The organism is Paenibacillus sp. 2KB_22 (genome assembly GCF_052115745.1).
Taxonomy (GTDB): domain Bacteria; phylum Bacillota; class Bacilli; order Paenibacillales; family Paenibacillaceae; genus Paenibacillus.
In genome coordinates this window covers 692,057-807,399 of sequence record NZ_JBFRHG010000002.1, presented here as the reverse complement: position 1 = coordinate 807,399, position 115,343 = coordinate 692,057, and the positions used below count along the sequence as shown (strand labels likewise).

113 protein-coding genes and 1 other annotated feature (1 of these 114 cut by a window edge) are annotated in these 115,343 nt (G+C 45.2%); of the genes, 109 read left to right on the top strand and 4 right to left on the bottom strand.

The window, feature by feature from the left end:
* The 43 genes from AB4111_RS14535 to AB4111_RS14325 all read left to right on the top strand — a co-directional run.
* Positions 1–188, top strand: partial view of a hypothetical protein gene (locus AB4111_RS14535; RefSeq protein WP_442032153.1) — the 3' end only. It extends 451 nt beyond the left edge of the window; only the last 188 of its 639 coding nucleotides appear in the window; its start codon lies beyond the left edge, outside the window; it ends in the stop codon at positions 186–188.
* A gap of 253 nt (positions 189–441) precedes the next feature.
* Complete coding sequence (locus AB4111_RS14530; RefSeq protein ID WP_442032152.1) at positions 442–1,263, top strand: hypothetical protein; 822 nt, start codon at positions 442–444, stop codon at positions 1,261–1,263.
* Positions 1,264–1,391: 128 nt separating this feature from the next.
* Positions 1,392–1,871, top strand: a complete 480-nt coding sequence (locus AB4111_RS14525; RefSeq protein ID WP_442032151.1) for a hypothetical protein — start codon at positions 1,392–1,394, stop codon at positions 1,869–1,871.
* 20 nt (positions 1,872–1,891) lie between these two features.
* Positions 1,892–2,224 carry a hypothetical protein gene (locus AB4111_RS14520; RefSeq protein ID WP_240768054.1) on the top strand — a complete coding sequence of 111 codons (333 nt, stop codon included), beginning with the start codon at positions 1,892–1,894 and terminating at the stop codon, positions 2,222–2,224.
* Positions 2,225–2,291: 67 nt separating this feature from the next.
* Positions 2,292–6,149: a hypothetical protein gene (locus AB4111_RS14515; RefSeq protein WP_442032150.1), complete on the top strand. Its 3,858-nt coding sequence runs from the start codon at positions 2,292–2,294 to the stop codon at positions 6,147–6,149.
* A gap of 14 nt (positions 6,150–6,163) precedes the next feature.
* Complete coding sequence (locus AB4111_RS14510) at positions 6,164–6,814, top strand: S-layer homology domain-containing protein (protein ID WP_282320884.1); 651 nt, start codon at positions 6,164–6,166, stop codon at positions 6,812–6,814.
* 115 nt (positions 6,815–6,929) lie between these two features.
* Positions 6,930–8,267 (top strand): hypothetical protein, encoded by a 1,338-nt coding sequence (locus AB4111_RS14505; RefSeq protein WP_442032149.1) that lies wholly within the window; start codon positions 6,930–6,932, stop codon positions 8,265–8,267.
* A 15-nt stretch (positions 8,268–8,282) separates the two neighbouring features.
* Entirely contained in the window at positions 8,283–11,423 is a 3,141-nt protein-coding gene (locus AB4111_RS14500) for a M23 family metallopeptidase (protein WP_442032148.1), read from the top strand.
* Positions 11,423–11,839, top strand: coding sequence for a hypothetical protein (locus AB4111_RS14495; protein ID WP_442032147.1), 417 nt, complete (start codon positions 11,423–11,425; stop codon positions 11,837–11,839). Before AB4111_RS14500 ends, AB4111_RS14495 begins: the two co-directional genes overlap by 1 nt.
* A gap of 18 nt (positions 11,840–11,857) precedes the next feature.
* Positions 11,858–12,268, top strand: coding sequence for a hypothetical protein (locus AB4111_RS14490; protein ID WP_076331348.1), 411 nt, complete (start codon positions 11,858–11,860; stop codon positions 12,266–12,268).
* 11 nt (positions 12,269–12,279) lie between these two features.
* A complete protein-coding gene (locus tag AB4111_RS14485) occupies positions 12,280–14,163 on the top strand; it encodes a hypothetical protein (protein WP_442032146.1) in 1,884 nt (627 codons plus the stop codon).
* 16 nt (positions 14,164–14,179) lie between these two features.
* A complete protein-coding gene (locus AB4111_RS14480) occupies positions 14,180–15,325 on the top strand; it encodes a hypothetical protein (protein WP_442032145.1) in 1,146 nt (381 codons plus the stop codon).
* Between the two features lie 78 nt (positions 15,326–15,403).
* Entirely contained in the window at positions 15,404–20,989 is a 5,586-nt protein-coding gene (locus AB4111_RS14475) for a hypothetical protein (protein ID WP_442032144.1), read from the top strand.
* Positions 20,990–21,261: 272 nt separating this feature from the next.
* On the top strand, positions 21,262–25,668 hold the full coding sequence (locus tag AB4111_RS14470) for a hypothetical protein (protein WP_442032143.1): 4,407 nt from the start codon (positions 21,262–21,264) through the stop codon (positions 25,666–25,668).
* A 16-nt stretch (positions 25,669–25,684) separates the two neighbouring features.
* Positions 25,685–26,830 carry a hypothetical protein gene (locus AB4111_RS14465; RefSeq protein ID WP_442032142.1) on the top strand — a complete coding sequence of 382 codons (1,146 nt, stop codon included), beginning with the start codon at positions 25,685–25,687 and terminating at the stop codon, positions 26,828–26,830.
* Between the two features lie 62 nt (positions 26,831–26,892).
* A complete protein-coding gene (locus AB4111_RS14460; RefSeq protein WP_442032141.1) occupies positions 26,893–28,665 on the top strand; it encodes a hypothetical protein in 1,773 nt (590 codons plus the stop codon).
* A gap of 22 nt (positions 28,666–28,687) precedes the next feature.
* A complete protein-coding gene (locus AB4111_RS14455; RefSeq protein ID WP_442032140.1) occupies positions 28,688–29,017 on the top strand; it encodes a hypothetical protein in 330 nt (109 codons plus the stop codon).
* Positions 29,018–29,029: 12 nt separating this feature from the next.
* Complete coding sequence (locus AB4111_RS14450; protein WP_442032139.1) at positions 29,030–30,073, top strand: hypothetical protein; 1,044 nt, start codon at positions 29,030–29,032, stop codon at positions 30,071–30,073.
* Positions 30,073–31,014 (top strand): hypothetical protein, encoded by a 942-nt coding sequence (locus tag AB4111_RS14445; protein WP_442032138.1) that lies wholly within the window; start codon positions 30,073–30,075, stop codon positions 31,012–31,014. The genes AB4111_RS14450 and AB4111_RS14445 overlap by 1 nt, the downstream gene beginning before the upstream one ends.
* A 15-nt stretch (positions 31,015–31,029) precedes the next feature.
* Entirely contained in the window at positions 31,030–31,821 is a 792-nt protein-coding gene (locus AB4111_RS14440; RefSeq protein ID WP_442032137.1) for a hypothetical protein, read from the top strand.
* Positions 31,822–31,833: 12 nt separating this feature from the next.
* Positions 31,834–32,670 (top strand): hypothetical protein, encoded by an 837-nt coding sequence (locus AB4111_RS14435; RefSeq protein WP_442032136.1) that lies wholly within the window; start codon positions 31,834–31,836, stop codon positions 32,668–32,670.
* On the top strand, positions 32,667–33,068 hold the full coding sequence (locus AB4111_RS14430) for a hypothetical protein (RefSeq protein ID WP_442032135.1): 402 nt from the start codon (positions 32,667–32,669) through the stop codon (positions 33,066–33,068). The genes AB4111_RS14435 and AB4111_RS14430 overlap by 4 nt, the downstream gene beginning before the upstream one ends.
* A gap of 12 nt (positions 33,069–33,080) precedes the next feature.
* The gene (locus AB4111_RS14425; protein WP_442032134.1) at positions 33,081–33,875 is read left to right on the top strand and encodes a hypothetical protein; all 795 of its coding nucleotides are present in this window, start codon (positions 33,081–33,083) and stop codon (positions 33,873–33,875) included.
* 157 nt (positions 33,876–34,032) lie between these two features.
* The gene (locus AB4111_RS14420) at positions 34,033–34,356 is read left to right on the top strand and encodes a hypothetical protein (RefSeq protein WP_442032133.1); all 324 of its coding nucleotides are present in this window, start codon (positions 34,033–34,035) and stop codon (positions 34,354–34,356) included.
* Positions 34,325–34,522, top strand: coding sequence for a hypothetical protein (locus AB4111_RS14415; RefSeq protein WP_442032132.1), 198 nt, complete (start codon positions 34,325–34,327; stop codon positions 34,520–34,522). Before AB4111_RS14420 ends, AB4111_RS14415 begins: the two co-directional genes overlap by 32 nt.
* A 234-nt stretch (positions 34,523–34,756) precedes the next feature.
* Complete coding sequence (locus tag AB4111_RS14410) at positions 34,757–35,173, top strand: Na-translocating system protein MpsC family protein (protein WP_442032131.1); 417 nt, start codon at positions 34,757–34,759, stop codon at positions 35,171–35,173.
* A gap of 596 nt (positions 35,174–35,769) precedes the next feature.
* On the top strand, positions 35,770–36,336 hold the full coding sequence (locus tag AB4111_RS14405) for a sigma-70 family RNA polymerase sigma factor (RefSeq protein ID WP_442032130.1): 567 nt from the start codon (positions 35,770–35,772) through the stop codon (positions 36,334–36,336).
* A gap of 135 nt (positions 36,337–36,471) precedes the next feature.
* Complete coding sequence (locus AB4111_RS14400; RefSeq protein ID WP_442032129.1) at positions 36,472–36,858, top strand: hypothetical protein; 387 nt, start codon at positions 36,472–36,474, stop codon at positions 36,856–36,858.
* 78 nt (positions 36,859–36,936) lie between these two features.
* Positions 36,937–37,311, top strand: a complete 375-nt coding sequence (locus AB4111_RS14395) for a hypothetical protein (protein WP_442032128.1) — start codon at positions 36,937–36,939, stop codon at positions 37,309–37,311.
* Positions 37,308–37,523, top strand: a complete 216-nt coding sequence (locus AB4111_RS14390) for a hypothetical protein (RefSeq protein WP_442032127.1) — start codon at positions 37,308–37,310, stop codon at positions 37,521–37,523. The genes AB4111_RS14395 and AB4111_RS14390 overlap by 4 nt, the downstream gene beginning before the upstream one ends.
* Positions 37,524–37,585: 62 nt before the next feature.
* A complete protein-coding gene (locus tag AB4111_RS14385) occupies positions 37,586–38,272 on the top strand; it encodes a lytic transglycosylase domain-containing protein (RefSeq protein ID WP_442032126.1) in 687 nt (228 codons plus the stop codon).
* Positions 38,273–38,338: 66 nt separating this feature from the next.
* The gene (locus tag AB4111_RS14380; protein ID WP_442032125.1) at positions 38,339–39,136 is read left to right on the top strand and encodes a sigma-70 family RNA polymerase sigma factor; all 798 of its coding nucleotides are present in this window, start codon (positions 38,339–38,341) and stop codon (positions 39,134–39,136) included.
* Positions 39,137–39,304: 168 nt separating this feature from the next.
* Positions 39,305–40,492: a D-alanyl-D-alanine carboxypeptidase family protein gene (locus AB4111_RS14375; protein ID WP_253438685.1), complete on the top strand. Its 1,188-nt coding sequence runs from the start codon at positions 39,305–39,307 to the stop codon at positions 40,490–40,492.
* 31 nt (positions 40,493–40,523) lie between these two features.
* Positions 40,524–41,150 carry a nucleoside recognition domain-containing protein gene (locus tag AB4111_RS14370; RefSeq protein ID WP_253438682.1) on the top strand — a complete coding sequence of 209 codons (627 nt, stop codon included), beginning with the start codon at positions 40,524–40,526 and terminating at the stop codon, positions 41,148–41,150.
* Positions 41,151–41,156: 6 nt separating this feature from the next.
* On the top strand, positions 41,157–41,690 hold the full coding sequence (locus AB4111_RS14365; protein ID WP_062835224.1) for a spore maturation protein: 534 nt from the start codon (positions 41,157–41,159) through the stop codon (positions 41,688–41,690).
* Positions 41,691–41,753: 63 nt separating this feature from the next.
* Positions 41,754–42,572, top strand: a complete 819-nt coding sequence (locus tag AB4111_RS14360; protein WP_442032124.1) for a S1 family peptidase — start codon at positions 41,754–41,756, stop codon at positions 42,570–42,572.
* Between the two features lie 196 nt (positions 42,573–42,768).
* Positions 42,769–43,518 carry a pseudouridine synthase gene (locus tag AB4111_RS14355; protein ID WP_253438676.1) on the top strand — a complete coding sequence of 250 codons (750 nt, stop codon included), beginning with the start codon at positions 42,769–42,771 and terminating at the stop codon, positions 43,516–43,518.
* Between the two features lie 135 nt (positions 43,519–43,653).
* A complete protein-coding gene (locus tag AB4111_RS14350; RefSeq protein ID WP_017687661.1) occupies positions 43,654–44,181 on the top strand; it encodes a redoxin family protein in 528 nt (175 codons plus the stop codon).
* A gap of 14 nt (positions 44,182–44,195) precedes the next feature.
* Complete coding sequence (gene resB, locus AB4111_RS14345) at positions 44,196–45,869, top strand: cytochrome c biogenesis protein ResB (protein WP_442032123.1); 1,674 nt, start codon at positions 44,196–44,198, stop codon at positions 45,867–45,869.
* Positions 45,866–47,128, top strand: a complete 1,263-nt coding sequence (ccsA, locus tag AB4111_RS14340; RefSeq protein ID WP_091018068.1) for a cytochrome c biogenesis protein CcsA — start codon at positions 45,866–45,868, stop codon at positions 47,126–47,128. The genes resB and ccsA overlap by 4 nt, the downstream gene beginning before the upstream one ends.
* Before the next feature lie 139 nt (positions 47,129–47,267).
* On the top strand, positions 47,268–47,984 hold the full coding sequence (locus AB4111_RS14335) for a response regulator transcription factor (protein WP_017687664.1): 717 nt from the start codon (positions 47,268–47,270) through the stop codon (positions 47,982–47,984).
* Positions 47,953–49,437: an ATP-binding protein gene (locus tag AB4111_RS14330; protein WP_442032122.1), complete on the top strand. Its 1,485-nt coding sequence runs from the start codon at positions 47,953–47,955 to the stop codon at positions 49,435–49,437. Before AB4111_RS14335 ends, AB4111_RS14330 begins: the two co-directional genes overlap by 32 nt.
* A gap of 196 nt (positions 49,438–49,633) precedes the next feature.
* Entirely contained in the window at positions 49,634–53,617 is a 3,984-nt protein-coding gene (locus AB4111_RS14325; RefSeq protein ID WP_442032121.1) for a BclA C-terminal domain-containing protein, read from the top strand.
* Positions 53,618–53,930: 313 nt separating this feature from the next.
* Here the strand turns inward: AB4111_RS14325 and serA are convergent, their stop codons facing one another.
* Complete coding sequence (gene serA / locus AB4111_RS14320; RefSeq protein WP_253438670.1) at positions 53,931–55,526, bottom strand: phosphoglycerate dehydrogenase; 1,596 nt, start codon at positions 55,524–55,526, stop codon at positions 53,931–53,933.
* 199 nt (positions 55,527–55,725) lie between these two features.
* Positions 55,726–55,956 (bottom strand) — a binding site (T-box leader).
* Between the two features lie 335 nt (positions 55,957–56,291).
* Between serA and AB4111_RS14315 the strand changes: the two genes are divergently transcribed.
* From AB4111_RS14315 to AB4111_RS14305, 3 genes are read left to right on the top strand one after another with little or no spacing between them, the layout of a single operon-like run.
* Positions 56,292–56,885, top strand: coding sequence for a CPBP family intramembrane glutamic endopeptidase (locus AB4111_RS14315; protein ID WP_253438667.1), 594 nt, complete (start codon positions 56,292–56,294; stop codon positions 56,883–56,885).
* Complete coding sequence (locus AB4111_RS14310; RefSeq protein WP_442032120.1) at positions 56,882–57,334, top strand: hypothetical protein; 453 nt, start codon at positions 56,882–56,884, stop codon at positions 57,332–57,334. The genes AB4111_RS14315 and AB4111_RS14310 overlap by 4 nt, the downstream gene beginning before the upstream one ends.
* Before the next feature lie 29 nt (positions 57,335–57,363).
* Positions 57,364–58,161 (top strand): metallophosphoesterase, encoded by a 798-nt coding sequence (locus AB4111_RS14305; RefSeq protein WP_442032769.1) that lies wholly within the window; start codon positions 57,364–57,366, stop codon positions 58,159–58,161.
* 46 nt (positions 58,162–58,207) lie between these two features.
* Here the strand turns inward: AB4111_RS14305 and AB4111_RS14300 are convergent, their stop codons facing one another.
* Positions 58,208–59,101 (bottom strand): polysaccharide deacetylase family protein, encoded by an 894-nt coding sequence (locus AB4111_RS14300; protein ID WP_442032119.1) that lies wholly within the window; start codon positions 59,099–59,101, stop codon positions 58,208–58,210.
* A 94-nt stretch (positions 59,102–59,195) separates the two neighbouring features.
* Between AB4111_RS14300 and AB4111_RS14295 the strand changes: the two genes are divergently transcribed.
* The 23 genes from AB4111_RS14295 to AB4111_RS14185 all read left to right on the top strand — a co-directional run bounded on the left by AB4111_RS14295 (position 59,196) and on the right by AB4111_RS14185 (position 78,814).
* Positions 59,196–59,549 carry a hypothetical protein gene (locus AB4111_RS14295; protein WP_442032118.1) on the top strand — a complete coding sequence of 118 codons (354 nt, stop codon included), beginning with the start codon at positions 59,196–59,198 and terminating at the stop codon, positions 59,547–59,549.
* Positions 59,550–59,736: 187 nt separating this feature from the next.
* Positions 59,737–60,351, top strand: a complete 615-nt coding sequence (locus AB4111_RS14290) for a genetic competence negative regulator (protein ID WP_076209900.1) — start codon at positions 59,737–59,739, stop codon at positions 60,349–60,351.
* A 43-nt stretch (positions 60,352–60,394) separates the two neighbouring features.
* Complete coding sequence (gene prsW, locus AB4111_RS14285; protein ID WP_442032117.1) at positions 60,395–61,090, top strand: glutamic-type intramembrane protease PrsW; 696 nt, start codon at positions 60,395–60,397, stop codon at positions 61,088–61,090.
* Between the two features lie 116 nt (positions 61,091–61,206).
* Positions 61,207–61,377, top strand: coding sequence for a hypothetical protein (locus AB4111_RS14280; protein ID WP_253438655.1), 171 nt, complete (start codon positions 61,207–61,209; stop codon positions 61,375–61,377).
* 121 nt (positions 61,378–61,498) lie between these two features.
* Positions 61,499–62,845, top strand: coding sequence for a germination protein YpeB (gene ypeB / locus AB4111_RS14275; RefSeq protein WP_253438652.1), 1,347 nt, complete (start codon positions 61,499–61,501; stop codon positions 62,843–62,845).
* 148 nt (positions 62,846–62,993) lie between these two features.
* Positions 62,994–63,647: a flagellar brake protein gene (locus AB4111_RS14270; RefSeq protein WP_442032116.1), complete on the top strand. Its 654-nt coding sequence runs from the start codon at positions 62,994–62,996 to the stop codon at positions 63,645–63,647.
* Positions 63,648–63,710: 63 nt separating this feature from the next.
* Positions 63,711–63,935, top strand: coding sequence for a hypothetical protein (locus AB4111_RS14265; RefSeq protein ID WP_442032115.1), 225 nt, complete (start codon positions 63,711–63,713; stop codon positions 63,933–63,935).
* Between the two features lie 103 nt (positions 63,936–64,038).
* Positions 64,039–64,743, top strand: coding sequence for a (d)CMP kinase (cmk, locus tag AB4111_RS14260; protein WP_339235246.1), 705 nt, complete (start codon positions 64,039–64,041; stop codon positions 64,741–64,743).
* Positions 64,740–65,327: a lysophospholipid acyltransferase family protein gene (locus AB4111_RS14255; protein ID WP_339235244.1), complete on the top strand. Its 588-nt coding sequence runs from the start codon at positions 64,740–64,742 to the stop codon at positions 65,325–65,327. The genes cmk and AB4111_RS14255 overlap by 4 nt, the downstream gene beginning before the upstream one ends.
* A gap of 142 nt (positions 65,328–65,469) precedes the next feature.
* On the top strand, positions 65,470–66,684 hold the full coding sequence (rpsA, locus tag AB4111_RS14250; RefSeq protein ID WP_062835205.1) for a 30S ribosomal protein S1: 1,215 nt from the start codon (positions 65,470–65,472) through the stop codon (positions 66,682–66,684).
* Between the two features lie 185 nt (positions 66,685–66,869).
* Complete coding sequence (der, locus tag AB4111_RS14245; protein WP_253438644.1) at positions 66,870–68,192, top strand: ribosome biogenesis GTPase Der; 1,323 nt, start codon at positions 66,870–66,872, stop codon at positions 68,190–68,192.
* A gap of 11 nt (positions 68,193–68,203) precedes the next feature.
* A complete protein-coding gene (gene plsY, locus AB4111_RS14240; protein ID WP_442032114.1) occupies positions 68,204–68,827 on the top strand; it encodes a glycerol-3-phosphate 1-O-acyltransferase PlsY in 624 nt (207 codons plus the stop codon).
* Positions 68,820–69,860 (top strand): NAD(P)H-dependent glycerol-3-phosphate dehydrogenase, encoded by a 1,041-nt coding sequence (locus AB4111_RS14235; protein ID WP_442032113.1) that lies wholly within the window; start codon positions 68,820–68,822, stop codon positions 69,858–69,860. Before plsY ends, AB4111_RS14235 begins: the two co-directional genes overlap by 8 nt.
* Positions 69,861–69,962: 102 nt before the next feature.
* A complete protein-coding gene (locus AB4111_RS14230; protein WP_017687687.1) occupies positions 69,963–70,238 on the top strand; it encodes a stage VI sporulation protein F in 276 nt (91 codons plus the stop codon).
* 173 nt (positions 70,239–70,411) lie between these two features.
* The gene (locus AB4111_RS14225; protein WP_017687688.1) at positions 70,412–70,591 is read left to right on the top strand and encodes a DUF2768 family protein; all 180 of its coding nucleotides are present in this window, start codon (positions 70,412–70,414) and stop codon (positions 70,589–70,591) included.
* A gap of 83 nt (positions 70,592–70,674) precedes the next feature.
* Positions 70,675–71,292 (top strand): hypothetical protein, encoded by a 618-nt coding sequence (locus AB4111_RS14220; RefSeq protein WP_442032112.1) that lies wholly within the window; start codon positions 70,675–70,677, stop codon positions 71,290–71,292.
* Positions 71,293–71,303: 11 nt separating this feature from the next.
* Positions 71,304–71,654, top strand: a complete 351-nt coding sequence (locus AB4111_RS14215; protein ID WP_442032111.1) for a 2Fe-2S iron-sulfur cluster-binding protein — start codon at positions 71,304–71,306, stop codon at positions 71,652–71,654.
* Positions 71,655–71,681: 27 nt separating this feature from the next.
* A complete protein-coding gene (locus AB4111_RS14210) occupies positions 71,682–72,461 on the top strand; it encodes a hypothetical protein (RefSeq protein ID WP_442032110.1) in 780 nt (259 codons plus the stop codon).
* 455 nt (positions 72,462–72,916) lie between these two features.
* Positions 72,917–74,395, top strand: coding sequence for a stage IV sporulation protein A (gene spoIVA, locus AB4111_RS14205; RefSeq protein ID WP_091018048.1), 1,479 nt, complete (start codon positions 72,917–72,919; stop codon positions 74,393–74,395).
* A gap of 216 nt (positions 74,396–74,611) precedes the next feature.
* Positions 74,612–75,709, top strand: a complete 1,098-nt coding sequence (locus AB4111_RS14200; RefSeq protein ID WP_442032109.1) for a sugar ABC transporter substrate-binding protein — start codon at positions 74,612–74,614, stop codon at positions 75,707–75,709.
* Positions 75,710–75,823: 114 nt separating this feature from the next.
* Positions 75,824–77,341: a sugar ABC transporter ATP-binding protein gene (locus AB4111_RS14195; protein WP_253438629.1), complete on the top strand. Its 1,518-nt coding sequence runs from the start codon at positions 75,824–75,826 to the stop codon at positions 77,339–77,341.
* Positions 77,338–78,324, top strand: a complete 987-nt coding sequence (locus tag AB4111_RS14190) for an ABC transporter permease (RefSeq protein ID WP_062835197.1) — start codon at positions 77,338–77,340, stop codon at positions 78,322–78,324. The genes AB4111_RS14195 and AB4111_RS14190 overlap by 4 nt, the downstream gene beginning before the upstream one ends.
* A gap of 217 nt (positions 78,325–78,541) precedes the next feature.
* Positions 78,542–78,814, top strand: a complete 273-nt coding sequence (locus AB4111_RS14185; RefSeq protein ID WP_024630670.1) for an HU family DNA-binding protein — start codon at positions 78,542–78,544, stop codon at positions 78,812–78,814.
* 66 nt (positions 78,815–78,880) lie between these two features.
* Here the strand turns inward: AB4111_RS14185 and AB4111_RS14180 are convergent, their stop codons facing one another.
* Entirely contained in the window at positions 78,881–79,042 is a 162-nt protein-coding gene (locus AB4111_RS14180) for a hypothetical protein (RefSeq protein WP_442032108.1), read from the bottom strand.
* A gap of 147 nt (positions 79,043–79,189) precedes the next feature.
* Here AB4111_RS14180 and mtrB point away from each other — a divergent pair, with 147 nt between their 5' ends.
* The 32 genes from mtrB (at position 79,190) to AB4111_RS14020 (ending at position 107,592) form a co-directional block, all read left to right on the top strand.
* Positions 79,190–79,411 (top strand): trp RNA-binding attenuation protein MtrB, encoded by a 222-nt coding sequence (mtrB, locus tag AB4111_RS14175; RefSeq protein ID WP_017687697.1) that lies wholly within the window; start codon positions 79,190–79,192, stop codon positions 79,409–79,411.
* A gap of 121 nt (positions 79,412–79,532) precedes the next feature.
* Positions 79,533–80,084 carry a hypothetical protein gene (locus AB4111_RS14170; RefSeq protein WP_442032107.1) on the top strand — a complete coding sequence of 184 codons (552 nt, stop codon included), beginning with the start codon at positions 79,533–79,535 and terminating at the stop codon, positions 80,082–80,084.
* A gap of 101 nt (positions 80,085–80,185) precedes the next feature.
* Positions 80,186–81,049 carry a heptaprenyl diphosphate synthase component 1 gene (locus AB4111_RS14165; RefSeq protein ID WP_442032106.1) on the top strand — a complete coding sequence of 288 codons (864 nt, stop codon included), beginning with the start codon at positions 80,186–80,188 and terminating at the stop codon, positions 81,047–81,049.
* A 15-nt stretch (positions 81,050–81,064) separates the two neighbouring features.
* Positions 81,065–81,793, top strand: a complete 729-nt coding sequence (locus AB4111_RS14160) for a demethylmenaquinone methyltransferase (RefSeq protein WP_253438618.1) — start codon at positions 81,065–81,067, stop codon at positions 81,791–81,793.
* Entirely contained in the window at positions 81,786–82,652 is an 867-nt protein-coding gene (locus tag AB4111_RS14155; RefSeq protein WP_253438615.1) for a UbiA-like polyprenyltransferase, read from the top strand. Before AB4111_RS14160 ends, AB4111_RS14155 begins: the two co-directional genes overlap by 8 nt.
* Positions 82,653–83,273: a UbiX family flavin prenyltransferase gene (locus tag AB4111_RS14150; RefSeq protein WP_442032105.1), complete on the top strand. Its 621-nt coding sequence runs from the start codon at positions 82,653–82,655 to the stop codon at positions 83,271–83,273.
* A 341-nt stretch (positions 83,274–83,614) separates the two neighbouring features.
* Positions 83,615–84,589, top strand: a complete 975-nt coding sequence (locus AB4111_RS14145; RefSeq protein ID WP_017687703.1) for a polyprenyl synthetase family protein — start codon at positions 83,615–83,617, stop codon at positions 84,587–84,589.
* Positions 84,590–84,743: 154 nt separating this feature from the next.
* A complete protein-coding gene (gene ndk / locus AB4111_RS14140; protein ID WP_017687704.1) occupies positions 84,744–85,187 on the top strand; it encodes a nucleoside-diphosphate kinase in 444 nt (147 codons plus the stop codon).
* A 25-nt stretch (positions 85,188–85,212) separates the two neighbouring features.
* Positions 85,213–86,007: a CheR family methyltransferase gene (locus AB4111_RS14135; RefSeq protein WP_062835189.1), complete on the top strand. Its 795-nt coding sequence runs from the start codon at positions 85,213–85,215 to the stop codon at positions 86,005–86,007.
* A 178-nt stretch (positions 86,008–86,185) separates the two neighbouring features.
* Positions 86,186–87,355 carry a chorismate synthase gene (gene aroC / locus AB4111_RS14130; protein ID WP_442032104.1) on the top strand — a complete coding sequence of 390 codons (1,170 nt, stop codon included), beginning with the start codon at positions 86,186–86,188 and terminating at the stop codon, positions 87,353–87,355.
* A gap of 1 nt (position 87,356) precedes the next feature.
* Positions 87,357–88,451, top strand: a complete 1,095-nt coding sequence (aroB, locus tag AB4111_RS14125) for a 3-dehydroquinate synthase (protein ID WP_442032103.1) — start codon at positions 87,357–87,359, stop codon at positions 88,449–88,451.
* 5 nt (positions 88,452–88,456) lie between these two features.
* Entirely contained in the window at positions 88,457–88,834 is a 378-nt protein-coding gene (gene aroH / locus AB4111_RS14120) for a chorismate mutase (protein WP_442032102.1), read from the top strand.
* Between the two features lie 691 nt (positions 88,835–89,525).
* A complete protein-coding gene (trpE, locus tag AB4111_RS14115; RefSeq protein ID WP_442032101.1) occupies positions 89,526–91,094 on the top strand; it encodes an anthranilate synthase component I in 1,569 nt (522 codons plus the stop codon).
* A gap of 68 nt (positions 91,095–91,162) precedes the next feature.
* A complete protein-coding gene (gene trpD / locus AB4111_RS14110; protein ID WP_442032768.1) occupies positions 91,163–92,203 on the top strand; it encodes an anthranilate phosphoribosyltransferase in 1,041 nt (346 codons plus the stop codon).
* Positions 92,193–92,981 carry an indole-3-glycerol phosphate synthase TrpC gene (gene trpC, locus AB4111_RS14105; protein ID WP_442032100.1) on the top strand — a complete coding sequence of 263 codons (789 nt, stop codon included), beginning with the start codon at positions 92,193–92,195 and terminating at the stop codon, positions 92,979–92,981. Before trpD ends, trpC begins: the two co-directional genes overlap by 11 nt.
* A 35-nt stretch (positions 92,982–93,016) precedes the next feature.
* Positions 93,017–93,718: a phosphoribosylanthranilate isomerase gene (locus tag AB4111_RS14100; RefSeq protein WP_442032099.1), complete on the top strand. Its 702-nt coding sequence runs from the start codon at positions 93,017–93,019 to the stop codon at positions 93,716–93,718.
* Complete coding sequence (gene trpB / locus AB4111_RS14095) at positions 93,715–94,914, top strand: tryptophan synthase subunit beta (protein ID WP_215076005.1); 1,200 nt, start codon at positions 93,715–93,717, stop codon at positions 94,912–94,914. The genes AB4111_RS14100 and trpB overlap by 4 nt, the downstream gene beginning before the upstream one ends.
* Positions 94,911–95,717 (top strand): tryptophan synthase subunit alpha, encoded by an 807-nt coding sequence (trpA, locus tag AB4111_RS14090; protein ID WP_442032098.1) that lies wholly within the window; start codon positions 94,911–94,913, stop codon positions 95,715–95,717. The genes trpB and trpA overlap by 4 nt, the downstream gene beginning before the upstream one ends.
* 86 nt (positions 95,718–95,803) lie before the next feature.
* Complete coding sequence (gene hisC / locus AB4111_RS14085; RefSeq protein ID WP_253438585.1) at positions 95,804–96,904, top strand: histidinol-phosphate transaminase; 1,101 nt, start codon at positions 95,804–95,806, stop codon at positions 96,902–96,904.
* Between the two features lie 26 nt (positions 96,905–96,930).
* Positions 96,931–98,025 carry a prephenate dehydrogenase gene (locus AB4111_RS14080; RefSeq protein ID WP_442032097.1) on the top strand — a complete coding sequence of 365 codons (1,095 nt, stop codon included), beginning with the start codon at positions 96,931–96,933 and terminating at the stop codon, positions 98,023–98,025.
* 710 nt (positions 98,026–98,735) lie between these two features.
* The gene (locus tag AB4111_RS14075) at positions 98,736–99,329 is read left to right on the top strand and encodes an RNA polymerase sigma factor (protein WP_062835180.1); all 594 of its coding nucleotides are present in this window, start codon (positions 98,736–98,738) and stop codon (positions 99,327–99,329) included.
* Positions 99,326–99,961 carry an anti-sigma factor family protein gene (locus AB4111_RS14070; RefSeq protein ID WP_442032096.1) on the top strand — a complete coding sequence of 212 codons (636 nt, stop codon included), beginning with the start codon at positions 99,326–99,328 and terminating at the stop codon, positions 99,959–99,961. Before AB4111_RS14075 ends, AB4111_RS14070 begins: the two co-directional genes overlap by 4 nt.
* A gap of 43 nt (positions 99,962–100,004) precedes the next feature.
* Positions 100,005–100,604, top strand: coding sequence for a histidine phosphatase family protein (locus AB4111_RS14065; RefSeq protein ID WP_253438576.1), 600 nt, complete (start codon positions 100,005–100,007; stop codon positions 100,602–100,604).
* 233 nt (positions 100,605–100,837) lie between these two features.
* The gene (locus tag AB4111_RS14060) at positions 100,838–101,956 is read left to right on the top strand and encodes a hypothetical protein (protein WP_442032095.1); all 1,119 of its coding nucleotides are present in this window, start codon (positions 100,838–100,840) and stop codon (positions 101,954–101,956) included.
* Positions 101,957–102,000: 44 nt separating this feature from the next.
* Entirely contained in the window at positions 102,001–102,507 is a 507-nt protein-coding gene (locus tag AB4111_RS14055) for a gamma carbonic anhydrase family protein (RefSeq protein ID WP_442032094.1), read from the top strand.
* 23 nt (positions 102,508–102,530) lie between these two features.
* Positions 102,531–102,710 (top strand): IDEAL domain-containing protein, encoded by a 180-nt coding sequence (locus AB4111_RS14050; protein WP_017687723.1) that lies wholly within the window; start codon positions 102,531–102,533, stop codon positions 102,708–102,710.
* Positions 102,711–102,862: 152 nt separating this feature from the next.
* Positions 102,863–103,285, top strand: coding sequence for a DUF2487 family protein (locus AB4111_RS14045; protein ID WP_442032093.1), 423 nt, complete (start codon positions 102,863–102,865; stop codon positions 103,283–103,285).
* A gap of 193 nt (positions 103,286–103,478) precedes the next feature.
* A complete protein-coding gene (locus tag AB4111_RS14040) occupies positions 103,479–104,021 on the top strand; it encodes a ubiquinol-cytochrome c reductase iron-sulfur subunit (RefSeq protein WP_017687725.1) in 543 nt (180 codons plus the stop codon).
* A 15-nt stretch (positions 104,022–104,036) separates the two neighbouring features.
* Positions 104,037–104,708: a menaquinol-cytochrome c reductase cytochrome b subunit gene (gene qcrB / locus AB4111_RS14035; protein WP_442032092.1), complete on the top strand. Its 672-nt coding sequence runs from the start codon at positions 104,037–104,039 to the stop codon at positions 104,706–104,708.
* 21 nt (positions 104,709–104,729) lie between these two features.
* Positions 104,730–105,614, top strand: a complete 885-nt coding sequence (locus AB4111_RS14030; RefSeq protein ID WP_253438564.1) for a menaquinol-cytochrome c reductase cytochrome b/c subunit — start codon at positions 104,730–104,732, stop codon at positions 105,612–105,614.
* Between the two features lie 111 nt (positions 105,615–105,725).
* Entirely contained in the window at positions 105,726–106,352 is a 627-nt protein-coding gene (locus AB4111_RS14025) for a DUF1405 domain-containing protein (RefSeq protein WP_253438561.1), read from the top strand.
* Positions 106,353–106,722: 370 nt separating this feature from the next.
* Positions 106,723–107,592, top strand: coding sequence for a sporulation protein YpjB (locus tag AB4111_RS14020; protein ID WP_442032091.1), 870 nt, complete (start codon positions 106,723–106,725; stop codon positions 107,590–107,592).
* 116 nt (positions 107,593–107,708) lie between these two features.
* On the opposite strand, the gene AB4111_RS14015 is transcribed toward AB4111_RS14020, so the two are convergent.
* Positions 107,709–108,578 carry a YitT family protein gene (locus tag AB4111_RS14015; protein ID WP_253438555.1) on the bottom strand — a complete coding sequence of 290 codons (870 nt, stop codon included), beginning with the start codon at positions 108,576–108,578 and terminating at the stop codon, positions 107,709–107,711.
* A 173-nt stretch (positions 108,579–108,751) separates the two neighbouring features.
* On the opposite strand from AB4111_RS14015, the gene AB4111_RS14010 reads away from it, so the two are divergent.
* The 8 genes from AB4111_RS14010 to AB4111_RS13975 all read left to right on the top strand — a co-directional run bounded on the left by AB4111_RS14010 (position 108,752) and on the right by AB4111_RS13975 (position 115,275).
* A complete protein-coding gene (locus AB4111_RS14010) occupies positions 108,752–109,081 on the top strand; it encodes a nucleotide pyrophosphohydrolase (protein WP_017687732.1) in 330 nt (109 codons plus the stop codon).
* A gap of 50 nt (positions 109,082–109,131) precedes the next feature.
* Positions 109,132–109,656, top strand: a complete 525-nt coding sequence (locus AB4111_RS14005) for a tetratricopeptide repeat protein (RefSeq protein WP_253438552.1) — start codon at positions 109,132–109,134, stop codon at positions 109,654–109,656.
* An 80-nt stretch (positions 109,657–109,736) separates the two neighbouring features.
* Positions 109,737–110,540 carry a 4-hydroxy-tetrahydrodipicolinate reductase gene (gene dapB / locus AB4111_RS14000; RefSeq protein WP_017687734.1) on the top strand — a complete coding sequence of 268 codons (804 nt, stop codon included), beginning with the start codon at positions 109,737–109,739 and terminating at the stop codon, positions 110,538–110,540.
* A gap of 11 nt (positions 110,541–110,551) precedes the next feature.
* On the top strand, positions 110,552–110,992 hold the full coding sequence (gene mgsA, locus AB4111_RS13995) for a methylglyoxal synthase (RefSeq protein WP_017687735.1): 441 nt from the start codon (positions 110,552–110,554) through the stop codon (positions 110,990–110,992).
* Entirely contained in the window at positions 110,989–111,687 is a 699-nt protein-coding gene (gene bshB1, locus AB4111_RS13990; RefSeq protein WP_339235157.1) for a bacillithiol biosynthesis deacetylase BshB1, read from the top strand. The genes mgsA and bshB1 overlap by 4 nt, the downstream gene beginning before the upstream one ends.
* Positions 111,688–111,787: 100 nt before the next feature.
* A complete protein-coding gene (gene bshA / locus AB4111_RS13985) occupies positions 111,788–112,948 on the top strand; it encodes an N-acetyl-alpha-D-glucosaminyl L-malate synthase BshA (protein WP_253438545.1) in 1,161 nt (386 codons plus the stop codon).
* Positions 112,949–113,012: 64 nt separating this feature from the next.
* A complete protein-coding gene (locus AB4111_RS13980) occupies positions 113,013–114,311 on the top strand; it encodes a CCA tRNA nucleotidyltransferase (protein ID WP_442032090.1) in 1,299 nt (432 codons plus the stop codon).
* On the top strand, positions 114,298–115,275 hold the full coding sequence (locus tag AB4111_RS13975) for a biotin--[acetyl-CoA-carboxylase] ligase (RefSeq protein WP_442032089.1): 978 nt from the start codon (positions 114,298–114,300) through the stop codon (positions 115,273–115,275). Before AB4111_RS13980 ends, AB4111_RS13975 begins: the two co-directional genes overlap by 14 nt.
* Positions 115,276–115,343 lie beyond the last annotated feature (68 nt).

The window sequence follows — 115,343 nt, the reverse complement described above, 5'->3', positions numbered from 1 at the left end:
AGCACAAGCACAAGATGGAAGCTGTTGCTGACGTTGTCTTTATTACTCCCGAGAGAATCTATGAGCATGGCAAATATTGCTCGCATGTTCATCTGGTTACTGCCGATGAATTTGAGATCAAAGAACGTGCAGAACAGGTAGCGCAAATTATAGATGCTTTGCCAAACAGAACGGCCCCTCTGATGTAGGGGTCTTTTCTTTGATCATATATGGGACTATTCCTTTTGCAAGTGGTACAGGGCAATTCGGGCTTCAATATATTTCGTTGACATTATCGTTAGGGATTGAAGATAGCGTTCTACACTATAAAAAGCAGAGACGGCCAATAGCCAGACAGGTTAACGAAGGATCTCCCGATCAATAAGTCATTTAACTTGATCCCGGCTTAAGCAAGTCTCCGTAGCTAAAATTACATAATTATCCTAAGGAGTGGACTATTCAATGGCTAAAAAAATGATTATCAAAGGTGTAGGTACGTTTATGGCTAAACGCCTTCCAAAAGATCCAATGGGCGAAATTGAGGTAGTTACCCTGGGTACCCTGCAAGATCTGAAAATTGACCTTAACGTGGAGCTTGAGGACATCTTTGGTGGTGACGGTCTGTTCGCCATTGATGTACTGGTGAAGTCGAAATCGATCGAAGTATCGGCAACAGATGCCAAATTCGATCTGGATGCGATCCAGCTGATGATGGGTTCAACGGTACAAGAGCAAGTGAAGTCTTATGTATGGGTGCTGAATGAGCAGTCTACAGTGGCTGCGGGCGTATCCAATTCTGGATTTGCTGAAGCCAAACCGAAGCATGCAAGTGAAATCTATGGAAGCAACGGTGGCATCACGGTTCGTCTCAAGGATTCCAACACGTTGTTGAAACAACTCACTTTAAAGGGAACGGCCGTGGAACCGAATGAGTTCTTCTACGACGAAGTGAATGGTGTAGTCATCCTGAATGCGGTCCATATCGGTAAAGAGATTGTGTTGAACTACAAGCGAGATCAGATTGTAGACATGGTTGATCTGTTGGTTGATGAAGTCCCATTCCCGATCTCTGTCATTCATCATGGTACGTTCCAGCAAAAAGATGGTTCGTATGCAGGTGTTGAAACTGAACTGTACATGTGCCGTGCAAAAGGAACATTCAGCATCAATGCCCAGCGTGCTGCCGCTTCTGCATCTGCCATCTCCTTGCAGATTCTTGATCCGGAACGTGCTGATGGAAAAATTGGCAGTATCAAACGCTTCAGTGCACCAAGCAAGATCTAATATCTAAATAAGGTTGATTGCTCCTGGCAAGGTATCAAATGGCATCTGTGTCCTCCCCTTCACAACGCCTTGCCTTGCCAGGTTTTTTATTATATGGGGGAGAATGTCCTGGGGAGGTCTTTAAATTCATGGAAACAGAACAAGAAAAAGCTGAGCGTGAACTTGCGGAAAAGCTAAATGAGGAAGCGGCGAAACGAATCAAAGATGATCCGGAAAACAAACGGATGACTCCGGAGGAAGTGGAAGCTGCTGAGCGTGCATTCTTTGAAGATGATGAGATTATTACGCTGCGGGATCGACGGAAATATCGTATTCCGCCATGTAACCTGAAGGATGCCCGCCGTCTGATGAAGTTGCTGAAAACGGTGAATATTGATGCTATTATTCTTAATTTCATTCCGACTGAGAATGATGAACTGGACGAAAAGCGGCAGCAGGATTTATTTGATGTATTGGCAATGGCATTCAAAAACTATCCACATATCGTGACCAAAGATGAGCATGGTGAGTATATCATCAATCGAGAATATCTGGATGAGTACCTTGATCTGAACACAGCTCGTAAAGTCATTGATATGCTCATTGGACTCAACGGTCTAAAAAAGTAGAACGCACCGAGGGGGAGTCTTTGGAGGGAACCGAAATCCGTGATACGGAAACACAGGAACCCGTTCACTGGGGAGAGATTTTCTTCACCCTCCATAAACACTGTGGGCTGAACAAGTGGGAGATTTGGGAGTACACACTCCCTCAGGTTGCGGAGCTGTGCAAGTCAGCCGAGAAATATATTCAATTTGAGATTGAACTTATGACAGCACCTCTTCGTATGTTCGGTGGCGGTGGGGGCGAGGAAGTCGAAGAAGATGGGACCGTCAGACGTAAAAGAACCTTCAATGACGAGGATTACACGGAGATATCAGAAGATGATATAGGTATGCTTGCACAAGCGCTCGGAGGATAAGAGAGAGACATCCCGTTTTGCCTAAATGAAGGTAGAACGGGATTTATGCATAAAGGCGGTGATTCTATTGACTGAAACAGAAGGACAAGGAGACAAACACTCCTTAACACAAGAAATGTTAATGGATAGAGATCAATTAAATGGACAAAAGGCAGCACTGAAAGGGAGCTACCTATCAGGTGTTAGCACGCTGGTTAGACGTGTGGAGACGATCAGAAGTGATATGCAGTCGCAAATGATTGAAACGCTGACTACCGATTTGGAGCTTTTTTATCGTGGAGCGTTCAGGGAATTGAAGAATGTGTCTGCAGCTGGATCACAGGAGTTGTTAGACTCCGTGATGAATACGATGAAATATATTTCAGCAGGTGAAACCAAGGGGTATTCGACAACAATACTCAAGAAATCCCTTGACTCGTCGCAGCAGATAGATCAGCAGATGATCCGGGCCGACCAGAATTTCGAGCTTAGATCTTCTGGGTCAACGAATGACAGTGGGCAATACACACAAACCGGAACTGTCAAAAACCTGCAAAGAATTGCACTGCAACATGGTATGGATCAGGAAGATGTAGGTCTTGCCTATCGGATTGGTTCTCGTAATTATGATCAAGCATCTGAAGCAGTCGCGTTTGCTGAAGAAGTAGCCAAGCTGAACTCAGTGGGCAATACGGATGTAGAACAGACGGCAACAGGGCTGGAAGCTGTTACTTCTGCATGGGGAAGCAGTATCTTTGATCTGTCCCAAGTCACAGACATGATGATGAGGGCTTCAACACTGTTGGATATTGGCGTTCAGGACTTGATAGATATGATGCGTCAGACCCTTCCATTGGTTGGTAACCCTGACGGAACGCTTGCACAGGAGGATGCATTAGCCAACTGGATTAGCAAGGCTGCATTGGCGGTTCAGGACAAAGGAGATATGATTCCGCAGCAGGCTTTTGCATCGAATCGAGTTAGATTCGATCTTCTTGCTGAACAATTGAAGGCTACGGATGCAAACACGTCGATTCATCAGCGCACCGGAAGTAGAGACAACCTTCAATTCCGACAAAGAGAGATCGAGATCGCATTTCAGATTGCAACGCATGAGGCGATGCAAGGATTGAAAAAGGAATTTGCCGAGCTGGGCGATTATCTGATCGCAGTCATGCGGTTAATTGGTGATCGTACGGGTGGCATTGTTGATCATATGGAACTGCTTAACCGAATTATGGATGAAGTCGGTGTTCAGGTTGCGTGGGATAAGTTCGGTGAAGTGATGAATGAAGGCGATCAGAAACGATACGGTGCTACGAATGCGGATCCAGGGAAAGTCGAAAAAACGGGGAGCGATGTTCCCGAACGACTTGGAATCACGGATGTGCAACGTGCTGGTGTAGCACAAGAAATGGGCAGACAGCAGAGTCGTCTACAGACTCTGGATCATCGCAGAACAGAAATTCAAAGTAGGGCCGCAGTTAAGCAAGATGAGGTACTTCAGGCTCGGACAACCCGAGATCATCAACATGATATGTACAATCAGGCTATACAAGATGGGGATACAGCGGCTTCTTCCATTCATGCAGAAGAACGTGACGAAGCTGAGAAGCGAGTCAAAACGTATAGTCGAGAACTTCTTCTGTTGCGAGAAGAAATGCATTCACTCGATATTCAGATTGCAAAGACGAAGCGAAGTCTTGAGTTTCTAAGCCGAGAGCTGGATGACACGAGTAGAGCCATGATGCAATTTGAACACCAAGCTAGAGTACTAATGATGGCGATGGATGACATGGACCTGGATGCAGTTGAACTACGAAACAAATTGTATTTCCTTAATGCTGAGTTTACATACGGTTCAACCGATGTTCAGCGGTACGAATCCGAGATTCAGAAGCTGCGTAAGCAGTCAACGCTATTGAATGATGTTCTCTCCACACTGAGAACCGAAGTCAATGAGTTAAATGCGTCTTTTAGACAGGGAATGATCGATGCTACAGCATACATATCCAAACTGAAGGAACTTGAACAAGTTCAACTCGCGAGTATGATGAGTGGTCCAGGAGGATTGCTAGTTACTCAAGGTGCAGGAAGCGTTGGATCCCCTGTTAAGGATGACAAGGAAGATTCAGCAAATAAACCTTTTTTAGAGAGACATCAAGATTTTATCAATGACGTAATTAAGGATATGGCTAAATCAAAGATTGAGGAAGTTATGGATTTTGGTTCAGACAAGAAGAAGAAGGACAAGCCTAAGCGACGAGGGATTAAACAGAGATTCGAAGATATGAAAGAAGTCGGCAGTAAAAAAGCATTTTTTAACGGTCATGCACCTATTCGTGACAAGGACGGGAATGTACTAAGAGGTCCGGATAAACCTGATGGAACCCCTGGAGATATCCTTACCCAACGTGATATTACAAGCGAGCGTAAGAAAAAAGGAGACATTCCAGGGAAATTAGCAAAGCTCGGCAAGTTCGGTAAGTCTATACTGAAACCCCTAAAAGCCGTTCCTTATATTGGTGCTGCCATGACTGCTGTGGATGTAGTCTCCGGTCTTGTTGATCCGCTGAGTAATATGGGTAAGTCAGAAGCGGAAAAGCAAAGTATTCGTGCAACAAATAAAGAGGAACTGGCCAAGGATTTTAAAGATATGGAGCAGTCTTCAGTTGTAGGTAAAGTGTGGAAAGGCCTTAACCTTGGAATGGATGCAGTTGTTAAGGGAGGAATCAGCAGCCTATTTGGTAACAATGCTACCAATAATAAGTTCGGGGATTACTGGAAGGGATTTAAGGCGGTATGGAGCGAAGACGGCGGAGATGCAGTTGAGAAGAAACTGGGCAAGGAATACAACTACAAGCAGGAGAAAAAAGAAGCCCAGATTCAAATGGATAAAGAGTCAGGAAAGCCACCTGGCGATAACGCTCAACAACAACCGCAGATACAATACATTCAACCCCAAATGCAGTACATTCCTGCTGCGGGCGGAATAGGGGCCATGGCTAATGGGTATAAGCCTCAACCGCAAAGCAATGGCATTGATGAAATGATCGCCAAAATTAATCGGCAGCTTAACAAATCGACAAGTGACAACGAAACCAATTACCAAGTCACACGATCCCGTTTGTTGATTAGTGGTGTTCGCGAAGATTCTGGTCAGATGCGTGCGCTAATGGAGAAATATTTGCAAGAGAATATCAAGTTCTTTGATAAGGCCATTGCAAGTTTACAGAAGACGTACGACAAGATGGCTGAAGGTAAGGAAAAAGATGAACTGGGCATGGAGATTAATGAGAAGAAACAGCAAAAGGCACAATCAGAGCTTGAACTGAATGGTGTCAAAAACAGCCAAATTGATGAGCTTAGACGCAAAATGAATGATCAGCTTGAGTTGACGGAGTTGGATTATGATAAACGAATGTATGATCTCCTTGCAGCTAATGGGGGTAAGGAAGATGCGCCAGAATTAATTGCATTGAACAAATCCCGCGCATCCGAAATGAACTCACAGATAAGTTCGATCAAGCAAGAGTGGAAGAATCTACTGAGTAGCGGTGTGTTTAAACCAGGGTCCAATGAATATATGGAGATTTTTAAACAGATCCAGTCCTTGGGCGTAGAACAGTCCAAAAATCTGGCTGAAATTAGCAAGAAAATGGATAAACCGATATCCTCATTCAATATTCCAGCAGGTCTTAAGGTCATGGATTACTTTGATTACATGACCACGAATAATACACATAAAAGTGTGATGGTTGGTTCGGGTGATGTTACGGTTCATGTGAACATCGATAATATGACAGGTAGCACAAAAGATGTGGAGAGACTGACATCTACGTTGGACAAGACACTGCGGCAGAACAGTCCTGGTATTGCAAACCGAATGTCCGGCAATGTTGGTGCGGGAATGGGAACGAATCATATCCCTAGATATAGTAGATAAGGAGGAACTCTGATATGACTCAGCAAAATCCGTTTGGCTTAGTTAATGACCGGTATAAAAGAAAGCTGTATGTAGATACAGGCATGAAGTTCGAGCCAGTAAACGGAAGAATTATTGATCCGTACTCTTCACCTTCGCCCAATCCGCAAGTAAGGGAAATTAAAATGATTAATGCTCCCTCACATTTTCATCAGATGGGTGTGTCTTCGTACAAGGCGATCATTAACATCCTGTTTAAAGATAAGCAATCCTATCACGACTACGTCATGTACGTAGGCTGGACACACAAATTTTATGATGAGAAGGGCAATATCTATGTTGGTGTTGTAGAGTCCATCAAAGTTGACCCAATTTTCTACCATCAGGATACGATGGATAAGGATCAGAAGGGGTACAAGGTCGAATTGACCATGACCCTGATCAAAAAAGATGGTTATGACCGTAAGAGTGCAATACAGTTTCAGGATTTACAGACGACAGAAGGCAAGGACCACTGGGCAAGAGATTCCATTGAACGCTTGGCTGATTTGGGACTGACGGTTGTAACACAATTGGATGGCACACCCATTTTATATTTCAGACCGGAAAACTTCATAACCAGAGCAGAGTTTGTTACTTTTCTGATGCGTACCAAGCGTCTGCTGGAACGAACAATTCGAGAGTAGGGTGACCTACTCTCTTTTCTGTCTATTCTAAAGATAGGAGGTGTTTATCATACGAAAATGGGTTGATGTAAACGAAGGGGACTGGTTCTATAACGATGTTATGGAAGCCACGAATATGGTTTTGGATGATGGTGAAGTCTTTGTTGCCGGGATCAACTACAACAAGTTTGAGGAAGGCAAACCTTTTGTATATGAAGAAATCAAGGGGCAAGCGGGGCAAACCTCATTCAGTCTGCCTGTGCTGATTAAACCAACAGATGACAACCCACTTTATGTGTTTATTGACGGTGTTCAAACCATCTACCAAACGGCTGAAACCAATAGTAAGGGATTAACCGATGTGGAGTTGTATACCGGTGTAAAAGCAGGACAGGTGGTGTCCTTCTGTAGTTATGGTGAACCGTTGCTGGACAGTGCTTGGAAAAGGCCACCGGTGTCCTGGACTGGAGATCTGCCCAGAGCTGTACTTAGTGCAGCGACGACCTATTTCTACGATCCATTCAGTCGTAATCATCAGGAATATTTATATGCAGCAGGCCAACCGCTTCGCAGACTCAGTATTCCTTCCGAGGTATGGGCAGACACCATGGGAGACGCAGAGGCGGTAACCAAAATTGCAACAAAGGCGATTGGTTACCGAACGGATGTATATTGTGTCAGCCCTGGGGGCTCGGTGTTTCTTCCTTTTAATCTGAACGGTGTTACCTGCAAGTTCAATTATTGGACGAAGAATAACAAGTTCATGAGTGAAAATATCAAAGCAACAACCCTCAAACCAGCATACAACAATTGTTTTTTTCCTAATGCCATTATACAGCGGGGAGAAGCCTTTCATCTGATTAACAAGTTGCGCAAGGTGTTCTATGCCAGATTTACGGACATGAAAGCACCAACGACGGAGATTAATCAGCCTATTACGGCATTTCAGGGTCAACGGGTGTTTAGACTTAACGGCAATTATCCGGCAGGTAAAAAGAAACTTAAAATTACAGTGAAATTTAAAGACGAAAAAAAAGATAAAGTCCAAGAAACACCGACTTATTCGGAAATTGACAACCACACGGTTGTATTTAATCAACCTTTTTCAGAAGGCGACGAAGTGACGTTCTATTATCTCAAAGATGTGAGCGAGAGGTTCGCAGACGTTGGCAAAGATTCGGCGATTTATTATCGGGACAGAAAGGAGCGGGTAGAACAATCCAAAGATGCCTTCTGGAAAATAGCCGTCTCGGAAATGGAAGACGAAACATTTGCCAACAATGATCCACTAATTAATGGCATTCCTATCAAGAAAAAGATGGATGGTGCAGCGGAAGTCACGGATATGGGAAGACCTGTAGGTGGTACGGACGAGGAAGAGATATGGTTCCTTGGAAATTCCGCTATGACACGGGCTGAAGCCGCAGCTTTCCTGGACCGATTCATGAAATGGACCATCGAGCGATTCAAGTAAGGGGGAGATTACAATATGATTCCAATTTCGGATGAGGTTATGAATGTGCTGTCCCAACGTCTGAAACTGGGGGAAGGAGCGCTTCCCAATATCCGCGTCGAAATAGATCGGCTGGCTTTTATCCCGGGACGGACGGAAGAGTTCAGGCATTTCGTAACCGAGCAGGTACCCATCATTAGTACAGAATCCGTTTGGGTGGATGAGTCGAGCAATGGTACATATAATGGTTCGACTCAAGCGAATGCTCAGGAAATTTTTTTTCCTGTCAAGGGTAAAACGATCGATAGCATTACAGTTACAGATAAATTTGGTGCAGCCCGAGATGGGGGGGCTCGAAGTCATCGAGGCATTGATTTGTGGGATGAGATCGGAACACCGATTTTGGCTGCTTGGGCTGGTAAGGTCGTACATACAGCTCGCAATAAAACAAAGGGCGCGGGTAATGCCGTAACGATCAGGCATGCCAATGGTTTACTTACAAAGTATTTTCATCTGAAAGATATTCTCTGTTCTGTGGATGATCAAGTGGCCCAGGGAGCAGTGATTGGTACTCTGGGTAACACAGGGGGAGTGTACACCAATGGTCACAAGGTCTCAGCTGCTGAACGTGCCGCTGGCAGAGGAAGACATCTACATTTTGAAATTTGGGAAGGGGTTAGTCCAACGTCCAAGACTGGAGAGGGCGGTAAGGCGGTCGATCCCCGATTATATCTGAGCGGAAAGCGTAAAATGCACGGAGATGCGAAAACAACGTTTACTGATGTAAAGCCGGTTCAAGTCGAGGGATATCCCGGAGAGATCAAACTGAATGAGAAGTTCGACAAGCGAAATTGGCATGAGAAAGACGTTTATACAACCGGATTGAAATTTTCGGATTATGCCAAGATTGAATCGGGCTGGACTATGTTTGATTCAGGAGGCAAGTTGCTGTATACGTTTGAAGGCAAAGCCGCCGTAGCTGAATTTGAGATTAACGTTACGAAACTGAGTATGCCTACGCAAGGGCTGCTTAGTATTGGAATGGGGACTAATTTCAGTGATGCGGAAGGGGATTCTTTCGCTGTGGTGATTGATGGCAAAACGTATGCCTTTGTCAATAAGTTTAACGGGGCATATGATCTGACCAAACTCACGGAATTGAATAATATTGTGATCCCTGCAAAAGCCAAGAGTATTAAGATTAAGGTGACCTATGGGGGCAAACAAAACCCCACTGTCCCAACCGGGTCTGTTCCTGCTTCGAGTAAGAAGTATAAAAAATTCGCCATTGATTATATTCGCATACAAGAGTTGTTGCCTGCTCCGTTGAAGAATCAAAAGAGTGAAGAAGGGCTCGATCCATCTAAAGGATATTATCAAACGAACAGCTACACAGATTTTATCAATAATAGAAGGATCGAGACGGATGTTATTCAGGTCGGGTCTTTTGTCTATATGGACACACAGGTTCTGCCCAATATCATTAGTGCCGAAATCGATGATCAGTTTGATTCTGAAGCCCGGGAGGCACGGCTGACGATCTCCAATCCGAGAGGGTTCTTCTCCCCCGATTATAATCCTGCTCATTTTCCTGAGCTTGGGGGCGTACCGTCTCCATGGTCTTATTTCGCAAACGGATTCCATATCGGGGTTCTGAGTGAAAACACACCGATACGCATATATATGGGATATGGTCAGCACATGATGCGGGTATTTACGGGACTGATTGACAAGGTGGACATCAATGGCGAAGGCTCCACACTGGAAATCACGGCTCGAGATATGTACAAGCGTATTATCGAGAAAGTCATTTCCGAGAAAAAAGCCTATCCAGAAGTGGATGAGATTGATAATGTGCCAGATCCGGTGCCGCCTGCAGCAGTTGGCACGGACCGGACATCATCCATCATTCAGGCCGCACAGGCCCAAGCTGCAGCGTATGGTGTGCCTGATCATAAGTTTTTGCTTGCGATATGCAGGCACGAGACCGTTCTTGGAACACAGGGGAAGGGCAAAGAAGAGAACGGCAGCTTCATTCTTGGATATGGCTGTCCTAGTACAAGTGCTTGCAATCCACTTTACAAGGGAATTCAGGAGCAAATGAAGCGCGGAGCAGAACGGATGTCCAAGGCACTGGCTTCCAGAGGGAAAAAAGTGAGTTCCAAGGCGGATGTACTTTATTTCCATAATGGTGGAGACATTGCTCCGATGACCTGGAGTCAGGATCGGGAGAATTGGGTGGACAAGGTATGGACCTATTATCAGGAGATGCTCGCAGACCCGGCAAGCTGGACTATTACAGCAACCTCCACTCCTGCAGTTACACCAACACCCGCCCAGCCTGTGGAATTTGAAAAGCCGGCTTGGGTCAAATCAACCGTTGTACTAGATCTCGTTAAACATGCAGGTATGGTGGGTTGGAGGGCAACCAGTGAGGATCGCTCTTATCCAGACTATGCGATTGACGAGACCTATCTAATTGAGGTGAATCAGAAGACGGGCAGGGTCATTGTTCCCGTACCTGGTCAGGAAGGTGAGTTTGAAGTCAAGGACGCAAGCACTGTGCTGACACCGAACGGATGGCTTAATCCATTTATTGAGGAGTATGGCAGGACGTTTGAGCAATGGTCAGGCAAAGTTACGGAAGCCGTTCAGGAGGTTATATCGGAGATTCCGTATCGAAGCTACTGTGACCGTTATGGTACATACCGATTGGAGCGCCTGAATTATGACAAACCGGTCGCAGCAGAGTTTTCCGAGAATGACAATCTGATCTCCATTACCAAATCCACGGATTGGTCCAGAGGAAGAAGTCACATCGTTGTTATCGACTCGAATAGCAGTCAGAGCAGTTTCGTGGACAAGGAGATTTTGCTCGAACTCAAAGGAGAGATCCGAACCATGGTGCTGGCCGTTCCTTGGGCGAAGACGGTTGAAGCCAAAAGACAGGTGGCAGAGCGAGCTTTTTTTGACATGAAACGCATGTGTCGTACGCTACAGGTGTCCATACCAGCGAATCCTGCGCTTGATCTGCTCGACAACGTCATTGTGACGGATAAAACGACCACCACACGAGCTGTATATACGATTAAAAGTATTAAAACCAGTTATTCAGTCGACCGTGGCATGTTACAGGTCATTGATATGATGTGGGCAAGAAAGGGAGTGATGGTGTAATGGCCGGCATTGTGAATGAAAATATTGTTTTTCCCGTGCTGGATCTCATCCACCGGGAGCTTCGCAAATATAGCAGTATCTCCAATTCGAATGTTTCTCCTCTTGAAGGTGAGCCTTCCGTTACATTATATCGGGAGCACATGCAGGACCCGGACCGGGTGACTGGAGCAGACCTCTTGTATGAATCGGCATGGAAGGTTTCGATCTGGATGAAGTTTGGCTCAGAGGATGAGGAAGACTTTCCTTCCGGGGTGGGCTACTCCCACCCGGATTATGATTATTACAAGTATTTCAGGTTAACGCAGGTGACGGCCCGTACATATGATCCAGCTGGAGAGTCCATGTTCACTTACAATATTGCTCTAAATTATGATGACGAAGGACGCTTAACTGGAACGAGCGTAAGTCGTATATAACATGTAGGAGGTGGTTCCATGGCATTTAATGTATCTTACATCGCGGGTGGCGTCATCGACAAAGTGCGCGAGCTGCCGTACCCACACTTCAGTAAAAAGACGATCCCGTTCATTCGGGGACAGATGTTGGACATTCCGGCGGCGAAGACCACCAAGTCTGATACGTTCACCTTGGCGTATGACACAGAGTTTCTGAGCATTGCGTTTGCTGCGAGCCACTACTGTGTCGGCGATTACTGGGAACTGACGATCGGGACTGAAAAGGTGTGCCGCACTATTTATGCGAAGGAACTTCCCGAGTCGGTTTCCATGGGTAACAGTTTCGGAATTGTCTACCCGATTCCGGCTGGAACGACCATCACGTTTGACTTTTTCAACGCGGTGGCTGAAGCCAAGTCGGTCTGGTACAACATCAAATTTTTGAGATAAGGAGGGTGACGATGGCACAGACAATACCATTAACCAAGTTCAGTGGATTCGTGTCAGGTGAAAGTAAAGCAGAGGATATTATTTTCAATCTGGCCGATGCCATTGTAGGCGCGAAGATTCCATCCGCTAATGGTTCAAATGTGGAAAACAAATGGAAAAAGGTCTACGAGTCCATGTCAGATGTATGGGTGACTTACAAAGAGATGACCCGTTCAGGCGTACAAGGAAAGTATAAGCATACTGATGGTAAGTTGTATGATGTATTGAAATTGGCGAGCAATTTGCAGAGCATCTCTGCAGCAAAAGATGGAAGAGCGTTAATGAATGAGGATGGTTATTTAAATGAGGTTTATAATACACCTAATGTTATAACAGGTAAAAAAATTCTTGTAACCAATCATCAATACATTAGCAATAATGGAGAAACAATAAATATTAATATTCCTGGAGCACTAGTTGTAATGATACCTGATGAATCATCTCCTCAAGGAGTAAGAGCCTATTTTGTTAAACAGATCCATAATAGAAAAGATGGAAATAAGATAAATAATTCAGATTGGAATGAATTTGATTTATTGACGGAAATGCCGAACGACTGGGCATACGCTTTAAACAAGTCTGGATACAAAATAAGGTTAGAGTATGAAAGATTTATAAACAGTGGTGGTAACTATAGTTACTATACAACCGAACCCGTACTCGCAACAAAATACACTTTCACCGAACGATACTATATCGCTGAACCAACCAACTACACTACACCAAAGGTTGTGTTGAAAGCTACACCAGATGTACCAGAGGGGATTTCCTCTCGAGATTACTTCATCATGTTTACTCAACCTCAGAACTTTGCGGGCGGAGATTATAATTACTTTGATTGCCAGCATGGCGTAGGATTTGTAGGCGAATTAAGCAAGGGTGATCCGTCAGCTACATACAAAGGTATCTGCAGTCCTTCAACCGTCTCACCTGGGTCAACCCCCGTGGTAGTGGATCAGACAGCAGCAGAAGCGATGTACGAGCAGTGGAATGTTCCTGAAGCAACTAAACTGTACACACCGCCAACCATCACATGGGATAAGGATTTTGATGGAGTTACTGAACTGATCAGTCCGGCTTCCCATTTCTTTTATGGTCGTAACTCTACCGTAAAATGGTTGCCAAACAAAAAACGGAGACCGGATTATCTGGTAGCCTACCATATTTCAGTCAATAACGATCGAGCTGCGGTTGTCATTGAAGGAGATCCTTCTCCAAATATTCATGGATATTATCGAAGTTTCGGTTATTTTGGAAAAATCGTACCTTTTAATGATCATGATCACATTGGAAACTTTGGTTTAACCGTAGGTATGGGAGATTTGAAACAGGATCTAACAGGATATACCAAAAATGATATTCGAACGGATTTAAATCCGGACAAGTATGCGCAATATGGAGAGTATACTTCGAACGGGATGGATTCGGTATCTCTTCTCCGAACTCGAGGTAACGTATTGTATCAGGCTCATTATCCAGCATTTATTACCCAACTGCCGAATTATCCCGATGTTGGGAGTATCCCGAAAGAACTGTCTAAACTAGTCTTAGACAAGGATGGTTTCCAAAAGTCATTATGGACTGGGAAATACCATGCAAGTCCAGTCTATCTGGTGCACCAGGCGGAAGGTTATCGGGGGTATATGGATGGGGTTGTCGCGATATATGATCAGAATCTCGTTAATCTGGACGAACTGATTGTAGATACGGAGATTCCCAAAGATAATAATAACCCTGCAGCTGGTAATTGGACAGAAGTGTACAAATTCTTCAGTATCAAATCACCGATGAATTTTTTCAAGCAGTCGCCAGCGCCTGACCTGGTAACGATTGCAATACTTAAGGAAATTAAATAAGGAGGATTAACATTACATGGCAAATTTCAAATATGTAGAAACCATTACAACATCCCAGGATCTTCTGAACAAGTTGAAGGAGGAGATTACGGCTTTTGAGAAATTCCCTTTCGAATCAACAGCGGGTGAAACAGCTGAGAATAACTCATGGAAGGTGTTTTATGAGGAAAAGGATGCTGAAAATCGTATCAGTCTGTTGATTCTTCAAGGCACCATGACGATCGGAACAACAGAAAAACCAATCACCAAAAAATATTATGTACAGTACACGAATCACGCGATCGTTCCACGAGTGATCACACCAACACCTAAATATGTAGAGCATAGTACTTTGACGGTCCAATTGCTTGAAGGACTGGAAGGAGAAGAGCCTGCTGCTTTGCCAGTGAAGACACTGCCAACATTCAAATTAACAGGTCACCCTGTTCTGTACCAGTGGGCACTGGAGAGTCATACGCCAACGGATCGAAACAAAGAAAAGCCGGTTTACATGTATATCAATGTGATGAATAATCGTCTGGCCATGGTTCTGGTTGCAGATCCGGCTGTCAATTTCCTGGATTACAAAAAATCATTCCTCTATGTAGGTGCGCTGAAGCCATTTAAATACAACCTCAATGATGTAGACGGAAACGTTATGCTGACGGCAGGGGCGGTTATTGATGAACCGGATATCGCAACAATCGCCAAAGACGGTACATACTACTATGGACAGTATACTTCTGCAGGTAACAACACATTGCAGATGCTAAAGACCAAATCAGGTATTGAATTCCAGAGCCATTATCCTTCTTTCATTACACAAGCACCACCAGTAGGCAAAGCCTTTATTGATCCTGAACTTGGGGATACGGGACTTGAACTGGAACCACAGGGTTTCCAGGCATCCAAATGGACGTCCAAATATCACTTGTCTCCAATTTATGTTGTCCACCCCTATGAGGGATATCGCGGGCAGTTCGACAATTGCATTGCGGTAACGAAACATAATATCCTTCACTTGGATGAGTTGATTATTGACGTGGAAGGAAAGCCTTGGCATCAAGAGGTTTATCGTTATTTCGATACAGATACACAGCAGAACTTCATGAACTTATCAGCTAATCAACGTATGGGCGTAGCGATTCTGAAAGAGGTACGTTACTCAAGTAAACAAGCATAGACCTGAATCGTATAGATTCAGTAGAGGGAACCCTGACTCCGCTCAGGAGTTCCCTTTTTATTTGGAGGGGGTGATGCAGTGCTCACAACAAACGAATACTATTTCAGCATCCGGGATATTGTTCAGACATCACAGGGATATTTGCTCAGGATAGGCAGTACAGGAAGCAGGCCTTTGGACTATATGTTTGTATATATTCCTTATAGTCGCTATGCCAGCATATTGATGCTGGATTTCTACATGGCAAGGAATGCTGCTGATGATACGATAAAAGACGAATTGATTGACTCCATCAAAAGAGATTTGGAAGGAGAAGAACAATTTATCGTTCTGTCTGATGGAAGAGCAAGGAATCATGTATCGATAAACGAGATACCTATTGGAGACAAACGAAATACGGTACAAAGCGAGATCGAACAAGGCATTAAGGCTATGCGTAATCGATTAGGTGCTGATGAGTCATTAGAACCAATTGAAGGAATTCGAACATCTCTTCGAGATAGCGATCTTATGGATGACTCTGAACAAAAGGCTGCTGATCGAATGCAGTGGCTGCATCAGGGACAGTTGCATACGGAAGATGCAGCATGGCGTGTTGATAATAACAAAGAGTTAAGAATATTCAAGAATGTTACAGTGACACGTAATTTGCTGAAAAATCTGGACAAAATTCATCCATCCCAATGGGGTGTTCGTTTCTCGGATCAGGATGTTATTCTTGATTATCTTGGAGATTACGAACGAGATGATGTAGTTGAAACCGTTGTTGAACGAATCATGGCGTCAGCCAGAGATCACCAGAAGCATACCCGGCTTGAGATATTAGCGATAGCCGATCGGACCGTATCGATGCTCACGGAGCAAATGGTGATGGATGGTGCTTTGAAAGAAACTGAGCGACGCAGTATCGTAGTTAGAGTATTTGACAGTGTTAAAGAGAAATTGAAAGATACTGCGATATCCAAGCTAGACTTGGCTTCATCCATGACTCGGCGTGAACTAGAGGTTTCATATGGAAACATGCTAAAAGCTGTAATAGCTCATCATCGGAACACTTCCAAGGAGCTTATGAGTAACTCCCAGCGTTCCTATAAACGGGATTCAAGCATAGATCATGACATACGAATAGGGAATTCTTCACGTTCCCTACAAGAAGAATATATGAAAATTGTACATGAGCAAATTCTCTCTTCAATAGATCATACGAGAGAAATCAGTGTTCATAAGCCAGATCAGGGTGAAAGAAATCTCCAGGTCGAAGGGCAACTGGCTCAGTTCAATCAAGCCTTGCGGAATATTGATTTTGAAACGCAGATGCAGTATGTACAACAATGGGGGCAACGCAAAGATTTCGAAAACGGGTTAGTCATGCGTCCACCTGTGCTGGCTAAACTGAAAACACGCCAATTCCCAAGTGTGGTACATCGGTCTCTCCGAATGGAAAGAGATACGAATAAAGAACTACTTTTAGCGGAAACACAGTTATATAGACGAAGCGCAGAACATGATATTATTTCTTTAAACGAGATCATAAATTTGGATCGGAGCCGACTGACAGCACCTACCTTGATTAATAAGGAAGGTCTATGGGGAAGTATGGCTAAAGGTGTGCACACCTATATGGACAGATCTTCAGCCAATAGGTATCACCCTGCATCTGCGTTAAGAGATATTCGTAGTGATCCCTGGGTGATCCAAAATGCTTTTCCAAGAGGACAACGTATTATAGGTCATAATCCGGCAACAATAGATCAGGAATTTCCATGGGGCAAAAGAATCATAGATCATGATCCTACTTATATTGAAAGTGTGAATACGCAAATCAAGGCTCACCGACTTATTGTTGTACTTGGAGCGGTTGAGGACACGAATAAGCAAATTCTTGCATCAAGGGATGCTACGGAGTTCGGAAATGTCTTGCGAAATAAACCCGAAGCACATCGAGAGACAGTAGAATTCGCTAATGTTGAGAGGGATAAACCTGAAGGCACTCGGGTAGATAAAGAAGCTGCACATCTCCTTCGAGAATATTCAGAAGGACGCAGGGTCGACAAATTTGAATCATTTGTATCTTTCCAATTCGATGCGGGTCATGTTGGTCCGCGAGCCATGTATATTCCCAAAACAGAAGTGCATGCCGAGCGAACGGATACATATGAGATAGAATTCAAATCCTCAAGTGCGGGTAACCGCATTACTGAGCAAGGAATCTGGTTACCCCAGGCGCTCCGTGGAGAACGTGAAGATAAGACATTGACGATTGAAGATACGGTTTACGAGGCGCTGAAGAGTAGGGAGAGTAAAAACCTTTTTCTTGACGATGAGATGTATGTAGCACTTAAAGGCAGTAAAGAGCTCAATGTAGAGAAATTGTGGCAATCCCTAAAAAATATGACGCAGAAGCATATGGTTTACTTGGATGACTTACTGAAAAAGTTCATCAGTGATGGTGGAACGATCGGAAACAAGTTATATCCGGGTCATCTGGAAGATTCATTGCTGGCAGCTGAATTATTAGATCGCCCTGCGCTTGTGCTGGAGATGATGATTGATGCGGTGTATCAGACCGATGATGTTGCTTTTATGGATGAAAACCTTCTTACTGGAATTCGAGAGAGAATCGATGCATTAATTGAAGTGGGCATCTTGTGTTCAAATAAGAAAAGTAATAATGGACTCGTTACGTTCAGTTCAGAGGGGATTAGAGAATTAAAACAAGTTATTATCGACATGGACATGCCAGAAGCATATCAAGAGCCCGATGATGCATGGACAGACACACCACATCTAGATGCAGATCACCTCTCCCGTCATGGGAATGTAGAGGATAAAATGTCTGAGTCCATCAAGGAAAAAGACAGTGAGTATAATCAAGTAGGGTTGCTGAATGAGCAAAATACGGGTTCAAAGTTTGATCGGCGCGGAGAAACCATCGAGGTGACTTATGCAGATTGGGATGCCAAACCGATCACTTTTAATTTTGATACTCCACTTGGATATGTCGATTCATCCCCAGGAGTTTTTGATGAGGATCTATCAGAAATGAACGCTGCTCACTCACAGGAAAAGTTAGGTATGGTGAATGAAAAAGTCGATGGTTCTAATCATAATCGAGATGGATTATTTAACGATCAAGATTATGCTACAGGAGAATCTATCCTTCGGTCAGGCGAGCACTCTAATACATACGTTGCGGGTTCGACAGATCTGCGAGAACTGCATATTAGCGAAGAGTACTCCATTGGTGCCCGTTTCAGTCAACAAGCGGATGTGAGTGAGGAATATAAATTAGGCAGTCCTGTTAACCGTGAGCTTCAACAGACTGGAGAGATAGTCTCAGGAGCTTCTTCACAAATGAGAAAAGCACAGGTCATTCAGTTGTATACTTCCAGCACTTCTGGAGTTCGTCAAGCAAATACAAGTGAGGGATATGAATTAGGAGATCCACTTTTACGCCAAGGTCTATCTAGTGAAGGCTGTGGCCTTGGATATCAGGATTTGCGTGAAATGCAATGCGATGATGGTTATATGGGGGAAACGAATCATCGACTGGGTGTAACAGTAGAAGGATCATTTTATAGTTATATGGAATTAAAACAGGTAAACATGAATGACGGAATGCAATTGGCCATGAACTCAGAACGATTGTCAGAGCAATCAGGTCGGGTTGAACATGCTACTCAATTGAAAGATTCATGGGTGAATGAAGATTTTTTGGGTCAGGTATACAAACTTGGTAACCTGGAACAGCAGTGGATAGCTGATAAGCCGCAACAGGGAAATCTGGAGAGCCAGTGGGTTGCTACCAAATATCAATATGGTTTGATGGATCAATATCTTGACAGCGGGGATAAACCTAAGTACGCAGACGTGCCAGTAGAATCCATTGGAGGTTTGCCACTCAAATATGGGCAGATTGAAGAGGAGTTGCAGGCAACTAAATACCGGTATGGGAACTTGGAAGAGCAGCTACTCGGAATTAAACCTCAGTATGGACAAATTGAAGAAATGCTGTTTTCTACCAAGCCTCAATATGGCAATTTGGAAGAAAATCTTCTCGCGACTAAGGGTGGTAAAAGTTCCGAATATCACTTTACCAACAACGGAGATAAACGTGCAAGAGATTCGTATGTTGAGGAACAACGGAACGGATCAAAGAGCGAGCGAAAGACAAGTCTTGAGGAAGATATAGCGGGAATTCTAAAACCTCTTCGGGCTACATTTGAATCCGGTTTGTTAAGCACAAAAGGTAATTCCCAGGCTGATTGGGAGCAATCTTTAGTGAGTGACAAAGCGAGCAATTATTCTTCAATTGTTACTATATCTGAAGCATTAAAAATTCAACAGCATGGACATGTGGGAGAGCAATTGAATGCTGACAAGTTTGAACAAGGTGCTTCTCTTCTAGATGGTTCAGAAGGAAAGAAAGGACATGTGGATGGTGAATTCATCGATTATACATGGACAGGCACGAACTCAGCGCACCACGCTAATGTTGGGGCAGAATTATCCGGTGAAACCGGACCACTTGATTCTACGGGGCAATACGAAATAACGACTGCATTTAAGAATACTCTTAATGGTGAATTAAATACAGAAGATACTAACATGTCAATCAAGTTAAGTGGATCTGGACAAGAAGTGGATGATTTTTCATATGCAGATTTTGAGGGCAGAGTGGCGCTTGTTCAACAGGATGTCATCACTGCAGAACGAGAGGATGAACGAATATCTCATCTGGAAAACCAGACACGAGAGGCAACATTTGCGAATGCTCGTTTGTCTGAATTGCAGAATCCGGAGGATACATTCGCAACCTTTGAGGAACGATGTACGCAGGTGATCACTGGCTTTATTTTCGCTGAACGACCTGAGATGCGTGCAGAGTATTTGGAACAGCTTTTTGCATTTTTGCCTGAACGAACAGCGCATCTTATGAAGATCTATCACGAAGCGAAAGTGGAAGGACGGGCTTCTGATGTTGAAGTCGATTCGGTGTTGGCTTATCGGGATCGGATTACTGAGGGATATCTGCCTCTTATGGATACTACCGCGCAGGGACTTGTTTTCGATTATACCGATAATCTGTTGGACCACGGAATGAATCCCGAAGACTGGGAGGGTGGTTTTGGCGTGCCCGAAGAGTATGATCCTCATGACCCGTTTAACGTTTATTTTCCATACTCCAAAGAGATGGATGCACTTGAACTTGTTCAGGCGGATGATTGGGTTCAATTCGGCGGCGGCGATTGGAAACGGGATGAGCTCCTCGGCAAGTTTTACAGTAAAAATGAAACTTCTCAAATCAACGGATGGTACCGGAATAATTTTCTGGGAGATCAGTATAAATTCTCCGTTGATTTCAAGGTAGATGAGAACGAGAAGGGTGACGATGGCGTTGGAATTATTTTCAAAATGCAAGATACCAATAACTATTGGATGTTCATGGTCAATGGTGGTGATTCTACAAATTCTCTAGATATGAGGACACCGATGCAGCTGTATCATGTCGTCGCGGGTAGAAAAGAGTCTGTAGGTTCTCCGATGCAACCTTTTAAATGGGAGAGGGATCGATGGTACACAATCTCAGTATCTATTATGAAAGGTAAATTACAAATCTATACCGATTCCAAACTACAATACGATTTAACGGGCACTGATTAACTCAGTGTTCTTTTTTTCGTATATAGCGAGTACGAGGTGATTTTATGGGTCATACATTTGGATTGTTTACAATGTCTCAGAAAGGCGTGTTGTTCGCCAATATGAGAGCTAAGATAGCTGATAAAGACGATTATACCAATCCTAATCATCCACAGCATCTCCCGGAGAGTCCCAATGCACCGAGGAGTGAAACGGACCGGCACGGCGAAGAAGATAATCCTATTCTGGGTGATCCAGGTTACGGTCAGATCGGACGATGGCAGACGGTTCAATTGGATGCACTGGAAAACAGTATTGATCAAATCATTGAGCAATATCTGAAAGATAAGTCGTGGTATGCGAGTGTACGATGCCGTGAAGCACTGTGGAATATGTACCGCAGGATTGAATGGTGGGTAGAACAACAGCAGCCTCCAGACAAAACACAATATCAGCGAGTACTGCAGATGATTAAAGATTGTATTCACAAGATTCTTGAAAATGCTCAGAAGCCTGGTGGTAGTCATCATGGTGTATCATTGCCCGTTTGTCCAGCACCCTACTACCATCATTTTAGTGGGAATTACTTTAATCATTTTGATGCAACCGTATATGAGATTCCGCTCTTTTCAATGAAAAAGGACGTCCCGTTCTCGGATAAATTCCCTGATTTCTTCAGATATGTATCATCGACGGAGGATCAGGAATGGGTAGCTGTCCACTCCGTAGGCCGAAATGAACAATCTGGATCAGAGATGATCTTAAAACTGGACCTAGGGCTTCTGGAGATTGGCAACTCATCCAAAATCACATTTAACTGGCGTGTGAAGCGTTATGGACAGATCAGGTTCAAGTACCTGGCTAGTGCCAAGCGTGGTAATGGCATGCTGTTCTACATTAATGGGCAGCAAGTTGGAGGCGAATGGAGCGAGAATAGCGGATGGCAAGAAGCTGCATTTACGTTGCAGCCAGGACAGATGTACAAGTTCGACTGGTTAATTCGCAAAATGAGACCTGAAGTATGGCAGAACAATGGTATCTATATCAAGGATGTTGAAGTCGTTGAGATTGTGGATACACGCAAACCGCCTGCTCCTTTGGATATTGATCTGGATGGGGAGGGAAGTGATAGTGATTGGTATGTAAAGTCTTCAAAAAGCATTGCACAAGCCCATTTTCAAGCTCAGTTCATTACAGATGAAGATCGAAGTAAAACGATGAAAATGGATTTGGATAATGAATGTGACGGTACAGTTTCTTTTGCTTACTTCATGGGAGTAGATAAAGAATCATATCCAACTAAAGATTATGAATTGTTTTTTGATGACATTTTTGAATCCAGAACTCAGCATGGAGAAAGCAGGCATGGTAGCCATGCTCAATCTTTACACGGTGCAGAGTGGAATATCAATGAGGAATATTCAGAAACAACAGCTAATCAAGACAAGATTGAATACGAAATTATAGCAGGTCCTGAGACGACTGTAGATTTAAGAGGTGTGGTTGAAGTTATATGTCCAACCTATGAGATTGATCATTGGCAACCATCGCTTCATGGTCAAGGGATTGGGAGTTATCAGTGGCAGATGTCGGGCAGTCCGCCATGGGTAAGATCAGGGAATGTATTAAGACTGGATGAACCTATAGAAGGGGATATGATTGCTCAAACCGAAGTGAACTTGCAAGATGAGGGTTGGTTTTTGTTTAGTTATTCTCATCAATTACGAGCTACGGAATCGTTCGAGGTGACTGTAAATGGCATGCTTGAATACTATTCAACGATGCATAGCCAGGGGGAGCAGATACGAATTCCGCTAGAGGAAGGTTTAAATATTATCCAATTCTATATTCGAGATTATTACACTGAGCAGCCTTTCATCGATAACATAGAAAAATTATTCACGTACGGGAACAATACTGGCAATACATATCGAACTGTAACTGATCTAGGTTCGTATGTTGATGTGACTCGTGGATGGGATGTAACAGATGCAGGAGCTAGAACAGAAAAGTCTGGTGATACAATTAGATATAATGCAGAGTTAAATCCAGGAGCTAAGTTCAGTATTAAAGAGCATATGCGTATCTATCCAGCGATGGACTCGTCATACGATCCAGACAAGGGGATAACAAGAGATTTTAACGTTTTTGAAGAATTGTTTAATGAGGAAGGCAAGTATCATGAAGCATTAAGATTCTCTGGAAATTGGGTGTGGAAAAAAATTGTGAACGGCGATGGGGTCATGTGGGCACAGGGGCATGATCAGGATTTTATATGTGATTTTGAAGCTCATTTAGATAATTCTGGTTACATCTGTTGGCAATATGGAGGGCAATTTGATCCGGGAGAAAAATTGGAACTACAAATTGATGGTATCTCTGTATGGACAGGGAGTCAGTCGAATGACAGAGAAGGGACCAATTGTATGTATCCTCTACCTTCGGGGAATCATCAATTCCGATGGAGATACCGTGACGGTAAAAAATATACGCCAGGTAACGGAGAAAGTGGTTCGGAAGATTCTACTGGACCAGGTACGGGAACAGATCAGCAAGACGATACAACGAAAGATCCATATGGAGTGAAGTGTTATACAGGAGATTCAAAAACGAATAACATCCAGTACGCGCAAAAATCATATGGAGGGCACTCGCCACGTGCTGCTAAGTTTGATGCAACCAATAGTGGTGAAGTTTACTCATCCTCTGGTCAAGCGTACGCATTGGGTGTTACTAAGCAAAATTCGACAATTGTTCGTACGTTTACTGCCCCTAAGATTGGAAGTTTCAATTACTCTGAATTGTTGACAGTCTATCCAGTAACAAAGAGAAGAGTCTTTGTGAAAAGAGAACTAAATAATAAGAGTGCTCAATATGATCGTGCTGAAACTATTAACAAATCAAATGGTACAGTGGACTATTACTCTTTGGATGTTTCTGGAAACAACCCTCAAAGTCCTGAATATAGTTTATTTGGCTCAGATACCAAGAAGATAACTTTTGAATTCTATTGTGTTGAATCATTTGATATTAAATTTAAATATTTGTGTTACCTGTTACAAGATTCAATTCAAGCCGGGCGACTTAGGGTTGCTTATTATCCTAAAGATAAAGCAAGTCAAGCGGTAACAATTCTTGATTGTAACGATAATTTTGGAGATCAAAAAGGATATAATAGCAAAAGTATTGATGAAACAAAATGGAAAAAAGCAGAAAAGTTTTCTATTCCAATTACAGTTGAGAAACCTGGAAAATATACATTAATTATAGGTCTTACTGATACTTATAATGGGCGGGAAAGAGGAAAAGAAGGTAATTACTATTATGCAGCCATCAAAGATCTTGTGGTTCGCACGGATGATCCTGATGGTGTGAATCAAAATAAACTGCTAAATCCAGTCTTGGTGGATCGATCAACTTATGTGAATGTGCAGTGGTTTGATTTAACAGACGAAAAGAACAAATTTAATCCTATTAAAGTATCCGTTGAAAATGGTAAAAAAGTTAGCGATTTCATTAACAGCCCTCCCTCATTAATACCCGGGCACAAATATAAAGTGGTTTACACACTTATTAAAGATAAAACCTCAACCAACGCGACAGGTCTTGATGCAGGTGGATTTACATTAAGTGAAGGTAGTTTTTCCGAGAGATGGCCTAACTACTGTATTGATGCAAGTGGAAACATGTTCCCTGAAGGCAATTCCCCTCACCCAGGCAAGGAGCCATCGAATCCACCAGACACTACAACACCAGATGGTGGGAGTCATGCTTGGCTAGATGTTATTCGTCTATACAAAAATAACAGCAGAGCGTGTTCTGGGACGAAAATCGTTATTGAAACCTTCGAAGAAGGGAAATTTCTTCATTCCCGAGATTTGACGAATCAAGATGACACATTGGTTACAATTGAAGTGGAAAATACCTCAGATGAGAAGCGGAAGTATGAAGTTCAAGTTCGTTTTGTACAAGATTGTCCTGGAGATGGCGCCATGATCTGGGGAGGTAAACTTAATATTGATGACATTATTAAAGTTGATCCATCCTGGGCAGAAGTGACCCACTTCGAAGTGTGGAATAACAAACCCATCTGGATGGGCGGCTGCGATAACAGTAATATGCGCGTAAAAATTACACGTGAGGACGGAAAAGTGTTATGGGATGAAAAGTATTACGGGGACGGGTATCGTGGCTTCGAACTGAATGATCTGGCTCCCAAGCCTTATAGCAAGTATAAGGTGGAGATTACAACAGATCAGAAGGGGCAGATCAGCGGCTGGACAGGAAAACGATATCTGACCACCTTCCGGGTGCATGACTTCAAAGCCTACGAACGATGGGTGTGGATACCAGAACCGTTTGATTGTCAGCTGGATTTCTTCATTGACAATGAGCTGATCAAAACATTCACCCAGGAGGGTGGATACTATACATTTTCACATCCAGTGCCCAAGGGCAAACATGAATTCAAATGGGTGTTCACCTCGCTTCAGGAAGTGGGTACGCGTAGTTACGAATACGCTAATCTGGACTGGATGGAACTGACCAACTGGATCTGTGATGACGTCTATGTCATTCCTTACTGCGAAGGTGGTGGGGGAGACAAGTGTGTTGAAGCTCTTATTAAATGCCTGCTGGAAGTTTGGAAAGCAAGGCCTAAGATGTGTGTAATCGGTAAACGCATCTGGTTATTCACGTAAAGAAAGGAGGAGCTGTATGGGAATTGTGAAACGTCAGGAAAAAGGGCTAATCTATTTTGATGAATTCAATAAATCCGAACTTGATTCAGGGTGGGAAGTATTGACTGACGATCCTGGAAGGTACAATGCTGATCATGGAGTACTGGAACTAAGGCATGGAGAGTCTCCAATATATATGTTTTTCACGGAGTTGACCGTAATTGAAGAGTTCGTGTTGGATGTCAAGAATGAGTATAATCCAACTGTTGAGGGAGACTCCGGGGGACTTATTGTATATGCGGACGATGAGAATGTGGTGAAACTTGAAGAGTATTTTGATGTGGAGAAAGGGATAGCAAGAAGCTATCCATGGATCCGTCTGGTACGAAGTTTTAATGTGTATTCCGCATATTGGTCAGAGGACGGGAAGATATGGCGGTTTATTGGTAATCAGGAAGTCATCTCCTCTGTACCTAAGATTGGGCTTTTCTTAGAATCAGGAACAGAAGGTGAACCACTACTCATTAATCATATTCGAATTCAAAGAAGTGCCAGAGTGAAGATAGATAATCTGAAACAAGGTTATCAGGTTGAACTCCGGGATCAGGCAGGAAAAACTCTTGAAAAGAAAATATGTAAATATGAGAATACATCAGTCATGTTTGACCTTCAACGATATGGATATCCGCTTACGGGAAGCTTTGCTGTGACTTTGCCTGACCACAATAGATTTGAATCGTCGGACATATTAAGTATATATGGTGGCGATACATATTACTTTGAACCTAGAGTGGATCTTTACTATCGTGAGTATAGCGACAATGGTGAATTCCTTGACATACGGTTACAAGACAACCAGGAACGTTTCCTTGGTTATATGTCCTCTGGTCAATCCGTAACGGAGAATGTATTGTTTATTGCTAAAAATTCATTGAACCAAGGTGTTTTTCAAAATGTTAACTTCGAGCTTGCCTCTTATCGGGGAGATCAGTATCAAAATGTAGTTCGGTTAGCGCCCGATGTTGAGGGCGAACCAGGAGCCTGGAGTATGCAAGTGAACGCAGCCGAGATAACTCCAGAAAGCCCTTATCAATTCTGGGTGAGAGTAGAAAGGCTGGATACCAGTACCAATTATGAAGCCCAGGTCACGTTCGGGATCAAAGTTTCTTCAACGTATATATAGCTCTAAACTTTATGTGCTCGACCACGTATAGATTCAATAAGGGTTGAGTTGGAGGTGAGAATATGTCTGTCCGCTTTAGCGGGACAAGTTCAGGGACGAACAATGGCAAGTTGCTTGACCACAATAGTTTGCTGAACAAAGGGACCCGATCCCACCAAGAAATTGATGAGCATCTTTCAGAAATGGAGGAAGCCAGAAGCAGCTATGTCAGTCTCCCTGAGCGGTTGGATCAGATGGAACTTGTAGGCAAACAGAATGAAACAGGGATAGCCGGTCATGAATTGCGTATTGCTGATCTGGAACCTCGGGTATTGAATCAGGGAATATTATTGGAAGACCAGAAATCCAAGTTGGGTGAAGTTGAGAAAAACCTAATGGATATCAGCATGGATGTTCATGAACAAAATGAACGGTTGGAGAGTTTGGAAAATGAATTAGGAGATACTCGGGGGAATCGTGAATCACTTGCAGATGTTATATCGGATATAGAGCATTCCATTGATATTCTAAAAACGATCCCATTATCTGATTTGGCAATAAGCGCGGCAACTATGGATTCTAATGGTCTGCTTAAGGTTCAGATCAACGGTGGTTATGCAAGCATTAACAGTACACTTGTTCAAAAAGAGGAGTCTTTCTATTCATTCATAGCTGAGCAAGATACTCGATACTATATATTTCTAAAGAATGATGGAACCTTCGTACATCAGGTGATTCCTGATGAACCCGATAACGGTATGATTCTGGGATCTGTAACGACTGGTGCGACCTTCGATGCGGTATATCTTAAAGACCAACGATATTATCTAACCAAAACGGTGTCTACAGAAGATTTTCAAGATCTTCAGGAAAGAATCACAGATGCTCAATCTCAGATCAATGAGTTGGACGACGAAGTGTTCAGGTGGATTGATCATACCGAAGACTTGTCCAAACAAGTTGAAGGTTTGGGTGAAACTAAGGCTGAAGTTTCAGATGCTAGAACAGACAAAGATGGCTTTGAATTTGATAAACTGCCGGATCGTTTAAACCATATGCAATCCAAGCTGGAGCTTGCTGCATCTAGGGGGACGATGGAAAATCAATCGATTTTTCGTATTGAGTACCCACCTGATATAAGGCTTTCAGAACAAAAGAGCTTTTATTGTCCAAAGTACAGTATTGGTTCTGACAGTGTAGAGGTACTTCTGGATGGCATTAGGGTAACTCCTGGGGATGATTATATCGAATATACGGATACGGAAATTCGTTTTCTCTATGATATTCCGATAGATTCACGTGTCACACTGCTTAGCCGAGGGTCGATCATCAATACGTCTTCAACATCAGAGTATGAGTATGACTCCAAAGGCAGAATGAAGCGTGAGATTATCACCGGAGGCATTAACCGCATTATCGATTATGAGTACGATCTTGAGGGGAATCTTATAGCAGAACTCATTACGGAGAGTGACGGGCAAGTTAAGACGATCACCTACGAACGGGAAGAAGGAAGAATTAGGCGCAAGTTGAACAATGGGGCAATGTACTTTTACTTACAAGGCAGTTCGGCCTATGATGATCGGCCTATCAAGAAACGTGTGTCTGTGCTTGAAGATATGGAAGAACAGGACGTTTATTTTGAGTATGACGCTCTAAGCGGCCTGATTATTAAGGAGATTACATATAACAACGACATAAAACCATTAGTTATAAAGATTATTGAATACAATTATAACTCTGATGGTAGTGTGGATACCGAGATGGTCGACTTTAATGGTTCGAAAATAGTAAAAAAATATAAGTACGATTCGCATGGAAATATCCTTGGCGTCCAAAAAAGAAAGGTAGGCTGATAAGATGGTTACACACTTTTCCATGACAAAAATAAAAACCGGGTTTCGTCCTTTATTCGACAAAATGGTAGGTACGAACCTAACGCCAATTACAGAGGAAGAGGTGGAGCTCCTGAAGTTTATGTTGCGGAGTGATATTATCTTTGATGGTACGGGACAACAGTACCTTCCCATGCTGGAAGCTTTAGAACAGTTGGTTCCTCTTAAGTTAACGGACGAAATTAACCAAGAGCTAGTGGATCAGGATACACAACGTCAAGAGCAAGATCGACAGATGCAGATCCGCACCGTGTTTCTCACAGCAATGAAAGAGTCGATGCTTCAGGAATTGAAAGTTCGATATGGCATTTAAGGAGGTGAGCGCATGACAGCTACAGTGGTACAGGGGTTTAGGAGATATGAATTTACGAGCACCGTGACCAATTTCTTAAGCACTTTGGCAAGAGAGATGAACACTTATCCATATGAGGATGTCAACTGGAAAGTGACTTATTATCCTAAAGATCCGTATTCTCAGCCGAAGGCCTACAATTCACAGAATCAGCCATATTCTAATCCTCTGGGTGCGGTGACACTTGAGAATATAAATGATGCTTCGCTATTTTTCACTTTAAGTCTAAACCTTTCTGTTTCGTATGGATGGACTACTTTTGGTTACCAATTAAGGTGTGGTTTAAACCGTCCCTCTGTTGGAGAGGAGCCTTACCCAGATGTTTCACTTGCTATTGGAGAAGAAAGTAATATCCCCTTCCATACTTCGTCTAATAATGTAACTTTGAATATCACATATAAATGGACAGTGTTCCCCTTGAAAGAAGCTATATTTATTTTTGGAGAAGCTATTACAAATATAGGGAATGCTTATCCGTTTAGGTTATATATGGGAAATGTTGCATCTTATGAAACAGAAGACCCAGCTATAAAGAATGATTTTGTTGGTATATTCTCTCATGCACCTATTGGAAATGATACTAACTGGGCAAATAATAATTTATACAGTGTTGGTAGAGGGGTAGTCAGAACTTCCCGTAATAACAAAAAGTACGAATTATATAACTTTTGTACTAGTGCCCAAGCTACATCTCCTGGTTCAGGAAATCGCTATTTTTTTTCCCCTTGGTATGTGTTTCAACCTAAGGAAGGAGTACGAGGTGAATTTCAACAAATGAGGTCTGCAGTATTTAAAGATGCTAACCAACATCCAGACGGATCCATGATTGATCTGGATGGTAAAAGGTACCATGTATTTCACGTTACCGATCAACAACAACCGACAAGTTACAAATATTGGGTCGACATCTCAGGTCAGACTAGATATATTCAACCCTACTTCTTTGACAGCAACACGCTCTTGGGAGATGGACAGAGAGCAATTTTATTCGAATTACCAACGGAGGGGTCTAAGTAATGGCAGTACCTAAACGATATTCATGGGTGAGTACGATATCCGAGTTTTCAAACACCGCTGAGTTACAGATGGCAGGGGACTCATGGTGGGAAGTGAAAAAATATGCTGCTGGAGCAGTTAGCGGTGGTGGTAATTGGGGAAATGTAGTTTTTACGAATTTGATTGATCGAAGCCTTGAATTGACGATGGCGATCCAAACCAATAATGGTGCTACGATTCGATGGGGTATCAACAGCAATTTATCACCAAGAGCGGATGTTCATTTGGATTCTCAGGATAAGCAGATGACGGATACCCCATTTTCTTGTGATGCGGGTAACTACAACATAACCTACAAATGGACTTTATTCACTACAAAAGATGGGATTTTTATCCATGGAGAGTATCAAAGTAACATTAATTATGCCTACCCAGTTCGTATCTATATGGGTAGACTTGCTCCACTAGAGCCTGAAGATCCAGCAATTGCAAATGATTTTGTTGGGATATTCACACACATGCCTTCCAATGTGAGTAATAACAGTGCAGCTACATATGGTGACAATAATGTTGGTAGAGGGATTGTACGAAAGTCCCGAAATGGAACTAAGTACGAATATTATAATTTTACTACTGACGCTCAACTTACTTCTCCTGGTGTAGGGGGGAGATACTATGTTAACCCCTTTATGGTATTCAATCCAGCAGAAGGAGTTAGGGGGAAATTTCTAGATGTATATGCTACTTGCCTGAAGGATGCTTCTCAGCACCCGGATGGTTCAATTCTAGATTTGGGTGAAAACAAATATTACGTATTTCATGTCGTGGATCAACAGATGCCGTATAACACGAATTATACTCGATGGTACACCTCATTAGGGGGCATACGCTACTGCGTTCCTTGCTTCTTCGGTAGCAACAACGTCATGGGTGGGCAACGAGTCATTCTATTTAAGATATAAGGAGGTTTTCTATACATGTCATTTTTCAGTGGTAAAGTCAAAATGAATCTGTTGTTTCAAGCATTAATTAATGGCTTCAAGGGAATTGCATCCTCGCCTTGGTCGATCTATTTTGAAACATCGGATATCCTCGTCATTAAATCAGTGGGCTCAACAGGAAAAGATAAATTATTTATTAAGTTTGAGAAAGGAAATACCAAGGAATTAAACGGCAACTACATCACGGTAACTTCAGCAGAAGATGTATTACTTGTTGACGGGAGTATTCCGGAAGGGAAAATGTTTACTACACGGAATTTTTACTGCCATACATCTATCGTAGATTCCAATCTCTTAACAGACTACCAGGTATCGGTTACAGCAGATCGTGTAATTATGTGGTTGGCGGGGGATGTGAATTCGGTAACAGGGATATCCAATTTGGGGTATTTCGGTCTGATGTATCGTTATTCTCAAGAAAATCACTCGGGTGCTCAAGGAATTGGAGTGAGCTACCAGGGATTCAATGGTATTCGTACAGTTAAGGATCTGGATAATATTCAGACCAATAACGTGTACAAATCCTACTCCGCGATGGTACCGACCAATCCGGGTTGGGGCGCTCTTTACCACCTCTCGCCATGTATTATGGCAAATAACGCAGAAGGTCCGCGAGGCGAACTGCATGATATTTATTTTGCACCTGCAGCAGGTGTAAGCCACGGAGATGAGATTACAGTGGCCAATAAGACATACAAGGTATATTCTCTGACCACAGGAGGTTCAAGCTTCCTACCGGGTAACACTGTAGCTGTATTGATGCAGTAGGGGAGGAGAACTATGGCTGTAGCAGGAACGGAAAAATCCATTTACACGCCTCAACAATCAGTAATAAAACGAAACACGGGTGTGCTTTATACATATCTAAGCAGTATTTATTATTCCAATAGAACCAAGGCGAGCTCTTACTATGATCCTGAGAGGGCAGGCCAACAACATAATTCAGGAGTACTTTACACATACGCTCAGGGTCCATATCGTTCCAGTGCGACGCAATCTTTGTCCCTGTATACGAGCAAAAGCTCTGGTAAAACGGGGCAACTGAAGCTCAATGGAGTCCAGTACAAGTACACGGTTGGAAAGCTTCATCATCTCACTTCAGAGAACCCATCGGAGCAAAATATTTATTCCATTTGGGGGTATGATCAGGAGGATCTCCCTCAGTATTATACAGGCCGTTTCATATTGACTGACACCCATGGTGTCATAATAAGCCAAACCAAAGAGATAAGCATTTACGATAGTTTGGGTTATCTTCCATTACACAACACGCCAGAAACTCGATTCACAGGTAACCTTGGTATGGCAGGTTATCTGGGCTCTTTAACGAAACAAGCAAATGGTCGCTGGGTACATGTTACCAAGATTGTTTTGCCTTCAAAGGATTCATTCAAGGGAGTTATTCGATCAATTATTGTAGGTCAGAGAACCCCGGTCTCATCAGAGGGTGCAAAAATTCGATATATTTTAAAGCACATTTACAAAGACGAAATGAATGAGTTTCAAGGCTATCTTTCTGGTCAAGGAGGCAACATAGATCCAGTGGTACCAACCATGGTATTGCCACGAAGGTACCCTGCTACCTATATTCCAAATCGCAGGAGGAGTGAGAAATGAACAAAACATGGCGAATTATGCAGGAGCTGAAAGACGTGTACAAACAGGTAGAATTGTCTCATGTAGTTGAAGCACTAAACGGTGGGGGAGAAACATTAATCGTTTCGCTCCCCATGGAAAGTCCGCGTTTTCTGATTAAGACGGTACGTGTTATCCCAACAAAGGAAACGAATGTGGAGCTTCACATACTTGATAGTGCAGACAAAATGAAAGCCCAAATTTTATACTTTAATACAGCTGAATTCAGTACAGGCAACTTCATAGATGGGATATACGACAATGTGGATTTACCTTATGACGATAAGGATGGTACATCCCATTTCCATTTTGAAATCATTAATCCAAGTTCCGTGCCTTCAGGTTTTACCATTGAAGTTACGGGTTTGACGGTCAGATAGGAGACAACGATCATGGATATCATTACTTATGGTAAAGTGGTCAAGCTTTCAAACGAGATCAAGGAAGCCAGAGAAGATAGCGGGACTCTAGATTCTCGATTGGACAAGATTGCATTAGGTACGATTACAACAGTAAATGCAAAAACAGACCTTCCCCCACAAGGGAAACCGGAAGCTATTTATGCCGTACTCGCGGATGAAAGTAATCAAAGTATGCCAACATTATATATGTATGGCGAAGAATATACGCGTCTTATGGGATCTGATGTCAGCTATAAATCCAATGGCATCCTAACAGTTAACGGGTTGGAGGTCATGGTATATGAACATCCAGATTTCCATAGTGCCGATATGATTAGCGATGGAGACACACATGTGAGCATGACTTGGGGTGAACGAAAACGCCTGAATGTCATGGATCCGTGGGAATCGATCAGCGATTTGGTGGATTATACAGATGTGGTTACTTATTTTGCTTTTGACGTGCAGGGAAGAGTTATTCGACAAGTCGTTACAGACAACTACACCGAGCAGCTTGTTAGAGAACCTGTACTGACCATGCCGGCTTCTCCAGAAGGTTACGCACAGGATGATTCCTTCTTGGTCATTTCAATTGGTGAGATTTATCGATATGACGGTCTGGACTTTGTGCAGCTTCCTACCTTGGTTGATGTCATTTATCAGTATGATGATGAGGGAAGACTGGTGGACAAGTCCATAACCAGGGTGGGAACAACACCTATTCAAACCAACTTCAAATATATATATGACTCATACGGCAATCGTATAGCAGTTAAGAAATACTAAAATGGAAGGATAGCATGTGCTGTCCTTTTTTTCTTTTACCAACAGATTAGTTTGTGAAACCCACATCGACATATGAAGATTAGCATTAACATTTAACAGATCATGACGTATAGAGAAAGTAGGATGAGAACGTAATTATTCCGGGAGGTAATGTACGATGAATATTGAACTTACTGCTCATTTCTTTTTCAAAGGAAGTGGGAAGAAGAAAACGGTGAACTGGATGGAAGATAACCCCAGGTTGCAACAGAAAGAGAAAGATTCGGATAAGGTCGTACGTGAAATTCCGTTAACTGGGGATGAGGTTAAGCAAGAATATCGCCGACTATTCACCAAACACAAGAACGAGGGGAAATCGATCACGTTGGAAGATACAGACGGTGTGGTTCATATCATTGATCTTACCGATGTGCGGAATATTGAATTGACCTCTAAGGAGGGGAATACAGATGCTGTACAGGCTGACCTTTGCACTGAATGATGAGGAAATTGTCACTACCGAGATGACCTCGGATAAGGAGGATCTGGTTGGAGCAACGGAAGAAGCATTCGATTTGATCGAAAGAGACTATGGTGCCAATGTCGCTTTGAACCTGGTTGCGTTTAGCCTGCTCAAAATAGAGATTACCAATGAAATGATAAATTAAGCGTTTGCGCTAACTAATGTTAGCTTTTCAGCATCAACTTCTAATTTATTTGAATAATTATAAAATATAGTTAATAAAGTGATATACCCCAAGCCTAGTTCTGGGGTCTATTCCTTTTTCATGAAAAGTTGATAGTGACTTGATTTAATGCATCCATTGAAACTTGTCTTGTACAAGTAGTTTTGATTAAACTAGGTTGAATTCATATGTTCAAGGGCAGTAGAAGGGGTCAGGATGATTGGCAAGGAGGGATGGGACATTGAGATAAAAGACTTGGAAAGAGAGCTCGCAAAGCTGGCATCCAGAATAAGAAAAGATTTTACTGAACGCGGGCCGGTTGATACCAGAGTCTCTATCATGAATCATTTTATCATCTTAAAGTTTACAGCAAAATTCACCAAGCCTGAAGCATTCATGTTGGAACATATGCAATCACACTCAAGTCAAATTTTCGCCGAATACAAGATGAAGCTAGCATATATGATGAGAGAAGATTTTAACCCCGTTTTCTCTTATATCAACATGGGTCTGAAGATCGAAGACATCGAAACAACATTTTTTGGTCATGATTTTGCAGAGCAGATTACAGTCTTCAAGATGAACAAGGATGTTGAAGTGCTGCTGAAAAATGATGAGATAAACATGCCTTAAGACCTATGTGCTAACGTTTGAATACTGGACAGGTTCTTAGGAACTAATTTTTGTTGTTGACAATATCCTACATATTTCCTTATACTACCCTTATGGCGATTGAATAGATTAATAATCTTGACGAAGCCTATAACCTTGTTAATGAACTTGAAGGCCATATCTTCGGTAATTGGGACGAAATAGATGTCAGACCAAGACCGACACATTCCACCATTTTGGTATTTTCCAGTGGTGCGCTCTGTGTTGGTCTTTTTGTTTGTAAAAAATGCTGCTTTACCTTCCACCGTATACTTCGTATATAGTCAGTAAAAGGCATATAAGCGAACGTAATAAATAAATGTTGCGAACATTAGTTCGTATTTGTTATTCTGAATGTAATAGGATGGGAATGGGGAGGCGGATCAAAGGGAGATTTCTTGATCGTTTGTATGTAATTAGGCTTATTAGCTTCAATTGTGTGTAACAAGACTACATATGGTATGTGAGATTTCGGGAGCAATAGCGGGTCTGTATAGTAAAATCACGCTGGATAGTAACTAGAATGTGAAGAAAGTATACGAACGACGATAATTAAAAGTTAATGGGGGAAATGTATTATGTCTGCTACAACTGCTATGGGTTTTGATGATTTATTTGAGATTGGGGATATAGACATGTTCCTGAATAAAGCTCAGGAGAAGTGTCGTCACAAGCTTAGAGGGAAAACATTTGCAGGGATAGAGAAAGAAGATGTGACCCAGGAGATTATGATCAAATTAGTTAACTCCTTGGACAAGTATGACTCAGAAAAAGCGAAAATGTCGACGTTTGTTGATCATCTTATCGAAAATAAAATCAAGGACATGTACCGTAAGTGCATGTCTGAGAAAAATCTCAGTGTGGTTAACGCTGTACAGATCATGTGCACGGATCAGAGTGGTGGCGATGAATCGGAAAGCTCAGATATTGCATTAGCGCTTGGTCATGCTGGGTTTGCTTATGAGAATTTTGAGTTTGTAACAGATATTATGGAAAATATGAGGCTGAACGAACGTGAGAAGCAAATCTTTAAACTTCGGACTTCGGGGTATGAATTTGTAGAGATTGCAGGAATGCTAGGTGTATCCAAGGCACGTATATCCCAGTTATGGAAAGCGATTCGTGAGAAATACGAAGCATTGTAGTCATAAGTGGCAATTAATAGCCTAAGTTTGATGAAGATAGATTCAGTAACCTACATAGAACAGAGAGAGCACCCTTAACTGGGTGCTTTTTTATGTCGTATAGAGAGATTAGTACAGAAAGAAAGGCGGAACAAGATGCTTAGTGTGGTGGTTTTAGGATTTACTGTGGAACGTCTAGAGGGATATTCGGATATTGCTTGGGCAAGTCATGATTCGTCGACAGCTTCTGATTTAAGCAACAGGGAGTATGCCTTGATCATTGAGAAAGTAGTTGTACAGGCTGATGCCGTCTTGGTTAATTTGGATACGGATCATTTGACCTCTACTGATATTGTGATCATGCATCTTGCTTATATACATAAAAAACCGATCTTGGGTGTAGGTTTTAGGCCATTGGAGCCTGTTATCGAAGATTTTGTCTCCAAACGAGTGACTGATCTGGACACGGCTGTACTCCATATGCGGACGAACTATTTGGTCTTAAGCAGCGGAACCAATCCTTCATCTTCGGCTCCAATTTAACTGCCGCTCTGATAACACGTATAGAGAATGTAAGGGCAAGCATATTCGTTAAACTTTACTTAATGGAGGAAAAATCCGATGACACATATGATCAAAGCAAAAGAAGATAAATTAACGGAAGAAATCGTAGCAAGTATGATTGGAAAGTATATCCACGCACCAACCAACATGCATAAGGTCCAGACGCCAACCGGCGCAACAACCCAGGCTAACGTATGGTTTGCTGGCAGTGTAGCGGGTTACGAAAAAGCCGTTATTGGATTCAACTACGAAGAGGGTACCTTTCATGAAGAACCACAAACATTTTATAACGTTCATTTAACGGATGGTATGGGGTACATTCTGACAAGTGCTTACGAATTGGAAATTCATGAACTTACCGAAGAGGAGTTTAATCAACTCATTGAAGAGAAAAAGGAAGAAGAACAAGACTCCCCTGGTGAAGAGCGATGAAGGTGTTGAACTACGCTTCGGATTTAGCTGTAAAAACGTTTGTGTCCACTAGCGCTGAAGGTGTGGAAGAATTGATCAATGCATGGATGTTATCCAAACCACACACATTTGTTACCGGACTGGAGTTTACCTCCACCGTTGATCCACTCAGCAGCAGGTTGGAATTTGCAGCAATCATCGTATATCAGCCGAGTGAACAAGACCAATCCTAACTTATGTAGAGATTATTCCTTCTATAATATAAAGGTTTTCAGTAAGGAGGTGGGCGAAACTGTTGCTCACTCTAGAAAGAGTAATAGGCATTGTTATTGCTGTTGTAATATTATCTTCGCAATACGGGAGTCTATCAGCATCAGGAAATTACAAACGGGTCGACGAAGAAATAGTTGGCTCCAAGAGATTAAAGGAAGTAACACAAGAAGAGCAAGTAAAGCAAGTAAAGCCAACGAAACAAGAAAAACAAGAAGAACAACAAGTTAAATCGGTAACTCCTGCGCACATACAAATGACAGATATGCTTGAGCAGTATATAGAACTCCACCATGAGAAAACAGTGAGCCGAGCAAAGCTGTTGAAGTATGTGAAGTGGGTATTCCAATATACGAAGGACACGGATATCGATTCCGTCTGGATTCTCGCAATGATGTGGCAAGAAAGCCGGATGTTAGAGGAAAGTGTATCATCCCATGGAGCGATTGGTTTACTTCAGATTCTTCCTAGCACAGCGAAATCGTTTGGAGTGAGCCAACAGGAGCTACATCAGCCTGAAACGAATATCAGGACAAGCATTACCTACTTGGAATATCTTATGGATAAGTACGATGGAAATCTTCGTACAGCAACCATTGCGTACAATCAGGGAGAAGGCAATGTTGCTAAGGGAAAGGCTCACCCCTGGTACTACAATCAAGTGAAGGAACACCATAACAAAATGCTTGAAATAATCAAAAAAGGTCAATAAACATCAGTTAACAATAGAATTTGAATACCATAGTATCGTTTATCAATTTTACATAGGGAGATCCAAATGGGAAAATTTCGAGAGCATATTAATACGAATTTGCAGGTAGATAAGAAGCACTACACAATGGATGACGTAGCAAATATTGAACGTTGTAAGCTCGATGAACATTTCCTCGGGGATTGTATTCTTGTCAATGAGAACCTGATTTGGCATTCCGTTCATAAGTATATTGGAAAGCCCGAAATGATTATTAAGAATCATTGTGTAGAGAAGGATGATATTCTTCAACTGGGCCGTCTGGGATTCATCAAAGCGATTAGGGCATTTGATACGGGGCGTGGCGTGAAATTTAGTTCGTTTGCTGTCACTGCGATTGTCAGAGAAATTCGATGTTTTCTAAGAGATAGTGCAAGCATTATTCGTCCAACTCGCACAGCTACGGAATTAATCAACCGAATCAATCGACTTGAACACGATATGGGCTACCTGCCACCAGCACATGAAATCGCATTGCTGTTGGATGAGGAAGAAGATAAGATCAACAAAGCACTTCAAGTGGGTAAAGGCGTGAAGTACCTGGATGAGCCTGTAGGTGCTGATGATCAACAAACTCAATCCGTCACGTTGATGGATACCATCTATAGTGGGGAGAACATTGAAGAAGGTATTCTGGACAAGCTATATGTTGATGCGGTCATTGATTCGGTTAAGCGCAAGCTTAGTGAGAAAGAAGTGACGGTACTGAAGCATCGTGTAGAAGGATTTAATCAAACTCAGACCGCAGATATGGAAGATATTAGCCAGATGAGAGTCTCTAGAATTATGCGAAAAGTAGCTAAAATGCTGAATAAACCGGATTAGGCGTGATCGTCGTACCAGCCCTTGATATTTTATATAACGTCTCATACATAACGTCCCTCCCGCTTCCAAGCGTGAGGGATTTTTGTTGTTTTTGCCCTATGGGACATACTCCAAGTTGTCCGAACATAAGATAGTACAAGATTCCAAGTGACCCGGAGGAATGAATTGATGCGAAAAATAACGAAAGTCCTTGCATGTATGCTTATCCCTGTCTTCTTGCTGTCTTCCTTAGGGGTTACTCAAGCCCAGGCAACAATTCAAGGTCCGTCTACACATGCGCAAAGCGCTGCACTCATTGATGTTACATCAGGCCGGATCTTATACAGCAAGGATGGGGATAAGGAACTGCGAATTGCCAGCTTGACCAAAATCATGACGGCGATCGTAGCGATCGAACACAGCAAGCTGGATGAGAAAGTGAAAGTGTCTCCCACGGCTTTTGCCAAAGAAGGATCGTCTCTCTATCTGAAGTTAGGTGAAGAGATGACACTCGAGAACATGTTGTACGGGCTAATGCTCCGTTCAGGCAATGACGCGGCTTCTGCGATCGCGGAGCATGTGGGGGGTTCGGAAGAAGGATTTGTACTATTAATGAACAAAAAGGCAGAGCAAATTGGTCTGACACATTCCCACTTTATGAACCCTCATGGACTTGATGCAGAAGGTCATTATTCAACAGCCAATGACTTGGCCAGATTAACGGCATATGCGTTGCACAATCCGGTGTTCAAACGCATCGTAGCCACGGAGGATAAATCCGCACCGAACCCCAATGAAAGCTGGGAATACTCCTGGCACAACAAAAATAAAATGCTGCGGATGTATGAAGGTGCAGATGGTGTCAAAACCGGCTATACAAAGAAAGCTTTCAGATGTTTGGTCAGCTCGGCTACACGCAATGGACAACAGCTCGCCGCGGTAACGCTGAATGATGGAAATGATTGGAACGATCATGCTCGAATGCTTGATTTTGGGTTTGAATATTTCCCATTGGTAGAGATTGCCAAGCAAGAGCAGCCTGTGCAAAATACAGATGTCGTTACAGGTCGGGGATTTTGGTATCCACTTGCTGAGAGTGAGAAAAGTTCATTGACCAAAAAGTTGATTCTGCACGAAAATCGCGCCCAATCGGAAACGGAAGGGAATAAACAATCGACAGACCCTACGTTTGGATTGGCAGGACGCATCGATATGCAACTTGATGGTAAACTTGTTGGCTCGATTCCGGTGTATCGCAAAGGTAGTTTTATTCCTCCGGAACCGAAGACAGCCGAGTCAACGCTGGGTGGCATCGGAGAAGTCTCTTCCTGGGCAGCTGCGTGGCGTGCCGTATTAAGTCACCTGTTGTCTCCTTAGTTGAACCATCGTTGAAGGGAGGGTATAACCATTGATCAATTTAATTTGGCTGCTTATGATCTTAATCGGATTTGCTTTTGCAGCCATCAACGGCAATATTGAAGTGGTCACGCAAGCCGCTTTTGATGGCGCGGCAACGGGAGTCACGGTCTGTTTTGGACTGATCAGTGTGCTTGTGTTCTGGATGGGCATGATGAAAATGGCTGAGGATGCCGGTCTTCTAGCTCGGATTGCTAAGCTGCTCGGTCCGATTGTGGGCTTCCTGTTCCCCGATGTGCCCAAAAATCATCCGGCGATGGGTTATATTCTCTCCAATATGAGTGCCAATCTGCTGGGGCTAGGAAATGCGGCTACACCGATGGGAATCAAAGCCATGCAACAGCTGCAGGAGCTTAATCCGGATAAACAGACAGCTTCTCCAGCCATGTGCACCTTACTGGCTCTGAATACGGCCAGCATTACCATTATTCCGACAACGCTGATTGCCATCCGCTTAAACTATCATTCCGCCAATGCTACAGAGATCGTGGGAACAACATTGATGGCTACCATTATCGCTACACTTGCTGCTATAATCGCCGATCGCTGGTATCGGAATAGGGCTTTACATAAACCGCCGCGTATACAGAAAAGTGGCAATCCCGGCATGAAAGGATGAGCACCCTTGTTAACCTTCATCAACTGGATCTCCGTCTGGGCCATCCCGGTTATTATCGCGTTTGTTCCATTATATGCGTTTACCAAAAAGGTCCCGGTTTACGAATCCTTTGTTGATGGGGCCAAGGATGGATTCTCTACTGCAATCAGTATTATTCCGCATCTCGTGGGCATGATGGTCGCAATCAGCGTATTTCGTGCCTCGGGTGCACTGGATTTTGTGATAAGCTTATTAGCTCCGTTGGTATCCTGGATGGGTGTTCCAGGCGAAGTATTGCCACTCGGAATACTGCGTCCTTTGACTGGGACAGGCTCCCTGGCGTTTACAACCGATCTGATCAAAACCCATGGCCCTGACTCCATGATTGGACGCATGGCATCTACAATTCAGGGAAGTACAGATACCACGTTATATGTGCTAACTGTCTATTTTGGGGCTGTAGGCATAAGGAATGGTCGGTACGCACTCAAAGTAGGGTTGTTTTCCGATGTCGTTGGTTTTATTGCTGCCCTCGCCATTTGTTTGCTCGTTTTTGGTTAAAAGATATCTCCTTTCCTTCCGATATATTAGATATGCTAGAATAATAGCGGAGGAGAGTGAGACATGCAGAAGAGTTGGAGACGAATGCTCCGTGTCGGAATGTCAGGCGTGCTTGCCATTGCAATGCTCGCAGGGTCAACGGGGCTGGCGGCGGCTCAAGCCGTTCAGACGATACATTTTACAGGTTACTTCGACAAACAGCTGCGTGCACAAATGGCAGTCACAGCGGATTCTTTTCCAGTCGTGAATGTACGTTTGATCAAGCAGGATGAACCCGATATGGTATATTATGATGTTGGTACCTCGATACTGATCTCGAAGGATGAAGTGCTCACGAATTACCATGTGGTTCAGAGTTTTGCTGAACTGTCTGATGGTGATGAAGGCACACTGACTGTTGCGAGTCCAGGTTCCTTAGGTAAGCCTGTAAAGGCAAAGATTATTAAGACAGATCCGGTGACAGACATGGCGCTGTTGAAGCTGGACAAGGAAATAGACGCCCAACCGGTCACATTTGCAAACGCGAGGGATAACCAGGTTGTCTATACGATTGGATTCCCCAAAAATCCTGCTGGTGATCTGGTCATCCTGGATGAAGATTTTCCTTCAACCTACAATACGATAGCCAAAAGCAGAGTGTTCAGTTCCCAAGCCTCGGATGTTCCGGGTAAAAAGGGAATCGGCAGTATTGTGAAATCCATGGCACAAGGTAATTCAGGTGGCCCTGTTCTGGATCAGAACAACCGGGTCATTGGTATGATGACATTTGTGTACGGTGGACGTACCTATTATATTACTTCCAAAACATTGCAGTCTTTCATTAAAGAGAGCGGTACGCCTGCCAAAAAACAGGTTGCAGTTGCCGGCAAAGTTTCCAATTAAATGGTTTGAGGTAAAGGCTTATCTTTACGCCATCTGTGTTGAACAGGTCGTGTAAAGGTAGGCTTTTTTTGCGTCAGTCTCCAAGGGGAAGGCAGCCTAAAATGGAGATTCGTGTCGTCAGTTTACAAAATCCTTGGATTATCCTTGTGATTTCCTTGCGTGATGGGTATCATTAGTGTGAGGTGACATGACAAACATGGAAAGATTACAAAAAATTATCGCACAGGCAGGCATTGCATCCCGCCGCAAGAGCGAGGAACTAATCCTGTCCGGCAAAGTAGAAGTTAACGGGGAGGTCGTAACCGAACTGGGTACGAAAGCGAACCCCGAAGAGGATATGATTACGGTTAATGGAAAACCGATCCGCAGTGAGAAAAAAGTGTACTTGATGTTGAACAAGCCAAAAGGTGTAATCACAAGTGCATCTGACCCGGAAGGTCGGAAAATTGTATCCGACTACCTGAAAGGTGTTAAGGAACGTGTATACCCTGTGGGTCGTCTGGACTATGACACAGAGGGCTTATTGATTCTGACCAATGATGGTGAGTTTGCACATTTGTTGACGCATCCGAAGCATCACGTACCCAAAACGTATCACGCAACGGTTAAAGGTGTGCCGCATGGTACAGCTCTGGAGAAGTTGAAGACAGGCATTATGCTGGATGACGGCATGACGGCTCCTGCAGAGGTGGAGTACAAAGATGTGGATACAGCGGCCAATGAGTCGGTGATCTCCATTACGATCTATGAAGGGCGTAACCGTCAGGTTAGACGTATGTTCGAGGCGATCAACCATCCGGTAACCCGGTTGAAACGGATTTCATTTGGTGGGATTTTGCTACAAAACCTGAAACGTGGTTTGACGCGTAATCTGACCAAAGAAGAAGTTAACAACCTGATTACCCTCGCACAATCAGAACCAGCCAGAAAAATGAAAAAAAGGTAATGTGAGGACACATAATTTTCATAAAACCGCCGCAGTTTTGTGACGAAATTCGCTATAATTGTTCATAGGATGTTCACAGTTGTCCTTAGTTCAATGATATGCGAGTGTTAGAGTCACTAAAAAGGGGAGCAGCACATGGGGAAATCAAGAAGAACGGTGCAAATCGTCATTTTGTTATTGATCCTGGTGTTGGGCGGATATGCGATTACCACATCGGTATCCGGCTCGAATGGCAAGCCAAAGGAAGGGGACAAGTCTCCTTCTTTTGAACTGCTGGGCCTGGATGGTCAAGTTCATACGTCTGATGAGTACAAAGGAAAAGCAATGGTGATCAATTTTTGGGGCACCTGGTGTGAACCTTGTGTTAAAGAGATGCCTGCACTTCAGGCGCAAGCGGACAAATGGAAGGACCAAGGAGTACAGTTTGTCGGAATTAATGTTGGAGAAGACCAGATGACCGTGGATAATTTTGTTCGGCAGGTTGGGGTTACATTTCCAATCATGTTAGACCGTGAGAAAAACTCGGTTCGTGATTTCGGGATCTCTCCGATGCCAACAACATTCTTTGTATCCGACACGGGCAAAATCTCTACCATTCATATCGGGCAACTTGATTTGGACACACTTGACGCTCAAATTTCGCAACTGGCGAAGCAGCCCTGACAGGAGGTCTATTCGTGTTCCAAAATACCAAATGTGAGTGCGGACACCAGAATCCGGTTGGCACTGTACTATGTGAAGCATGTGGGAAACCGATACTAGAGTCTGAAGCTAAATCGAATGAAGTGCTGGAAATGCGTTATGATGGCATGGCGCGCCGTTCACAGCGCAGTAATCCCAACATCATTGACCGCATATGGAACTTTTTTTCATCCGTCAAAATTGCCGTCTATATGATTGTTTTCACGCTTGTAGGCTCTATGCTTGGTACGGTCTATCCGCAAGAAAGTACATTTTTAAATATTGATCCTTCCGTGTATTACAAAGAAACATACGGTCAGTTGGGTCATATCTATTATCTGTTGGGTTTATCCCATACATACGAATCCTGGTGGTTTATCTTGCTGTTGGTGCTGATTGGTGCATCACTGGTGATATGCAGTCTGGATCGCGTCCTACCGCTCTACAAAGCACTGAATAAACAGAAAATACGTAAACATACGCAATTTCTGACGAGGCAGCGTCTGGTGTACCAAGGATCTATCGAAGAGGCACCAGAAGACTGGATTAAGAAAGCGGTTACGCCACTTAAAAAGAGAGGCTACCGGGTGCACACCCAGGGTGATGCTTTGCTCGCCGAGAAACAGCGATTCAGTCGATGGGGCCCATATGTCATCCATATTGGACTCATTATATTTCTGCTGGCGGTGCTCGCACGAGGGCTACCTGGCCTGAATCTGGATGAGCATGTTGCTTTTCCGGAAGGTGAGATCAAAAAGATCCCGAATACGTCGATGTATCTGAAAAATGAACAGTTTAATGTTGAATTTTACAGTGAGGAAGAAGTACCTGAGCAATTCCGTAACCTGAATAAGACCGTTCCAAAACTGTTCGAAACAAAAGTTGTTTTATATGAATGTACAGCAGATTGTTCGGATCTTTCGAAAAAACCTCAATTAGCTGAGGTGGCCAGACATGATGTTCGTGTGAATCATCCATTAAATTATAACGGTCTGAAAGCATATCAGTTTGATTATGATCTAACACCCACCATTCGGTCCGTAACGCCGGATCTGGTCAATACAAAGACTGGTGAAGTATATGGGGCGATTAAGATTGATATGGTCGATACCCAAAAAACATTTGAAGCGGGTCCTTATGAACTGACCGTAAAGGAAAAGTTCATGGACTTTGGATTGGATGAGAATGGACAGCCCAAATCAAAATCGCCTTCACCTAATGCACCTGCTTTTCTCTTTCTCATTAAGGGACCGAATCTGCCGGAAGAGGGGATACAATATCTTTATTTTGCGAAGCAGATTGATAAACAACGGTTTCAGCAGGATGCAATTAACCAACAGCTAATTGGAACAGAGATTCCTTTACAGTTGGAAGTAGACAGCATGGACAAGGTTGATATTATTCAATCCGTAAGTTATCTCAATATACGCGTGGATAAAGCAATGCCTTTTGTGTGGGTAGGAGCCGGCATTGTTATGTTGGGTCTGGTCATGGGTTTTTATTGGCATCATCGCCGTATCTGGATTCGTTTTGATGATCAACAACTTACCTTGGGTGGACATACCAACAAAAACTGGTTTGGCTTCAGGCGTGAAGTGGCGGCTGTTTTGAAACAAATGAATTTGGAAGTGGAAGAGAAGTCGTTGGATAACGGGGGGAACCAAGCATGAATTTATTGGATTTCAGCAGCGACGCATTTATCGTAGCATTCTTTCTCTATTGTGCCGCATTCTTTTTATATGGTGTTGCGGTAATGGGCAAAAAATGGAGCAATCGTGATCCTCTGGACCATATGAATCGCTGGGGTAAACGAGCTTTCATTGCCTCGACTGTCGCTTTGGCAGCACATCTTGTATTCTTTGCAACCCGATGGGCTGGGGCTGGGCATATCCCGGTTAGTAACATGTACGAGTTCATGTCTTTTCTGTCCATGATGATCATGGTTGCATTTATCGTTGTATACGCCATATATCGGAAGTCGCTACTGGGTTTGTTTGCCTTACCACTTACCATCATTATAATGGCTTACGCTGCTGTATTTCCTCAGGAGGTACAGCCGTTAATTCCGGCACTTCAGTCCATCTGGCTGAAAATTCACGTGACGTTGGCCGCTCTTGGCGAAGCATTCTTCGCCGTAGGGTTTGCCGCAGGGTTCATGTATCTGCTCCGTACCGTTGATTTCAGTGGTAAAGACAAGTCTTCAAGACGGCAACGAGGATGGGTTGAATTCACCCTAGTTACGATCGTCGTCGTTATCGGATTTATCGGGACGGTATTTGCCTTTCGTGCAGCTGGTTATGAGGCAGTTTTTGTGCAGAAAACGGTCAGCATTGACACGGAGGTACAGGAAAATAGTACAATAGAGAAAGTGAATTATCGCATGCCTCCGATTTTTGCTCCATATAATAGTGAAGTGGAGAGCATGACACCGTTTCTTGGCATGAAAAAACCTTTACTTGAGACGCCTTCCTGGATGAACGGCGTAAATGCCGGGCGTAAGCTGAACACGGTGGTTTGGTCACTTATTGTAGGTCTGATCCTGTATGGAATTGTACGACTTCTTGTACGCAGACCACTTGGACAAGCGTTACAGCCAATGATGGATGGAATTGATGCCGATGATCTGGATGAGATAAGTTATCGGGCGATTGCCATCGGTTTTCCGATATTTACGCTGGGAGCATTAATCTTTGCCATGATCTGGGCTCAGATTGCCTGGAGTCGTTTTTGGGGTTGGGACCCCAAAGAGGTGTGGGCGTTAATTACATGGCTGTATTATAGTGTGTATCTACATTTGCGTTTATCCAGAGGTTGGCAAGGTCAAAAGTCTGCATGGCTTGCAGTTCTTGGTTTCCTGGTTGTCATGTTTACGCTGGTTGGGGTGAATCTGATTATTGCCGGATTACATTCATACGCTGGAGCGGACTAGGACAGACTCGTCTTGCAAAGGTTGGGTTTAGAAGCGGGAAACACAAACGTACCTTTTTTTTGAAGGGTATTCAAATATTGTTCGCCAGATCGAACATAATAGAAGTGATGAGGAGTTATTGCAAAGGGGCTGGAGAGGCATGGCTGAACATGAGAATCGAATACTGGTCGTGGATGACGAAGAGAGAATCCGCAGGCTTTTAAAAATGTATCTTGAAAAAGAAGGTTATGAAATCGATGAAGCCGAAGATGGGGAAACTGCTCTGCGTAAAGCAACAGCAGGGGACTACGGACTGATTTTGCTTGATGTGATGTTACCAGGTATGGATGGAGTTGAAGTGTGTACCCGTCTTCGTCAGGTGAAATCAACGCCGGTTTTGATGCTTACTGCAAAAGGTGAAGAGATTAACCGGGTTCAAGGCTTCGAAGTTGGCGCTGATGACTATGTAGTAAAACCATTCAGCCCACGTGAAGTGATTTATCGTGTCAAAGCGATTTTGCGTCGATCTTCAGCGACAGCATATCTCTCGAAGGAGAGCAATTCGAGTAACAACATCGTATTTCCGCATTTGGTTATTGAGCATGATGCCCACCGGGTAACCGCTGGCGGTGAAGAGATAAGCCTTACACCAAAAGAATATGAATTGCTGCACTACCTGGCAACATCTCCCGACAAAGTTTTCTCCAGAGAAGAATTGCTCAAAGATGTATGGAATTACGAATTCTTTGGCGATCTTCGTACCGTGGATACGCACGTGAAGCGTCTTCGCGAGAAACTTAACAAGGTATCGCCAGAATCGGCGGCCATGATTACGACGGTGTGGGGTGTCGGTTATAAACTGGAAGTACCGAAGTAGTTTTAATTTCTGGAGATCGCTGGTCGGGAAGTTATGGATCACTATTATCTGCCTTGTGGGTTGTGTACTTATAGCGCTGGGTCTTTTTTTGCTGCCTTACATTGATACGAATTTTGCAGAATCCGAATCCAGAGATATTAAGCGGTTGTTCACCTATATCTGTATTATCGGATTCAGTCTAACCACGTTTTTTGCATTGTTCCTATTCACCAAAATAACGCAGCCCATGCAGCAATTAATTCAGGCAGCCAATGCGATTCGCAAAGGGAATTACGGTACACGTCTCTCCCTGGTAACGAGTGACGAGATTGGTGAACTGGCTAACACATTTAATCATATGGCTGCCCAACTGGAAGATAATATTCGAAACCTTAACCATGAGAAGGAACATTTGGCGAGTGTGCTCCGAAGCATGACCGATGCGGTGGTTACATTTGATGGTGAAGGCAAAGTTATTCTCACGAATCCGCCAGGAGAGAAGATCATGCAGACTTGGTATGATCTGGATTGGGCAAAAATGGACGAAGGAAAAGATTCTGAACAGTCTGACAAGTCTTCACGTGATGTACCTGAGCCCCTCCTCCCCTTGTTCAGAATGGTGATGGAGCAAGGTAGGGACCAGAATTCCAATGTTCATGTACAGCAAGGTGTCTGGTCTGTCCAGATGGCACCGTTGTATGCTGACAGTGTTGTCAGAGGGGCAGTGGCTGTCTTGAGAGATGTAACAGAAGAAGTGCGTCTGGAGAAGATGCGGCGTGATTTCGTGGCTAACGTATCTCATGAGATACGAACTCCGCTATCCATGATGCAAGGTTACAGTGAAGCCCTTCTGGACGGTATGGCAACCTCACCGGAAGAGAGCGAAGAACTTATCCAGGTCATTCATGATGAGTCCCTGCGGATGGGAAGACTGGTCAAAGACTTGCTTGATCTTGCCCGGATGGAAGCTGGACACACGGACATGGTGATGAAGGAAGTTGACCTCGGAGAACTACTTGAACGTGTATATCGGAAGTTCTCGGTGCGTTCGAAAGAACAGGGAATTCAACTGCACTTCGAGTGCGAACAGCCAACCATTGAACTTCAACAGGCAGATGAGGATCGACTTGAGCAAGTCTTTACGAATTTGCTGGATAATGCATTCAGGCATACACCTACTGGCAAAAATGTAATGATCTTAGCCGAGCGGGTCACTTATCTTCGTGCTCCATTTGTCAGAGTTTCTGTGAAGGATCAGGGTGTAGGTATCCCTTCATCCGACTTGCCATTTATTTTCGAACGATTCTACAAAGCAGACAAGGCTCGTGTTCGGGGTGAAAGTGTAGGTACAGGGCTTGGTTTAGCGATTGTGAAAAATATTGTTGATGCGCATCAAGGCATGATTACCGTCAATAGTGTGCTTGGCGAAGGAACAGAGTTTATTTTGCAATTTCCCTTGGATTCATCGAAATAGCCTGATTTCATACAAAAAGTGCGGAAACACCCTCTGATGGAGGGTGTTTTTTTGTTGAAGAGTACCGTTTAATCTTGTTCAACGTGGAACATAAATTCTTTTTTTATTTTGACTAATAAGAGTGTCCAAGATAATTTTCCTTCTTATGTTACATAAGCTTGAAAAACAAGCAGGATAGAGGAGGATTGAGCTAAGCATGTCCGATGATCGAAAAAGGGTCAATATTAAAGCTTTTCTGGAAGGCAGATCTTTTAGGGCGGGCTCTCCGTTTATTCCCATAAGCACAAAAGAACTGGAGCAGTTTGAATCCATACTGCGTTCTCTCGCTGTGACTATTCCAGCTGCAATCAGTCAGCCAACTTCAGCCAATATACTGGCATTACAGAATGGATTACGACAGTTACTTACATTTGTGAATCAATCAGAGTTTCGTGCCGGGGTAAAAGCAGAATTACAAGCAGTACTGGAATTAACGATTGCAGGCTCAGAGATTGTTCCTGTTCCTCTAATTAATCTCGCAGGTAACTTGCAAAATTTACTAGATGATTTGTTGAGTGTGACGTTACTTCTCGAAGTGCCACCTGCAGAAAAAGATAAACTTGTGGGGTTAATCCGTTCGATATCGTTATCCCTAAGTCGGGCGACGACGACTTTCGGAACAGGAGGGGTTACCGGACCGGCTGGCCCACAGGGAGTTCCAGGAGTTCCAGGCGTACCTGGTGTTCCAGGAGTTCCTGGGGTGAAAGGTGCTACTGGACCGGCAGGAGGAGTTGGACCAGTAGGCCCAGTAGGTCCAGAAGGCCCAGTAGGCCCAGTTGGGCCACAGGGAGCACAAGGTCCGGCAGGGGCACCTGGTGTAGGTTTAAACAATATTACCGGATATGATCCAGCACTTGGACCGACATATGCTCAAGGCCAAGTCGTTAGTTATGAGGGGAGTCTTTATGTTGCCAATGTAAACGGGCCCGTGGGTACACCCGGGAGTTCCCCAGATTACACACTTTTGTTGGCGGGAGGAACGACCGGAGCTACAGGAGCAACCGGAGCTGGTTTAACGGGTGCATTGGCATTTGATCCAGCGCTTGCCCCAGGTTATCCTGCAGGTCAGATAATTACGTATAACGGGAGTACTTACATTACAAGTGTAGCTAGTCCTTTAGGAACACCGGGATCTTCATCGGATTACACATTAATTGCTGCTGCGGGGGCTACAGGTGCAACTGGTGTAGGCCTAACTGGAATAACTCCTTTTGATCCAGCGCAGTCCCCGACATATTCAGCAGGTCAGATCGTTACTTATAACGGGAGTACTTATATTACGAATGTTGCAAGTCCAGGAGGAGTGCCAGGAAGTTCATCGGATTACACGCTGCTTGCGGCTGCGGGAGCCACAGGTGCAGGAACGACAGGGGCAACCGGGGCAACAGGCGTAGGTTTAAGTGGTATCGTGCCATTCGATCCGGCATTAGCACCAACATATCCCGCTGGACAGATCGTCACCTTTGGAGGAAGTACCTACATTACGAATGTAGCATCACCAACAGGTACACCCGGAAGTTCCCCAGACTATACACAGCTAGCAGGATCAGGAGTTACAGGTTCGACTGGTGCTACAGGCATCGGCCTCAATGGTGCAGTTCCGTTTGACCCAGCAGTAGCTCCGACATATCCAGCGGGTCAAGTTGTAACGTTTAACGGCAGTACCTATATAGCGAATGTGGCTTCTCCTACAGGTACTCCAGGTGCTTCGCCGGATTATACATTGCTCGCAGGTGCAGGGCCTACAGGAGCCACGGGTTCAACTGGTGTAACGGGAGTAACCGGGGCAGGTTTAAGTGGCCTCGTGCCATTTGATCCAGCTGTAGCCCCAACGTATCCAGCGGGTCAAGTTGTAACGTTCAACGGCAGCACGTATATTGCAAATGTCGCCTCACCAAGTGGAACGCCGGGCACATCCCCAGATTATACGTTGCTTGCGGGCGCAGGAGCCACGGGTGTGACGGGGGCAACGGGAGTCGGAGTAACGGGAAGTACCGGAGTCACAGGGGCACCCGGTGTAACGGGAGCGACAGGTGCAGGTTTGAGTGGCCTCGTGCCATTTGATCCAGCTGTAGCCCCAACGTATCCAGCGGGTCAAGTTGTAACGTTTAACGGCAGCACGTATATTGCAAATGTCGCCTCGCCAACGGGAACGCCGGGGACTTCACCAGATTACACATTGCTTGCGGGCGCAGGAGCAACGGGAGTTACAGGAGCAACTGGCGTTGGAGTGACAGGAGCTACAGGAATCTCCGGTGTAACAGGAGCGACAGGTGCAGGTTTAAGTGGCCTCGTGCCATTTGATCCAGCCGTAGCCCCAACGTATCCAGCCGGCCAAGTTGTAACGTTCAACGGCAGCACGTATATTGCAAATGTGGCCTCACCAACGGGAACGCCGGGGACTTCACTAGATTACACATTGCTTGCGGGCGCAGGAGCGACGGGTGTGACGGGAGCAACTGGCGTTGGAGTGACAGGAAGTACCGGAGTCACAGGGGCATCCGGTGTAACAGGAGCGACAGGTGCAGGTTTGAGTGGAATCGTACCATTTGATCCAGCTGTAGCTCCAACCTACCCAGCGGGTCAAGTTGTAACGTTCAACGGCAGCACGTATATTGCAAATGTCGCCTCGCCAACGGGAACGCCGGGGACTTCACCAGATTACACATTGCTTGCGGGCGCAGGAGCAACGGGAGTTACAGGAGCAACTGGAGTTGGCGTAACCGGCAGTACCGGATTAACAGGTGCAACGGGTGAAACGGGAGCGACGGGTCTTGCAGGGTTGACCGGAGCGACTGGGGTTACAGGAGCAACCGGAGTCGGCGTGACCGGAAGTACGGGATTGACAGGTGAAACGGGAGCGATGGGTGCGGCAGGGTTAACCGGAGCAACAGGAGTCGGCATAACGGGAAGTACCGGGTCAACGGGTGTCACTGGTGAAACAGGAGCGACAGGTATAACCGGAGCCACAGGAGTCGGCGTAACAGGAAGTACCGGGGCAACTGGTGTGACTGGGGGAACAGGAGCTACAGGCATAACTGGGGCCACGGGAGTCGGCATAACGGGAAGTACCGGAGTTACTGGTGTGACTGGTGAAACAGGAGCTACAGGTATAACCGGGGCCACAGGAGTCGGCATAACGGGAAGTACTGGGGCAACTGGTGCGACTGGAGAAACAGGAGCGACAGGCATAACCGGGACCACGGGAGTCGGCGTAACGGGAAGTACCGGATTCACTGGTGCCACTGGTGAAACAGGAGAGACAGGCATAACCGGAGCCACGGGAGTCGGCATAACGGGAAGTACCGGGTCAACGGGTGTCACTGGTGAAACAGGAGCTACAGGTATAACCGGGGCCACAGGAGTCGGCATAACGGGAAGTACCGGGGCAACTGGTGCGACTGGTGAAACAGGAGCGACAGGCATAACCGGGACCACGGGGGTCGGCGTAACGGGAAGTACCGGGTCAACGGGTGTGACTGGGGGAACAGGAGCGACAGGTATAACCGGAGCCACGGGAGTCGGCGTAACGGGAAGTACCGGGTCAACGGGTGTGACTGGGGGAACAGGAGCGACAGGTATAACCGGAGCCACGGGAGTCGGCGTAACAGGAAGTACCGGAGCAACTGGTGCCACTGGTGAAACAGGAGCAACAGGTATAACCGGAGCCACAGGAGTTGGCGTAACGGGAAGTACGGGGGCAACAGGGACAACTGGAGTTACAGGAGCAACGGGAACATCTGTAACATCTAACTCGGCTTTTGCTGAGAACACTAATGGTACGATTGTTGTAATATTGGGTGGTACACTCGTTCCATTACCGAATAACCAAAATATTGGCACAGGTATAACCGTCAATGGGACAAATGACACCTTCACGCTTGCCAATGCAGGTCGTTACTATATCTCATACAGAATAAATCTGACAGCTGCACTTGCTATCCAATCTCGGGTTTTACTTAACGGTACAGCTATTCCAGCGAGTGTAGTATCTCCAGTACTTTCTCTCAGTCAGCTGCAGTCTGACTTTATGGTTACCGTTACCGCTGGTTCAACAATACAGTTACAATTATTCGGGCTTGTTGGCACAGCTATTCTTTCTCCTCCGGGATCTACACTAAACATTATTCAGTTAAGTTAATAGTTCGATAACGTATTAAGACTATTTCCCTAATGGGCAAATGAAATGGAACTCTTATGGGATTAGTGCATCAGATTGTCGAGAAACCCAGATCATTTTTAGATCTTGGGTTTCTCTTTCTTTCCAGATAGTGGGTCAATCAAATATTAGGTGCTTGGGGCGACCGAAAGAGTAAGTTCCGCGCGGCCAGAAGTATCACTCACCATCATTAGAATTACTTTAAAATTGAAATGAATACGTAATTTACTTCGCGACAAAAAAAGACGAAACCACGAGGGTCCCGTCTTTTCTTATACATTTACAATACGTATGATTATTCCAGTACGATTTCAACAGCAGTATTAATCTCAGGCAGCGCAGCAAGCTGCACAAGCACATCTTTTGGAACAGCTTTATCTACGGTCAGAATCATGATCGCTGCACCACCAATAATTTTACGTCCAACCTGCATGGATGCGATGTTGACATCGTTTTGTCCAAGCAGTGTACCTACACGACCGATAATACCGGGTTTATCGTTATGTGAGATCAAGATTTGATGACTTTCCGGAGCGATATCTACCGGGAATTTGTCCAGACGAACGATACGTTCTCCATAACCAGCAAGCAATGTACCCGCTACACGGCGTTCCTCAGCATCCTGAGTTGTAACCAAAGTTACGGTAATCAGGTTAGTGAATCCTTTGGTTGCCGAGGTTTGGCTTACAACCACATTCAGATCACGGATTTTGGCCAGATGCATCGAGTTGACGATGTTGGCTTCCCCACCCAAATGTCTGGCGAGAATACCCTTCACAATGTAACGCGTGAGAGGAGAAGTATCTACTTCAGAAAGTTCGCCAGCATAGTCGATTCGGATCTCCTGCACTGCATTTTGTGTAATCTGTGCTGCAAAACTCCCCAACGTTTCACCCAATTTGAAATAAGGCTGCAATTTGTTCATTACGGTTGGTGCAACAGCTGGCATGTTAACTGCGTTCTTGAATGGTTCATTGCGCAAAATATGAAGAACTTGTTCGGATACGTCAATCGCTACGTTTTCTTGTGCCTCAACAGTGGATGCACCAAGGTGAGGTGTGACGATGATGCTAGGGTGATTCAGGAATGGATGGTCCTGAGCAGGGGGTTCACTTTCAAATACATCAAATGCTGCTCCGGCAACAATGCCTTCGTCAATTGCTTCCACAAGTGCCATCTCGTCAACTACACCACCACGAGCACAGTTGATGATACGCATGCCTTTTTTCATAACTTCGAATTGTGGACGTGAAATCATGTGCCGTGTTTCTGGTGTTAATGGCGTATGAACGGTCATGAAGTCCGCATTGCGAATGATATCATCTACACTAGCGAGCTTCACTTGCAGCTTCTCGGCACGCTCCTCCGTGAGGAACGGGTCGTAAGCAAGAATGTCCATTCCGAATGCTTTGGCGCGCTTGGCAACTTCACTACCGATCCGTCCCATTCCTAGCACACCCAGCGTTTTATTTCTTAATTCCACACCCAGGAAGGTTTTACGATCCCACGTACCCTGAATAGTCTTGGCATATGCCTGAGGAATGTGTCGTGCCAATGCCATCATCATGGCAAACGTGTGCTCACAGGTTGTGATGGTATTGCCATCAGGTGCGTTAATAACGATAATACCACGCTGTGTAGCAGCTTCTAGATCAATATTATCTACACCAACACCTGCACGTCCGATCACTTTAAGGTTGGTACCCGCCGTCATAATACGATCTGTAACACGAGTCTGGCTACGAACCAAGAGGGCATCATAATCACCAATAATGGCAACAAGTTCATCTTCACTAAGACCGGTTTTCTTCTCAACAACAACATCATTTGCATCCACCAGTTGCTGGATACCGAGATCACTGATTGGGTCCGACACTAACACTTTGTACATGGTTTCTTCCTCCTTAGGTATGTGTATCTATATCGTCAAGGTTTGACCTCAGGGAAGAGGTATTCCTTAAAACCAGGTTGATTCTTCCGCCCAACAACGCGGTGTCGCAGCAGAGGGGGAAGGTGAAGCAAATAGAGTGATTCCACAGATATCCTTTAAAATAAATCAAAAAACTCTCAATCCACATACTGCTTGCGCAATAAGGGACGAGAGTTGTCGTGGTACCACCCTAATTCACCGCCGTTTCGCAACGACAGTCTTAGCGGTCAATGAAGACCGAAGAGGATAACGGGTCTAAACCGATTGCACCTACTCCAATTTCAATGCAATAACTCAGGAGCGCTCAAGACCATTTGCCTGCCACCGATTCACACCAACCATCGGCTCTCTGTAAGACGAAGCAACGTCTTTTTTCCATCATCGTGTTTAACGTGACTAATTTTTTCATAATGTATCATGGCTGACATGAGCATGTCAATAGGCTTAAATGTTTTAAATTGTTTTGCAGATGTCTTTCAGTTCATACGTAAACAAAGTCACCATAAGCAATACAATCCTTACTGTACCTACAACAAGAAGATGGAATATAAGCTGTTTGATGAACCGGATTTTACTGCTTTAATGAAGTAATGGCACTGACACAAAACCAGGACTTGGGGCAGGCCTTGAACCTATTTGGTTTTTTGGCTATCATTTAGTATACTATCCGATTGGACAACGTAATTGTTATCCATCAAATTTAACTCAAGAGGACAGACGCATCCGATGAAAAAATTCAAGTTTCCCAAGTTCAAGATTCAGAAGGCTGAGCCACAGCAGCTTACCGAGCGTTTGCTTTTAATCAATCTATACTTTACACAAGGTCTGACACTGATTATCGGAGTTGTGTGGATCTTGTTGCAAAAACGAAACTTGTTAGATGTACTCGCATGGCCTGACAATTACCAATTTGTATGGTGGGGTCTTGGTCTTGCTGGCATTATGCTTGTTATGGACTTGGTACTGTCGTATGTTATACCTCAGGAAAGCATGGATGACGGTGGAATTAACGAGATGCTGTTCCGTGGGCGTCCGATCTGGCACATTGTATGTATAGCAGCCATTGTTGCTGTGTGTGAGGAATTATTATTCCGTGGAGCCATCCAACATGCCATCGGTCCTTACTGGACAAGTATTTTATTTGCAGTTATCCACATTCGTTATCTGCGTCACTGGATTCCAACAGGCTGGGTGTTTGTCTCAAGTTATGGATTGGGTTGGATTTACATGCAATCCGGCACATTATGGGCGCCTATATTATGTCATTTTATTATTGATTTGGTGTCCGGATTAGCGATACGTTTTCGGAGGGGATCATGAATCAGCCATTAAGTAGAATGAAGACATATGGCAGTCAGCGCCATCGTCAATCGGATAAAAAAGAGACATCCGAGCGAGAGGTGGCTTCTCAAGTAAGCATAGTTGCTGAGACAGCAGCAGCTGCTGAGGTTGGCGGAATTACACCAATTACTTCCGTTACTTTACCTAGATCACAGCGCAAGCCTTATACAGAAAAACTGGAAAGTCCAGTACTTCCTCAAAGGGCACCATCACGCTCCAAAAAAACGCCAAAATCAACAGAAGAATCGATCCCCGAAGCGGGTTCGCTTCCTACACGGACAGAATTACATCCTTCACGTCGTTTAAAATTGAGCAAGAGGTTTGTCAATTCACTCATTTTTATTTTTGTCATGTTAACGATTAGCCTGGTTTGGTGGGGAGTAAAAGGGGCCCCCGCTCTGAACACGTTCCTTCCCTTGCCGTGGTAATGTTATTACTTGCAGGATTAGTCATTTTGATGGGAGTTTTGCTTCTCTTTCATATGTGGCGTGAAGCCCATGCTCATCAAATGATTGAAGAAGAGGTTGAAGTTCCTCATCTGCCAACATCCTTTGACGGGGCCATGATTTTGTACGTATCCGACACTCATAAGCGCAAGCTAAAGCAGAAGGATCTGGAAAACTTTAAAAACAAAGTGGACTGGGTTCTAATCGGTGGAGACGTTGCGGAAAAAGGGATCTCATGGTCTCTGGTTAGACATAATATGAAACTCTTATCGAACATTGCTCCTTCTTTTACGGTGTATGGCAACCATGACAAGCGAGCTGGTACCGCTCAACTTGCTCGAATTCTTCAGGAATCGGGCGTTCAGCTCCTGCAGGATAATGTGGAATATCTGCAACGGGGCAACGAACGATTGAGCCTGATCGGTATAGATTATCGTTCCAAACAGGGTGATGAATTGCTACAGCAGATCGGCGATAGTTTTTGCAAAATTGCGATCATTCATGATCCTTTGCAGGCCCTTCGTTTGGAACAGAATGCAGATCTTATTTTAAGTGGTCACACACATGGCGGACAATTGGTATTACCATTTTTCGGACCTGTGTTCCTTAGTAAAGCGTATCGTCCCATATCGAATGGGTGGTACTCCCTGAAGCGCAATCCGGAGGACGTTCATCAAGAAGGCAAAATGCTGGTCAGCAGAGGATACGGTACGAATCATCTTCCTCTCCGACTAGGTTGTCCTGCGGAGATGCATATCATCACATTAAGAGTGCCCGCGGAAAAAGCACTCACAGAGAAACAGCCTTGATCCATTGGATCAAGGCTGTTTAACTTTTGATGCGAGAAATAAGGATTTAACGAGCTTCCAATTCTATTGCACGCGGATCAACAAAGGAGTAGCCTTTCTTTTCGAGCTTGGTCAGTAACTCATCCAATGCTTCAACCGTCCATGGCAATTCATGCATTAAAATATTGCTTCCTGGATTTAACTGGTCCAGTACATTTTGAATGACTTTTTCCGGTTTGTCTTTGGTGCTTTTATCCCAATCAAGGGAACCATTAGACCATGTCATATATAACATGCCATTTTTCTTCACAGTAGCCTTCAGTGCATCATTACCCGATCCAAAAGGTGGACGGAAAAATTGCGGTTCCTCACCAATGGTATCCCTCACTATTTTTTGGACATCTGTAACCTGTTTTGCCGCTTCAGCGTTAGACATTTTTTTGAGATCCTCATGATCCCAGGCATGATTGCCTACAATCTGACCCCGCTCATGGATGAGTTTGAGCAATTCCGGGTGACTTTTCACCCGATATCCATTGACGAAAAATATCGCTTTGGCGTTGTGTTTATCTAAAGTGTCGATTAGTGAAGTAATCATTTTTTCTTCTTTGGGTCCGTCATCAAAAGTTAACAAGACCACTTTGCTTTGGCTTGTATCATCGTTCGGTTTAATATAATAATTTTCATTCATATGATACGTCTTTTCCACTTTCTCTTCTGTAGAAACCTTCCCCGAAGATTCAGGTTCTTCTTCTGTCACAGTTGTATCGTTCGTTGAAGATTCTGGGTCACTGGTTCCGGGTTCTCCTGTTTCAGTTGGGTTAGAATTACTTTGCTCTTCTTGAATCGTGGTGGGTTTGCCCGCTGGTGTGGGATTTTCTGATGTTTTTTCTTCGGCTACCCCACAGGCTGACAGCAGCAAACTTGCAGCAATAATCAGTGAGGCTGTATGTCTAAACATGATTTCAACTCGCTTTCCTGTATTTATACGGAATGAGATTGCTCACTACCGCAAACACTAAATATGATTTTAACACTTGAAGGAGGTTGGTGTAATGAAGACGTCATCCTTTTTTTGGGGCATTGTGATTGGTGTTGCAGCCAGTTCATGGCTGTCCAAAGGCAAATTGCCCATGATGTCATCGGGTTCATCACGAAACATGATGGATCAGGCAAAACATAAGATGATGGAGATGACTTTCCCGGGTATGGATGGGTTCACAAGCAAGCAAAATCAACATGGTGAATCACACAAAAGTCCAGTGGCAAAGAGCGCAAGAGCGATCACACCGCAGGAAAAAGAAGCGAATATGAGCATGCTCAAAGATTTTATTCGCACTAATCCGGATGTGAAGCATGAAGTTGAGCAAATTTTAAGCCAAACAAACACAACAGTACCGGGTTTATAAACCAAAACCTCCAATTAGAATCATCCACAGTCTGGATTGGCTGTGGAATGATTCTTTTTTTGTCGATTTTACTTCGTGCATTTAGAGGTATAAAATGATAACATAACTACATAGATTTATTTTCAGCACATATTGTTTTGTGCTTCATAATCTGTTATAAGACTTGCTTATAAAGGGGAGATCCTGTATGAAAATAGAACGACTAAGTCACGATAAGATACGGATTTTCCTGACCTTTGACGATCTGAGCGAGCGCGGAATACAAAAAGAAGATATGTGGCAGGAAATACCTAAGGTTCATGAACTGTTCACTGAAATGATGGATCAGGCCTATTCCGAACTTGGATTTGATGCCACAGGTCCACTCGCTGTCGAAGTATTCGCACTTCCCGCTCAAGGGATGGTTGTCATTGTCACACGTGGGAAATATGATCCGCAACAATATGGTTCAGGTCATGAAGATGATCTTCCTGAAGAAGTATATGAAATGGAAGTTACACTCGAGCAAAGCGATTCCATCGTTTATGCGTTCAAGGACTTTGAAGTGCTCATTGAAGCTGCACATATGTTGCGTCAGCATGTTACGGATGCTGGGAGACTTTATTCTTATAAAGACAAGTGGTTCTTGCATTTGGAGCCAGATGAGGTTGATTCCACCAAACATGCGGCATTGATTGCCTTGCTTGCTGAATTTGGCGAAGGCTCCTCAGTGACTCCTGCAGTTATGGAAGAGTATGGTAAGGTTGTTATTCCTGCACAAGCGATTGATGTTATCTGCACCCACTTCAAACGCCAGGATTAATCTCTAGTTGTAATCGCGTCTTTAGTCAGAGGAGGGAATTTCGGTGCTTTTGTTTTCGGTCTTAGCGGCAGCAGTTGCTCCGGGTCTCGCCTTGTTAACATACTTTTACCTGAAAGACCGTTATGATTATGAGCCACTTCATATGGTACTGCGAGTTTTCCTCATGGGGATTCTGATGGTATTGCCTGTGATGATTATTCAGCGTGGCATGATGATGTGGCTCGGGGATAATCCTTATCTTGAGGCCATTGTGATCTCAGGTGGCGTGGAAGAATTCGTCAAATGGTTCGTGCTTTATCATATCATCTACAATCACACCGAATTTGATGAACCGTATGACGGGATCTTATATGCAGTTGCTGTTTCACTTGGATTTGCCACAGTTGAGAACGTGTTGTATGCCTTTGCGGGGAATGCATCCGTCTCAGCCATGTTCCTCCGGGCGCTGCTCCCTGTTTCAGGGCATGCTATGTTTGCGGTAATCATGGGCTATTACATGGGCAAAGCCAAGTTTATCGGTGGCAAGAAAAAGCGGTGGTACCTGGTTCTTTCCCTTGTGTTACCTTTTTTCTGGCATGCATTGTACGATGTCATCATGAACACCATGGTGAATCATTGGTTGTGGTTTATAGCGCCGCTAATGGCGGGCCTGTGGTATGGGGCGATGGGTAAAATCACACGTGCCAATAACCGTTCTCCTTTTCGTTTTGTGAAGCGGGAGGAAGAGGTTAAATTATAAAAATTCGGACACACTGGTGGACATAAAGCGCATATTGCGCCTATGGCTCCGGTGTGTTTTTGTTTTTTACGGATAAACTCCCGGGGAATGACCAATAGAAACGGAGATCAACTGTGATGAGAATTAAAATTAAAATCAGATGTAAACAATGCGGTGAACGTTTTACATTACGGGGCAAAAAGGAACGGGGCCGGATCGAGACGGGATTCAAGCAGTGCCTCTGTGATAACAGAGACCAGTTCGAAATTGAAGAAGAGGGCATGGTTACTGGGGTTCAGTTGAATTAAAAGGAGGACCCAGACGGTACTTCAGCAGCCTGCTTGTGTAAGGACTGGAAATCGCATGCATAAGAGATCTTTCTTCGATCCACAATAGAGGTAGTGGTTTAGAAGAAAGGAGACTCTACCGATGTATAAACGTTTAAGTTCAGTTATGTTTCCGATATTTGCGGTTCTGCTGGTCGGTGCGCTCGTGTGGGGCTATCAGGAGAACCAGGAGAAGAATGCAATTCTGATCAAGGCAGAGAATCAATATCAGCGTGCCTTTCACGATTTATCTTTTCATATGGATAAATTGCATTCGGAGATTGGCAACACTTTGGCAGTTCATTCCACATCGCAGGGGATGCATCGCAAAGGTTTGATGAATGTATGGCGACTCACCAGTGAAGCGCAGAATGAGATTAACCAACTGCCACTCACCATGCTGCCATTTAACGAGACAGAGGAATTTCTATCTCGTATTTCCAACTTTGCCTATCGGGCGTCGATGCGTGACTTGACGAACGAACCGCTAAGTGAGAAGGAAATGGGCAACTTGAAAAAGCTGTATCAGAATTCATCCGAAATCACCAAGAATCTGCAGGATGTACAGCAGAAAGTTCTGACGGACCGTTTGCGCTGGATGGACGCGGAGACTGCCATGGCAACACAAGAACAAACAATGGATAACACGATCGTTGATGGTTTTCGTACTGTGAACAAAAAGGTGCAGGAATACCCGGAGCTTGATTGGGGTCCTTCCGTATCCAATATCTATGCAAAACGAACAGTCAAGAAACTGGACGGCATGCCGGTGACCAAAGAACAGATTCAGAGCAAGGCTGCAAAATTCTCTGATGCGGACAGCAGCAAAATCAAAGTGCAGGAAAACGGTAAAGGAACAGACTGGGAATCGTATACTGCGACGGTCGATCATGCCAACAATGGCAAACTGATGATGGATTTCACCCGTAATGGGGGGATGCTTATCTCTTACAGTGATACACGTCCGATTGGAACCAAAAAAGTATCTCGTCAGGATGCCATGGCAAAAGCAGATCAATTTCTAACGAATAAAGGCTACAAAGATATGAAGGCCGTCAATTACGATGAATTTGGTAATTTGGGTAACCTTACTTATGTGCGTAAGCAAGGGGACACCCTGATCTATCCTGAGAAAATGTCAGTTCGTGTAGGACTGGACACAGGAGAAGTAACCGGATTTCAGGCGAGTGACTTTGTCTACGAACATAATGACAAGCGCAAAATTCCGAAAGCAACACTTACGGAGCAACAGGCACGTCAAAAACTCAACTCGGACTTTGAAGAAAATTATGTACGCAAATCCCTGATTGAGAATGATTACAGCAAAGAAGTATTGTGTTATGAATTCGGAGGGAAAATTAACGGTTCTCGTTACCGGATATACATTAATGCGAATACAGGAATAGAAGAAGCGGTAGAAGAGATCAAACCCGTCAATGCAACCTCATAAAAAGATGGATAATCTCAATTTTAAGTTGAGCGAATAATTGCGGCAGACCACGATGTGGTCTGTTTTTTTCTTGTTCAATGTGAGAAAGGTCATGGTATAATAGTCCTTGTACATACGAAGATAAATACATAAAGTGGCGGTGAACAGCTTGTTTCCTAAAATAAATGAAATTTTATACATCCAGATTGCTTCTGCAGATGAAAAAGAGGAACACAAAGAGTACAAATCACGCATTGCAGATATGGATGAAAGCAGTTTTCTGATCGAGGTCCCGATGCAACAAGGAAGCAGCCGTCTGAAAAGGCTCTTTTTCGGAGAGGAATTGTCTATTTCATATATTACGGAGGATGGAGTCCGGCATTATTTTAATACCTTTGTTACAGGATTTGAAGAAGATGTGGTTCGTCTTGTTCGTATCCGTAAACCTCTTCCGAGTGATATTTCCAAAATACAACGTCGTAGCTTTCTTCGTGTTCATGCAAACCTCGAATTGGCCATCCAGAGTGAAGATCTGACCCGTGCCGTCGGATTGACTGAAGATATTGGTGGCGGTGGATTGTCCATCTACGGCGAAACAGGGTTTTCAATAGCTGAAGGTCAAAAATTGAAATGCTGGTTGCTTGTTCCCTACCGGAATTCAATCATTGAACATGTGAATTTTGAAGCTGAAGTTGTGCGGATCAAAACCCTGGAAACCGGCAGACAGCTATGCATGCTGAAATTTGTGCAGATCTCAGATTCGGAGCGCCAGAAAATTATCAAGTTTTGTTTCGAACGGCAACTGGACTATCGCACGAAATAGGAATGTTGTGGCATAAATAGAGGGAACTGCGGGCACCGTAATGTAAAAAACGGAGGAATTGCCATGGATCATCGTCATGCAACCCGCAGATATGAACGACTTTATTATGTTTTCTCCAGACGAATGGAACGAAGGGTTACGATTCTGATTACAGCCCTTTTGATCCTGCTTGTGGTGTATCAATTACTGCTGTTGGTACCAGACTTCAAAAAGAATTTGACCACGATTGACCGTCTGGAAGGAACGCCAATTCAATTGCAAACGGTTAATGAGTACGAGCAGCGTTGATTTGTCTGTTTTTGCATCCATGTGTAGAGTGTGGTATAATTTTCACGATGCAGGCAATGCCTGTTTTTTTATTGAGGTTTATCGTTTGAGGAGGAATGCCCCGTTGGCAAGCCAGAACACATCAGAGAACGGGAAAATGAACGTTGCAATTGACGGACCTGCCGGTGCCGGGAAAAGCACGGTGGCCCGATTGGTTGCAGAGGCGCTCGCGTATGTATACGTCGATACAGGCGCAATGTACCGTGCGGTAACCTTGCACATGCTTCGGAAAGATATTGCGCCAGAAGAAGTGACACAGGTACTTCAGGAAGCCCAAAAGCTGGTCATTGATTTACAACCGGATCCCGACGGACAGAAAGTGTTCTGTAATGGGGAAGAAGTAACCTCGGAAATCCGCTCCCGTGAAGTGACGGGAATCGTGTCCCGATATGCGCAAATCGAGGGGCTGCGTACGCAATTAGTGGATACTCAGCGGCAAATGGCTTTGCGCAAGGGCGTCGTTATGGATGGACGCGATATCGGAACGACAGTATTGCCCGATGCGGAAGTGAAAATCTTTATGACTGCCAGTGTGGAGGAGCGTGCGCTTCGCCGCTTCAAAGAACTGGACCCCTCTGAAGGACTGACGTTGCAACAGCTGGAGCGAGACATTGCCACCCGTGACAGATTGGATGAGAATCGGGAAATTTCCCCACTGCGTTGTGCTGAGGATGCTATCGTCCTGGATACAACAAAGATGAACATTCATGAAGTGGTTGACAAAATCGTATCTTATTGCACAATGGTCAGAGGAGAGATCGGTCTATGATTTACACATTTTGCAGCACATTACTGCGGATCATTTACACCATTCTTTTCCGCTTGGAGGCCGTTGGACGGGAGAATATTCCGGAAGAAGGCGGCGTACTTTTATGTTCCAATCATATTAGTAATTTCGATCCTCCAACTGTTGGTATCAAAATTCGCCGTCAGGTGCGTTTCATGGCCAAAAGCGAATTGTTTGAAATTCCGGTACTCGGCCGAATTATCAAAGCCGTGGGCGCTTTCCCTGTTAAACGTGGAGGTGTCAGCAAGGAATCCATCAAAACCTCACTCAATATTTTGCGTGATGGTCAAGTGCTTGGGATCTTCCCCTCGGGAAGCCGTCACAATGATGGAGGTATCGGCAAAAAAGGAGCAGCGAGTTTTGCTCTCCGTAGTGGCGCTACAGTTATTCCTACTGCTATTATCGGTAACTACAAAGTTTTTCGTAAGATGAAAGTTGTATATGGAGCACCAGTAAGTTTGGACGAGTTCAAGGAAGACCCCTCCGGAGAAGCTCTGGAGAAGGCGACTGAAAAGATTATGTCCAAGATTAATGAAATGGTGCAAACGGGCGTGCCAAGCAAGTAATGGCTTCGTCGGTAGCTGAGTGCATGTTTCCATATTTTTGAGGGAGACTAAAGCTTGAGTACTCAGTGATGAAAGTGTTTTGAACTCTGCTACAGGCAGGTTTGAATATAATGGGGTTTTTGAATTGAGGAGGGTATTTGACATGTCGGAAGAAATGAAAAATCAAGAAGCAACCCAAGATGAGTTGGATCAATTCGTTTCCTTGAAAAAAGGAGATACCGTAAAAGGAACCATCGTCAAATTGGAAGATAACCAAGCCTATGTGAGCATTGGATATAAATATGACGGTGTCATTCCAATTCGTGAACTGTCTTCATTACATGTGGACAGCGCGTCTGATGCAGTAGAAGTTGGACAAGAAGTTGAAGCTAAAGTTCTTAGCATCGACGACGAGAAAGAAAAACTCGTTTTGTCCAAACGTGCAATCGACAGCGAAAACGCTTGGGATCAATTGCAAAAGCATTTTGAAGACCAAGACGTATTCGAAGTTGTTGTAGGTGATGTTGTTAAAGGTGGTCTGGTAGCAGACGTGGGCGTACGTGGATTTATCCCGGCATCCATGGTTGAACGCCATTTCGTTGAAGACTTCAGCGACTACAAAGGACGCACACTGCGTGTTAAAGTGAAAGAGATCGACCGTGAGAACAACAAAGTGATCCTTTCCCAAAAAGACGTACTGGAGCAAGAATTCGAAGCAAACAAAGCAACGGTTATGGCTGGTTTGCAAGAAGGTCAAGTGATCGAAGGTACAGTACAACGTTTGACTCAATTCGGCGCATTTGTTGATGTGGGCGGAGTTGACGGTTTGGTTCACGTATCCGAGCTGGCTTGGACACACGTTGAAAAACCATCCGACGTTCTGTCTGAAGGCGATAAAGTTAGTGTGAAAGTGCTGAAAGTTGACCCTGAAAAAGGCAAAATCAGCCTGAGCATGAAAGCAGTTCAACCAGGTCCTTGGGAAACTGCAAGCGAAAAATTCAATTCCAGCGATATCGTAACAGGTGTTGTAAAACGTCTGGTCGACTTCGGTGCATTTGTTGAAATCGCTCCTGGTGTTGAGGGACTTGTGCATATTTCGCAAATCTCCCACAAACACATCGGCACTCCTCATGAAGTGCTGAAAGAAGGACAGGAAGTTCAAGTTAAAATCTTGGACATGAACCCTTCTGAGCAACGTGTAAGCTTGAGCATCAAAGAAACTGAAGAAGCTCCTGCTCAACCACAAAAATCAGAGCGTCCAGCAAGAAACAACGCTCCACGTGAAGAAATCAACAATCCAAACGTTTCCTTGAACAATCAAGGTATGAGCACTACGCTCGGCGAACTGTTTGGTGACAAACTCAGCAAATTCAAATAAGTTAACAATGCATGGTTCTAAGTTATATACTGCATATTTTGCTGAATAATAAAAGCAAGATCGGCGAGCCCTAGGCGGGTTCGCCGATTGTTTTTATTGCAAGTAATTTGGCATGAAACGTTAGCCAAGACTTATCTTTTTTGCTATGATGATTATCGTAAGTATGGACAGGAGGAGTGGACTGTATGGCAAGACCCGTTGTGGCAATTGTCGGACGACCGAACGTGGGTAAATCCACCATTTTCAATCGGATCATCGGCGACAGACTGGCCATTGTGGAAGACAAGCCGGGCATTACCCGTGACCGTATATATGGAATCGGTGAATGGAACGGTAAACCATTTAGTATTATTGATACAGGTGGTATCGAAATTGATGGTGAAGATGTAATCTTAAAATCGATTCGGATGCAAGCAGAGCTCGCTATTGAAGAAGCGGATGTTATTGTATTCATGTGTGATGCAAAAGCAGGTATTACGCAATCGGATGAAGAGGTAGCAGAAATGCTTTACCGCTCAGGCAAGCCTATTGTTGTAGCTGTCAACAAAGTGGATAATATCGGACGAAGTGAGCTCATTTATGAGTTTTATGGATTCGGTTTCGGTGATCCCATCGGCGTATCCGGAAGTCACGGTACAGGTGTAGGTGATTTGCTTGATGCTATTGTGGAGAAGTTGCCAGAACTTGAGGAAGAGACTTACGATGAAGATGTCATTCGTGTAGCTCTGATCGGACGTCCTAATGTGGGTAAATCTTCACTGGTGAACGCTATTCTGGGGGAAGAGCGTGTCATTGTAAGTGATGTGGCTGGAACGACCCGGGATGCGATTGATACACCTTTTGAAAAAGACGGCCAACGTTACGTGCTGATTGATACAGCAGGTATGCGTAAGCGTGGTAAAGTATATGAAACAACTGAGAAATACAGCGTAATGCGTGCTATGCGTGCGATCGAGCGTGCGGATGTCGTTCTGATTGTCATTAATGGTGAAGAAGGTATTATTGAGCAGGACAAGCATATTGCTGGATATGCATTTGAAGCGGGCAAGGCGTCTTTGTTTGTCGTGAACAAATGGGATGTAGTCGAGAAGCATGACAAAACGATGAAAGAGTTTGAGACGAAAATTCGGGATCACTTCCTGTTTATGACGTATGCTCCAGTCGTATTTTTGTCAGCCCTGACAAAACAACGCTTACAAAAATTATTGCCGGTTGTAAAACATGTAGCGGAACAACACTCGTTGCGTGTTCAGACGCATCTGCTTAACGATGTCGTATCGGATGCGGTAGCTATTAACCCTCCGCCAACAGATAAAGGACGGAGAATGAGAATCAACTATGTGACTCAGGTTGCCGTTAAGCCACCGACCATGGTTGTTTTTGTGAACGATCCGGAATTGATGCACTTCTCATACGAGCGCTATCTGGAGAACAAAATCCGTGCAGCGTTTAACTTTGAAGGTACACCAATCCGTATATTTACTCGGAGGAAGTCCGACGAAGGTTAGGGGAGAAGTGTGTGATTTTACAAATCTCAGCGATTGTGCTGAGTTATCTGCTCGGTTCGATCAGCTTTAGTGTCCTCCTTGCAAAAGCGATACGGGGGATCGATATTCGTCAGCACGGAAGCGGAAACGCAGGAGCTACCAATACGTTGCGTATTTTGGGTAAAGGACCGGCAATCGCTGTTCTGCTACTTGATGTACTTAAGGGTGTTGCAGCTGTATGGATTGGAATCTGGCTGAGTGACGGTTCTGCCTGGATTCCTGCACTCTGTGGTATAGCAGCTATTGCAGGACATAACTGGCCTCTTTACTTCCATTTTCGTGGAGGAAAAGGGATTGCCACGGCCATTGGTGTTCTGGTGAGTCTTGCTTTCCTACCTGCGTTATGTGCTGGGGTGATCGCTATTCTGTCTATTGTATTGACCCGCTATGTTTCATTGGGGTCTCTGATTTTTGTAGCATTTACACCCATCTTTATCTTGGTATTACCCGGATATTCAATGAATATCTTCTGGGGGAGTCTAATTATTTGTCTGTTTGCGTTCTGGAGACATCGTACCAATATTGCGAAGCTCGCCAAAGGACAGGAAAATAAATTGGGATCGAAAAACCCTGGAGGGGGTAAACGAGTTGTCTAAAAAAGTTGCTGTTCTGGTCGCTGGGAGCTGGGGAACGGCTCTGGCCAGTGTACTTGCCGCCAATCAGTTGGACGTGATGATGTGGACACGTGGTGAAGACCAGGCTAATGAAATCAATAGCAAGCACACCAATGCTCGCTATCTTCCGGATGCGGAGCTTTCACCACGAATTCAAGCAACAAGTGATATGGAAACTGCTGTAGAAGGCGCTATAGCTGTGTTAATTGTTGCGCCTTCTTCAGCCATGCGTGCAGTTACGAACCAGCTTAAGGCTTATTATAAGCCTGAGATGTTAGTCATTCATGCAACCAAAGGTTTTGAGACAGAAAGCCTCAAACGGATGTCCACAGTCATTTCAGAAGAACTTGAATGTGAAGAAGGCCGTGTTATTGTTCTTTCTGGCCCAAGCCATGCGGAAGAAGTGGTGAAGCGTTGTCCGACTACTGTGGTTGTAGCTTCATTGGATAAGTCATCTGCCGAGGCTGCTCAAGCTTTGTTTATGAATGCCTATTTCCGGGTTTATACGAATCGGGATATGCTCGGTGTTGAGCTGGCAGGCGCATTCAAAAACATCATTGCTCTTGGTGCAGGAATGTCCGATGGTCTTCAATTTGGTGATAATGCCAAAGCCGCTTTGCTAACACGTGGTCTGGCAGAGATCACACGTATTGGTGTAGAGATGGGAGCGAATCCGCTAACGTTTTCGGGACTTGCCGGAATCGGAGATCTGGTTGTAACGGCTACAAGTCAGCATAGCCGGAACTGGAGAGCAGGTTCGATGTTGGGCCAGGGACAGAAGCTGGATGATGTTCTGAAGTCCATGGGCATGGTGGTAGAAGGCATTCGAACTACGCAAGCTGCCTATTTCATCTCGCAAAAATATGGTGTGCAAATGCCGATTGCGGATCAGTTGTATCATGTTTTATTCCAGGAGAGACAGCCGCGTGATGCAGTTGAAGCCTTGATGGGACGTGACCCGAAGACTGAAATGGAAGTCATGAAGCTCGAAACCTGGGAGCAATGGCATTCCTGATTGTAATCAGCCTAAACCTATTTGTGAAATGAGAAGCTTATTCACCTTTTCTGTTGCGGACTCATACTATACACATGAGTATTGCCGGAGGAGGGGAGACGAATGGGTAACAACATTTCCAAAGATGCGCTGAATGCAATCAACAAGAAAACGGGTAAAACGATCACAGAAGGTGCCGTCAAGAAATTGGCAAGCACGGTGAAACCAACGACGATTCAGAATGAAGCTCAGTTGCGCCAACTGATCAAACAAGTATCCGCCATGGCGAAAGTTCCGGTATCTGAGGATACGGTTAAGGATATTGTGAGTGCGGTCAAGAAAAGCGGATTGAATCCGAGCAGTATGGAATCGTTAATGAAAATGATGATGAAAAAATAATAGATCACACCTGCTTGTGCAGGTGATCCAGTAAGACAAAAAGACGAGTCGGCTCCTGTCGGCTTGCTTTTTTGTCTTTTTTTTGGAAAGTTGAGCTGAATTTCGTGTTATAATGGTTGCAATTGTCACAGTGTCAGTGATGAATATCGGACTGAAGGGGAGACTGCTGGATTATGAGCGCAATGGACAAGATGTGGCTGTCATTGGTCGCCATCCTCATTATGGGACTATCTGTATTCCTGATTACGTTTGCTCGTGCCAAAACAAAAGGTATTGTACGGGGAATTCTTTCCTTAATTGCATTTTTGATTATGCTGATTGGCTTTTTCGGTGGAATCGCTTCTCTGACCTGATTTCCTATGCCTGAAGGTTAACATCCGCATAAGCACATCATAAGAACTGACACAATGAACACGGATGAGGGGAGTGTGAGCCTATGGGGCCGCATGATACGGAGGGTCGGACAGAGCGTTATCCGGAATTACACGCGGCTTTGCTGGAAACGGCCAAAGCCTGGAACACACAGCCACAGACATGGTTACTTGGAGGAAGCTGTGGTTTGCTGCTTCAGGGAGTAGAGTTGCAACAGGCTCCCAGAGATATTGATATTTATGCGGATGTTGCTGCTGCTAAGGAACTTCACCGTAGTGCTCCAGGGGAAATCCTTGACGAGCCTACAGTGGATAAAACAGGACCTTATGCTTCTCTGCTAAGCCACTATCAGGTTGGTGAATGTGCGCTGGAACTGGTTGGTGGCTTCGAAATATGGGCTCGCAAAAGTTGGTACCGTATTGAGATTGAACATGTACTTGCTCCGCATGCACCAGTAGCACAAGTGGGTTCATATACCCTGCGACTGATGCCGCTTGCGCATGAGCTGTTGTTTAATATGCTGCGAGGTCGAGAAGATCGTTATGTACCCATTGCGTCACAGATGCGACAGCAACCACATGCCCATCAACCTATAATGATGCTTTTAAGTCAACAGAATGTATGGACAAGCCGCTTCAGAGCCGAAGTGGAAGAACTTGTTGGCTTTGCATGGTCACAGTAGGGAGGAACATAATGGACTACAAAGTTACTTTTTTACCCATGAACAAATCAATCGTGCTCAAACCAGGGGCAACACTTCTGCATGCAGCACGACGTGCCGGAGTCAAGATTACGACCCGATGTGATGGTAAAGCGGCTTGCTTGATGTGCAAGGTGAACGTAGACGAAGAATATCGGGCGGAACTGTATCCGCCAACGGATGCAGAAAAGCGCAAGCTGGGTTCATTGTTGGAAGCAGGTACACGACTGTCCTGTCAGGCCAAGGTGTGTGGTTCTCTATCGGTTCATGTTCCAGAGGACCCGCTGAAGGCAGCCATACGGAAACAACTGGAACGTCAGCAACAGGAAGACGACTGGTTCTGAGATAAGCGTTATTCTAGGAGGACACGGATGATTAGGAACAAGCCAAAATGTGTTGAAGGAAGCGGACGGCAGCGTCTGATGCATCAGATGAGCGGTCTGCTGTTATTCCTGTTGTTTGCTTTTACAGCAAGTGGTTGTATGTATCCATCGAAGAGCAATTCGGACCCTAAAATAGCCTATCGGGAAAGCGTGAGCCGTATCCAGAGTGCGGTTGATGCATTCCAGCAAGATGAGGGGATTCTACCAATCATCAATGCAGATATGGAAACGCCAAAATATGAAAAATTTAGAGTGGATCTGCCCAAGTTGAAGCAGCTAGGGTATCTGGATGAAATACCGGGAACCGCTTTTGAAAGTGGTGGTAGCGCTTACTTCCTTATCCAGGATGAAGAAGTGAATCCCACCGTTAAAGTGATGGACCTCCTGACCGTTCAGAAAGTCAACGATGTGCAGCGAATGGTTAATCAATATAAGTCCGTACATAACAATAAGCTGCCGAGCGGGGAAGAACTGTATCCGGGGTTATATGCTGTGGATATGGTTCAGGCTGCACAGGCAGGCACTCCTTCCATTACATTGAACAGTGTATATTCAGGTCAGGCATTACCTTTTATGATGGATGACGAAGGCAAGGTCTATGTAGATTATGCTTTTGACATTATGCAGGCAGTGGAAAAGTCTGATATGTCTCCAGCAGAGACTGAAGATGTTCGGGATTTTCTGTTGGAGCACTCCTACTTCGTACCTGTAAAATCTGTTTTATACACTTGGCAAAATAATGCACCAGTTGCACAGCCAATAAAATAAGCCTGGTTGCCATTCATATGGTCTAACTGTATGCCCCCCATGCTTCTAATGGTTCAAAAAGAGATATTCCAAATCAGGAATATCTCTTTTTTCTTTTGTCCGTATGAGCAATAACCGTCATAAAAGCTTCACGGATCACATAAAGTAGATTGAAATAAAGACGCGCAGTCCGAGATCGGGGGATTCTCCTAATGTCATCACCATAAGATAAAAAAAACAAAATTACGCGTCATATTGCCGCATACGGATACATAAGATGATACTAGTCCAATTGCATGTACGAGTTAACGCCGCTCTCGCCGGTTTCATCAGAATGCAACGTTCGGCGGCGGACGACTTCCGGGCACTCACAAAGGCGGCTCTACCGTTGCAGGGATTTCAGTCTTCTGATTGAAAAAACGAAGCGGATGCTCTTTAGCATTTTTCCTTCGGAGTAATTTAGGGAGGGGATTTCATTGGAGAAAGTGGACATTTTTAAGGACATAGCTGAGCGGACCGGAGGGGATATTTATCTCGGGGTTGTCGGCGCAGTCCGGACGGGTAAATCAACATTTATTAAACGATTCATGGAAACGATCGTATTGCCTAACATCACAAGCGAGGCTGATCGTGCCCGTGCAGTGGATGAACTTCCACAAAGTGCGGCAGGCAAAACCATCATGACAACCGAGCCAAAATTTGTACCGAATAACGCAGTCCAGATCAAGGTGGCCGAAGGGCTGGATGTCAATGTACGTTTGGTGGATTGTGTGGGTTACGCGGTGGAAGGAGCCAAGGGGTACGAGGATGAGAATGGTCCGCGCATGATCTCCACACCTTGGTTCGAAGAGCCTATTCCGTTCCAGGAAGCCGCAGAGATTGGGACTCGCAAAGTCATTCAGGAGCATTCTACACTGGGTGTTGTGGTCACAACAGATGGCACTATTGCCGAAATTGCCCGCAGTTCCTATGTGGAATCCGAAGAACGGGTTATTGCGGAATTGAAAGAAGTCGGTAAACCGTTTGTCCTGGTCATCAACTCCACTCGCCCACGCAGTGAAGAAGCCCTGCAATTGCGTAGTGAGCTTGCGGCCAAATACGACATTCCGGTCATGACACTTAGTGCAGCCACGATGACAGAAGATGATGTGACGGGTGTACTTCGTGAAGTGCTCTATGAGTTCCCTGTGCATGAAGTGAATGTAAACTTGCCGAGCTGGGTTATGGTACTGAACGAGACTCACTGGCTGCGCAGCAACTACGAAAATTCTGTACGGGATACCGTGAAGGATATTCGCAGACTTCGTGATGTGGATCGGGTTGTCGCTCAGTTCATGGAATATGAATTCATTGATCGCGCAGGCCTGAGTGGTATGAACATGGGGCAGGGTGTAGCCGAAATTGACCTGTATGCGCCGGATGAACTGTATGATCAGATTCTCGTGGAAGTGGTTGGCATCGAGATTCGCGGTAAGGATCATCTGCTGCAATTGATGCAGGAATTCTCGCATGCGAAGAGAGAATACGACCGCTTCGCAGAAGCGCTGGAGATGGTCAAAACGACCGGATACGGCATTGCTGCTCCATCTCTCGCCGAGATGGCCCTGGATGAACCTGAGCTCATTCGTCAGGGCACCAAATTTGGCGTACGCCTGAAAGCTACGGCACCGTCCATTCATATGATCCGGGTCGATGTGGAATCGGAGTTCGCTCCAATTATCGGTACGGAGAAGCAAAGTGAGGAACTAGTGAGATACCTGATGCAGGACTTCGAGAACGATCCGATCAAGGTATGGGATTCAGATATGTTCGGCCGTTCACTGCACTCTATCGTGCGAGAAGGGATTCAGGGCAAGATTGCTATGATGCCGGATAATGCAAGATACAAACTGCAAGAGACGCTGGGAAGAATCATTAACGAAGGTTCAGGTGGCTTGATCGCTATCATTCTGTAAGACGCCAAAAGACCGTAAGGGGTATTCCCTTGCGGTCTTTTTTATGTGATTTCTTTATTTTGGATGAAATGGATGAGAAGAATAGTACTTTCGAAAAAACTTAGCGATTTTTAGCTTTAAATTGCTAAAACCCATTTACATACTAGGGATTAGCCGTTATATTAATATTCAACTATTGTGATCGAGATCACAGAGAGTGGACAGGGGGAGGCAGAGATGAAAAGAAAAGAGACAAAATGGGTATGGTTGAGTGTGTTATTAGTATTTACATTGGCGCTGTCCGCTTGCGGAATCAAAAAAGAACCGGCAGCAACTCCAGCTTCAGGTGCATCAGATGATACGCCAAAAACGGAAGCAGTTACAGGCCCTCTAAGCGGTAAACGAATTGCACTTATTATGGAATTTAATACAGGTACCTTCTCGCAGCAATATGTACAAGGTGTCAAAGAAGAAATCGAAAAATTCGGTGGAGAACTGACGACGTTTGTTGCCGATAATGACAAAGCGAAGATGGTATCCTTGCTTGATAGCGCAATTAACCAGAAATTCGATGCCATTCTCACGGATCACGGCGATTCCCTATTAGAGCCAGGCGTGAAAAAGGCAGTAGAACAGAACATCCCAGTAGTTGTATTCGACGCAGCTATTAGCGTTCCGGGAGCTACAGTCCTGTCACAGGATGACCAGAAGATGGCTGAGCTGACACTGGAGCAAATGAAAAAAGATATCAATGGACAAGGAAATATTGTCAAAGTATGGGTAGCTGGTTTTGCACCGATGGAACGCCGTCAGATAGCATACGGTGAATTCATGAAAGCAAATCCGGACATCAAGGAAATAGCTACATTCGGTTCTGCACAGAACCCGGCGCTGGATACTCAAGCCAAAATGGAAGCTATTCTCAAGCAATATCCAAAAGGTGAGATTACAGCTGTATGGACTGCATGGGATGAGTTCGCCAAAGGTGCAGCGCGTGCGATTCAACAAGCTGGACGTGACGAGATCAAAGTGTATGGTATCGATATGAGTGACGAGGATCTGCAAATGATTCAGGACCCGAAAAATCCTTGGGTTGCTTCTGCTGCTGTTGATCCAACGGATATTGGTCGCGTCCAAGTACGTTATGCTTATCAGAAACTGAACGGGGACGAGACAGAAGATTCAGTTGTGCTTAACCCGGTCTATGTTCAACGTGAAGCTCTGCCAGATAAACAAATCTCCACTTCGGAGCTGTCAGAGTTTGTTGAAGGATGGGGTGGCAGCACACAAGGAATCAAAGACTGGATGAGCGAATACGGAATTACTGCTAAATAAGCAGCGTATGGGAAGCGCGCCGCAAGGCGCGCTTTTTTCAAACATAATGAAGATATGTATGGTCTGGATGAAAAAAGGGATGCTCCCGGAAGGGAACGATTGGAGGTTAACATCATGAGCACTGCACCGATTCTGCTTCAAATGGAACACATCCACAAGCAGTTTTCAGGTATACCTGCACTGAAGGATGTGGATTTCTCTGTAAAAGGCGGGGAGATTCATGCGCTGCTGGGTGCCAATGGTGCCGGGAAGAGCACGTTAATGAAGATTTTGTCCGGTGCTTACCCACTGGATCAGGGTACGATTCAGCTGAGTGGACAAGCGCTTCATTTAAGTTCTCCGGGAGACGCGAAGGCAAGCGGGATTCACTGTGTCTATCAGGAAGTGGATGCGGCACTGGTGCCACAGCTGACGGCTGCGGAGAACATTATGTTGGATCAGCTGGCTTCACCTGCCGGGGGTTGGTGGAAAAGTCCTCGGAAGCTACAACAGCGTGCGGTTGAGGCGTTGAAACAATTAGGGGCGGACATATCCGTTCACCAAAAAGTGGCTGATCTGACGCTTGCAGAAAAACAGATGATACTGCTGGCGCGGATTTTGATTCAGGATGCCAAGGTCATCATTTTTGACGAACCTACTGCACCGCTGAGTCAGGAAGAAACGGATGCATTTTTCCGAATTGTTCATCTGTTGAAGGAACGGGGCGTAGCCTGCATTTTCATTACCCATCGTCTTGCTGAAGTGACGGGTCACTGTGATCGCGTTACGGTTATGAGGGATGGACAACATGTATTTACCGGTGAAGCAAAGGGACTGACAATCAATGATTTGGTTACTCAGATGTTAGGCAAACCATTTGAAGAAGAGTTTCCTAAGACGGAAGCACCCGTGGGGGAGCTGCTGTTGGAAGCGCGTGGACTTCGTCGTGGAGTGAAAGTCAAAGGTGTCGACCTTTCTGTACGCCGAGGTGAAGTCCTCGCTGTGGTAGGTCTGGTAGGAGCGGGTAAAACGGAAAGCTCTCGTTTGCTGATTGGTGCAGATCGGCTGGAGGGAGGCGAGATCCGGCTTAACAACCGTAATCTCCGTCTGTCTCAGCCTGCGGATGCGGCGGCTCTGGGGATTGTTTCTGTACCGGAGGAGCGACGTAAACAAGGAATCCTGATTCAGGAGAACGTGGAACGGAATCTAAGTCTGCCTTTGCTAAGCCGTCTCAGTACATTAGGTTTCGTAAGCCGCAAACGGGAACGTCTGAATGCGGAGTCATTGGTGAAACAGCTTGGGATTAAAACATCGTCAGTGAAGCAGGAAGTGAAATATCTAAGCGGTGGTAATCAGCAGAAGGTGGCCATTGGTAAATGGCTTAATGCGGATGCCGACGTATTTATATTTGATGAGCCAACCAAAGGCGTAGATATTGGGGCGAAAAGTGACATTTTCCGCATCATCAATGAACTGGCTTTGGCCGGCAAGGGCGTCATCTATTTCACCTGTGAACTGGATGAAGGCATGGGAATTGGCGACCGAATCGCTGTCATGTGCGAGGGTGTTATCGTGAAAGAGTTCAAACGAGGCGAGACTAATCAAGAACAGCTGCTATACTATGCAAGCGGTGGACAAGAGGTGCAATCATGAAGGATAAATCACTGGATTTTGCGTTCCGTTACGGGGCGATTATAGTCATTATAGGTGTTATCGCATTTTTCGGCATTAAATTGCCTTATTTCTTTACGTACAGTAACTTGACCGATATTTTGGGCTCGATCTCTATCGTTACGTTTGTAGCGATCGGTGTTACGTTATCTCTCATTGTTGATGGATTTGATCTCTCGGTAGGGGCGACTGTCTCATTGACCACCGTCGTTACTGCTTCGTTAATGATTTGGTATCAACAACCACTGGCGATTGTAATTATCGTGCCACTGATTATCGGGGCTGTTATTGGTTTATTGAACGCTTTGCTCATTGTAAAATTGCGTATTCCGGATTTGCTGGCAACCCTTGCCACGATGTACATCATCGGAGGTATTCACAAAACGTATGCACAGGGATATACCATTTACAATCATATGCAGTTCCCTGATGGGAGCAAAGCTGCGGGAGAGATGGACCCGACATTCCTGCTCATAGGGCAGGGGAAATGGCTCGGTATGCCGATATCGGTTATCCTGCTGCTTATTGCGGTAATAGGTGTGCATATCTTTTTGACGTATACGAAATACGGGCGCCAGATGTACATTACAGGCGGTAATGAGGAAGCTGCACGTTTGTCTGGAATCAAGGTGAAAAAGGTGCGTACACTCGCTTATGTAGCTGCTGGAGTGTTTGCAGCAATCGGTGGTATCATCTATGCTTCCAAAGTGGGATCTGGGCAAATTGATGCGGGATCTCCGTTGTTAATGGAATCCGTAGCTGCAGTATTTGTCGGTTTCTCTGTGTTCGGCGCGGGTAAACCGAATGTCATCGGAACCTTCATCGGTTCGGTTCTGATTGGTGTTCTTGTGAACGGGTTAACGATGATGAACGTACAGTATTTCACCCATGATATTGTAAAAGGTGGGGTTCTCGTGCTTGCCCTGGCGGTTACATTTTACGTCTTAAACCGCAACCGGACTTGAAATTGTGGGCTGTCTGTATTAGTATGAAATTTGTTCGGCGTCTGAAATGCCCGTGGTTTCAGACGACATTCTGCCGAAAATGACTGTTGACCGCAGGCGGAGATTTGTGTTCATCGCTCAAGATGTACGTAGATTTTTTGCGTATGAACGTATATTTCGCTATAAAACGGAAACACAGTATAACATTCAGGACATTGATACAGGAGGTGAAAAACAAATGAACAAATCAGACTTGATTACACACGTATCTGAAGCAACTGAATTGTCCAAGAAAGATGTAACGAAAGCGGTTGATGCCGTATTCGAAGCAATCTCTGAGGCTCTTCAAAGCGGAGATAAAGTACAATTGGTTGGTTTTGGGAACTTCGAAGTTCGCGAGCGCTCTGCACGTAAAGGACGCAACCCGCAAACAGGTGAAGAAATCGAAATTCCTGCGAGCAAAATTCCTGCATTCAAACCAGGTAAAGCGCTCAAAGACGGAATTAAATAAGATTTCTACATATTCCATATGTCGACAAAAAGACCGTGACTTGTTCACGGCCTTTTCTTTTGCCCTTTAACGATGATCCTTGTGGCTATCCGAGTACTCAGGAGCATCCTTTTGCCCGGTATAAGCAACGAGAATCAGTTCTTCGCCAGCAGCTGCAGACAGATGCTGTTCGATTTCTTTTAACTGTTGAATATGCTCGTCTGTAAGTGCGGCAGGGGTGTACTTCATGCAGATTCTCCTTTCTGTGGCTGTACAACTGTAGTATGACCCGAGGGTAGCTGATTCTTGCGGTAAATTCATATAAGGCGCAGGTTGACAAATGAAACAATCTTAATCATCATTAACGCTATCGAACTAAAGAAGGGGACATGCGTGATGGATCATCCAACCGGCAATGATTATATTGTAATTAAGGCAGAGGAAAATGGTGTCCAGGTGATCGGATTAACCCGAGGTCAGGATACACGTTTTCACCACACCGAGAAATTGGACAAGGGTGAAGTGATGTTTGCCCAATTTACCACCCATACTTCAGCTATTAAAATCCGGGGCAAAGCCACGCTGATTACCAAGCATGGACAGATTGAATCGGAGTAATGGACAGATTGAATACAATCAAATGAAGATTGCAGGCATAGCCTGCTTTTTTTCATTGTACAATGAGGTATGAGCCTTTACTGGACAGACTACACTAACAGGTAAAGGCAAGGAGGCGTATATGAATCCGCGGATGATTGTTACTGCTTCAATGCTGGCAACGGTTGCGGCGGTCTTTCTGCTTGTTGCGATACAAACCTTACATATGCGTACATGGGGCGGGGAAAACGTACAACCTGCCTCTGCATCACATCATCCCGTTCAGCTAACGAATGACAATCTGGTTGATGTGTTAAGCTCCATGCAACTATCTACACCCATTGCAAGAGTGGAATGGAAACAATCCATTTTGACACTGGACCTCAAAGTTAAAGGAAAGGGTACAAGTTACACTGAAATCTATGAGAACATGGCAGCTGTTGCGGATCTGGGCTTTCGTACTCTGGACAACGTGGATCAGGTGCTGCTGCGTGTGATGGCAGAAGATGAATGGATGCATAAACGACATCTGTTGCTTGCTGCTGATATTCGGCGTGGGGAGTGGCCCCTGTATGCGATTGACACATTACGGAACTGGAAAAGTGCGGCCTTTTCAGAGGAATTGAAGGACTGGTTTCATCTGATGGAGACGGAACTCTGGAAGAAGCAATTCGAAATGACAAGTCAGGGGTAATAGAATAGCAGGATTCAGTGCGTGCCCGATCAACATATGCTATAATATATAAGATTGTAGTGCAGAAATGGTTTAACAATGTTAAGGCTCGGAGGCTGAGAATGAATTCATATCGCGTACCCCAACTAGCAAAGAAATATACGGATTACGACATGATTCGACAACATACGGAAATCCCATCATTTCCGGATAGCCGGGCACGTCTGCTGCAGGTATTTGTGGGCCGCACAGACGAAAAGGTGCATCAGGAGTTATATGCTCTTGCAACTTCGCTCGTTCAGTTGGCCATGGATACGCATGATCGAATCGATACCATTTCCGGTGAGCGGAGAGAGCAGGAGATGCGTTCACGCCAGTTGAATGTACTCGCCGGGGATTATTTAAGTAGCCGTTTTTATCAATTACTTGCCCAAGCGGGCAGAATTGAAATGATTGGCAAACTCAGTGGTGCTGTATCCGGAGTGAACGCACGCAAGATGACGCTGTATGAACGGATGAAGAAGCTTCTCGTTTCGGCTGACGAATACTTGCGTGAAACGGTACAGCTGAGGATGCAGCTGTTTCTTTCATTTACAGGCATGATTCAGGATAACGAAGAGTCACTATGGAACAGCTTGTTGACCGAATTCAGCTCCTGCGAAACGATCGTGGAAGAACTGAAGCGGATGAATGACGAAAAACAATATCTTCACAGCTATGCATACTGGCACATATACGAGCATGGTAATGACGATGAGCGCAATGTGCTGCGTCAGTCTGAACCGGATTCACGTGCATGGAACGCTATGGTGCTGAAGCATAGGGTTGGCGAAGTTTTGCTGGACAAGCTTCGGGAGTGTACACACCGCATTCAACTGTTGTTGCAAGACGAGGAAGGGCGGATGGGTTTGCATGAGATACATGCAATTCTTGAGCCTTACTTGGCATATTTGCAGCCTTCACATGCGGCAGTAAGGGAAGATTGAGGGGGAGACAGACGAATGGGGAGCGGAGAGACCAAACCGAAAGAAGAATATGTCCATTCGGTTTTTCAGAGTATAGCCGGAAAATATGATGTCATGAATGATATTCTAAGTTTCCGCAGGCATAAGGCTTGGCGCAAATTCACCATGAAAAAGATGAATATGTCCAAAGGCGACACCGGTCTTGATTTGTGCTGCGGCACATGTGACTGGACGCTCGCTATGGCAGAAGCAAGTGAAACGGGGCACATGCACGGACTTGATTTCAGCAGCAACATGTTGGAGGTCGGCCAGACGAAGATCAATGCGGTGCAGCGTCAGAAGCAGATTACCCTGACACAGGGAAATGCCATGTCACTTCCTTTTGAAGACAATTCATTTGATTATGTGACAATCGGGTTCGGGCTTCGCAATGTACCTGATCTCAGACAAGTGTTGTCTGAAATGAAACGTGTGGTCAAACCGGGCGGTATGGTTGTGTGTCTGGAATTGTCCAAGCCAACATGGCAGCCGTTCAAAGGCATTTATTATTTTTATTTTGAGAAGGTCTTACCGAATCTTGCCAAAGTGTTTGCTAAAAGTTTTGAGCAGTACAAATGGCTGCCGGACTCTCTGGCAATTTTCCCGGGAAGGAAGGAACTGGCAGACATTTTTGCAGAAACAGGATTACAAGAAGTGCAGGCCTACCCTCTAACCGGAGGTATCGCGGCACTGCACATTGGAACCAAGGAGAATCAGCATGTTTAGGAAAATTCGCATCTTTTTAGAAATGATCAAGATTGAACACACGCTTTTTGCTTTACCCTTCGCATTTATGGGGGCCATTCTAGGCTCCATGGTAGTGAATGATACCTTCCCAAGCTGGATGCAGATCATGTGGGTGTTGCTTGCGATGGTCGGTGCACGTAGTGCAGCATTCGGTTTGAACCGGATTATTGACCAAGCGATTGATGGCAAAAATCCACGTACCGCGATGAGAGCCATCCCGGCAGGACTGTTGAAAAATGGGGAAGTTGTTATATTTGTCATTATCTCATTTATATTGTTATTCTGGGCCTCATCGAATCTTAATGTATTGTCCATGCAGTTGTTACCCATTGCTGTGTTTATGCTGGTACTGTATTCATACACCAAACGATTCACATGGTTATGCCACGTCGTTCTTGGAATGACGATTGGTTTGGCTCCGCTTGGTGGTTGGGTGGCCGTCACAGGTACGATGGATTGGACAGCAATTGTGCTGTACGTTACGATTGTGTTCTGGACAGCAGGCTTTGATATTATCTACGCATGTCAGGACCTGGAATTCGATCAGGGAGAAGGTCTTCATTCCATACCTTCCCGTTTTGGCCTAGTCAAATCATTGCAGATCGCTAAGTTCTTCCATGTGATTACTGCAATTGGTTTTCTTGTTTTATTGTTGATAACAGATCTGAGTTGGTGGTATGGTGCAGGCATGTTGGTAACGTATGGAATTCTTTTCTATCAACACTATATTGTATCGCCTAATGATATGAGTCGTGTTCAAACGGCATTTTTTACCATGAACAGTTTGCTTAGCTTAATCGTATTTACGTTCACTCTGATTGATCTGGCGGTGAAATAAATGGTGCAGCAGCCGGACAATAAACGACTGGTTGTCGGAATTACCGGAGCGAGTGGCAGCATATATGGCATTCGATTAATTGAAACGCTGCTTGATTTGGAATATAACGTTCATCTGGTCATATCCAATGCAGGGTGGCGTGTACTAAAAGAAGAATTGGACTGGGATGTGACGAATCGGGACGCGGTGCTGGACGAAAAATTCGGCAGCCGTGCCGGTTCTCTGATCTATCATCCTGTGAGTGATATAGGGGCCTCCATTGCAAGTGGTTCTTATCTGGCCGACGGCATGATTATCATGCCATGTTCGATGGGAACTCTTTCTTCCATCGCACAGGGGGCGTCGGATAATCTGATGTCCCGTGCAGCTGATGTGATGATGAAAGAGGGAAGAACATTGATCCTCGTACCACGTGAGACGCCTCTTCATGCAATCCATCTGGAGAACATGCTGAAGCTTTCACGTCTTGGTGTGCGTATGATACCGGCTATGCCTGCTTTTTATTATAAACCTCAGACTATGGATGAGTTGATTCTGTTTTTGGTGGGTAAAGTGCTGGATAGCTTGCGCATCCCACATCAACTGTTTACAAGATGGGGAGAACCGGATGAACGGGGATAATGACTGAGTTCGATACAAGGCAGTTTTTTTGCCAAGGTGTTGCTCGGTTTATTTGTCCCCCGAATCCCGGGGTATTGGTGAGTGCTGATGGTGAGTCTTCATGACCACAGTCTTGACCCATGCTCCGGCAACTTCTGTATTTTGTTTCAGAACAAGTCGCAGAGTTTAATTCCCGGGTGTCGGCCATGACATTCGGAGAAGAAGAATACGTTAGATCCTTATGGAAAAACACAAGCAAGAACGGTAAGCCGGGTTTTTCGTAATGCCTGCAGGCCCGACTTGCTGGAGGGGAAGGTAAGCATGGATTTGTGGACTGACAATACGCTGATACGGGTGAACGAATGAAACTATTGGATATTTTCGGGTTGTTAAAAAAGGACATGGATTACATTGAGAAAGAACTGTATCGCAGTGTTCGAGGAGAACAGAAGCTGCTGAGTGAAACGTCACTTCATTTGCTCAAAGCAGGAGGAAAACGGTTGCGGCCCGTTTTTGTGTTACTTGGCGGGAAATTTGGTACATATGACATTGAACGTCTGAAGCTGGTCGCGGTTCCGCTGGAACTGATTCATTCCGCGTCCCTCGTTCACGATGATGTGATTGATAATGCGGAGACACGCCGAGGCAAACCCACGGTGAAGTCAAAATGGGATAATCGGATTGCGATGTACACTGGAGACTATATCTACGGTAAGGCACTTGAAATGACTGCCGGATTATCCGATCCAGCTATTCATCGTATTCTTGCCAAAGCCATGGTACAGATGTCCATTGGTGAAATGGAGCAAATTCGCGACTTTTTCAATACGGGACAAAGTGTTCGTAACTATCTGCTGCGGATTCGCCGTAAAACAGCACTTCTGATTGCAGTTAGCTGTCAGTTAGGGGCATTGGCCACACGCGCGCCTGAGCATGTATCTTCCCTGCTGTATACATACGGATACAATGTGGGGATGGCTTTCCAGATTCAAGATGATGTACTTGATCTGGTAGGTACCGAGAAACAACTTGGCAAGCCACCAGGCAGTGATATGAAGCAAGGAAATATTACTCTTCCTGTACTTTATGCCCTAGAAGAATCCGATCTGCGGGAACCTTTGCTTAAGGAGATTTCCCGTGTCCAGCATGAAGAAGGACGGGCAAGTGCATCGGATGCAATTGGAATGATTCGCCAAAGTCAAGGAATCGCTAAAGCAGAAGCCCTTGCTGACCGATATATGAAGAAAGCGCTCGATGCTCTCGATCAGCTACCTAACATCAAGACGACCAAAAACCTGCGTGACATCGCTCATTTTGTGGTTAAACGTACGCATTAAATGTTGTATGACCTTCAACTCTCAGATCGCTCATACCCAAAGATGAACAGACTTGTGATATTCCTCATTGGGAGGATTTGGACATGTATGTTACAATCAGAGGGATTGCGTTTACATAGTGATTAACTTTGAACCGTGAGTGAGGAGTGAGCTGATGGATCGTACATTTTTGATGGTGAAGCCGGATGGTGTGCAGCGTGGATTGATCGGTCGAATTATTAGCCGTCTGGAAGACAAAGGATTTAAGTTGGTGGCAGGCAAATTGGTGCAGATGTCTGAGGATCAGGCAAAACGCCATTATGCTGAACATGAGGGCAAACCGTTTTTCGATGATTTGGTTCGTTTTATCACATCTGGGCCTGTATTTGCCATGGTGTGGGAAGGGGACGATATTGTGGCGCTTGCGCGCATCGTCATCGGAAAAACCAATGTGAAGGAAGCAGCTCCGGGTACCATTCGCGGAGACTTCGCCAGCCACACACCACATAATCTGATTCATGGGGCAGATTCACCGGAAAGTGCTTCCCGTGAAGCAGCAAATTTCTTTGCTTCAGATGAATTGGTGGTATACGACAAGAGCATCGCAGCCTGGTTGTAATTATTAGCCAAAAGGGTGATACACGATGCTGGAGCAAGAACAACTACTAGACCCGGATTACACCGGATTCATTCGTAAAATCAAAGAGAGCACAGGCATTGATCTTGCTCAATACAAGGAAGGCCAGATGAAAAGAAGGCTGACCACACTTCGCAACAAAAACGGGTTTCATACATTTTCTAACTTTTTTGATGCTATGCAGAAAGATAAATCATTGTTCTACGAGTTCCTTGATCGCATGACCATTAACGTGTCTGAATTCTGGCGTAATCCCAATCGTTGGGAAGTGCTGCGGGACGAGATCCTGCCTGAGCTGCTGGGGTCCAAGCGTCGTGTCAAAGTCTGGAGTGCAGCCTGTTCAACAGGTGAAGAACCTTACACACTCGCTATGATTTTGGACACGATGGGCATTTTGAAGGACAGCTCGATTACGGCAAGTGATCTGGATGAAGGTGCATTGGCCAAAGCCAAAGAAGGGCGTTATATGGAACGCTCACTTAAGGATGTGCCAAAGGAAACGGCGAACCGTTACTTCAAGCAGGATGGCTTGGTATACCGTATTGATGAGCAACTCAAAAATTCGATCAAGTTCATGAAACAAAATTTGCTGGTGGACCGTTTTGATGATGGGTACGATCTGATTGTGTGCCGAAATGTCATGATCTATTTTACCGAGGAAGCCAAAAACCTGTTGTATCACAAATTTGCAGCAAGTTTGCGTCCTGGCGGTATTTTATTTGTGGGCAGTACGGAGCAGATCTTCTCCCCGGGACAATATGGTCTGGAGACAGCAGAAACATTTTTCTATCGGAAAAAATAATGATAATGGTTGTTCAGCCGTCTGAAGCACATGTACATGTGTTCAGGCGGTTATTTGTATACCAAGTACAAGAAAGAGCCGACTTTCTTGTCAAAGCCGGTCAGCTATACTATAATAAGCAAAGAAATTATGGGATTTTAGCAATGTGAAGTTTAACAGTTTAAAGGGGGAACGTATTATGAGTTTACGCTATTTAACCGCAGGGGAGACGCACGGACCCCAATTGACCGCTATTATTGAAGGATTGCCAAGTAATTTGACGATTGATTTTGAAGAACTGAATTTCCAACTTCACCGCCGCCAAAAGGGATATGGTCGTGGACGCCGGATGCAGATCGAGAAAGATCAGGCGAATTTCGTTGGTGGTATCCGTCACGGATATACAACAGGTGCTCCGGTAGCGCTGGTTGTTCAAAATAATGACTGGAAACATTGGCAGAATATTATGAATATTGAGCCGATCGAAGGCAGTGACGAAGAGAAACGTCGCGTTCATCGTCCTCGTCCCGGACACGCTGATCTGAACGGTGGACTCAAGTATAATCTCAAAGACTTGCGTAACGTACTGGAGCGCTCCAGTGCACGTGAGACAACGGTACGTGTGGCATGTGGTGCCATTGCACGTCAATTCCTGGCCGAATTTGGAATCAAGGTAGCTGGACGTGTACTTCGTATTGGAGAGATCGAAGCTCCATATCAGGACCTGCCGATTGATGAATTGATCGCAGTGACAGAAGCTTCCTCTGTACGTGTCACAGATGCTGAGACAGAGAAGAAGATGGAAGCCTACATCGACCAGATTAAACAAGAAGGCGATTCCATCGGAGGAATCGTGGAATGTATCGTTGAAGGGGTGCCAATTGGTCTTGGCAGTTATGTTCAATACGATCGCAAGCTGGATGCACGAATCGCTCAAGGCGTAATGTCCATTAATGCATTCAAAGGTGTAGAGATTGGTATCGGATTCGAAGCCGGAGTCATTCGTGGATCACAGGTGCATGATGAAATCATGCATACGGATGAGCGCGGCTACCACCGGGCGACCAACCGTCTGGGCGGATTCGAAGGCGGGATGACGAACGGTATGCCAGTGGTTGTACGCGGTGTGATGAAGCCAATCCCAACGTTGTACAAGCCGCTGCAAAGTGTGGACATTGATACGAAAGAAGCATTTACGGCTCAAGTTGAGCGCTCGGACGCTTGTGCTGTACCAGCAGCAAGTGTGGTGATGGAGCATGTTGTAGCGTGGGAAATTGCCAAGGCATTCCTGGAGAAATTCGGCGGGGATTCCATGGAAGAGATCCGTGCTAATGTTGCTAACTATAATTCTCAACTGGAGAATTACTAATATGCGTCAGCTGACGGTACAGTTGGAGGAACGCTCATATCCGATTCTGATTGGTAGCGGCCTATTGGCACAAGCCCCTCAATATTTTGAACAATATGGCCTAACCAAAAAAAGTCCGTTACTCATCATTACAGATGAAAATGTGGCTCCCAAATACTTGTCAGGTTTGGAGCAAACGCTGCGTACGGCTGGTTATACAGTCGTATCGGCGGTTGTACCCTCTGGTGAAACATCGAAATCCCTTTCGGTGTACCAGGATATGATGACCGTCGCTATCGAAGGCAAACTGGATCGGAGTTCTGCGATTCTGGCCCTAGGTGGTGGTGTAGTAGGTGATCTGGCTGGCTTTGTTGCCGCTACATATATGCGTGGAATCAAGTTTGTTCAAGTACCTACAACGATTTTGGCGCATGACAGCAGTGTAGGTGGCAAGGTGGCTGTCAATCATCCGCTGGCCAAAAATATGATCGGTGCATTCCACCAGCCGGAGCTAGTACTCTATGATGTGGACACACTTCAATCCTTGCCGCCTCGAGATGTTTCGGCAGGTTTGTCAGAGATGCTAAAGCACGGGCTGATCCGTGATGAGGCTTTCGCACACTGGTGTGAGGAACATGCAGAGGAGTTGCTAGCGCTCAATCCCGAAGCGTTGGGATATGGCCTGGAGCGAGGTTGTGGCATTAAGGCAGAGATAGTATCCAGAGACGAACGTGAAAATGGAGAGCGTGCAGTGTTGAACCTTGGACATACGATTGGTCATGCCATTGAAGCGATTGCCGGATATGGAGAATTCCTGCACGGAGAAGCGATATCCATCGGTATGGCTGGATCGGCATTGCTTGGTGAGAAGCTTGGTGCTCCAGCAGGACTCTATGAAGATACGGTCCGCATGTTGCGTTCACTTCGCCTTCCAACAACGATGCCTGCTCATCTGGACACGGATGCATTAATGGAAGCGATGATGCATGACAAAAAATTCCGTGAAGGTCATATGGTGTTCATCATCCCTGATCGGATTGGGGCAGCAAGAATTGTGAAGGACGTACCTGTGTCGGCAGTTCGGGACGTCATTGAAATGCTCAGGAAGGGAGAATAACAGCAATGGTCACACGGGGAATTCGCGGGGCTACAACAGTCACGCAGAACAACGAAGAACAGATTTTGAAAGAAACGGCTGTATTGCTGCAGGAGATCGTGGATCGCAATGAGATCCAACCGGAAGATATCTGTAGTGTGTGGATTACGTTAACTGGGGATCTGGATGCTGCTTTCCCGGCAAAAGCTATCCGCCAACTGGATGGTTGGGAACTCGTACCACTGATGTGTGCGCTGGAAGTTCCGGTTAAAGGTGCCTTGCCACAATGCATTCGATTCATGGTACATGTCAATACAAACAAAGCTCAGAACGAAATCCATCATGTGTATCTGAACGGTGCACAGGCATTGCGTCCGGATCTGGCAGCACCTTCTGGATCTTAAAGAAGCAGGTTGTCAAACCGATCATAATGATGTATAGTGAGAACCAGTTGAGTAGAGTTGAGATTGAGCTGAGAGCAGCTGAGCTAGTGGAGTATATAGCAGAGTCCAGTGGGTGGTAACCGGGGCAACAGAAACCGGTCAACTGATTCACGGTACGTCGTGCTACGGAATTTTTAACAGGAACAGGGAAGCAAATGTGTCGTAGGATACCTTTTGTTTAGATATATATCGGTACAACACTTACAATGTACTCTCCCATATTTTACGAAATATTGGAATGAGTAGTTGATGTGTTATAACTGATTTATTTTCCCGCCGCATTGGATGATGTGAGATGCATCAATTCAGCGACCTGTAATAATCCGAGAGCGAAGTATAGGGACTTGTTATTTATGAAGCATCACCCTGTTAAATACAGCTTATAACCAAACCTCTACCTGATGGTAGAGGTTTTTTTGTACATATTATTTTTCTTCTACCCTTATAGGTTCAACTAAACTTTTTACACAAACGGAGAGGACAGAAATAACCTGATGAAGCGGAGCGTTCGCCTTTATCACCGGATTTTCCCTTTAGAAAGGGAGTCAAAAAAATCTGGGGATAACAGCGATCGGAAGGTTGTTCTGTCATCGGAGTGTTCAGTGTAAACCTCTCTAGTTAAACTTATATAAATCTGAAAGGACGTGATTTGATGATAACGCCAAACGTTAATCAAGTACTGAAAATGTCAAATGAGTATAATCTGATTCCGGTAGTCAAACGGATTTTGGCGGATATGGAGACTCCGATTCGAATATTCCGCCGTTTTGCTGACAACGACCGGGCATTCCTGTTGGAAAGTGTAGAGGGGGGGATCCAATGGGCGAGATACTCGTTCATCGGTACAGATCCGTTCCTGATGATTTCGGCCAAGAAGGGCCGGATTGTAGTGGAAGAAGCGGGGCAGACTCGTGAATTGCCAGGCAAACCGATTGAAGAACTGAAAGCACTGCTGCGTAAGTACCGCAGCCCAAAAGATGATGAACTTCCACCATTCACAGGTGGGGCAATTGGTTTCTTCGGATATGATCTGCTGTCCTATTATGAGAAGCTTCCAGCTCACGCGCTGGATGATCTGAATATGGATGACATACGTTTTATGTTCTGTGACCAGATTATCGTGTTTGACCATGTGAAGCAGCAGATGCTACTCGTCGGTAATGTACACGTCAAGGATGGTGCAACGGATGATGAGATACGGCAAGCGTATGCAGTGACTTCGGAGAAGCTGGAGCAGGCCGCTGAACGGTTGCAGCAGCAAGGACCAGGGGAAAACCTGAATCCGCGTTCCATTCCGGGAGACGTGGAACTGGGGGATATTCGCTCCAACCTTACGAAGGAACAATTTATAGGTAATGTGGAGCAAGCCAAAGAGTACATTCGCGCAGGTGATATTTTTCAAGTGGTATTATCCCAGCGGTTTCACATTGATACGGAGGTTTCTCCGCTTCACGTGTATCGCGTGCTTCGGACCCTGAATCCATCACCTTATATGTACTACCTCAAAATGGATGATGAGATAATCGTGGGTACTTCGCCTGAAGCACTGGTTAAGGTGGATGGAAATCGTGTGGAGACACGTCCGATTGCAGGCACACGTCCAAGGGGGGCAACCGAAGCGGAAGATCGTGCACTCGCTGCTGATCTGCTCCAGGATGAGAAGGAACGTGCGGAGCATCTGATGCTGGTTGATTTGGGCCGTAACGATCTGGGTCGGGTATCCAGCTTCGGCAGTGTGAAGTGTGACATGTTCATGGAGATTGAACGGTATTCTCATGTGATGCACATGGTATCCAACGTTACCGGTGAGCTAAGAGAAGATAAGGATTTCTTCGATGCGTTCCTCTCATGCTTGCCAGCGGGTACCGTATCTGGTGCACCGAAACTGCGTGCAATGGAGATCATCGCGGAACTGGAGAAAGAGGCACGCGGTGCCTACGCAGGAGCGATCGGATACCTCGGTTTCTCGGGTAACATGGACTCCTGTATTACGATTCGTACGATTATTTTCAAAAAAGGAAAAGCATATGTACAGGCCGGGGCGGGAATCGTGTGGGATTCTGTACCTGAGAATGAATATGTAGAAACGGTTAACAAAGCCAAAGCATTGCTCAAGGCGATTCGAACAGCAGAAGCCATGTTTCCTTCCAAAGAAAAAGACAGCACGTTGAGATTGGCGAATGCAGATTACTTTGTCACACCAGCGGCCGCTAAAAACTGAGAGAGGAGAGACCGGAGATGAACATAAACCCGATAATGAATGAAAACCCTGTAACCCCAATTGCTGAGATGACTCACGAGGATGGTATGAAGAATGGATTAGCAAAGATTTTGGAGGGTAGTCATCTGGAGCAAGCCGAAGCACGAGATTTGATGTACTCGATTATGAGAGGTGAGGCAACGCCGGCTCAAATTGGAGGTTTGTTAATGGCGCTGCGCATGAAGGGGGAAACGGTGGATGAGATCACTGGTTTTGCTGAAGCGATGCGTGGTCAGGGCGGACGGATTCTCACGGATGGCAGCGGCTTGCTGGACACTTGTGGAACAGGCGGATCGGGAATTCACAAATTCAACATTTCCACGGCATCTGCCATTATTGCTTCCGCCGTCTCGGTTCGGGTCGCCAAACATGGCAACCGTTCAGCTTCAGGCAAAGCAGGTAGTGCAGATGTATTAGAGGCACTCGGTGTAAATATCCATCTGAACGGGGAACAGGCCAGACAATGTCTGGATGATATCGGAATTTGCTTCTGTTTTGCCCAGGTATATCACCCTTCCATGCGTCATGCGGCAGGACCAAGAAAAGAGCTGGGTGTTCGTACCATTTTCAATATGCTCGGACCATTAACCAATCCTGCGGGAGCAGATCGTCAATTGCTCGGCCTGTATGATCGTTCCCGGACGCCGATGATCGCTGAAGTACTGAATCGTCTTGGTCTCAAAAGAGCGTTGGTCGTGGCCAGTCATGATGGTCTGGATGAAATCAGCATCTCGGCGCCAACTCAGGTATCTGAACTTCGCAATGGTGAAGTGCACACCTACGATATTGATCCATGTGATATGGGCTTGTCTTTGCATCCGCTCGAAGCGGTGCTTGGAGGAGATGCGGCACAGAATGCCGAAATTATTAAGAGGATCTTCCAGGGTGAGCAGAGTGCCTACCGTGATGTCGTTCTGTTGAACGCGGGAGCGTGCATCTATGTTTCCGGTCTTGCAGATAGCATTGCTGAAGGAGTAACACTTGCCGCTGAAGCGGTAGATTCGGGCAAAGCTGCCGGGAAGCTTGAACAGTTAATTCATACAACGGAGGCGTACAGTCATGTATCTTGATCGAATCGTTGCAACCAAACATAAAGAAGTAGAAGTATTGGCACAGACATTTCGAATGGATGAGGCTATCCAAAAAATCGAACAACTACCCGCAACCCGTGGGTTTGAACAAGCACTATCAAGCGGACGTAATCGCAAACTCGGCCTTATTGCTGAAGTGAAGAAGGCTTCGCCATCCAAAGGGTTAATTCGCCCTGATTTTCATCCGGTAGAGATTGCTGCTGCTTATGAGCGAGCGGGTGCAGACTGCATCTCCGTATTAACGGATGTGTCGTATTTTCAAGGGAGCAATGAGTACTTACAAGCGATCCATCAAGCGGTGAATATTCCGCTATTACGCAAGGATTTTATTATAGATGAACGACAGATTGCCGAGGCAAGATTACTGGGTGCGGATGCGATACTGCTGATTGCCAGTATTCTGACACCTGAACAGATTCGTCAATATCTGGAATTTGCCAAAAGTTTGGGGCTGGATGCCTTGATTGAAGTCCACGATCGAACAGAACTGGAGCAGGTATTGGAGATTCCGCAGGCCACACTTGTGGGCATTAATAATCGTAATTTGAAAACATTCGAAACCAGTCTGAACACGACACTGGATTTGATGGAATTGATTCCAAGTGGCGTCACCTTGATTAGCGAAAGTGGTATTGATGGACCAGAATCAACAGTACCTCTGATCCAGGCTGGTATTCATGGTATTCTCGTAGGTGAGCATCTCATGCGCAAGGATGATGTCGAGGCGGCTGTATATGATCTAATGGGACCCAAATGATGAATACTTCCATACACGATGGCACAGGCGACAGTATGTCAGAACTGAGAAACCCGCTGCCAGCGGCCGTAAAAATATGTGGACTTCAGGACGTTGAAGTGCTAAAATCGATGATAAACTTGCCTGTGGATTACATTGGTGTTGTTTTTGCCAAGTCACGCCGCCGAATCGAACCCGAGCAGGCTGCTGCACTAAGAACGGTGTTGTTCGAATGGTCTGCCTATGATCGGCCGAAGCTTGCGGGTGTATTTGTGAATCCAACGCTCAAAGAGTTGGAACACATTATGGAGATTGCTCACCTGGATGTTATTCAACTGCATGGACAGGAGACTGCGGAATTTTGCCAGCAGGTGAAACAGCGGTGGGATGCCGCAGTGTTCAAAGTTTTTTCTTTTCCCAAAGATGAAACGGGTCCGGAAGCTGATGATGCAGCCATAAGGGCTCTTGATGCTTACGATAAATTCGTGGATGCGATATTGCTCGATACCCATGATCCTCTATATGGAGGGGGCTCCGGGAAAACGTTTGCCTGGGAGCGAATCCCTGCCTATGCTGAATGGGCGAAAAGTCGCGAAATTGCTCTGTTCGTTGCAGGAGGTTTGCAGCCGGACAATGTACAAGAACTAATACAGACATATGCACCTTTCGGCGTCGATGTATCCAGCGGCGTTGAGACTGAAGGTGTGAAGGATATTGCCAAAATTACAGCATTCGTAGAAAGGGTGAAGCAGGCATGACACATCAATTGCCGGATCAACATGGGCGTTTCGGTCACTTCGGAGGCCGCTTTGTACCTGAGACACTAATGAACGCACTTATTGAGTTGGAGGAGGCATATAGCCACTTCTCTGAAGATGAGGAATTCAACAAGGAACTGAACTATCTGCTGAGCGAGTATTCTGGACGTGAAACGCCATTGTATCATGCAGAGCAATTGTCACGCCGCTTGGGCGGACCGAAAATTTATCTGAAACGTGAAGATCTCAACCATACAGGCGCGCACAAAATTAATAACGCCATTGGACAAGGTTTGCTTGCCAAACGGATGGGCAAAAAGAAAGTTATTGCCGAAACGGGTGCAGGTCAACATGGCGTTGCAACGGCAACCGTAGCCGCATTGCTTGGACTGGAATGCAAAGTATTTATGGGCGAAGAAGATACAGAGCGTCAGCAGTTAAACGTATTTCGAATGAAGCTGCTCGGAGCAGAAGTGATTCCGGTTACGTCCGGAACACGGACCCTGAAGGATGCTGGTAATGAAGCGCTTCGCTACTGGGTCAGCAATGTGGAGGATACATTCTATGTGCTCGGATCAGTGGTTGGACCTCATCCATATCCGATGATGGTGCGAAATTTCCAACGAGTGATTGGTGATGAGACCCGTCGTCAGATTCAGGAGATCGAAGGACGTTTGCCGGATGTAATTGTAGCAGCTGTCGGTGGAGGTAGTAATGCGATCGGGATGTTCTATCCATTTATCGGTGACCAGGATGTGAAGCTTGTTGGCGTTGAAGCCGCAGGCAAAGGGGTCGATACCGAGTATCACGCTGCGACGATGACCAAAGGTACGCATGGTGTATTCCAGGGATCTATGAGTTACCTGTTGCAGGATGAGTATGGACAGGTTCAGCCAGCGCATTCCATCTCGGCCGGACTTGATTATCCGGGTGTTGGTCCGGAGCATTCCTATCTCAAGGATATTGAACGGGCAAAATATGTACCGATCACGGATCAGGAAGCACTTGATGCCCTGCAACTCCTATGTCGGACGGAAGGAATTATTCCTGCTCTGGAGTCTGCACACGCGGTTGCCCAAGTTGTCAAACTGGCGCCTGAACTCACAGCAGATGATATTGTAGTCATTTGTCTGTCGGGACGTGGAGATAAGGACGTTGAATCGATCATGAAATACACGGGAGGCGACTTGGGATGAATCTGATGGACCAGACCTTCCAGCAATTGAAGCAACAGAATCGCACGGCACTTATTCCATTCTTAACCGTGGGAGACCCGGATGTGGATACAACGATCGATATCATCAAAGAGCTTGAGCAGGCCGGAGCGGATATTTTGGAACTGGGTGTTCCTTATTCCGATCCACTTGCAGATGGCCCAGTCATTCAGCGTGCTTCCGAACGTGCGCTGAAAAGCCAGATTACTATTCGTACGGTTATGGAAACCGCGGCAAAAGCTCGTAACGCAGGCGTGAAACTGCCATTTGTGCTGTTCACCTATTATAATCCGGTATTGCAGACCGGATTGGATGTATTCTTTGAAGAATTGGTCAAACACGATATCAGTGGCATGATCATTCCGGACCTGCCAATTGAGGAAGCGGAAGAGATGCGACAACGTGCTAATCGTGCGGGTGTACATCTGGTGCCTCTTGTTGCACCTACATCTAATGCACGGATTGAGCGTATTGTGAATGGAGCAAGTGGCTTTATCTACTGTGTATCTTCCCTTGGGGTAACCGGAGAAAGAGCATCTTTCTTTGATGGCGTGGAAAGCTTCATTGAGACGGTGAAAAGTCTGACAGATATCCCTGTAGCGGTAGGTTTCGGTATCTCTAGTCATGAGCAGGTGGCACATTTCTCCCGCATCTGCGATGGTGTTGTTGTAGGTAGTGCCATTGTTCGTCAGGTGGAAGATGCGATTCCTCTGCTTGAAAATCCGGATACGCGTGCAGCGGGACTGTTGCAAATTCGCAACTTTGTGGCACAATTAAAGGGATAGAGATGTCCTGAAAGTACATCCTTTGGACACATGAGGTACACGCTGATTCGTGTCTAACATTATTTCAATAACAGGAGGCGGTTGGGTTGAAACCGAAATCCCAGATTGTCAATCTGCCTGTGTACCAGCCAGGCAAACCGATTGAAGAAGTGAAACGTGAACTGGGGCTTGAACAAGTCATCAAGCTGGCCTCCAACGAAAACCCATACGGCAGTTCTCCTGCCGCCCTGGAAGCCATTACGAGAGAAATGACTAACATAAGCATATACCCAGACGGTAGCTCGGTTGAGCTGACGGGAGTTCTTGCTAAGCATCTTGGTGTTGAACGGAACAATTTAATATTTGGTTGTGGTTCCGATGAGATTATTGCTTTGATCACGAGAGCTTTTTTCTTGCCGGGTGACGAGACCATTATGGCAGATCAGACATTCTCCGTATACAAAAGTAATGCCGATATTGAGGGTGCCGTTACCATCGAAGTTCCTCTTAAAGATGGAACGCATGATCTGAGTGCCATGCTCGCACAGATCAATGACAAAACAAAAGCAGTGTGGGTATGTAATCCGAACAATCCGACAGGTACGATTATCTCCGAGCAGGAACTTACAGCCTTTATGGACCGCGTGCCTGCTCATGTGATGGTCATACTGGACGAAGCTTATTATGAATTTGTAACCGATGAAGCATATCCGCAAAGCATACCATTGATCGAACGGTATCCAAACTTGGTCATTCTGCGGACATTCTCTAAAATTTACGGTTTGGCTTCGCTCCGGGTCGGGTACGGCATTGCACGTCCCGAAATTATTGATTTGATAAACCGTGTACGTGAGCCGTTTAACACTTCCCGATTTGCACAGGTTGCGGCAACGGCTGCACTACTGGATCAGGATTTTGTTCAAGAGTGCTCGAAGCGAAATGCAACGGATCGGGATTTCCTGCAAAATGAATTTACACGGTTGGGGTTGTCGTATTTCCCTTCACAGGGTAATTTCATTATGGTTGATCTGAACATGCCTTCGGCAACGGCGTTCCAATCCTTGCTCAAACAAGGCATTATCGTTCGCCCAGGATTCCACGTATACCCAACTTACATTCGTGTGTCCGTCGGAACATCAGAACAGAACCGTGCATTTGTCACGGCACTGGAGAACACGCTAGCTGAGAAGGCGGTAGCACGCCCTTAATACTGGCGATGAAAGAGTGAGGACCCATGAAACTAAAAATTGCAATGATTGGTGTAGGACTTATCGGCGGTTCACTTGCGCTCTGCTTCAAAGGCAAGCCAGGTGTAACCGTGATGGGCTACGCCCATATGGATGAACTGAAGGACAAGTACATAGCGAGCGGTGTAGTGGATGATGCTACGCTCTCTCTGGAAGAAGCGGTAGAGGATGCCGACTTTATTTTTTTGTGCGTTCCCGTAGGTTTGCTCGAATCCTATTTTGAGAAGCTCTCCAGGCTGCCATTGAAAAAAGGATGTATCATCACGGACGTAGGAAGCACTAAGGCTTCCATTGCCGCTTGTGCCGAGCATGTGCGGCTGACTGACGCTTACTTCATTGGTGGTCATCCTATGGCAGGTTCGGAGCGTGCAGGCGTGGATGCGGCCTCAGCCGTGTTGTTTGAGAATGCATACTATGTCTTAACCCCTTCAGAACATGTACCTGAGGAAGCCTACAGCAGGTTGTCTGAGCTGCTTGCGTATACGCGTGCACAGATCGTGCGTGTGGAGCCTCTGCTGCACGATGACATCGTGGGGGCAATTAGTCATCTGCCACATGTTATTGCTGTTGCGTTGGTAAATCAGGTGCGTGAATATAATGAGTCGAATCCGCTGTATAAAATGCTGGCTGCAGGTGGTTTCCGGGATATTACCCGAATTGCGTCCAGTGATGCGATTGTATGGAGAGATATCTTGCTTAGCAACCGTGATGTCCTACTGGGCTTGCTTAAGGACTGGAATAGCCAGATGACGGCCTTTACGGATATGCTGGAGCATAAGAACGGTGAAGGCATCGAGGAAGCATTCCGTCAGGCCCGTGAGTTCCGCAGTGTATTGCCCGAACGACGTAAAGGCATGATTTCACCGTTATTTGATCTGTACACCGATGTCCAGGATGCTCCGGGTATGATCGGTAAAATCGCAACTGAGCTTGGGGCGAATGACATCAACCTGAGCAACTTGGAGATTATCGAAAACCGGGTGGATGTGCCGGGCATTATGCGTCTGTCTTTCCGTCAGGAAGAGGATATGGAACGAGCCAAGACATTATTGGATTCTTTAGGCTATCAGGTCTGGATATAATACGTGAAAGGGGGCGAAAGCCCTCTTTTTTGTGAGGTCATATTGGAGTTGTTATGTGATTCACGTCACTGATCAAAGAGGGGGAATACATACAAGATGAATGTAAATGTTAACATATAAACTAGAGTTAATCCCTTTTTAAAGACAAAAAAAAGACCGCTTACAAAAGCGGCCATTGCTCACGTGGAGCAATACAGTTATTGGATAGGAGTGGAGAGAAACCATACTGTACCCTTATTATATGTATACGTTTTCATTTTGTCAACACTTTAACTAAAATTGTTTGAATTAATTATATCTATCGGAAATTTCAGGATAATAACTCCTTTTTTAGAGTGCTTAGATCAAAAAAATATCACATTTTTGTAACCTTTTCAGTACATCGTCCGTCTATATAAGAAAGGCTTACCAAAAAGGCTCAAAATGAAGTCATGAACGTGAAAATGACTGCATATGAATGACAGGTCGGGTTCTGTGGACAGCAATGGATTTGCCAGGATGATGCAGACCGTTGTACAATAAATACTGTTAATGTAGAAACGTTGGGGAAATTGCCATTACATAGGGGAATTTGGCGGGAAGGCCAGTTATGGTGCTGAACGCTGTTTATATGCGGTGAGAACCGCAACTTTTTTGTGCCTGTTCGGTAATACATGGATAGAGTCGAACGGGGAGAAGCACATGGATGGGCGAGGAGGGGTCGCACTCAAATGACGGATTCCCAGTTGATTCGAGAGATCAAGGAAGGTAACCTGGAGTTATATTCCGAGCTGATGAGTCGTTATCAGCGTAAAATACTGGCTTTCGTATATCATATGTTGAAAAGTTCCAATATGGAGCTGCTTGCGGAAGATCTCTGTTCTGAGACTTTCTATAAGGCGTTCCGCAGTCTGCACTCTTTCCGTGAGGTGGATGCCTCATTCTCAACCTGGTTATATACCATTGCGAGAAATACGGTACTGAGTGAGCTTCGCAAACAGCGCAGCGGAAATGTCCCACTTGAAGAGAGCGGGATTGTTCCCGTTGCTCCTTCGGAGAATGCACCGGAGTATGCTGTACTGCGCAGCGAGCGGGTGATGCTGGTTAGAGATGCGATTAACAACTTGCCGGAGAAGCAACGTTCTGCGATTATACTCCGCGAGTATGATCAACTAGACTACCAGGAGATTGCGAATATTCTTGGGCAGAGCGTCAGTTCTGTGAAATCGCTATTATTCAGAGCAAGATCAAGCGTAAAAACTCAATTGGAACCTTATTTCTTCGAACCGGTGTACGAGCCATATGAAGGGATGAAGAACCGATGAATTGCAATGAAGCCCAGGAACTGTTTGCACTGGTCTGGGACTTGCCGGAAACTCATCCTCAGCGGATTGCATTTCATGCTCATCTCGCTGGCTGTGAAGAGTGCTCCGAGCAGTTTGAGGTCTGGGAAGAAGCCCAGATCTTGCTGCACAGCATCCCGGTTCCAGTGACAGAACAACAGGCAGAGAGAGTAAACCGTAACGTTATGGACCGGATCTATGCGGAGTCTCCATGGTTATTGCCGGAGGAGGCAAAGGTTAATCGTTTCTCTGCTGTGATTCGCAAGCATATGTCTTTGTGGATTGCCGCGTTCCTGGCTATTTTTTTATGCAGCTTTCTGTACATGGCAATGTTTAAGCCAGATGTATCAGAAGCTGAGCAAACCCAAGTTGTTGCTACGGGTATTCTTGAGACAGGGGTTGCCGGAAGCGCACCTTCGTCATCTGGATTGTATCAGTACGACATGACTGGAGCGGATAGAGGAAGCATAATTGAACCATTTGTAGTGAGTATGGGACCTGCTTATCCGCAGTATTGGATGGCCCTGTCTTTACTTGCAATTGGAATGGCGTTATTTTCTCTTGGACGTATGCATCGAACAACGAATAAACGTAAACAAGGTGCGAGTGCATAGGTAATAACCTTTCGTTCGCCGTGTGGAGAAATGAGGGATGTAAGTGCGAATCGGGCTTATTCGTCACGGTCTTACAGACTGGAATGCGGCGGGCCGTATACAGGGGCAGACTGATATACCTCTGAATGGAGAAGGTCGTGATCAGGCAGAGCGACTGGGAAGACGTCTGTTGACGGAAGAATACCAGTGGGACTATATCATCACAAGTGGGTTATCGCGGGCACAGGAAACAGGGGAGATTATCTCTGAACTGTTGAATGTACCTTTGCTTGAGCCGGACGCACGGTTGAAAGAAAGGGCTTTTGGTCAGATCGAAGGTCTGACTTCAGAAGAACGGGTTGCCCGCTGGGGTCAATCGTGGGAGACATTGGACTTGGGACAGGAGCAGATTGCGGATATCCAGATTCGTGCACTGGCGTTTCTGGAAGATCTATGGTCTGCCTACCCGGACCAAAACGTACTCATTGTTACTCATGGAGCTTTTCTGGCGAACCTGTTAACAGCCTTGTTTAAAGATCGGTATACGCAGCGGATTGGAAACCTGTCACTGACGATCCTGGAAAAGGAACGTGATGACTGGAGTCCGCTGTTATATAATTGCACACGACATCTGTCTTTGGACACAGCAAAACAACCTGAGTAATCCACTTGGGTTGTTTTTTTTGCATTTTATGGGGAAATAAAGCCTTTATATGATTTCAAACCTCTCATTTTTCTTCTGATTGTCCGACTTGGGGCATAGTATGATTTAAAACATAAAAGATTTCCAAAAAGAGGTTTAGATTATGGGAATTCCGTCAACGATGTTTACAAAACCAAACTATTTCAGGCTCCGAATCAGCAGCCGAAGTAGTTAACGGGCGAGGCGATGGACCCATGAATCTAGCGGATATGCTTACTTTTGCCGATATTGGCCAGCTTAATCGAATAGCAGACTATTACCAATGTGAATGCAAGCCCAACTCCAAACATGAACTCATCCAGAGTATTCTCACTACATTGGGCAGCAGACCCTTTTTTGAGCAGCAGGTACGTCAACTGAATCAAGCAGATCAGCGCTTTTTGAACAACTTGTTGTTTGATCCTCGCCAATATTATGGTATGGAAGAACTCATTGCCATAGCCCGTCAATCGATGGACAAAAAGGAGAGTGAGGCTGGCGCCAGTCCACGTGATCTCATCGTTCGCTTCAATAAGAGTGGATGGTTGTTCAATGGGACAACGCAGCAGACCAGGTATTTGTATCAGGTGCCACAGGATCTGAAATTAAGATTCAGGGATGTGTTATCCACACATCTGCGAGCAGGGATTACAAAAACGACGGAACCACCCATGTATCGGGATGAGTATCATCTCTTAGCGGATGATCTCAAGTTGTTCCTACAGTTTGTCCAGCAGCACGAAATTGCCCTTAACGCTGAGGGCATGATGTACCGGCGCTCTCAACAGCAGATTATGGATCATCTACACATTAGTGAGGAATTGGTGGGCAAAGGTGGATGGAGATTCGGATATGGCCGTTCGTTCAAGGATTACCCGGATCGTTTCGCACTTCTCTACGACTATGCATTTCACCATCGGCTGGTTCGTGAGGAGCAAGGCATGCTGAAGCTGTCACCAGCTGGAGAAGACAAGCTAGGGGCTGAGAAAACAGCCGAAATGATACAGCTATTTAGGTTTTGGTTAAGATTGTATAAAGGTGCTATTCCCAATCTGTCCTCTATTGTGTATTGGACAGGCGAATGTGCCTTGGAATGGTCGACCGCCGAGTCGCTGTTTCGTCAGATCGGTCCATTCATTCAGCCGTTCTATTATGATACGGCCGAGGCCATCTATGATAACAGAATTGTTAAAATGATGTTGCATCTTGGCATGGTCCGTATTGGGGAACATGAGGAAGGCCGGACGATACAAATGACAGCCTGGGGCTCACGTCTTGCTGCATCCTGTCGCTCCATTTCAGGAGACATTACACCTATTATGTTTGACAAGTGAAGGACAAGTTGCTAAAATCACTCCCAAATTAAGGAGTGATAATAATGATAATTCCATACAAAGGTTTACAACCTCAGTTACACTCTTCGGTATATGTGGCTGAAGGTGCAAAACTAATCGGTGATTTAAGAATGGGAGAAGAGTCTTCCGTCTGGTTCAATGCGGTCCTACGGGCTGATTTGGCTCCTATTATCATTGGAAAGCGCTGTAATATTCAAGATAACGTTGTCGGGCATGTCAATACGGATCAACCTTTGATTGTGGGAGATGATGTTTCCGTAGGACATACAGCGATCATTCATGGTTGTCAGATTGGAACTGGATCATTAATCGGCATGGGAGCCATTCTGCTGAATGGAGCCGACATTGGTGAATATACACTGATTGGAGCCGGTTCTGTTGTTACTGAGAATAGTAAAATTCCGCCCTATACTCTTGCTTTGGGGACACCTGCCAAAGTGATACGTGAGCTGACTGATGCCGATCTGGAGCGGATGTCCAGAACTTCACTGGGTTATGTCACCAAAGGAAACGAATATAGGAGCTCTTAAATCCGTTTTGGAGGTGCATCCTATTGGATAAAATGAAAGTTACGTATGAAGTCATGTTGGGGCTGGCAGCTGAGATGGTGTGGGACGAAGCGCTTCGCAAACAGCGCAGCGAGAAGCTCTATTTGGAAATCGATAAAGCGTTAGCTACCGGAGACGAAGTAGCTTTCCGGAGTCTGACGGATGAACTGAGGACCATAAACTGATAGACAAAATAGATCCTTTCTGAGATAAAAGGGAATGCGCAGATGCGTGTTTCCTTTTTTGATATGTGAAATTCCGAAATGAATGTCTGGATTTATAAGATATGGTCATATATAATATGGGAATAAAATGGATAGAGAGGGGATATAGGGAATTGAAATTCAGTGAGATGACTCAAGACAGCTGGGCTGAACTGCAACTCTATCTGGATACATGCCTTATTCCATACACAGCTCTTAGCGGCGAGCAGTCGCCAGTTGAAGTTACCGAGGCATTGGAGCGGCTGAGAGATTTTCTGGACATGGTCGAAATTCCTTTCAAAGGGCGAATCATGACTTATCCAGCCTTACATTATGCCAATTCGGAATTGTCAATGACATTAAATTCCTTGTCCGCACAGCTTAAATCTTCAGGATTCAAATATGTGGTTATGATGTCATCAGATGGTCATTTGAATGAAGTGGACATTCCATATGCTGATCTGGTTTTGAGTCGGTCCGTGTTAACTCATGAGGTCGGAGAAGAGGGGATTGCGAGATTTGTAGGGGAAAAGATACGAGAGTTGTGGAAAAAATAGTTTTTGACGACAAATGTGACAATTTACCAACATTTTTTTTAATAACGCTTACAATTGAACCTTAAAAATGTGTGACAAATTCTTGACGGTGTTCTAGGGCTACTATATGATTATGTATGTTCTAGTAAGTCGTGGAATTTATGAAAATGAAAACGTTTGAGAGAGTTGGCTGAAAAAGGGGGTTGGAGACAGTATGAGCAGTGAGCATGACCACCACGAAGCTTCATTGAAATTGCCAAGCCGCATGGAGATGTCACGCAGGCAGTTTTTGACCTACACGCTTGGTGGAGCTACAGCCTACATGGCCGCCGGTGCAATCCTTCCTATGGTCCGTTTTGCGGTGGACCCGATTTTGCAACATAAGGGAGAAGGCACCTCTGTCAAAGTAGCTGAAATCAGCAAAATTACGAATGAGCCTCAAGAATTCACCTTTGAACTTAAACAACAGGATGGTTGGTATCTGAGTAATGCATCGTTAGTGGCGTGGATTCGCAAAGACGAGCAGGGTAAAATTTATGCACTCTCACCTATCTGTAAACATCTGGGATGTACAGTAGGCTGGAATAGTGACAAGCAGTACCCTGACGAGTATCATTGCCCCTGCCATGGCGCGCACTATGACAAGGAAGGGAAGAATCTTGCCGTAGCCCCCAAACCGCTGGATGAGTACGTAGTCAAGGAAGAGCAGGGTTGGGTATATCTGGGCGACATTGTTCCGAACACCCGAGTGAATTAGGAGGCGTGAACGCAGATGTTTAAAAATGTCTATGACTGGATTGACGAGCGTCTTGACATCACGCCAATCTGGCGGGACGTTGCGGATCATGAAGTTCCAGAGCATGTAAATCCGGCTCATCACTTTTCCGCATTCGTGTACTGCTTTGGTGGATTGACGTTCTTTATTACTGTTATTCAGATTCTGTCAGGCATGTTCCTGACCATGTATTACGTACCTGATATTATCAATGCCTACGCAAGTGTGGAGTATCTGCAGACCAAAGTAGCCTTCGGCCAAATTGTTCGCGGCATGCACCACTGGGGAGCCAGTCTGGTTATCGTAATGATGTTCTTACATACGATGCGTGTGTTCTTTACAGGCTCTTACAAGGCACCGCGTGAAATGAACTGGGTTGTCGGCATGCTGATCTTTTTCATCATGTTGGGCCTGGGTCTGACAGGGTACTTGTTGCCATGGGATAACAAAGCCTATTTTGCAACAAAAGTAACACTGGAGATTGCCAATACGGTTCCTTGGTTGGGACCGATTATTAAAGAATTCCTGCAAGGCGGTACGATTGTTGGTGCACAGACACTAACCCGATTCTTTGCCCTGCACGTATTCTTCCTCCCCGCTGTGCTTCTGGTGCTTCTGGTCGGACACTTTATCATGATCCGCAGACAGGGCATTTCGGGACCACTATAAACTGAGAAGGGAGGAATTGCAATGGCTCACGGACATAAGAAGGATGATGAGGAAAAGGTTATCTTTGTCGGTGATTCACGGGTTCGTAAAGGGGCGGGATTCATTACCCCTCCTGATTACACGGCGTATCCCGGCAAATCAGAAGCCTTTATTCCTAACTTCCTGCTGAAAGAATGGATGGTTGGTGTCGTTGTATTGGTGGGGATTCTGGTACTAACGATCTCAGAACCTGCACCTTTGGGATATCCGGCCAATCCAAGCGCATCCGTTATTCCCATGCCGGACTGGTACTTCCTTTTTCTATATCAGTACTTGAAGTATCCATACGCATCGGGCGATTACGTTTTGCTCGGGGTACTGGGGGTCAGCGGAGTCGCTTTTGGAGCTTTGCTGCTGGCACCATTCCTGGACACAGGCAAGGAGCGGCGTTTCTATAAGCGCCCCATTGCTTCATCACTGATGATTTTGTCGGTCATTTCTGTATTCTACCTGACGAATGTAGCGTGGACACACTACGAGCATGAGTTGGAAGCAAGTGGACAGAAGCCTGAACATATTCAACGTGAAGAAGAAGCGCTGGAGAGGCGTGAAGCGGGGCTCCCACCAGTTTCCAATGCACCTGGACAGCAAGAAGAAGTTGCGATCGTGGAACAGGATGATCCTGCAATGGAAACGTACAAAAAGGCTGGATGTATTGGCTGCCATGCGGCTGATATGAAGGGCGCAAGTGGACCTTCACTTCGGGGTGTAGGTGACAAGCACAGTCAGGAAGAGATTCTGACTATTATCAAAGAAGGCTACAACGAGATGCCTGCGATGTACGATCAAGCGATTGCTCAAGGTGTAACGGATGAAGAGATTACTCATCTGACCGAATGGCTTGCGAAACAGAAAGCAGAACAGTAAAATCGAAATAACCAATGAAACCTGATCGTTTATGCGGTCAGGTTTTTTTGAAGTGTTTTTTGGACAGCACTGTATCGTGCGCAATATATGATGAAGGAAGGGGCAGGGAATGTGGCTTTATCGTATTTCTGGAGCAGGGAATTTCTGACCAATCGTTATTTCCTGTGGCTATTATTTTGGTGTAATGCGGTAGGAACGGTATACGGATACATCTGGTACGGAGAGCAAATGAAATTGACGCTGGCTGAGCAGCCGGTGTGGCAGATCGTATTTGTGCCAGATAGTCCAACAGCGAGTTTGTTTTTTACTTTAGCATTGCTATGGATCTTGTACCCACCACGGTCCATTGTTATCAAACGGATCGGACATGTGATTCAGGCGCTTGCTGTGGTCACATCTGTGAAATATGGCGTGTGGGCCGTATCCATTATTTTCGCTGGCTGGATGCAAGGCGGCACACAGCACTGGCAAGACTGGATGTTGATTGCTTCGCATAGTGCAATGGCGATTGAAGCTCTTATATATGTACGCTTTTTCGGCTTCCGATGGGCTGCCCTTGTCGTTGCAGGTCTCTGGACGCTGTTGAACGATACAATGGATTATACATATGATATTTACCCTTGGTTACCCGGTTCCCTCTATGATCATGTAGATGGTGTACGTAATTTCACATTCGGACTAACACTGGTGAGCATTCTGTGCGCGTGGCTAGCCTTAAGACAGGCAAGACGTACCTGATCTCATACTTTGGAGAAATAATAACTCGTTTCATGAAAAGTCGCTATTGTAGCGGCTTTTTTTGTGTCCAAAATGTGTTCACATTCTGCTGTTTATGTTAGAAACGACAGCTGACTATGCGGATGGAACATTCACCCTTTTGAAAGATGCGTTTGACAGCTCGATTCTGGATTGCAAAATGAATGTGAAGATCGAATTTTTTCGATGGGCAGAGTATGAACTATTCCATTCAAAAAAAGCGGAAATAATGTAACAGGTTTAGGTATCGTTTTCTAAATGAACTGTCACAAGTCGAGTAGGGTACGGAATCCTCTTCTGCTTGTTCTAACGAACTGTCCCCCGCCATACATTGGTGGTGGGAGGGATGTCCATGAAGAGAACGTTGGGGATCAAAACTGGCTTATTGGTGGTATCGTTCATGGCTCTGCTGCTTTGGACGAACTTAGCATATCGTGTAACCGCGCAAAGTGAAGGACTGGATTCGATGTCAGATCAACAAGTGTCCACAAGCAATTCAATTGCACAACTTAATGAGGAAGCAGCCATATTGTATCGTCAGGCGCTCGAGAACAATATTGAAGAAGTGCGAGGAAGCATTCTGCGCATCAGTAAAAGTTTGGAGCATATTTCCTTTGAGGGACAAACAACAGTCGAGGGCATTCACGCCTTGTCCGAAACCGTAGTTGAAGTGAAACAAGCCGTTGTGAAGGTGAAAAATGACGATGCTTCTCTTCAGCAGTCCTCTGCCAAACTCAGACTTGCAGCAGATAGTCTCGCAAATCCAACCAAGCCTTTATGGCTTCAGTATTATAAAATCGTGAAAAACGATCTGGACGCTTTATCTGCTGCTACAGATCAAGGGCAAACTGCGGCCGTACTGGCAAATCGCTACACCGTTCTGGAGGAGCATTATGAGACGATTCGTCCTGCGGCACTGATTCGCCGTGAACCGTATGAAATTGCTCAGATGGACGCTTGGTTATCACATACCAAAGGGCTTACCGCTGCAAAGCAGCCTGATCTGGCTCAGTTAAGGAGCATGGTGGGTCATGGGGAGGAACTGGTGAACCAGTTATTTGGTCGCGAGAAGGACGAGAGTGCCTTTGTACCGTTTGTACAAGGCCCTGACCGCAGGGCAGCCGGGCTGCTCATAAGTTCGGTCATTGTGGCCACGCTAAGTTACGCCGGATATCGTAAATATCGTGCACAGCAGCAGGGAATTTTTCCTTTTCGGCGCTAATTGGATATAAACGTGATCGTGGTATATTTTTTTTAAAAAAAAGACCTCTTTCGCATAAACAGCCACGGTAACGGCTCTTCATGTGGAAAGAGGTTTTCTTGTAGTTGTGTAGTACGTCAGCTTTCTTTGAAACCTTCGCCATGTACATCGTGAACATCGCTGATGATGACAAAAGCTCTGGGGTCAATGGAACGTACAATGGTCTGCAGACGCCTGAACTCTTGCCTGGATATCACACAGTAGGCCATGTGTTTGGCCTGTTTAGAGTACGCGCCAATAGCTGGAATGAGAGTAACGCCACGATCCATATCCCGTGTGATCTGATCCGCAATCTCGGGTGCATGGTCACTAATGATCATAAATGCCCGGGCAGAATATGCACCTTCCTGAATAAAGTCGATGACTTTGGAAGCGATGAATACAGCTACGAGCGTGTACAGAATTTTTTCTTTGGGGATGTAGATGAGAGAGAGCCCGATAATGACAAAATCGATGCCCAGTAATACTCGCCCCATACTCCACCCATACTTGCGATTGAGAATACGAGCAATGATGTCTGAACCGCCCGTCGTTCCACCCCAACGAAATACGATGCCAAGACCGGCTCCAAGGGTAACACCTGCATATAATGCTGCTAACAGGAGGTCATTCTCGGTATGTAATGGTTCAATCCAGCCCAGATGAATCAACTTCTCAAACAACCATAGAAAAACGGTCAATGCCCCGATTCCGATACCTGTATAGATCATCTGTCTGCCGCCCAAAATTTTGAGCCCGATCAGAAATAGGGGGACATTAAGAATCAAGGTCGTTAGTGAAGGTGAGATGCCGAAGGCATAATTAATCAGCACGGTAACCCCGGTGAGGCCACCTTCCATAAGTTGGTTAGGGATAATGAAATAGAGGAGCCCAAAGGCATATAAGGCTGTACCCAGCAGGATGGGAAGTACCAGTTTAACTTGAACCCAGGTTTTGGCAGTGCTCATAAGATCCCTCGCTGTATATAAATTAGAATGAAGAAGCAATCATTCCCATCCTAGTATACCTGTTTATTGATTCTTTAAAAATGATTTGTCGCTGATGATGGTGGAAGTGAATCTAAATAACTGATATTATTAGGAACAAATACGACATCATTTCAAAAGGAGAATCCGTTCTCATGGAGAAAAGCATCGCAGAAATGCAGCGTGAGGTTGATCAGTATATCTCCCAGTTCAAGGAGGGATATTTCAGTCCTCTGGCCATGTTGGCCCGGATGTCTGAAGAGGTTGGGGAGCTTGCCAGGGAAGTGAATCATGAGTTCGGCGAGAAGCCGAAGAAATCTTCCGAAGCAGCCAATTCCATTGAACTTGAGCTTGGAGATATTTTATTTATCACGATTTGTTTTGCGAACTCACTCGGTATTGATTTGGCTGAGGCGCACGACAAAGTCATGCATAAATTTAACACCCGCGATGCCAATCGGTGGACTCCCAAAAACACCGATTAGGCGTAGATTACATATGCTGTACCATCACCCGATCGGGGAGGGTCAGCTTAATGATGAAACCGGAAGAATATATGCAGCAGGCTTACCGCTGTATATTGCAAAATGATTTTGAGCAGGCGATTCGTTGGTTCGAGTCAGCCATTCACGCTCATCCCAAACATGCGGAGTTATATTATCGCTGTTCCATTACCCACGCCCGCAGCAAACATCTTGTTCCGGCGCTAGAATATGCACGTAAGGCGGTTGAATTGTCGCCAGGAACAGAAGAGTATATTTTACATCTGCAGACTTTGGAAGCGAAACAATTGACCTCCAGAGCGAAGTTGCTGTTGGAGCAGGCGGGTATTGCAACACAGGAGCGCTATGTGGAAGCGTCAACGATTCTGCAAGAAGCGGTCAAACTTGATCCGCTCTCCGTGGAAGCGCATGTTATGCTTGCGCTGGCATATAGTGATTTGAATGAATTTGACTATGCAATTCAGGCGCTGCGTGAGGCAATCTTGCTGGACCCGCAGAATGGGCAACTGCATCAAATGTTACAGGAAATCAAGCAACGTATGAAATCCATTCAATAAGAATTCATTTTGGAAAGATTTCATTCTAGTTGAAATGGATTCAACGATATGAACCAACATAGCGAGGAGATGCAGTCAATATGAGTGAAGTAATCAGAGTTGCCGTGATCGGAGCGGCTGGCCGAATGGGCCGTGAAGTTGTGAAATTGGTACTTCAGGACCCGGAATTGGAGCTTGCAGCGGCTGTCAACCGCTCCGGAGCAGGCACGGATGCAGGAACCCTTGTTGGTTTACCAGAGTGTGGGGTGCTGGTGACTGATGATATCGAAATGGCGTTTGCCGAAACAAAACCTCAGGTTATGGTTGATTTTACAGTGCCGCAATATGCGTTTACACATACCGAGATCGCGATTCGTCATGGAGTTAGACCTGTCATGGGTGTTACCGGCTTTACGCCGGAGCAGATTGAACAGTTGGACAAGCAATGCCAGGACAAAGGAATTGGAGGGCTTATTGCCCCTAACTTCTCGATCGGTGCCATTCTGATGATGCGATTCGCAGCACAGGCTGCCAAACATATGCCGAATGTGGAGATTATCGAATATCACGGGGATCAGAAGCTGGATGCTCCTTCCGGAACAGCGATCAAAACGGCTGAACTGATTGCTGCCAATCGGGAAGAACTTCGTCAGGGTAACCCGAATGAGGAAGAAACCATAGAAGGATCACGCGGCGGTTATTACAACGGCTTCCGAATTCACAGTGTACGATTGCCTGGCGTATTCGCGCAGCAGGAAGTAGTTTTCGGTGACTATGGACAGTCACTCAAAATTCGGCATGACTCCTACGAGCGAGCAGGTTATATGCCTGGTGTTAAGATTGGTGTGCAAAAGGTTATGGAATATACAGGAATGATCTACGGATTTGACCACTTTATCGACTAAAGGAGATTGTCATGTTGAAAATAGCATTTATCGCCCATGATCGTAAAAAAGAAGAGATGGTTAATTTCGTGACGGCATATGAGCCTGTTTTTACGGACCATCAATTATATTCTACAGGAACGACAGGCCTTCGTATTATGGAAGGAACATCTCTGAAGATTCATCGATTCGAATCAGGCCCATTGGGCGGAGATCAGCAGATTGGAGCTTTGGTTGCGCAAAATGAGATGGATCTGATTATTTTCCTGCGAGATCCACTGATGGCACAACCTCATGAGCCGGATATCAATGCGTTGTTACGCCTTTGTGATGTGCAGGGAATTCCCCTTGCTACGAATATCGCAACCGCTGAAATTTTGGTTAAGGCTCTGGATCGTGGCGATTTTGCTTGGAGAGAGCTCGTACATAAATACAAGCCGGAGGCTGGATTGAATTCGGGTGATTCCGAATGAGTCTGGATATTCTCATCTTTGGAGCACATGCGGACGATGCGGAGATTGGTATGGGTGGAACGATTGCCAAACATACCGCTGCTGGCTTGAAAGTAGGCGTGTGTGATCTGACTCGTGCTGAGATGTCTTCCAACGGAACAGTAGAGCGCAGAACCGAGGAAGCGGAGCAAGCCTCCCGCGTCCTCGGTCTTTCGTGTCGCACGAATCTGGGGCTTCCTGACCGTGGTTTGTATCTTACTCCTGAACATGTACAGGCAGTAACGGCTGAGATCCGGCGTCATGCCCCTCGAATGGTATTTGCTCCCTATTGGGAAGATCGTCATCCGGATCATGTCAATTGCAGTAAGCTTGTGCAGGAGGCTGTTTTTAATGCCAAGCTTCGGAACTATATGCCGGATATGCCTGCTGTGCAGGTGAAGGAACTTTATTTTTACTTTATTAATGACATTGGACCTACGGATTTGATTGTAGATATTACGGAACACTATGAGCAAAAAGAAACTTCATTGCTATCTTATCGTTCCCAATTCGAACTGGGAGATGGAGCGGTCTCGACGCCATTGAATCAGGGGTATATTGAACGTGTAAGAGCCCGTGATTCCTTGCTCGGACAACGCAGTCTCATCCCGTTTGCAGAAGGTTTTGCTACAATTACACCTTACGTGGTTCATCAATTTGGCCCGAGTGCCCAATAAACGATTTCATTTTTTACGTGTTAATGAGAGTAATCGTTTCATTAACATGTTTCATTATATCAACCTGCATGAAGCGGGAGATCAAAGGAGCGTCCATCGGATGGATAAAAAGCTAAAAATCGGCATCACCTGTTATCCGTCCCTCGGCGGGTCTGGCGTTGTTGCAACGGAGCTGGGCAAATTGCTTGCCGAACAGGGGCATCAGGTTCATTTTATTGCCAACAGTATTCCGTTCAGACTGGGTACGTTCCAGAAGAATATTTTTTATCACGAAGTTGAAGTCAATGATTATTATGTTTTCCGTTACCCTCCGTATGATCTGTCATTGGCAACGAAGATGGCTCAGGTGGCCAAGTCTCAGCAGCTGGATCTGCTGCATGTTCATTATGCCGTACCACACGCGGTATGTGCCTTTCTCGCGAAACAGATGGTAGGGGACGGCCTGAAAGTAGTTACGACGTTACATGGAACGGATATTACGGTTCTGGCTCAGGATGAATCTCTGAAGGATCTTATTCGACTTGCCATTAACGAAAGTGACGCGGTCACTGCGGTATCCAAAGATTTGATTCGGGAAACGGTCGAATTGCTGGATATTCAGCGTCCAATCGATCTAACCTATAATTTTATTGACAAACGAATATATTATCCGCGGGATGCAGCCAGTCTGCGAAGAGACTTTGCTGCGCCCGAAGAAAAAATATTAATGCACATTTCCAACTTCCGACCGGTGAAGAGAACTCAGGATGTGGTGGAGGTATTCCGTCAGGTACAGGAGCAGGTTCCGGCGAAACTGCTATTTGTAGGAGAAGGGCCTGATTTGCCGAAGATGCAATGGAAGATTAATGATCTCGGCTTAAATGATAAGGTTCATTTCCTTGGTAAGCAGGATGATATTGCCCAGGTGATCTCCATGGCTGACGTGTTGATGCTTCCATCGGAGAAGGAAAGTTTCGGACTTGTGGCGCTCGAAGCAATGGCTTGCGGCGTACCCACGATCGGTTCACAGGCCGGAGGAATTCCGGAATTGGTCTTACATGGTAAGACGGGATTCTTATCCGCGATCGGGGATACACAATCGATGGCCGAGAACACCATCCGTTTGTTAACAGATGATCGTTTGGCTGCGGAGTTCAGGGAAGCGTGTCTTCAGCGCGCACATCATGACTTTTGCAATGATGCCATTCGGCATGAATATGAACAGATTTATTACCGGGTGCTGGGAAGGGAAGTTCCGAACTTGAAGCCGGTTTGCGGTTAATCAAATTGGTTTGAAGAAATTATACTGTGCATACCACGACAGGCAAGAGAAGAGGTGATATGTGGTGGTTCAATGGACACAGGTTGATCGTGAAATGGCAATTCAAAGTGAGAATGTACTCACAACTTTAAACAAACATGGCTACAAGGCATATTGGGTAGGCGGTTGTGTTCGTGACGAATTACTGGAACGAGTTGTAGACGATATGGATATCACGACATCTGCTTCTCCCCAGCAAGTCATGGAATTGTTCGACGACTGCATTCCTACAGGTTTGCAACACGGAACGGTTACTGTTCGTTCAGGCGGTTATTACTTTGAAGTTACCACGTTTCGAACAGAATCCGAATATCAGGATAACCGCAGACCTGCTGCGGTTCAATTTGTTCAGGATATCAAGGAAGATTTACAGCGGCGTGACTTCACGATGAACGCTCTTGCCATGGACGTCACTGGGACAATCGTTGACCCGTTCGGTGGACAGACAGATATCAAGGAAGAGCGAGTCAGATGTGTAGGTTCTGCGATGGAACGATTTGGTGAAGATGCACTCCGGATGCTCCGCTGTGTCCGGTTTGCATCGGTATTCGATTTCGAAATTGCTCATAATACGTGGAAAGGTCTAGTAAGGCAGAAGGACCTGCTTCAACATATAGCGATGGAACGGGTACGGACCGAGATGGTAAAAATGATGTCGGGACCCCATCCATTAAGAGGGCTGGAACTGTTATACAGAAGTAATGCGCTTGCGCATATCAAAGCGCCGGTAAGCTCGGCCCGATTCAACAAGATGTTGTTATCTAATCTGGAACAGCTGTCAGGTGAGCATGTGTTGCTCCGTTGGTCACTCATTCTGATTGCTGGCGGTTATAGCAAGGACGAAGCAGACGTATTATTACGTCAGTGGACATTCTCTAATGAACATCGTTCTCATATAACAGGGGTCCTTCAGGTGGAGCAGTTGATTCATACTTCCGTTCAGGAGCAGAAGGATACGGTTAGTCTCCGTTCCGATTGGATCGTTACTGTTCTGGCATGTGGTGTTCAGGCTGCGGATGATTGGCTTCGAATACAGTCCCTACTGCCAACAGGCTGGCGGAACCAGCCCGAACAGGCAGAAATGCAGGTTGTTTTGGTTCAAGAACTGGCAGTCGAATGGAGTCAATCAATCCCTGTGCATGACTTGAAAGAATTGGACATCACAGGGGAACAAGTGTTACAAATGGTGCAGCGCAAAGGCGGGCCTTGGCTGGGTCAACTGATGAAACATTTGTTAAGAGAAACGGCGATTGGAACGATAGCGAATCAGCATGAAGCGCTAAGTGCAGAAGTGAAGCGGGTGGTTCAAGATGACCAAGCATGAAGATCTGTTACATATGTTATTAAATGCAGAAGGACGATTCGTATCGGGTGAAGAGATTAGTCGTAATCTGTCCATCAGTCGGACTGCTGTGTGGAAACATGTGAACAAGTTGCGAGACATGGGATATGAGTTTGAAGCTGTATCCCGCAAAGGATACCGTCTGGTAACGAAGCCGGACAGCATTGACGCCACTGCCCTCCAATTGGCACTGGATACAACCATATTTGGCCGTAAGGCTGTTCTGTTGACCTCGACCTTGTCTACGCAAGGGGATGTTCTGAAGCTGGCTGAACAGGGGCAAGCTGAAGGTGCTGTGGTCATTGCGGAAGAACAAACAGGAGGACGAGGCCGTTTCGGTCGACAGTGGTTCTCTCCTCCGGGTAAAGGAATCTGGATGAGTGTCCTGTTGCGTCCTGATCTACCGCTTCAGCATACGCCACAGCTCACTTTATTAACAGGAGTGGCTGTATGTCGTGCCGTTCGAACTTGTACAGGCGCTGATGCAGGCATCAAATGGCCCAATGATCTGTTGATTGATGGACGCAAGGTATGTGGCATATTGCTTGAATCCACGGTGGAAGATCATGAAGTCAGATACTGTATTGCAGGTATAGGCGTTGACGTGAATTTTGATCCCGAGGATTATCCGGAAGATCTGACAACGATAGCTACTTCGCTCAAGATGGAGACGGGGCAACCCGTTGATCGTACCAAGCTCACTGCTGCCATTTTAACCGAGCTGGAACAGTTATATTTTTTGTATCAAAAAGAAGGATTCGGTGTGATCTCAGCTCTATGGGAGGCCCTGTCCGTATCGTTAAATCGAGAGATTACAGTGACGAATCCTCAGGGTGTCATTGAGGGGAAGGCAATCGGTCTGGACCCTTCAGGAGCACTCCTTGTGGAGAAACACGATGGAGAACATGCACTAGTCATCTCTGGTGAGATTTCCTGGAAATCGTAAACAATTTGTCGAATTTTACTGGTAAGATGAACATAAGACGTGAAGTTTGAGCAGAACTTTGGTATACT

Bases quoted from the DNA above. Each gene is read 5' to 3' on its own strand.
- AB4111_RS14195 (WP_253438629.1), top strand. From the start codon at position 75,824: ATGAGCACTGCACCGATTCTGCTTCAAATGGAACACATCCACAAGCAG.
- AB4111_RS14010 (WP_017687732.1), top strand. From the start codon at position 108,752: ATGGAGAAAAGCATCGCAGAAATGCAGCGTGAGGTTGATCAGTATATC.
- trpA (WP_442032098.1), top strand. From the start codon at position 94,911: ATGAATCTGATGGACCAGACCTTCCAGCAATTGAAGCAACAGAATCGC.
- AB4111_RS14225 (WP_017687688.1), top strand. From the start codon at position 70,412: ATGAGCGCAATGGACAAGATGTGGCTGTCATTGGTCGCCATCCTCATT.
- serA (WP_253438670.1), bottom strand. From the start codon at position 55,526: ATGTACAAAGTGTTAGTGTCGGACCCAATCAGTGATCTCGGTATCCAG.
- AB4111_RS14405 (WP_442032130.1), top strand. From the start codon at position 35,770: ATGTCTGCTACAACTGCTATGGGTTTTGATGATTTATTTGAGATTGGG.
- AB4111_RS14325 (WP_442032121.1), top strand. From the start codon at position 49,634: ATGTCCGATGATCGAAAAAGGGTCAATATTAAAGCTTTTCTGGAAGGC.
- AB4111_RS14355 (WP_253438676.1), top strand. From the start codon at position 42,769: ATGGAAAGATTACAAAAAATTATCGCACAGGCAGGCATTGCATCCCGC.
- AB4111_RS14190 (WP_062835197.1), top strand. From the start codon at position 77,338: ATGAAGGATAAATCACTGGATTTTGCGTTCCGTTACGGGGCGATTATA.
- der (WP_253438644.1), top strand. From the start codon at position 66,870: ATGGCAAGACCCGTTGTGGCAATTGTCGGACGACCGAACGTGGGTAAA.
- AB4111_RS14420 (WP_442032133.1), top strand. From the start codon at position 34,033: ATGAATATTGAACTTACTGCTCATTTCTTTTTCAAAGGAAGTGGGAAG.
- AB4111_RS14480 (WP_442032145.1), top strand. From the start codon at position 14,180: ATGGCAAATTTCAAATATGTAGAAACCATTACAACATCCCAGGATCTT.
- AB4111_RS14180 (WP_442032108.1), bottom strand. From the start codon at position 79,042: ATGAAGTACACCCCTGCCGCACTTACAGACGAGCATATTCAACAGTTA.
- bshB1 (WP_339235157.1), top strand. From the start codon at position 110,989: ATGAGTCTGGATATTCTCATCTTTGGAGCACATGCGGACGATGCGGAG.
- qcrB (WP_442032092.1), top strand. From the start codon at position 104,037: ATGTTTAAAAATGTCTATGACTGGATTGACGAGCGTCTTGACATCACG.
- AB4111_RS14055 (WP_442032094.1), top strand. From the start codon at position 102,001: ATGATAATTCCATACAAAGGTTTACAACCTCAGTTACACTCTTCGGTA.
- AB4111_RS14360 (WP_442032124.1), top strand. From the start codon at position 41,754: ATGCAGAAGAGTTGGAGACGAATGCTCCGTGTCGGAATGTCAGGCGTG.
- AB4111_RS14015 (WP_253438555.1), bottom strand. From the start codon at position 108,578: ATGAGCACTGCCAAAACCTGGGTTCAAGTTAAACTGGTACTTCCCATC.
- AB4111_RS14210 (WP_442032110.1), top strand. From the start codon at position 71,682: ATGATTAGGAACAAGCCAAAATGTGTTGAAGGAAGCGGACGGCAGCGT.
- AB4111_RS14380 (WP_442032125.1), top strand. From the start codon at position 38,339: ATGGGAAAATTTCGAGAGCATATTAATACGAATTTGCAGGTAGATAAG.
- AB4111_RS14435 (WP_442032136.1), top strand. From the start codon at position 31,834: ATGGCTGTAGCAGGAACGGAAAAATCCATTTACACGCCTCAACAATCA.
- AB4111_RS14495 (WP_442032147.1), top strand. From the start codon at position 11,423: ATGGCCGGCATTGTGAATGAAAATATTGTTTTTCCCGTGCTGGATCTC.
- AB4111_RS14425 (WP_442032134.1), top strand. From the start codon at position 33,081: ATGGATATCATTACTTATGGTAAAGTGGTCAAGCTTTCAAACGAGATC.
- AB4111_RS14100 (WP_442032099.1), top strand. From the start codon at position 93,017: ATGTCAGAACTGAGAAACCCGCTGCCAGCGGCCGTAAAAATATGTGGA.
- AB4111_RS14445 (WP_442032138.1), top strand. From the start codon at position 30,073: ATGGCAGTACCTAAACGATATTCATGGGTGAGTACGATATCCGAGTTT.
- ndk (WP_017687704.1), top strand. From the start codon at position 84,744: ATGGATCGTACATTTTTGATGGTGAAGCCGGATGGTGTGCAGCGTGGA.
- rpsA (WP_062835205.1), top strand. From the start codon at position 65,470: ATGTCGGAAGAAATGAAAAATCAAGAAGCAACCCAAGATGAGTTGGAT.
- aroB (WP_442032103.1), top strand. From the start codon at position 87,357: ATGCGTCAGCTGACGGTACAGTTGGAGGAACGCTCATATCCGATTCTG.
- AB4111_RS14505 (WP_442032149.1), top strand. From the start codon at position 6,930: ATGGTTTTGGATGATGGTGAAGTCTTTGTTGCCGGGATCAACTACAAC.
- AB4111_RS14490 (WP_076331348.1), top strand. From the start codon at position 11,858: ATGGCATTTAATGTATCTTACATCGCGGGTGGCGTCATCGACAAAGTG.
- AB4111_RS14530 (WP_442032152.1), top strand. From the start codon at position 442: ATGGCTAAAAAAATGATTATCAAAGGTGTAGGTACGTTTATGGCTAAA.
- AB4111_RS14510 (WP_282320884.1), top strand. From the start codon at position 6,164: ATGACTCAGCAAAATCCGTTTGGCTTAGTTAATGACCGGTATAAAAGA.
- AB4111_RS14375 (WP_253438685.1), top strand. From the start codon at position 39,305: ATGCGAAAAATAACGAAAGTCCTTGCATGTATGCTTATCCCTGTCTTC.
- AB4111_RS14165 (WP_442032106.1), top strand. From the start codon at position 80,186: ATGAATTCATATCGCGTACCCCAACTAGCAAAGAAATATACGGATTAC.
- AB4111_RS14255 (WP_339235244.1), top strand. From the start codon at position 64,740: ATGATTTACACATTTTGCAGCACATTACTGCGGATCATTTACACCATT.
- AB4111_RS14415 (WP_442032132.1), top strand. From the start codon at position 34,325: ATGCTGTACAGGCTGACCTTTGCACTGAATGATGAGGAAATTGTCACT.
- AB4111_RS14440 (WP_442032137.1), top strand. From the start codon at position 31,030: ATGTCATTTTTCAGTGGTAAAGTCAAAATGAATCTGTTGTTTCAAGCA.
- AB4111_RS14295 (WP_442032118.1), top strand. From the start codon at position 59,196: ATGAAGACGTCATCCTTTTTTTGGGGCATTGTGATTGGTGTTGCAGCC.
- AB4111_RS14310 (WP_442032120.1), top strand. From the start codon at position 56,882: ATGAATCAGCCATTAAGTAGAATGAAGACATATGGCAGTCAGCGCCAT.
- AB4111_RS14450 (WP_442032139.1), top strand. From the start codon at position 29,030: ATGACAGCTACAGTGGTACAGGGGTTTAGGAGATATGAATTTACGAGC.
- mgsA (WP_017687735.1), top strand. From the start codon at position 110,552: ATGTTGAAAATAGCATTTATCGCCCATGATCGTAAAAAAGAAGAGATG.
- AB4111_RS14030 (WP_253438564.1), top strand. From the start codon at position 104,730: ATGGCTCACGGACATAAGAAGGATGATGAGGAAAAGGTTATCTTTGTC.
- AB4111_RS14220 (WP_442032112.1), top strand. From the start codon at position 70,675: ATGGGGCCGCATGATACGGAGGGTCGGACAGAGCGTTATCCGGAATTA.
- AB4111_RS14135 (WP_062835189.1), top strand. From the start codon at position 85,213: ATGCTGGAGCAAGAACAACTACTAGACCCGGATTACACCGGATTCATT.
- AB4111_RS14290 (WP_076209900.1), top strand. From the start codon at position 59,737: ATGAAAATAGAACGACTAAGTCACGATAAGATACGGATTTTCCTGACC.
- AB4111_RS14020 (WP_442032091.1), top strand. From the start codon at position 106,723: ATGAAGAGAACGTTGGGGATCAAAACTGGCTTATTGGTGGTATCGTTC.
- AB4111_RS14160 (WP_253438618.1), top strand. From the start codon at position 81,065: ATGGGGAGCGGAGAGACCAAACCGAAAGAAGAATATGTCCATTCGGTT.
- AB4111_RS14070 (WP_442032096.1), top strand. From the start codon at position 99,326: ATGAATTGCAATGAAGCCCAGGAACTGTTTGCACTGGTCTGGGACTTG.
- AB4111_RS14465 (WP_442032142.1), top strand. From the start codon at position 25,685: ATGGGAATTGTGAAACGTCAGGAAAAAGGGCTAATCTATTTTGATGAA.
- AB4111_RS14005 (WP_253438552.1), top strand. From the start codon at position 109,132: ATGATGAAACCGGAAGAATATATGCAGCAGGCTTACCGCTGTATATTG.
- AB4111_RS14525 (WP_442032151.1), top strand. From the start codon at position 1,392: ATGGAAACAGAACAAGAAAAAGCTGAGCGTGAACTTGCGGAAAAGCTA.
- trpE (WP_442032101.1), top strand. From the start codon at position 89,526: ATGATAACGCCAAACGTTAATCAAGTACTGAAAATGTCAAATGAGTAT.
- AB4111_RS14455 (WP_442032140.1), top strand. From the start codon at position 28,688: ATGACAAAAATAAAAACCGGGTTTCGTCCTTTATTCGACAAAATGGTA.
- AB4111_RS14390 (WP_442032127.1), top strand. From the start codon at position 37,308: ATGAAGGTGTTGAACTACGCTTCGGATTTAGCTGTAAAAACGTTTGTG.
- AB4111_RS14485 (WP_442032146.1), top strand. From the start codon at position 12,280: ATGGCACAGACAATACCATTAACCAAGTTCAGTGGATTCGTGTCAGGT.
- AB4111_RS13975 (WP_442032089.1), top strand. From the start codon at position 114,298: ATGACCAAGCATGAAGATCTGTTACATATGTTATTAAATGCAGAAGGA.
- AB4111_RS14300 (WP_442032119.1), bottom strand. From the start codon at position 59,101: ATGTTTAGACATACAGCCTCACTGATTATTGCTGCAAGTTTGCTGCTG.
- AB4111_RS14395 (WP_442032128.1), top strand. From the start codon at position 36,937: ATGACACATATGATCAAAGCAAAAGAAGATAAATTAACGGAAGAAATC.
- AB4111_RS14080 (WP_442032097.1), top strand. From the start codon at position 96,931: ATGAAACTAAAAATTGCAATGATTGGTGTAGGACTTATCGGCGGTTCA.
- AB4111_RS14215 (WP_442032111.1), top strand. From the start codon at position 71,304: ATGGACTACAAAGTTACTTTTTTACCCATGAACAAATCAATCGTGCTC.
- aroC (WP_442032104.1), top strand. From the start codon at position 86,186: ATGAGTTTACGCTATTTAACCGCAGGGGAGACGCACGGACCCCAATTG.
- AB4111_RS14500 (WP_442032148.1), top strand. From the start codon at position 8,283: ATGATTCCAATTTCGGATGAGGTTATGAATGTGCTGTCCCAACGTCTG.
- AB4111_RS14265 (WP_442032115.1), top strand. From the start codon at position 63,711: ATGGATCATCGTCATGCAACCCGCAGATATGAACGACTTTATTATGTT.
- AB4111_RS14400 (WP_442032129.1), top strand. From the start codon at position 36,472: ATGCTTAGTGTGGTGGTTTTAGGATTTACTGTGGAACGTCTAGAGGGA.
- trpC (WP_442032100.1), top strand. From the start codon at position 92,193: ATGTATCTTGATCGAATCGTTGCAACCAAACATAAAGAAGTAGAAGTA.
- AB4111_RS14305 (WP_442032769.1), top strand. From the start codon at position 57,364: ATGGGAGTTTTGCTTCTCTTTCATATGTGGCGTGAAGCCCATGCTCAT.
- AB4111_RS14155 (WP_253438615.1), top strand. From the start codon at position 81,786: ATGTTTAGGAAAATTCGCATCTTTTTAGAAATGATCAAGATTGAACAC.
- AB4111_RS14335 (WP_017687664.1), top strand. From the start codon at position 47,268: ATGGCTGAACATGAGAATCGAATACTGGTCGTGGATGACGAAGAGAGA.
- mtrB (WP_017687697.1), top strand. From the start codon at position 79,190: ATGGATCATCCAACCGGCAATGATTATATTGTAATTAAGGCAGAGGAA.
- AB4111_RS14060 (WP_442032095.1), top strand. From the start codon at position 100,838: ATGAATCTAGCGGATATGCTTACTTTTGCCGATATTGGCCAGCTTAAT.
- trpD (WP_442032768.1), top strand. From the start codon at position 91,163: ATGACTCACGAGGATGGTATGAAGAATGGATTAGCAAAGATTTTGGAG.
- trpB (WP_215076005.1), top strand. From the start codon at position 93,715: ATGACACATCAATTGCCGGATCAACATGGGCGTTTCGGTCACTTCGGA.
- AB4111_RS14280 (WP_253438655.1), top strand. From the start codon at position 61,207: ATGAGAATTAAAATTAAAATCAGATGTAAACAATGCGGTGAACGTTTT.
- AB4111_RS14040 (WP_017687725.1), top strand. From the start codon at position 103,479: ATGAGCAGTGAGCATGACCACCACGAAGCTTCATTGAAATTGCCAAGC.
- AB4111_RS14230 (WP_017687687.1), top strand. From the start codon at position 69,963: ATGGGTAACAACATTTCCAAAGATGCGCTGAATGCAATCAACAAGAAA.
- AB4111_RS14200 (WP_442032109.1), top strand. From the start codon at position 74,612: ATGAAAAGAAAAGAGACAAAATGGGTATGGTTGAGTGTGTTATTAGTA.
- aroH (WP_442032102.1), top strand. From the start codon at position 88,457: ATGGTCACACGGGGAATTCGCGGGGCTACAACAGTCACGCAGAACAAC.
- bshA (WP_253438545.1), top strand. From the start codon at position 111,788: ATGGATAAAAAGCTAAAAATCGGCATCACCTGTTATCCGTCCCTCGGC.
- dapB (WP_017687734.1), top strand. From the start codon at position 109,737: ATGAGTGAAGTAATCAGAGTTGCCGTGATCGGAGCGGCTGGCCGAATG.
- AB4111_RS14315 (WP_253438667.1), top strand. From the start codon at position 56,292: ATGAAAAAATTCAAGTTTCCCAAGTTCAAGATTCAGAAGGCTGAGCCA.
- AB4111_RS14145 (WP_017687703.1), top strand. From the start codon at position 83,615: ATGAAACTATTGGATATTTTCGGGTTGTTAAAAAAGGACATGGATTAC.
- AB4111_RS14150 (WP_442032105.1), top strand. From the start codon at position 82,653: ATGGTGCAGCAGCCGGACAATAAACGACTGGTTGTCGGAATTACCGGA.
- AB4111_RS14170 (WP_442032107.1), top strand. From the start codon at position 79,533: ATGAATCCGCGGATGATTGTTACTGCTTCAATGCTGGCAACGGTTGCG.
- AB4111_RS14075 (WP_062835180.1), top strand. From the start codon at position 98,736: ATGACGGATTCCCAGTTGATTCGAGAGATCAAGGAAGGTAACCTGGAG.
- AB4111_RS14185 (WP_024630670.1), top strand. From the start codon at position 78,542: ATGAACAAATCAGACTTGATTACACACGTATCTGAAGCAACTGAATTG.
- ccsA (WP_091018068.1), top strand. From the start codon at position 45,866: ATGAATTTATTGGATTTCAGCAGCGACGCATTTATCGTAGCATTCTTT.
- AB4111_RS14350 (WP_017687661.1), top strand. From the start codon at position 43,654: ATGGGGAAATCAAGAAGAACGGTGCAAATCGTCATTTTGTTATTGATC.
- AB4111_RS14460 (WP_442032141.1), top strand. From the start codon at position 26,893: ATGTCTGTCCGCTTTAGCGGGACAAGTTCAGGGACGAACAATGGCAAG.
- AB4111_RS14430 (WP_442032135.1), top strand. From the start codon at position 32,667: ATGAACAAAACATGGCGAATTATGCAGGAGCTGAAAGACGTGTACAAA.
- ypeB (WP_253438652.1), top strand. From the start codon at position 61,499: ATGTATAAACGTTTAAGTTCAGTTATGTTTCCGATATTTGCGGTTCTG.
- AB4111_RS14410 (WP_442032131.1), top strand. From the start codon at position 34,757: ATGATTGGCAAGGAGGGATGGGACATTGAGATAAAAGACTTGGAAAGA.